The sequence below is a fragment of the Pseudarthrobacter sp. NPDC080039 genome (assembly GCF_040702335.1).
GTDB lineage: Bacteria > Actinomycetota > Actinomycetes > Actinomycetales > Micrococcaceae > Arthrobacter > Arthrobacter enclensis_A.
This window is the reverse complement of sequence record NZ_JBFBKY010000012.1, coordinates 1-108,219: the sequence shown is the minus strand read 5'-3', so window position 1 is coordinate 108,219 and position 108,219 is coordinate 1. Positions and strand designations below refer to the sequence as shown.

Sequence of the window (108,219 nt, the reverse complement as noted above, 5' to 3'; positions counted from 1 at the left end):
GACGGCATGACGCCGAAACGCTACTGGGACAACTGGACCGAGCAAAACCAATTAGCTATCGCATAGACACTGGACTGCTAACGGGGGCCCAACCATATTGTCGGCGGCGCCAGCCTTCCAGTTGCGGACCCCAGCGCCCTCGATGGCTATCTGAACGGTCGCAGTCTGCTCCGCATCTGGAATGGCGCATTGGCAGATCTCCCGCCGGTCCCAAGAGACGGGACCGCTCTTCGGGAGTTGACAAGCAGTCAGCTCTACATCATTGAAAAAGGCGAGCTGAAACCCACAGACAAAACAGATCACGTCGAGGTCGTTTGGCAGGGAGCCCTCGATGCGTTTCCGCACGCTTAAGTCAGCGCCCGTATATAAAGTGAAAATTGGGATCGAGGAACCTCATGCCACCTGTGCAGCACGCCAGTTTGGTGAAGGAGACTAGTAGTCCGGACGTGTTTCTCGTCGTCGGCGACGAAAAGCAAACGAAGTTTCATGTTCGGAGTATGGACGACTTTAGGCAGCTCGGCTTCGACTGGAGCAAACTTCAAATTGTCCCGGACGGATCGCTCGACAGCGCAGTGCGATTCGAGATGGGGCCAGTCTCACCGGCCGGGTCAAGGCCAAGCGATGTCTTCTTCGAACCAGCGGAGCCAGGACAAAACGACGCAAACGAAGGCAACAACTGCAAGGACCCAAACGCCGTTGTGCAGCACAACGTTCTGGTTGCGGGGTGGGTCACGGAAGACATTCGGTGGAACCCCTACAACGGGGCGGGGTTCGAAGATTTGAGTTACGGCAGCGTAATCCTCGACGTGCAGTTCATCGATCGTGTTTATGGACCCGAAGGCTTCAGTTCCTTGCTTGACGGCGCGACGCTTCCTGGTTCTCCGGGTGATGGCCAGGTTCCTCGGGTTACGCTAGCGCAGGATGGCGAGGGAATCACCGCGAACTCGTTCTCGATGTCTAGTCCCTTCAATCAGCAGATATTTGCAGGACCGCTTTCCCTGCACGTTGAGCTCAACGCGTGGCACACGTTGCCGCACACCTCTGTCGCGCTCCGGGACATTTCGAGCGGGTTCTTCCGATTCTCGGGCAGGGGGGCCGCCCCGGCTGGATGGATCAATCTCCCGATGGGAGCCACAGATCCAGGCGGCTATCAAAACGATCCTTTGACGACGTCAAACTTTCAGGACCAATGGTTCCAGGAAGACCCGCGGTTCCCGTCCAACGATCAAGGTGGGCGCGAGCTTGGGGCCGGGGACTACATCGTCATGTGGGGCACGTTGTACAACGACAGCCCCCACGGAACCGATTATTGGGGCCAGTATTACCACGGACTTGGTGGATACCTTGAAATCCATCCCTGGGACTGGATTGGGCGTGCGGTCTCGCCGAGACAGCGGAGGGCGGCCTATGTCACCTCAATCGCCGTAGCGGCGGACGGGACCGGACAACGGACAGTTGACAGCGATGCGCTCCCACCCTTTACCGACGGGGTGCCTATTGTCAGCGCCGCCGACTTCGCGAAACTGCCTGACCTTCGCTTCACCCCGGACCCGACTGTTGTAAACGATAGCTCGGCCGAAACCCCATCGGGCATTCACATTAAGGTTGACATGGCCACGGCCGGGAGGTGCTTCAAGACCACCTACGTCGAGACTTGGGCCGCGGAGGGTTTGGCTCTGAGCCTATCCCTGGACCCTCCGGTTCTTGACTGCGACAAGCAGGTCCAGTTCGTCGTGCAAGCAGTAGATCCGTCAGGAGAAGGCGTACCGGGCGTTCCGGTAATGATGGATGGAAACGAAATAGGGAAAACAGGGGAACAAATTAACGAGACTTTCAAGTCAACAACGACGTGGGTTACTGAAGTTGGTGTCGACGGGAAGCCCCGCGGCCATTTCGAGCAGACGGCCCCGACGGTTACGCTAACCGTCACATCAGTCGGACGTAAGCCATCTTTCATGCCGCTTCCACTTAGGGTGGAAGGAGGGGCATGAGCCGAGCAACGTGCTAACGATCCTGACGAGAGTGTCGGTGCCGCTAAGGTGCTTCGGGGAACAGGGTCGACTGATTCATCCGTGCAGCTGGTAGCGGATGTATGCATCGAAAGCGATTCGGTATGTTGTGGGAACCCCGCTGGGGACAGGCGCCGCCTTACGGGCCGTTCCGCTGCTCCCCACCCCAAAGGGAGCCGGTGGAATAAACCCGCTTCTCGAGCAGGTCGTAGACAACATTTCCGGCGAGCTCCATCAGTTTGTGGATCGTCGCCTCCACAGCTGGAGTTGTCACACCTAACCGCTGCCGTCGTACGGCACGCTGGCCCGTCCTCAGCAAGGCTGTCGGTGCCCCGGAGCACCATGTCAGTCGGTGCGGGTGAGCAGCCGGACGCAGCGGCTTGGCGAGATACGGTTCGATTTGTTGCCGGGACCTTACGCCTTCATGGCGTCGATCCATCAGGCCCGAACCGAAGACATCCTCCGCCGCCGCGCTCAGGAGCTCGACGTAAGCACCGTGACGGCCCGCGCGGTCGGGCTTGACCACGACAGGAGCCGTGTCTCTATAGCGCTCGATACAGGAGAAACACTGAAGGCGCGCTTCGTTATCGGGGCGGACGGAATCCGCAGCTTCGTCCGGGATGCTGTGGGCGTCTCGTTCCCCGACACGGGCGAAAACACCGGGGACAGTGAAAATATGGTCCTTGCCGACATCCGGCATCAGGCCCGGTAGACCGGGACCACCTCACTGTCTTCCCCGGCGAGAACATGCTGGTCCTCGCGCCGCTGCCCGGCGCATGGGTCAGAGTGGTTGCCAACCTGGCTCAAGGAGCGGGAGCATCCGACATCGACACGGTCCAGCATCTCCTCGATACCCGCGGCCCACTCCACGGGAATTCATCCGACCGGATCCTCGCCGAGGAACTCGACTGGGCCTCACGATTCCGTTTCCGCCACCACCTCGCGGACTCCTTCCGGGCCGGACGCGTTCTCCTCGCCGGCGACGCCGGACACATTCACAGCCCGGTGGGCGGGCAGGGAATGAACCTCGGAATCCGTGACGGATGGTATCTGGCCGCATCCCTGGCCAGGGCAATTCGCGCCGAAAACTCCGGCGACGCAGAGGAGGCCGAAAGGGTTCTCGATGCCTACGCCGCCAACCGGCGGGCAACGGCTGTCGACGACATCACCGCTACCAACCAGCTGGGCCAGACACTTTTCTCCCCCGCCCCAACCGGGCCGTCCGCCGGGCCACGGGAAGCCACCGTTGCCGCCCAGCAGGCCCTGGGGCTCTCCGGTCTCCTTGATCACGGCCCCCACATCGAGGACACGCTCTGACAAACGACGCTTCGCCGTCCTTCAAAAATCGCAAACCCCGGGCCGGTTCAGATCCCCAATACTGAAACGCCGCAGCCTTAGGCGTTGGCCCACAGGTCTGCGGTGGGTTCTGACTGATCCGAAGCCATGGAGTTCTCAAATGAAGGCCCCCATTCACGCTCGCCACGCTCGGAGGCATCGGCGAATGGCTGGTGACGGCCACCAACAACCGGATACAGACCCTCATTTACGGCGTTTTCCTGGCGGCGCTGGGCAGAATGCGTTCCGAAAGTAGGGAACGGGCGCTCAGCCGACCCTGCTGCGCCCCCGTCGTGGTCTTCCCTGAGTTCACATCGAAGGACAGATCCCTGATAACTGTGGTGTCCCCGAAAAGTCTTTGATGTGCACAAGTTGCTCTGCCGCGTCCCCCAACGTCATGCTCTCAGCCTATCTCTGGCAGGTGCCTCCGTTGCTGACAGGAGTGCATAGAGGGTCCTCTGATCAATCTTGAGCGATTCTTGTGGTCATCATGGGTAGCCGTTGCGGGTTCCTTCCTACTGTGGGCCAAGAACCAGCCGCTGGGGCGGGAGTTTACCAATGGGGACAAGTACCGGGGCAGACGTCCCGAGACTGCATGCCTACCGTCACGCAGCGTTTACATATTGGGGGGAATATGGAATCAACTAGCGCCAACTACCGTCACCGGGATGTAGTGGTACACAAGCAGCCTCGCATGAGTCCGGCGCGGAGGTGGGGACTACTCACGCCCGTAATGCTCATCGCCTTGGCCGGCTGCGGCGGCTATCCCGGGGCGACAGACAGGACACCAGCACCGTCAGCAGCAACTTCGTCAGCACCTGCCGAATCCCTCATCCAACAAGCGGCCCACTCGTGCGCAGTAACCGGCAGCCGGTATTCGACCATCGGCGACGCGGGCCACACAATCACCCTGGAAGGCGCACCGAAGAACAAGTCCTCCGGGCTCAGCCTGACGGAAATAGTCTGCGTTCTCGATGCGCTGTCAGTGCCCGACAGCGTTGTCAGCCAGATGGATGCGACGCGTGCTTTGGACGGCATGCAGAGAGCATCGTGGGACAAGATCTCGGCAACCTGGACGTACCACCCAGACAATGGGTTCCGCGTAATCCTGACGGAGTCGAAGTAAGTAGCAGAAGGCCACGGTTAGTAATGGATGAAAAGCCCACGTCCTCGGCTCGAACCGTATGGCTTCCATCTGCTGTAACGGATCCCGTAAAGGACGGGGCAGGGCTACCTGGCGCTTAGCGCCTCTGCGCTCCACTAGAGAAGATGCCCGCCCATCCAGGCATTCCCAGTCAGTCACTACGGTGGAGCCCGGACCCCCAATGGGCGTTGTCATGTCCGGGAAGACAGTACCTGATAACCGCGATGTCCCCGAAGTCCATTCGGAAGTCCTGAATGTGTACAAGCGGCTCTGCAGCGTCCCCCAGTAGTTGTGTCAAAGGCTCGCGACCGCCTGTAGGACGCTCCTCAGGATACGGCCAAATCCCGGGTACTCGTCGTGAATCAAGTCTGAGGCTGCCGCTGCGCCCACCAGAGAAACTCTCCCGCGTGCGGGCCGTGCAGGAAGCCGTCGCCGGCGAGCTCTGCGAGCAGGTCATTGCTCCGGACAATCTGGTGACCGATCCTCGCGCGGTCGTAGGCTGGCAGGTCGAGGCCGTAAACGTCCTTGGCGGCGATAGTCTTCTGTTCGTAGGTCAGGAGGGTCAGGAACCGCTCAGGGTACACGACCGACAGCACCTTCGAGAGCAGCAGTTCCTTAAACCCCGGAAACGAGAAGGGGAGCTTTCCGTTAATCAGATCGGTGAGCCGGTCCTCCAGCGGCTTGCCGGTCCCGCGCAGCAGGTAGTCCACCACCTGCCGGACTTGGCCTGCGCTGTACTCCGGATTGTCGTCGAAAGCCCTGCGGAAGGTGGCTTGGATGCCGAGGTTTGAGCCACTGGTGTCCTTCCCGAATGCGCGCAAGTCAGCGGGGTCAGCATGGGGAAGGCCCTCTTCGCTGAAGATGTGCTGGTACTTCTCCCAGAAGGCCGGCACACGTGGATCGAGCCCAGCGTGCTTCTGGCTAAGGAACACTGGCTTGAGGCGTTCGGCACGGTCCATGGCCGCAGAAGAGACCGAGTCCGCTGTCGGCATGTGAAGAGAGGTCTGCTGTGCGGCCCGAGGTGAAAAGGCCGGTTGGGCCTCCCCGTGCACCCATGAGAAGTCACAGTCCGGACATCTGGCCTTCTGGCGACCATCGAGGAGCACTTCGATCACCTCAACGTCCTCGTGGCCGACGTCTAGCGGGCACATCACCGCCGCCATGGGAAACCTCATCTCTCGATACTCACTGCCCGGCAGGCAGTCTACGTTAGGAACTTGGGGAAGCTCCGAATTGTTTCGGAGACCGATTCAGAAAGCCAGAACGTTCATCACTGAAGCGGCGTTGAACAGATCCAGCAAGGACGAAGGTCCGGTCACACTGATGTTGGTCGAACCGGTGGTCGTGGAGATCTCCTTGGATGTCGCCTGGAGCGGAAACGCGTTCCGTTACGGGTCCGCTATTTGCGGCTACGTGCCGAACTGGACCCTCAGAATGTGCAGCTACCGGACCGGTAACCTAAGTGGAATCCGTTGGTACGCAGCCGCTTTTCGCCAATCCGTCTAACCGTGGGCCTTCACTCCGCTTCGTCGAGGTGAAGTTCGACGCGGTACTTCATGAACCGGATGTTCCGTGTCATTGACAGCGCCCTACGGATCCGCAGGTCGTCCTCCTGGGCGATGATGACGCCCTCCACGCTCTGACTCGGTTCGAGCAGCGCGTCCTGCACGTAGCCCATGTAGCGCTGGATCTGGCCAACGACGGCATCGCTGGCCCTGCCCCGCTTGAGCTCCACGACAAGGAGCCGGTTCCGGTCTTTGCTGATCGCCAGAATGTCCATCGGGCCGGTGTCGGAGGGGTACTGCTGGCCGGCCGGCTGCCCGTCCTCGGTGTAGATGTCGAACTCCCGGCCGAGGGACGTGCTGGCCCAGTTGTGGACCAGGAACTCTTCGAGCTGCTTCTCCATCTGAAACGCTAGCTGCTCCTGCACCTCGGTGGAGATGGCTTCAACGAGAGGTTGGGCGGGGTCTGTTAGCTGTGTAAGAGTGGCGAGTTCCGCGGTGTGGGCAGTGAGCTGGAAGACCGTCATCAGCGAGCTGGCCGACGACGCCAGCGTCGGGCTCATGTCGTCCCGGCTGATGGCGCCTCTCCAGTCCACTGGCCGGCGGTGCGGAAGGTCGGTGCCGGGGTGGTACTCGTAGCCGCCGGTGACGACCCCATACGGATAAGTCCTGTCCGGCTTCGGCGCCAGCACTAGATCCCCGTCAGCGATGCCCTCGGACGCGGCCCACAGGTTGCCCATGGCCAGTCCCACGGATACCCGGGTCTTCTCCGGGTACATCTCCTGGTAGACGTCGTTCATCGCCCCGCGGAACACTTCCGCGCCCCCGCCCAGGTGCGGCCGGATGTCGTAGTCGCCAATAAAGTCCACGCCAAGGTACCCGGCCCGGATCATTTCTTCGGCGAACTGGCCGCCGCGGCCCTGCCGGACCACTCCTGCTGTCGTCATCAGACTCCCAAATTCGTTACCCGTCGGTGGGCCGCTGTTGAAGGTATCAGGGTCAGACGCCGGGTCGTGCTAATTTCTGATCTATCGAACTCTGCGTGATCATGACCTCCGGAAAGGGCACTCAGCTCAAGCTGGTGAGGTAGCGCTTCACGACGTCATCCTTGATGCGTCCGCGTGCGTTCACCTCGATGCCGTTCTCTGCTGCCCAGGCCCGGACGGCCTTGGTATCGGTCACCGACGGGAGGCGACGGACAGAAAATGCCTGCTTGCTGGCGCCGGTCTTGCGGCCCGCGTCCACGAAACGCGCCCAAAAGCCGGCGTAGCTCGTCGGCGTTTTGCCCTGCAAGGTCGATTAAGTAGTCCGGCTCGTGCTCAGGCGACGATGACATTCTGGCGGCTTTTTGCGACGCAAGTGCCGTCCTTGACGACCATTGCTTCGACATAGTGGTAACCCACGTAGGAGGTCGTCTCGGTCCAACTACGCGCGCCGCTGTCCTTCTGGATTTCACCTCTCAGAGAATCGGCCCTCTCTGCTTCCTCTCCGTAGTTCCGAATCTTCCAGTACACGTCATAGGGCTCAGGTATGTTCGATTTTTCAATCTTGAACCGCAAGGATCGGTGCTTCCCAACCCTGTCACCTCGCCGCGGCAACGGGCCGTCCCGGAAGCCCCTCCCCGGGACAACATAGCCGACGGTTTTGAAGCGATAGGCCGGGTTGAGGGCTTCAGGGATGTCGAAATCTCGGTCCAGGAAACGCTCAGATGCCGGCACTAGCGACATATTGGAGGCCCCCGCCGTAAGGCTGGCGGACTTAACGATCGCGCCGAAGTTAGACCCGAACAGATCTTGCCAGATTTTCACTGCCTTGCTGTAGTCGCACTCATCGCAGGCTTCACCAATTTTTTCAGCATATGAAGCGAATCGGGTTCGGAAGGTCCGGTAGTTGTGGCTTTGCCAGCGGTCAGCCAGGTTCCGACCAGTGCCGGGGTCGATAATGCAGGGGGCGACGTTGGGATACGCGGCGAGTTGGGTAGCCAAAGCCGCGGAAAGTGTGCGGAGCGTATTAGCGACGTTCCTGTACGCGTCCGGGTCGATGATTGTCGCACTCTCGCTGACGTGGTGAGCCAGCGCGGCTGTCAGCGTGACCGACGGGATCGTGAAGCGGGTTTTGTGGTCGCGTAGGTACTTCAGGAGCCGGACGACCTTGACGAGGTTTCCGTTCGTGATTCGGTTCTTTCCCTCTAGCCACTCGGTGAATTCATCAGGGGCAGCCGGTTCGAACTGGTCGGTGAACCTATTGGTGACATAGGCAGTGTCGTATCGGTTCACAAACGGAACCACGTCGACATGGAAGTCGCCTGCATAGTCAATCGTCACGCAGCGTTTCTTGCGCGAACGCATTGACTTGTATGACGCACTGCGCCCAAATGCCTCGTATAACTTCTGCACGTAGTCGCTGGGATTCCAGCCGTCGACCGAATCCATTGGGACTAACACGTCTGCGTCGAATTCTTTGTTACCGACAGGCTTGATTATGGTTCCGTGCGCGTAGGAGCCTTGCGGGATCACTTCGGTTACGTACTCACCAAAGACCTCGTCGTTCGACAGAAAGTTCTCAATGGCGGTCACGCGTTGCGAGAGCAGGTTCAACCTGCTCTGGTTCAAATTGACCTTCTCCGTGAGAAACGCCTTGAAATCACCGTGCTGACTCATGTTTTGTCCTCCTTGAGAAGTTCACAGGCCCGGTAGCCAGGTACAGCACGTTCACTTCAGATAGCGGCATCTATGGTCCACTCTGCCGTCTGGGCTATCTGGGTTGTCTGGCTGGCTGCGCCGTCTGCTGCTCCCCTTCGTCGGATTTGGTCTTCTTGAGCCCAAAGAATCCGAGTGTCTGAGGTGGTCTTCAGCTGCCGCAGCGCAGCAAGCTGGTCGGGCGTTGGGAGGAGCTCCAAAATATCGGCGATCAGCAATTCCTGGCTCCTTGCCCATGGGCTGTACTTCATCGGGCGATAGACGCGTTCGATTCGGTCGTACCTGATGAGTCGAAATACCTCTTGGGGCAGAATGCCAGTAACAATGAGTTCCTCATGGAACTCGCGCCAGCAGTCGGTCTCACGTCCGCGTTCTCCCTCGAACCACTTTACAAACGAAACCAGATTTCTTCCCGGGACGCGCACCCGCAGGTCGCCCTCACTGACCGCGTCTGGGACCAATAAACTGTCGTTCAGGACGTTCATGTCACGGAGTCTGCCTGACGATGACGGATGGGTCTTGTAGACACCCCCGACGGGTTGATACTGATCGAACCGTTGTCCCTTCACGAGTAAGTACTCGCCATCAACGTGAATGCGATAGAGGTACGACGCAGAGATACGGACACGGTCTTTCCAGGTACGGAGGGCGTACCAAACGACCTTCAGAAATCGAAAGTTAACAAGGACGGTGTCTAACAGCGGTATCGCAAAGCCGATCGCGAAGCCGCTGGAAACTGCGAAGAATCCTTTGTCCGGATCAGAATTAAACATCGCGATTGTCGAAACTACCAATCCGATGAAATAGACGAACAAACGAGCCACGCTAAGACTCCTTAACCGCAGTAGTCGACGAGTTGCTGGGCCGATTCGAGCAGGACGTAACTTCATCCGATCAACGGCTGTTCCAGCGCGAAGGTAATAAATGGGGGTACAGCAGCAACCGGAGCCAAAGAGCGCTCGGCCCTAGTTGCGAGTCCAGCAACTAAGGCCGAGCGCCTGTATCGCCAAATACCGAGGCTTCACCAAGTACTTTGGGCCGTTCCGCCGACTAGTCGGGCAACCGCCAACTAGCCTCCGACAATCTCGTACGTCCACTCACGCACGAACTGAGCAACGCTCAGATACGACGCTTTTTTGCTCAGATCCCGCAAAATTGCTCAGTTACGTCGGAGTCTCACATCAATAGATCCCGAGCCTCGCCGCCGTAAACGATAGGAAAGCGCATCGCCAACTAGGCCAGCTTTTCGCCACTGATCCAGGACGAAATCGCCGCCAACTAGTTCTCAAATCGCCAACTAGCTTCCGATCTCACAAATGATGCTAGAAGTCCCAGTCCTCGTCTTCGGTGTTCACGGCCTTGCCGATCACGTAGGAGGAGCCGGAGCCGGAGAAGAAGTCGTGGTTCTCGTCGGCGTTCGGGGACAGCGCTGAGAGGATGGCGGGGTTCACGTCGGTGACGGACGCAGGGAACATCGCCTCGTAGCCCAGGTTCATCAGGGCCTTGTTGGCGTTGTAGTGCAGGAATTTCTTGACGTCTTCAGCCAGACCCACGCCGTCGTACAGGTCGTGCGTGTACTGGACCTCGTTCTCGTACAGCTCGAACAGCAACTCGAACGTGTAGTCCTTGATTTCCTGCCGGCGCTCCTCGGAGACCTTCTCCAGGCCCTTCTGGAACTTGTAGCCGATGTAGTAGCCGTGTACGGCCTCGTCGCGGATGATGAGGCGGATCAGGTCGGCCGTGTTCGTCAGCTTGGCGCGCGAGGACCAGTACATGGGCAGGTAGAAGCCCGAGTAGAACAGGAAGCTCTCCAGCAGCGTGGAGGCCACCTTCCGCTTCAGCGGGTCGTCGCCCTGGTAGTAGTCCATGACGATCTGGGCCTTCTTCTGAAGGTTCTCGTTCTCCGTGGACCAGCGGAACGCCTCGTCGATCTCCTTTGTGGAGGCCAGCGTAGAGAAGATGGAGGAGTAGCTCTTGGCGTGCACCGACTCCATGAACGCGATGTTCGTGTACACGGCTTCCTCGTGCGGGGTCAGCGCATCCGGGATCAGCGAAACTGCACCGACAGTGCCCTGGATGGTGTCCAGCAGGGTCAGGCCGGTAAACACGCGCATGGTCAGCTGCTGCTCGGCCGGCGTCAGCGTATTCCACGACTGGACATCGTTGGACAGCGGGACCTTCTCGGGCAGCCAAAAGTTGTTCACCAGGCGGTTCCAGACATCCACGTCCTTGTCGTCCTGGATGCGGTTCCAGTTGATGGCCTCGACGTGGCTCAGCAGCTTGACCTTCTCGGTCATGTCATCCCCTATGCGTTGGGTGGGTTTTCTCTAAGTAAAAGCGTACGACGGCGGGCGGGCACCCGCCGTCGTACTCAAGCTTTGGTCTCGACAGGCTCGACCACCGGGGCTACAGCATGCAGGAGACGCAACCCTCTACCTCGGTCCCTTCCAGCGCGAGCTGGCGGAGACGGATGTAGTAGATGGTCTTGATGCCCTTCTTCCAGGCGTAGATCTGGGCCTTGTTGATGTCGCGGGTGGTGGCGGTGTCCTTGAAGAACAGCGTCAGCGACAGGCCCTGGTCCACGTGCTGGGTGGCCGCGGCGTAGGTGTCGATGACCTTCTCGTAGCCGATCTCGTACGCGTCCTGGTAGTACTCCAGGTTGTCGTTGGTCAGGTACGGCGCCGGGTAGTAGACACGCCCCAGCTTGCCTTCCTTGCGGATCTCGATCTTGGACGCCACCGGGTGGATTGAGGAGGTGGAGTTGTTGATGTAGGAGATCGAGCCGGTGGGAGGCACTGCCTGCAGGTTCTGGTTGTAGATGCCGTGCTCCATGACGGAAGCCTTCAGCGCCTGCCAGTCAGCCTGCGTGGGGATGTGCACGTTCTTGAAGAGCTCGCGGACCTTCTCGGTCTGCGGCACCCATTCCTGCTCCGTGTACTTGTCGAAGAACTCGCCCGAGGCGTATTTGGACTTCTCGAAGCCGCCGAATGTCTGGCCGGTTTCGATGGCCAGCAGGTTGGAGGCCCGGACGGCGTGGTACACCACGGAATAGAAGTAGATGTTCGTGAAGTCCAGGCCCTCTTCGGAGCCGTAGTGGACCCGCTCCCGCGCCAGGTAGCCGTGCAGGTTCATCTGGCCCAGGCCGATTGCGTGGCTTTGGTCGTTGCCCTTGGCGATGGACGGCACCGAGGTGATGTTGGACATGTCCGAGACGGCGGACAGCGAGCGGATGGCGGTCTCAATGGTGAGGCCGAAGTCCGGCGAGTCCATGGTCTTGGCGATGTTCAGCGAGCCCAGGTTGCAGGAGATGTCCTTGCCGGTGTCCGCGTAGGACAGGTCATCGTTGTACGTGGTGGGCTGGGAGACCTGGAGGATCTCCGAGCACAGGTTGGACATGATGATCTTGCCGTCGATCGGGTTGGCCCGGTTCACGGTGTCCTCGAACATGATGTACGGGTAGCCGGACTCGAACTGGATCTCGGCGAGGGTCTGGAAGAACTCGCGCGCCTTGATCTTGGTCTTCTTGATCCGGGAATCGTCCACCATCTCGTAGTACTTCTCGGTGACCGAGACGTCGGAGAACGGCATGCCGTAGACGCGTTCGACGTCGTACGGAGAGAACAGGTACATGTCCTCGTCCTTCTTGGCCAGCTCGAACGTGATGTCCGGGATGACGACGCCCAGTGAGAGGGTCTTGATGCGGATCTTCTCGTCCGCGTTCTCGCGCTTGGTGTCCAGGAAGCGGTAGATGTCCGGGTGGTGCGCGTGCAGGTACACAGCACCGGCGCCCTGGCGGGCACCGAGCTGGTTGGCGTAGGAGAAGCTGTCTTCGAGAAGCTTCATCACGGGGATGACACCGGAGGACTGGTTTTCGATCTGCTTGATGGGGGCGCCGACTTCGCGGATGTTGGTCAGCGCGAACGCTACGCCGCCGCCGCGCTTGGACAGCTGCAGGGCGGAGTTGATGGAGCGGCCGATCGACTCCATGTTGTCTTCGATGCGGAGCAGGAAGCAGGAAACCAGTTCGCCGCGCTGCTTCTTGCCCGCGTTCAGGAACGTGGGGGTGGCCGGCTGGAAGCGGCCCTCGATGATCTCGTCCACCATCTGCAGGGCGAGCTGCTCGTTGCCGCGGGCCAGGTGCAGTGCAACCATGCACACGCGGTCCTCGTAGCGCTCCAGGAAACGCTTGCCGTCGAAGGTCTTCAGCGTGTAGGAGGTGTAGAACTTGAAGGCGCCAAGGAAGGTTTCGAAGCGGAACTTCTTCTTGTAGGCGCGGTTGAACAGTTCACGGATGAAGTTCATCGTGTACTGGTCCAGCGTCTCGCGCTCGTAGTACTGGTTCTTCACCAGGTAGTCGAGCTTCTCCTCCAGGTCGTGGAAGAAGACGGTGTTGTTGTTCACGTGCTGCAGGAAGTACTGGTGCGCAGCCTCGCGGTCGGCGCCGAACTGGATTTCGCCATTGGGACCATAGAGGTTCAGCATGGCGTTCAGCTCGTGGTAGCCCAGCCCCTTGTAGGCAGCGGGCATCTCAGGCTTCTGGGCCCTGGTTACTTCTGTGTCTGCGACAGTCGTGTCCAAAACGTGTCCAATCCTTGGTTGACCCGGGTGACGTCTTCCGGCGTCCCCATAAGTTCGAATCGATAGAGGTGGGGTACTTTGCACTTGGCGGCGATGATGTCCCCGGCCATGCAGTAGTTGTCCCCGAAGTTCGTGTTGCCGGCACCAATCACACCGCGCAGCAGTTGCCTGTTTTGCGGGTTGTTGAGGAACCGGATGACCTGCTTGGGAACGGATCCTTCTCCCCCGGTGCCACCGTAAGTGGGCACCACCAGCACGAACGGCCGGGTGGCGAGGAGGGGTGCGTCCTTCGCGTAGAGCGGGATCCGGGCCACCTCACGGCCTAGCTTCCTGACGAAGCGGCTGGTGTTCTCGGATGCAGAGGAAAAGTAGATGAGCTGGCTGCCGGTACTGACCGGCTCCGCATCAGCCTGTGCACTGGCCGGCGCGGACGCCTCCACGCGCTGAGCCGCGTGGTCACGCTGTGCTGTCGGTGCCACCATGGACGTCACCTCAGCTGGTTGCTGTCGGGAAAAGCGGAAACCTTAGGCCACGGAGGAAACGGCGGCCAGTGCCAGTTCCTCGATCTTGTCCGGGCGGAAGCCTGACCAGTGGTCCTGGTCGGTGACCACAACGGGAGCCTGCATGTAGCCCAGTGCCTTCAGGCGCTCAAGCGCCTCTGCGTCCTGGGAGATGTCGACGCTCTGGTAGGTGATGCCCTTTTTATCGAGCGCACGGTAGGTGGCGTTGCACTGAACACAAGCAGGCTTCGTGTAAACCGTTACGGTCATTGTCGCTGTCCCCTTAGTTGAAATCTATTGCTGGTGCGGTGTCCCCGTCCAAGCCGTATGAAGATACTACATGTAGTGCAGGCGCCTCTTTTGGACCCCAAGATGATGTATTACAAGTATGTCATTTAATGCACCGTTAATCCACAGGCACGGGCCGGCAAAATGGCCGGGATCCCGGGTTTTTTGTTAGTCCGGTCCACACCCTGTGGACTACTTAGCCACAATTAACGGCCCGCGTGTCGCGGAAACTACGGCGTGTCGCAGCGTTGTCCACAAGGCCTTCGGACACGGAAAAGGGGTCCCGAAGAGACCTTCGGGACCCCTTGGGGCGACGAATCGCACCTGCCTCCGTGGCACCTGCGGCCGGGGGCCCACTGCTACAGCGGAGCGGGCCTGCTGCAGAGCAGCTGTTCCACGCCCATCCGTCCTTCGGCGAAGCTGCGGAGCGCCCCCACCAGATACAGACGCCATACACGGACTACTTCCGGGCCCATCATTTCCTCGGCCCGGTCCTGGTTTTGCTCAAATGTCGCGTACCAGGCTTCGAGGGTGCGCACGTAGTGCCGGCGCATGCCTTCGACACCCTCCACCTCGAAGCCCGCGCCCTCGAGGAAGTTCAGCGTCTCCCCCACCGGCCGCATGTGCATGTCAGGAGCGATGAATGATTCGATGAACGGACCGCCGCCAGGGTGCCGGCCGCGCCGGGACATCTGCTGGACCAGGACCTTCCCGCCCGGTGCCAGGTTGTCGAACAGCGCTTTGGCGTACACGGGATAGTTTTTCTGCCCCACATGTTCGCCCATCTCCAGGGACGCGACGGCGTCGAACGGCCCGTCCGGGATCTCCCGGTAATCCTGTACCCGGATCTCCACCTGGTCCTCCAGGCCGTACTCCTTGATCCGCGCATCAATAAATGCCTTCTGTTCCACGGACAGGGTTACACCAACCACCTTGGCTCCGTAGTGCCGCGAGGCGTGCAGGCTCAGGGAGCCCCAGCCGCAGCCAACATCCAGCAGCCGCATGCCCGGCTGCAGCCCGATCTTGCGGCACACCAGGTCCAGCTTGTCGCGCTGGGCGTCCTCTACGCCGTAGCCCGGCCCGGGCTCCTGGGTCCAATACCCACTGGAGTAGGCCATCTGCGGATCCAGGATCAGGCCGTAGAAATCGTTGCTGAGATCGTAGTGGTGGCTGATCGCGGCCCGGTCACGGAGCAGGCTGTGCAGCCGTCCCCGGACCCTGGCCTGCGTTGCCGGCGGAGCCGGGGGTATCCCCAGCGCGCCCGCCGAGCGGGCAATCCTTCCTATCCCGGCGATGACGCCAGGCGTGAGGCGGATGCCGGACAGCCGGCGTTGCCGGACTACTTCCCACAATTGCCGCAACGCGGAGTTGAGGTCCCCTTCGACATCCAGCTCGCCCGTGACATAGGCCTGTGCGGCGCCAAGTTCACCGGGACTCCACAGCAGCCGCCGGATGGCGTCCGGGCTGTTGAGCCGGACCACCGGCGCGTCCTCCGGGCCCGCTTCCGAGCCGTCCCAGGCCTTCAGGCGAACCGGCAGTTCCCCGCCCACCACTGGCCGCAGGACCTCTGCAATCGTTTCGGCAAGTACAGCAGTCATCAGCGGCTCCCGTTGGCGGCGGCGTTCTTCTTCTGGTCCAGCACAATCTGCTGGACGTTGAGGTAGCCCGAGGCGAACCCGGCCCGTGAGTAGCACAGGTAGAACAGCCACATCCGCTGGAAGACGGCGTCAAACCCCAGTTCGGCCACTTCATCCTTCCGCGCCATGAAGCGTTCCTCCCAGAGCCGCAGCGTCTCGGCGTAGTGTTCGCCGAAGGCGAGCCGTTCCCGGACCTGCAGTCCGGTCCGCTTTTCGGTGACCTCCTCGATGGCGCGCACCGACGGAATCACCCCGCCCGGGAAGATGTACTTGTGCACCCAGGTATAGCCGGTCCGGGTGGCCAGGAGGCGGTCGTGCGCGATGGTGATGGCCTGGATGGCCACCTTGCCGCCCGGGGCCAGGACACGCTCGATGGTCTGGAAGTACGTGGCCCAGTATTCATAGCCCACTGCCTCGATCATCTCGACCGAGACCACGGCGTCATACTCGCCCTCCACGGCGCGGTAGTCCTTCAGCTCTATGGTCACCTGGCCGGCATAGCCGGCCTCCGCCACCCGTTGCCGGGCCAGTGCCTGCTGCTCGCTGGACAGCGTGACCGAGTAGACGGTGGCGCCGCGGGCGGCTGCACGCAGCGCCAGTTCGCCCCAGCCGGTGCCGATCTCAAGCACCCGGGTTCCGGGTCCGACGGCGGCCTTGTCCAGCAACCGGTCGATCTTCGCCTGCTGGGCGGCGGCGAAGCCCTCCCACTGCATGTCCTTCACGGCACTTCCGGACGCGGGGAAGAGTGCGCTGGAGTAGGACATGGTCTCGTCAAGGAACGTGGCGAAAAGTTCGTTGGAGAGGTCATAGTGGCGGGAGATGTTGGAGCGGGTGTTCTTCAGCGAGTTGCGTTCCGTCCGCGGCTGGCGGGGCAGGAAGACGGACCGCAGTTTCTGCAGCGGGACCGGTATCAGGGTGCCCGCCCGGGCCGCGAAGACCTCCAGCACTGCCGTGAGGTTATCTGCATCCCAGTCACCCGCCAGGTAGGACTCGCCAAGGCCGATCAGGCCCCCGTCACCCAGCCGCAGGGCAAAGTGCCCGGGCCGGTGGATGGTCATGACCGGAACACGCGAGCCTGCCGGGGCTGAGCCCAGGACCTGTCCGTCCGGGTAGCGGACCTCGATCGGAAGGCGCCGCACAGCGGCCTTGAAGATCCCGTCCGCGATCCGCGCGGCAGCGTTCGCCTTGAAACCGGAGGGTACCGTGGCAATTCCGGGCCAGATGGCCGCATCAATGGACGCGGGGGGCTGCGGCACGGTGTACGGCGCGGCGGAGCCGATCTGGTTCGCCGGCCGCTCGGCCGAAGCGGTGCCGTTATCGTCCGTCATTGTCATTGAACTGCCTCCTGTGGGGGGTGATGTGGTCTGGCGACGACGGGCAGGCGTCTTGCCCAGAGCTTAATGCCCTGGAGCCGGATCAGGGCGGATACCAGCAGTGGCGCGGCAGGCACCGTGACGGCCGCGGCCAGGATGTTCCGGATGGTAGCCGGTTTCCGCCTGCCGTCCATGGTGGCAACGAACGGTCGGTGCCCTTCGCGCTCCAGGACGATTGATACCGCAAGCCGCTCCCCCGGCGCCGGGAGCTTCATGCGGTACTGCCCGTCGACGTCGTTAAAAGGTGAAACGTAGAACGCCTTCGGTACCGTTGCCCGGCCGGAGGGATCCGTCCGGAGCAGGTAGCAGTGCCGTTCGCCGTAGGTGTTGTGGACCTCGGCCACTACGCACCGGAGTTCTCCGTTGGTGCCGTAGCACCAGAAGAGCGTCAGCGGGTTGAAGACATAGCCAAAAACCCTTGCACTGGTCAGCATGTGGATGGGACCGCCGTCGGGATCCACCCCCTGCGTCCGCAGGTACCGCTCCACGTTGGCCCTGATACTGGCGTCAGGGTCCCCCAGATGATCCGCGGCGCGGAACACTGCCAGCGGCCGGAGCAGTCCGGGCAGGCGGGGGAGGTCATCGATGTCCACGAACCAGCTGTAGCTGCGGTAGATGAAGGCATTCTTCAACGGGGTGCGCCGCACATGGGAAATGGACGTGCGGTAAATCGAGGCTTCCATGCTCATACTGGTTCCGCGGACAGCAGTTCCCGCTCCCCTTCGCCGGTGGCGTCCGTGGAATCGGCGGCCCGGGCCACCGGCCAGGTCCGGCCAAGCTTCTCCGCAGCACGCACTCCAGAGAGCGCGCCGTCCTCGTGGAAGCCCCAGCCAAGGTAGGCGCCTGCATAAGCGATCCGGCTGTTGCTCAACGCGGCGATGGCCTGCTGCGCCTTCAGGGATTCGGGGGTGTACTGCGGGTGTTCGTAGACCATCCGTTCCAGCACGGCGTCGTCGGCGATCAGTTCCGACTCGCCCAGGCTCACCAGGTAGGGGCGGCCGTCTGCGGGCTCAAGCCGCTGCAGCCGGGTGAGGTCATAGCTCACCAGCACCTTGTCCGGCCGGGCGTCACAGGCCGGGAGCCGGTAGTTCCAGGACGCTTTGGCGTTATCCGCCGCGGGCAGGACCGCGGGGTCCTGGTGGAACACGGTGTGGTTCACCGAATAGGGCATGCCGCCGAGCGCCTCCTTTTCCTCAGGGGTGGCGTCGGCCAGGAACCCGAGTGCCTGTGCCGGATGGGTGGCAATGACGACGGCGTCAAAATCCTCCAGGCCGCCGGCAGTGGCGAGCTCCACCCCATCGGGCGTCCGCCGGACCGCGGTGACAGGCGTGCCCAGCCGGACGTCGGGCAGCGCGGCGGCGAGCTTCTCCACGTACCGGGCGGATCCGCCGGTGACCGTGCGCCACTGCGGCGAGCCCTTGATGCCCAGCATGCCGTGGTGGCCCAGGAACGTGAAAAGGTAGCGCGCCGGATAGGCCAGCGCGGTAGTGGGGTCGCAGGACCAGACGGCGCTGACCACCGGTGTCATGAAATGGGAGATGAAGTAGGGGCTGAATTTTTCCCGCTCCAGGAACGCCCCCAGGGTCAGTTCCGGCACATCCACTTCGCCACTGACGGCCGACGGCGGCGCAGTCCTGAGCAGTTCCCTCGCCTTCCGGTAGAAACGGGTGACCTCCAGCAGCATCAGGAGGTAGCGTCCGCGGAGCAGGCTGGAGGGCCTGGCGATGATTCCCCGGGCACCGTCGCGGGCACCGGCGTACTCCAGTCCGCAACCGTCGCAGCGGATGGACATGCTCATCTCAGAATCCTGGGTTTCCACGCCCAGCTCGGCGAACAACCGCAGCAAGGTGGGGTAGGTCTTTTCGTTGTGCACGATGAACCCGGTGTCCACCCCCAGAACGCTTCCGTCAAGCTGCGGCATGTCGTGGGTGTGGGCATGTCCGCCCAGGCGCTGGTCGGCCTCGAACAGGGTGACGTCGTCCTGCCTGTTAAGCACATAGGCGGCCGTCAGTCCTGCCACCCCGCTGCCGATGACGGCGATCCTGCGCCGTCCGCCTGCATTTCCTGCTGGGTCAAGTGACAATTCATGCTCCTCTGCTGAACATTTGCCGCTGTGCTGGGTGTACAGATGGCTATTCGGCGCCGGAGCAGCCGCGGATGGGTGCAGTACTGTGGGCTCGTGGTAAATCCCGTGCACCTGAAGACCCTCCTGGAGGTTACGAGGCTGGGCTCGTTCGCCGCGGCGGCGGCAACGCTAGGCTACACGGCGTCCGCCGTCTCACAGCAGATGTCCGCCCTGGAGCGGGAAACGGGCGTCACCCTCTTCCAACGGTCGGCGCGCGCCGTGATTCCTACGGAAGCCGCCGTCGTCATGACCCGGCACGCCGCCAAGGTGCTCACGGATATTGAAGCGCTGATGGCAGCCGCCTCCAGGACGCGGGACACGGAAAGCCAGGAACTGCGGCTGGGCATCTTTCCCAGCCTGGCCACGTACGTCCTGCCCCGGATCCTGAAGAACCCCGCGTGGAAGAAGCTCGGCATCGACCTGCGCGTGTCCGTTGCGGAACCCGGCCAAACCATCCAGGGGTTGCGGACCGGCGGCGACCTGGACCTCGCCGTGGTGTTCCAGGTGGGGCAAACCGGATTCGCCTGGCCCAACACCATCAACCGCCAATGGATCGGTGACGACGACTTCCGGGTGGTGCTGCCGGCCGGGTGGGGATTCCGTGCCGACGCCAAGGTGGCGGCGGATCATCTTTCGGAAATGCCGTGGATCATGCACCACCCCGGCACCAGCGACGCCATGGTGATCGAGCGCCTGTTCGCCGGCTGCAACCTGCACCCCCGGGTGGTGGCGCACAGTGACGACTTCCATGCCAGCCTGGAAATGGCAGCCGCGGGGCTTGGCGCCGCGCTGGTTCCGGAGCTCGCGCTGCGGAACAAACCGGCGGGCGTGGTGGTGCTGGATGTCCCGGAAATTCGACTGGCCCGGAACGTGTTTGCGTTGCTGATCAACGACCGGAAGACCGCGCGCGTGCAGCTTTTCCTGGACCTGCTGGCCGAAACCCTTGCCGGGATGCGCACCGCGGTGAATTAGCCCCGAACGCTGGAATGGTCCGGCCCTTCGGGTCTATGTTGAGACTATGAACAAGGTAGCGAGCCAGCACTTTGGAGAGATTGAGCTCAACCACGGCGCGGACCACCTCTTCGCCGCCAAGCACGAGCTGCACGGCCATCCGCTGGAACTCGACCTGAACATCAACGCCCACGATCACTTCGACGAGGCGGCACTCCGCAAAGTTGAGTACCGGCTCCGCTTCCTCCCCGAGCTCGTTGACGAAGTCCGGGAAATGATTGCAGAGGAGCTTGAGCAGGAGGGCACCAGCCCGCAGGAGTATCTGCACTTCCACTGCAACGCGCTCAAGGACGAGCACCTGCACAAAGTCTTTGGCGTCCAGGACCGCAGCCAGCTCACCAACGAGGTTTTCCTCAAGGCCCTGAAGCTGGGCCACGTGGGGATCTACCCGGGCCAGCCCGAACGCTACTTCGTCATGGACTTCACGCTCGGCGAGCACTTCACCGATGAGGTCCTGGTGGCCTCCGCGGACCAGGACGGCGTGGTGGACGACGAGATCGTCTGGGAGTCCTGAATTAACGACGGCGGGTTTCGACGGGCTCAACCACCGGTGGTTGAGCCCGTCGAAACCCGTTATTTTTTCTTGGTTGCTACTTGGCTGCTTCCAGCAGTTGCGCACGGACCTGCTGGGTGGCCTTGACCAGGTTGCGCAGGGACTCCTCGGTCTCGGCGTAGCCGCGGGTCTTCAGGCCGCAGTCCGGGTTGACCCAAAGCTGGCGGGAGGGAACGTGCTTGACGGCGGTGGACAGCAGCTCGCTGACCTCGGCCTCACCCGGGACGCGGGGCGAGTGGATGTCGTACACGCCGGGGCCAACACCGCGGCCGAAGCCGTGGGATTCGAGGTCGTGGACAACCTCCATGCGGGAGCGGGCCGCTTCGATGGACGTCACGTCGGCGTCCAGGCCGTCGATCGCGTCGATGATCACGCCAAACTCGGAGTAGCAGAGGTGGGTGTGGATCTGGGTTGAATCGGCGGCTCCGGCCGTAGCCAGGCGGAACGAGTCAACCGACCACTTCAGGTAGTGGGCCTGGTCGGCCTTGCGCAGCGGGAGCAGTTCGCGCAGGGCAGGCTCGTCCACCTGGATGACCTTGATGCCGGCCCCTTCAAGGTCCGCGATTTCGTCACGCAGCGCCAGGCCGACCTGGTTGGCGGTCTCGCCCAGCGGCTGGTCATCGCGGACGAAGGACCACGCCAGGATGGTGACCGGACCGGTGAGCATGCCCTTCATGGGCTTGCTGGTCAGGGACTGGGCATATTCTGCCCACTTCACCGTGATGGGGGCGCTGCGCGTAACGTCGCCCCAGAGGATGGAGGGACGGGTGCAGCGGGAGCCGTAGGACTGGACCCAGCCGTGGACCGTGACGTCGAATCCCTCAAGGTTTTCCGCGAAGTACTGGACCATGTCGTTGCGCTCGGGCTCGCCGTGGACCAGGACGTCGTAGCCCAGCTGTTCCTGCAGGTCCACCACGCGCCTGATCTCGTCCTTCATAAGCTGTTCGTACTGCTCATCGCTCAGCTCGCCCTTGGTGTTGCGTGCCCGGGCGGAACGGATTTCAGCCGTCTGCGGGAAGGACCCGATGGTGGTGGTGGGCAGCGGCGGCAGGTGGAGTGCTTCTTCCTGGGCTGCTTCACGGACGGAGTAGTCGGAGCGGGCGAAGTCGGCCGCGGTCAGGGCTTCGGTGCGCGCACGGACGTCGGCGCGGCGGACACCTGCTGCGGTGGCACGGGAGGCGATCACGGCGGTTGCTTCGTCGATGGCGGCCCGGGCGGAGGCTGGGTCCGCCAGGTAGGACGCCAGGGTCCTGACCTCGACGGCTTTTTGGTCGGAGAATGCCAGCCAGCTGCGGAGCTGCTGGGACAGCTGGGTTTCCTCGTCGACGTCGTGCGGGACGTGCTGGGTGGAGGTGGAGGTTGAAACGGCGAGCCTGCCGGCGGCTGCCTTCAGCCCGTCCAGCTTGGCAGCTGACGCGGCGAGGTCGTTGCGCCAGATGTTGTGGCCGTCCACGACGCCGGCCACCAGGGTCTTGTTGCCCAGCCCGGCCAGCGCAGCTGCGGAGGGCACGGCACCCTTGAAGACATCGATGTGCAGCGCGTCGATGTTGGTTGCGGCGAGGGTGCCCAGCTGGCCCTCGAGCGAACCGTACGGGGTGGAAACAAGGATCTGGGGGCGGTTGGCTGCCGCCGTCAGGACACCGTAGGCCCGGGCAACAGCGGCTTCGATCTCGGCGGCGGGGGTGTCCTGGTCTACCACCAGGGCGGGTTCGTCGAGCTGGACCCAGCCGGCGCCCGCGGCGGACAGCTTCTGCAGCAGCTCTACGTATACCGGAAGGATGTCCTCAAGGCGGGACAGCGGTGCGAAGCCGGCCGGAGCCTCGTCCGAGGCCTTGGACAGGAGCAGGTAGGTGACCGGACCCACGATGTAGGGGCGGGTTTCGACGCCGTTTTCCAGGGCGAAGGCGAACTCGTCGACCTTGGCGGTGGAGGCAAGGGCGAAACTGGTCTCCGGACCGATTTCCGGCACCAGGTAGTGGTAGTTGGTGTCGAACCACTTGGTCATTTCCAGGGGCTGCTGGTCCTTGGTGCCGCGGGCCAGCGTGAAGTAGCCGTCGATGTCCAGCTGACCTTCAGCGTTGAGGAGCTTGCCGAAGCGTGCCGGAACAGCGCCCAGGTGCGCGGTGGTGTCCAGGACCTGGTCGTAGTAGGAAAAGGTGCCCGGCACTGCGGCGGCTTCGGTGAGGCCGAGTTCCTGCAGGCGCCTGGCGATGGACAGCTGGATGTCCCTGGCGGCCGCCTCCAGGGCAGCGGCGTCGATCTTTCCTGCCCAGTAGGCCTCAACGGCCTTTTTGAGCTCGCGGCGCCGGCCGATGCGGGGGTAGCCGAGGAGGGAGGCGGAGGGGAAGGGTGTGGCGTTGGTGGGCAGGGTGTTTTTGGGCATGGCGAAGTTCCTTGGGTCGAAGACGTGTGTGCAGTCCGGGGTTTGGCGCCCGCGGGCGAAGGTTGCGAAAGTGCTGGTCAGCCGGCGAGCTGGGCGGCGCCGGAGGCACGCCGGCTGCCGGGGCGGCTGCGCCGCGGAAGGGCCAGCTTGTCCAGCACCTCCAGTGCGCTCTGGTGCTCGTTGAAGGTGTAGATGTGGATGCCGGGAGCGCCCGCATCAAGGGCGGCATTGGCGAGGTCGACGGTGGCGTCGACGCCGATGTGGAGCCGTTCGAGGTCACTGCCGGCCGCGGCGAGGCGCGCCATCAGCTGTGGTGCCGGCTCCACCCCGGTAAGCTCTCCCAGCCGTTTGAGCCGGCGGAGGCTGGTCAGCGGCATGACTCCCGGGATGATCGGGATGGTCACGCCGGCACGGCGTGCCCGGGTCAGCAGGTCCGCGTACTGCCTGGTCTCGAAGAACACCTGGGTGATGGCAAAGTCAGCCCCGGAGCGCTGCTTGGCCAGCAGCACCTCCACGTCGTGTTCCTCGCTGGGCGATTCAGGGTGCCGCGAGGGATAAGCGGCCACACCCACGGCGATCTTGCCGGCGCAGAGCAGGGCTGAACGGCGCTGCTCCACCCGGCGGATGAGTTCGATCAGGTCCTGGGCGTAGCGCAGGGATCCGGCGGCCGGTGCGCTGGCGTCTTTGGGAAGGTCGCCGCGCAGGGCAAGGATTCCGCGTACCCCGGTGTCCAGCAACTCACCGACGATGCCGGCGAGTTCCTGTGGGCTGTTGCCCACGCAGGTGAGGTGGGCAAGCGGCCGCAGCGTGGTTTCGAGCAGGAGCCGGTTGATGAGTTCGACGGCGGTGTCCCGGTTGGATCCGCTGGCGCCGTATGTCACCGAGACATAGTCCGGCTCCGTTGTTTCCAGCTCGCGGATGGTGGTCCAGAGCGTCTCCGCCGCCGCAGGCGAACGCGGCGGGAACAGCTCGTAGGACAGCGCCACCGGGGCGGTGTCGGAGAGGTTTGGATGTGCGTCAATCAGGCTTGGTGGTGACATTTGCGTCCTTGGCTTTGGGCCATTGGGGTCCCCGGCGAAAACGGAAGGGAGACCGGCAATGAATTGAGTTTGGGAACACGGAGGGACTCCACAAGGGACGCAGCCGCGACTGTTACGCCTTGCATGAAGTAGTCCGTGAGCAAATGTCAGGCCCACATGGGGGCACCCACACCCTCCGGAGCGGAGGATCGCTGACACGTTACCGCGGTAACTTGTATAAAACTTTAGGCGGCCACCCGGGGCGGGTTCAAGTCGGCGCCGAATTAAGACGCACTTTTACAGCCCGATTCTTCCGGCCGCAGAATTTCCTTCGCCAGTACCGAATCTATCAGGGCCGTTCGGGCGCGGTGCCGTCGTTGCTGTCCAGGTACTCTTCCCGTTCGCGTCCGCTGTTGTGCTCCCGCCCCGCCTGCCGTGACCTGTCCTGCAGCTGATCCAGCCGGTCCTGCAGCGCCCCTGCCGGCGTGTCCCCGGGAGACTTCCCCCGGGCGCGCGCTTGGGGGATTGCCCCGCGGCGCCGAGTTTGGCGTCCAGCCGTTCCCTGGCCTCCGCCAGCCGGCTGCCCGTTCCTGCTGCCGCGTCCGCAGCTTGACAGCTTTCCGGTGCTTGGCCGGCCGCTGCCAGCGCCTCCTTGTAAGGGGGAAGGGCCGACGCCGGGTCCCCGGTAGCGTACGCCCCTTTTATGCGGTTCGACGACGTTGGCCACGGAAAGTCCGCCGTCTGGATTCTTTCGGGCACGCTGGTCGAAAGCACTGGATTTCCCCTGGTGACGGTGTTGGGCGGGCTGCCGGGCCGGCCGTGTCCCGCCCGTCATCCTATCCAAGCCCGGCACCACGAACCCCGGCAATGGGCACCCCTCCCCATGGGGACGGGTGCAGGTCTATCCTTTTGCCATGATTGAGCTTCCAGCCAGCTACAAGGAATATCTCGCCGGCAAGAGCCAGCACTTCGTCGATACGGTCCGGCCCGTGCTGATGCAGTCTGCGGCGGAAAAGCTGCATGGGGTCCGGGTGGTGAACAATCCCACCGGGCACCAGGCGCATCTCGATGACACCCTGCCTTTCGGCGTGGTCCTCGAGGACATCGACTAACCCCTGACGGCCCCCGAAAGGGCCAGGGCGTTGCCGGACCCGCGCGCCACGACGACGTAAAGTGCCAGGACCGGCACCGAATAGAGAATCGAGAATGCGGCCAGCTGGCCGTACGCCACTGCGCCGTGCTGGCCGAAGAAGCTGAAGATCGATACTGCCGCGGGCTGGCTGGACTCGGACAGCAGGAGGACGAACGGGACGAAGAAGTTCCCCCAGGCCTGGATGAACACGAAAATGAATACAACGCCCAGGCCCGGACGCATGAGCGGCAGCACAATGGCCCGCAGCGCTGCCAACCTGGAAGCACCGTCCACCCACGCCGCCTCCTCCAGGGCCAGCGGTACGCCATCCATGAAGTTCCTGGTCATCCAGATGGCCATGGGCAGGCTGGTTGCGGCCAGGAACAGCACCGTGGCGGGCATGGAGTCCAGCAGCCGCAGCTGCACGAACAATCCGTACACCGGGACCATGATGGCAGTCACCGGCAGGCAGGTCCCGAAGAGGATGCCGTACATAAAGGGCGTGTTGAAGCGGGACCGGTAGCGGGACAACGGGTATGCAGCCAGCACGGCAGCCACGAGGGTCACCAGTCCGGTCCCGGTGGAGAGAAGGAAGCTGTTCCACAGTGGCAGGAACAGCAGCCCGGGCGTGAAGACCGCGGAGAAGTTCCCAAGGCCGGGCTGTTGGGGAACCCGGGTAGCGTGGCCGGCGGCCGGGTCAAGGGAACCGAAGACCAGCCACAGCAGCGGCAACACGAAACAGGCGCCCACCAGCAGCAACACCACATCAGCCCAGGTACTGCCACGCGGTTTCACGGCCTCTGCTCCCTGAGCAGGCGGAGGTAGGCCGCGCCAAACACGCCGCCAATGACAATCAGGACAGTGGCCACAGCCGTGCCGTAGCCAATGTCTCCGAACTTGAAGGCCTCCTGGTAGGCCAGCACGGGCAGCGTGGTACTTCCGTTGGCAGGACCGCCGGCGGTCATCACCCAGATCAGGGTGAAGACAGCCAGGGTCTGCAGCGTCACCAGCATCAGGTTGGTGGCAATGCTTCCCCGGATCACCGGCAGGGTAATGTAGGCCAGCCGCTGCCAGGCGCCGGCGCCGTCCATCTGCGCCGCCTCGGTCAGCTCGGCCGGGACGCCGTTCAGTGCGGCGCGGTACACCAGCATGGAAAAGGCTGTCCCCCGCCAGACATTGGCCAGTACCACCGCCGCCATGGGCACCGTGTAGAGCCAGTCGGTCTCCGGCTGTCCCAGGCCGCCAAGGAGTTGGTTGAGCGTGCCGTCGCGGCTGAAAAAAGCATAAGCGGCGAACGCGGCCACGATTTCCGGCAGGACCCAGGCGGCAACGACGGCGGTGCCCACCGTTGCCGAGACAGCCGGACGTGCGCGCCGCATGAGTACGGCGAGGGCCAGCCCCAGCACGTTCTGGCCCAGGACGGCCGATCCAGCGACGAACAGGACCGTCAGCCCCAGCGACAGCGGAAAGACCGGGTCCTGCACCAGCCGCTGGTAGTTTTCCAGCCCCACCCATTCCGGGTTCCTGGCGTGCCGTCCTGTGAGGCCAACATTGGTCATCGAGGCGTGGAAGGCCCACAGCACGGGGCCCGCGAGGAACACGAGCAGCAGCACGGCCGCGGGCAGGACCGGCAGGTAGCGGACCACCTGCCGCCCCCGGTGGGTGGCGGCCAATGCTACTTCCGGATTGTCTTGTCCGCGCCGACTATCCCGGCCACGGCCGCGTCATAGTCGGCGGCCGCCTGTTCCGGGGTCCTCTTCCCGGTGATGACGGCCTCGGTGGCTTCCTGGACGGCAGCGGAGATCCGGGGGTAGTCAGACGTGGCCGGGCGGAACCTGGTGACGGACACCAGGCCGGAGACGTCCTTCACGAACGGATTCGCTGACTGGTAACCAGCGTCAGCGGCAACGTCCGAGCGGACGGCGATCTGTGAACTGGCCACGGTGAACTTCAGGGAGTTCTTGGCGTTGAGGGCCGTGGTGAGGAAGTTGAAGGCAAGGTCCGGCTGCTTGGTGTCCGCACCAACGGCCAGGGTCCAACCGCCGGACATGCTGACCGCCCCCGGGGCCCCGCCACTTTCCGTGGGGAATGGAGCCACGCCCATGTCCTGCGCGTAGCCCGGCCAAGCGTAGCTTCCGCCGGCCTGCCAGAACGACGGCGCGTAGGAGCCTTCCACGGTTGCCCCGAGCTTTGCTTTGGGGAACCACTCTCCAAACACCTTCTTCCAGATGTTCGGGTCCAGCGCGTCGGCCGGGGCGACCGCCAGGTGTTCCTTGTAGAGCGTGTCGAGGAATGTCAGCGAGTCCTTGAAGCCGGTTGAGCCGACGACCCACTTTTTCGAATCCTGGTCGTAGAGGGCCGCGCCGGTGCCGTACAGGAGCTCATAGAAGCCCTGCATGACCGTACCCTCGCCGGTGCCTTTGCCGGCGTACATGTTGAAAGGGATCACATCCGGCTCGGCGGCTTTGATCTTCCTGGCGGTGTCCAGGATGTCCTGCCAGCTGGACGGATGCCACGGCACGCTGATGCCTGCCGTCTCCAAAACCTTCTTGTTGTACCAGATGGCCCTCGTGTCGGTGCCCAGCGGCACCGCGTACGTGCCGCCGTCGTCCGCTTTGCCTGCTTCCTTGGCGCCGGCGTCGAACTTGCCCCAGTCGCCCCACCCTGCCAGGCGGCTGTCCAGCTTCAGGAGGTATCCGGCGTCGACGTCGGAGCGGACCTTGAAGGTGTCTTCGTAGAAGACGTCCGGAGCCGTCGAGGGTGACCGGAGGGCGAGTGCCAGCTTGGTTCCGTAGTCGTCGTCGTTGGCCTGGATGGGCTGCAGGTCGACCGTGACGCCTTGGTTTGCGGCTTCGAACTCCTTTTTTGCATCCTGGAGCATGCTGTCCAGGGCAGTGAAGGAGTCTGTCTTCTGATAGGCCACTTTGATGGTCTTGTTCCCGCCGCCCGGATCGGCGGGCGTGCAGGCTGCCAGGACCAGGGTGGCGGCAGCGAGGAGGGACAGCGTCCTGGGTGCGCGGCGAAGCATGCCCGTCAGCTTTCCAGCAGGAGACGCTGGGCCCGGGGCGCCAGGGTATGTTCAAGGACCAGTGAGGCGGCGCCGATGGCGCCCACGTCCTCCCCCACCCCCGTACCGACGACCTCGATGGGGTGGATCAGGCGGGCATCGCTGTTGGCGTCCAGGAGCGGCGGGACCAGTTCCAGGTAACGCTGCGCCAGGCAGGTCCAGAACGGGCCGCCGAAGACCACGCGTTCCACGTCCAGGGTGTTGGTGACCACCGAGGCGGCCCTCGCAACCAGGGTGGCGGACCTGTCCAGGATGGCGGAGGCCCCTTCATCTCCGGCGTACGCACGCGCACAGAGCTCGGAAAAGCTCTGCTGGATTTCGGCAGCGCTGCCGGCCGCAGGGCCTTCCAGGATTCCGGCCGCTTCCGCCTGCGCCACCAGGACCTGCGGGATGGCGGAGGATTTGACGCAGCCGCGCTGGCCGCAGTCGCAGGGTGGCCCATCCGGGTCCACGATGATATGGCCGATTTCACCGGCATTGCCGGACGTTCCCCGGACCACCTCATCGTTCAGGACGATGCCGCAGCCGATGCCGGTGCCCATGTACATGAAGATGAAGCTGCCGGCGCCGCTGGGGCCGCCCGCCCACGTTTCGGCGACGGCGGCGCTCGTAACGTCCTTGTCTACCAGGACCGAGTACCCGGTGGCCCTGGCCAGCGCGTCGCGCAGTTCCACCCGGTCCCAGCCGGGGAGTAGAGGGGGGTCCACCACGGTGCCGTTGTCCAGGTCGATGGGGCCCGGGGCAGCGACGCCGAGCCCTGCAATGCGGCTGCGGTCAACGCCGGAGTCTTCCACGAGCTGCGCGAGTTCCGCTGCGATGGTGGCGATGACGGCGGAGGGATCGTTTCCGCCGGGTGTCTTGATCCGCGAATGCCGGACAACGGCACCCACGAGGTCCAGCACCACGAAAGTTGTTACTGCCGGGTCCAGGTGGACCCCGAGGGCGTACATGCCGCCGGGATTCAGGCGGAGGATGGTGCGCGGCTTGCCTGGGCCAGTCCCCTCCTTGCCCGCCTCCACGATCAGGTTCTGGTCCAGCAGGCGCCGGGAAATATTCGAGATGGTCTGCGGCGACAGGCCAACGATCTGGGCCAGCTCCACGCGGCTGAGGCCACCGGAAGTCCTGCGGATTGCGTCAAGGATGACGGTGAGGTTGAAGTCCCCCATCCTGGGCAAGTTGGTTCCGCGTCTCGGAGAGGATTGGCGGATCTCAGACACTGTGTCCCCTAAACGTCTTCGGCTACCTGTGATGGTGATGCTTTGAATCGTACGTTAAGGGTGCGCCGCCGCCCATATGTATGGACGGCGGCGCGGCGCGGCATGCGTCTTCCCACGTCAGTGGGTGGGGCGTCTGCTCCGCGTGACGGTGAACTTCGCGTTCCGGCCCTCCACGTCTGTAGGCCCCACGAGCCGTTCCAGTGCCGGTACGTAGGCCAGGTGGCGGTTGAAGACCGTCCACAGTTCGCCCCCGGGAGCCAGTACCCGGCCGGCCGCCCCGATCATCTTCAGGCCGGCGCCGGCGTGGACGCCGGCGCCCACGTGGAAGGGCGGGTTGAGCAGCACCGTTTCCACAGTGCCGTCAGGGAAGGTGCTGAGCGCGTCGTCCTGCAGCACGGTAATCCGGTCTGCGAGTCCGTTGGCCCGCGCGGTGGCCAGGGCGGACTGCACGGCCGCCGCGGACTGGTCGGTTGCCGTCACTGAAGCGGCCGGGAACTGCCGGGCGTACATCGCGGCCAGGATGCCGGTACCGCATCCCAGGTCCACCGCATGGCGTGCGGGTTTCATCGCAGGCAGGAACGTCAGCAGGAAACGGGTGCCGATGTCCAGGCGGGGGCCGGCGAAAACAGCCCCGTGGGCCGCCACGTCCAGGTCCAGTTCCGCGAGATGCTCCACCACGGGAAAGCGGGGGGACGTTGTAACCTGCCTGGGGCCGCAGGCCAGGAGGATCCGGGATTTTTGCCGTGCGAGCTGCGGCTGGACGGAAACGAAGTACCGTTCGAGGACCGCGTTCATGCCCAGTGACATGTGCTTCACCCTGCCCCCTGCGAGCAGGCGGACACCCGGTGCGGCGTGCCGGGCCACCAGGGCGGCGATTTCCTCCAGTTCCGCAAGGGTTTTGGGGAGCTGCAGCAGCACAGTGTCTGCTTCCGCCAACAGTTCGGGACCCAGGGGCAGCTGGACGAAGCCATTCCCGGTATGGGCAGCATCAGTCGCGGCAGGGCCGGGTGGGTGGCCGTCTTCGCCAGCCAGGGCAGCAGCATTCAGCCGCAGGGCCCTTTCGCCGGTGATCAGGTCCTGGTGCACCCGCAGCGACGCGGGGGCAAGCACCGCCGAAGCGCCGAGCGTCAGGGCGCCGTAGCGGTCCCCGATAACAGTGATTTTGCTGCCGGCGCGGCCCAGCTGCACGGCCGTCTCCAGCAGCAGCCGGTCCGTGGCATCCCAGGCCTGCAGGTTGGGGGCTTCGACGTCCGGGCGCCGGCGCAGGACCCGGAAAATGTCCTCCAGCGTGTTTGCTGCCACCGGTGTCATGCCGCCTTCTGTTGCCTTTGCCCGCCCCGGCTCCCGGGGCATCACCCCCACGTTACCGGTTCCACCCCTGCCGGCATTCCAGGCAGCCTCATGATCGCCGCCACTGCTGCCCGTCCGGCCCGGTTGGCGCCAATGGTGGACGACGACGGTCCGTAACCCACCAGGTGGATGCGCGGCTCGGCTGCCACCTGCGTCGCGTCCATGGCAATACCGCCGCCGGGGCCACGCAAGTGCAGCGGGGCGAGGTGTTCCAGTTCCGCCCTGAAGCCGGTAGCCCAGAGGATGACGTCGGCCTTCAGGAGGCCGCCGTCGGCGCGGCGGACGCCGTCAGGTTCAATCGATGTGAACATCGGCTGGCGGTCCAGGGCGCCCCGGTCCCTGGCGTCCCGCAGCGCAGGTGTCCAGATCAGCCCGGTTACCGAAACAACGCTTTGCGGCGGAAGCCCCTGGCGGACGCGTTCCTCCACCAGCGCCACGGCGTCATGGCCGGCCCTGGTGTCGAACGGCCCGTCACGCCACACCGGTTCCCGGCGCGTGAACCAGCTGGTGGAGGTGACCAGCGAGATCTCCGCCAGCAGGCCGACGGCGGAGATGCCGCCACCCACCACGATGACGTGTTTGCCGCGGAACTCTTCCGCGGAGACGTAGTCGGCCACGTGCAGCTGCCTGCCCCGGAAAAGGTCCCGGCCCGGATAGATGGGCCAGAACGGACGGGTCCACGTACCCGTGGCGTTGATGACGGCCCGGGCGCTCCATTCGCCGTCGGACGTTTCGATCCGCAGCCGGCCGGCCGGATCATCGTCTTCCCGCCTGATGGCGCGGACTTTGACGGGCCGCCGAACGGAGAGGCCCAGCTGCGCCTCATAGGTTCCAAAGTAGCGGGTCAGGAAACGGGAGCTGGGCTCCGCCGGATCAACCTCAGGTTTGGGAATGCCCGGCAGGTCGCTGATTCCGTTCACCGTGGCCATGCGCAGGCTCTTCCAGCGGTGCCGCCAGGCACCGCCGGGACCTTCCTCCCCGTCGAGCACGGCGTAGTCAAGTCCCCGGCGCTGGAGGTGGTACGCGGCCGACAGGCCGGCCTGCCCCGCTCCGATGACCACCACATCGGTCCGGTCAGGAATCACTCCCCAATGATAGTCGCGGAGGCCCGCGCGGCCTTAGGGTGGGCGCATGGACAGTGGAACAGCGCCGCGGACGGGAACCGGAACCACAGGGCATGCGGCCCGGCTGGAAAGGGCTCTGGGGGTGGTCCTTGGCACCGGGCAGATACCCCTGCGGCTGCGCGCCTGGGATGGATCCGAGGCAGGCCCGGCAGATGCACCCATCCTGGAGTTCAGGTCCCGGAAGGCACTGCGCCGCATTCTGTGGTCGCCCGGGCAGCTGGGCTTGAGCCGGGCGTACGTTGCCGGTGACATCGATGCACCGGGTGACATCTTCGCGGCCTTCTCGGCGTTGAGCTCGGCCGGTAAGTTTTCCGAGCCCGGCCCCTTCCGTCCGCCGTCGGCCGCCGAGCTTTGGCTCCTGGTGCGTACAGCCGTCCGGCTGGGTGCGCTCGGTCCCAATCCCGCTCCCCCGCCCGAGGAGGCACGCGTCGCCAGGAAAGGCAGGATGCACTCCAAGGGCAGGGATGCGGCCGCCATCTCGCACCATTACGACGTCGGCAACGATTTCTACGCCCTGGTATTGGGGCCTTCCATGGTCTATTCCTGCGCGGTGTGGCCCGCGGACGGCGCCGGACAGTCTGCCAATGCAAAACCGGAGGACGGCCTGGACGCCGCGCAGGAAGCCAAGCTGGACCTGGTCTGCCGCAAGCTGGGCCTGCAGCCGGGAATGCGGGTCCTTGACGTTGGATGTGGGTGGGGCAGTTTCGCCATGCACGCTGCGGCCCGGTACGGCGTCAGTGTGGTGGGCGTGACGCTGTCCACTGAACAGGCGGTACTGGCGCGTAAGCGTGTTGCGGACGCGGGGCTGACTGACCGTGTGGAGATCCGGGTGCAGGACTACCGGGATGTTGCGGACGGGCCCTTCGATGCGATCAGTTCCATCGGCATGTCGGAGCATGTGGGGCGGGCGCAGACCCCTGCCTACGCCGCCGCGCTGTTTGGGCTGCTGCGGCCCGGCGGCCGGTTGCTGAACCACGCAATCTCCTGGAACGCCGGACCCACCAGCCCGGACCCGGATTCGTTCATCCCCCGGTACGTCTTCCCGGACGGCGAGATGATCAGCCTGGGCGAGATGGTGTCCGCCCTGGAGACTGCCCGGTTCGAGGTTCTGGACGTGGAGGCGCTGCGCCGGCACTACGCCCTGACCCTCCGTGCATGGGTCAGCCGGCTGGAGCAGAACTGGGAGCAGGCGGTACGGCTGGCCGGCGAGGGCCGCGCGCGTGTCTGGCGGCTCTACATGGCCGCGAGTGCCATCGGTTTTGAAAACGGACTGACGGGGGTCAACCAGGTCCTGGTGCGCCGGCCGGGCGGAGAGGAACCGCCGCTGCGGCGCACGGACTGGCTGTAACGGCAGCGCCCTCCTGCCGGGACGTAACCCGGCAGGAGGGCGGTTTATCCCCCGGGGGGCCTACGCCACCGGGGACGGGCCGCCGGGCTGGGTGTAGTGCTGGATCTTTTCGATCTGGACTACCTTCGGGTCGGTTTCGTCGGCCGCGTAGTCCGTTGGGCGCGTCATGTCCTCGCCCGTCCGGACCTTGAGGGCCCTCAGCACCAAAGTCAGGACGGCGGCGACCACCAGGTTCAGCGCAAAGGCTGATACGGCGATGTAGACGCTGATGTCCGTCCCGGGGATGGGAGCCACCGAACCGCCGAAGTGGGCCTTGGTGACCGGGTTGACCACGTTGTAGGCGGAAACGGTGCCGAAGATGATGCCGACCGCCCAGCCGACCAGCAGCGCCCAGCGGTCGAACCACCGGGTGTAGAGCCCCGCCACCACAGCCGGGAAGGTCTGCAGGATCCAGATGCCGCCCAGCAGCTGCATGTTGATGGCCGCCGACTGGTCCATGGCTATCACGAAGACCAGGGCACCCACCTTGACCACCAGCGAGACGATCTTGGACACTTTCGCCTCGGTCCTGGCGTCCACGTCCGGGCGGATGAAGTCCCGATAGATGTTGCGGGTGAACATGTTGGCCGCGGCGATGGACATAATGGCCGCGGGCACCAGGGCGCCGATAGCGATTGCAGCCAGGGCGATCCCGGCGAACCAGGCCGGGAACTGGTCAAGGAACAGCTGCGGAACCACCAGCTGCGGGTTGACTGAGCCGTCCAGGTCAATCGGCTTGGTGCCGGCCTGGATGGCCACGAAACCGAGCAGCGCAAGGAAGCCCAGCATCAGTGAATACAGCGGCAGGATGGCCGCGTTGCGGCGGATGGTGTTGCGCGCTTTAGAGGCCAGCACCGCCGTCACGGAGTGCGGGTACATGAACAATGCCATCGCCGAGCCCAGGGCCAGCGACCAGTACGCCGAGTAATTGGCGGCGCCGGGAATGAAGACGCCGGCCGGTTTGCCCGTGGCCTGGTTCACCGTGGCCAGTTTGCTTTGGGCCGACCCGAAGATGGTGTCCCAGCCGCCGAACTTGATGGGCAGGTAGATGACGGCCACGATCACGGCAAGGTAGATCAGCAGGTCCTTGACGACGGCGATCATCGCCGGCGCCCTCAGGCCCGACGTGTAGGTGTACGCGGCGAGGACGACGAAGGCCAGGATCAGCGGCAGGTCGGTCAGCAGCACGTTGCCGGAACTGCCCAGGCCCAGAACGGTCAGAACTGCCTTGATGCCAACCAGCTGCAGCGCGATGTACGGCATGGTGGCGACGATTCCCGTAACGGCAACAGCCAGCGAGAGCCACCGGCTCCCGTAACGGCCACCGACGAAGTCCGCCGACGTTACGTAGCCGTGCCGGTGGGACACTGACCACAGGCGGCTCATGATGATGAAAATAATCGGATACAGCACGATGGTGTACGGAACGGCAAAGAAGCCGCTCACCGCGCCCGTCGCCCACATCGCTGCCGGTACCGCCACGAAAGTGTAGGCGGTGTAGAGGTCACCGCCCAGCAGGAACCAGGTGATCCAGGTGCCGAAGCCGCGGCCGCCGAGACCCCACTCGTCCAGGCTGTGCAGCCCCTCCACGTCCGTGCCCCGGCGCCACTTTGCCGCCAGGAAGCCCATCACGGCAACGACGACGAAGAGCAGCACAACAATGACCAGGGCAGTCCAGTTGATTTCGCGCCCGTTCATGGCCGGTCCCCTCCCAGTCCCGTTCGGGCAGAGGCACTCCCTGCCTGGGGCGGCCCACCGGCGCGGGCCTCGGCACGGCGTCGCCGGTCTTCCTTGGTGACGAGCCAGTAGGAAGAGCCGGTCAATATCGCCGAAACCGGCACCCAGGCCAGCTGGTACCAATAGAAGAACGGCATCCCGCCCAGCCGCGGCGCGTCAAAGGCATAGAGCTGGGGCAACAGCGGGAACAGTATGGCGGCGGCCAGCAGGATGCCGGCGCCGATATAGGGAGCGGGCCTGGCCGGTCCGCGGATGGCGGTATCGCGCGTCAGGCGCGAATCTTCGGGAAAAGCTTCGCCGTTCTGGCTGTAGCCGGAACCGTCTGAGTGGGACATCTGCGACCTCCTCGTCAGCCCATCCCGCGGCCGCCGCTTTGGATGAAAGCCGTCCGGAGGCGGGACGATGGTGCCCTCATTCACAGTTGTACCGCGCTTTGACCTGCGCCGGAAGGGTTTTGGCCCACTGGCGGTTGCCGATGGCAACAAAAAAGGGAACCATCACGTGGTGATGGTTCCCTTTTTTGTGTACCGGTGGAGCTGAGGGGACTCGAACCCCTGACCCCCTGCATGCCATGCAGGTGCGCTACCAGCTGCGCCACAGCCCCGTACTTTTGTCGTTTCCGGCCGAATTCCCCGGAGCAACCTGACCAGAGTAATGCACTTTTCCGCTGGACGCCAATCGGCCTTCAGCCGGCGCGCCGTGGCCCTGAAGCACCCGCCACTGGACACTTCACCGGGGAACGCGGGGGTGCAAAATCCGGGCGAGGGTGCAAAGTGCAGGCCAGGGTGCAACCGGACCGGACAGGTAGTGGAAACAAAAAGTCCGCCGGAACCAGTGGTTCCGACGGACTTACCCGGTGGAGCTGAGGGGACTCGAACCCCTGACCCCCTGCATGCCATGCAGGTGCGCTACCAGCTGCGCCACAGCCCCGGATTGTTGCTGCCCTTGCGAGCCTCGTTCAGGGTCTCCCCCGAAGCAACTCAAATATCTTAGAACAGCAATTCCGAAAATTCCAAATCGGGAATATTCGCCGCTGGGCGCGCCCAGCTAGTCCGAAACTGCGGCAGCTTTGGCGGATGCGTCGTCGCCGAGCTGCAGGTCCACGACGGGGCAGTCCTTCCACAGGCGCTCAAGGGCATAGAAAACACGGTCTTCCTCATGCTGGACGTGGATCACGACGTCGGCGTAATCCAGCAGGACCCACCTGCCGCCCGAACGGCCCTCACGCCGAACGGGACGGAGGTCCTGCTTGGCGAGTTCTTCCTCGATCCCGTCCACGATGGCGTTGACCTGGCGTTCGCTGGGCGCGGACGCGATGAGGAAGACGTCGGCAAGTGCCAGGCGCTCACTCACGTCCATGGCCACAATATCCTGGGCAATCTTGTCGGCGGCAGCTTTCGCGGCCGTACGGGCTATGGCAATGGACGATTCTGTTGCAGTCATGGGACTCCTTGTTTGGGTTAAGTGTTGAAGCCGGCAGCGCGCTGTGATGCGGGATCAGCGGGACATGCCGCTGACGATCAGGATGATGCCGGCAATGAGGGCCAGGATCCCGAACGCGAGGACGCAGAACTGAAGGACACGGTTCCGCCGGGCCCGGGTGAGTCCTGCGGTGGCGGCATCCAGTGGGTCAAGGCCGTACGCGGACCGGGCAGGCACCCTGGGAAGATCCTCGAAGAGGTCCTCGGACGGGGCTTCCGTGAGGCTCGCCGGACGGGCGGCCGGCTTGGGCCGCGTGGCAGCCTTGGCGGCAGCCTCCGCGCGGGCGATGACCTGCGAACGGCCCGTGGCGGAGTCGGCCGCAGACGGCTTGGTACGTGCCGGGGTTTTGCGTTTTCCAGCCCCCGGCAGCTTGGTCCCGGGCCGCGTTGTGACGGGTACATGGGAAGTGGCCGGGGGCTTCATCACGGGACGATCGACGCCGGGCACCTGGACGAACTCAAGAGGCGTCACCATGGCCAGGTTGTTGGCGGTGGAGGGGCCCGGTTTGTCAGCGGGAACGACGGGCCTGGCGGGGGCGGCAGGCGTACCGGCCTGTTCAGCCAGCTTTTGCCGTGCCATGGCCCGTCGGTTCAAGACTGCTGCCCGCTCGGCAAGGGCAATCTGCTCGGCCAGGTCCTCGGGGTCCACGGCTTCGGGATCGGGGGAAGCGCTCTGCTCCACCTTGGAGGTCTGGTTCCCCGCCTGGGCCGCGATGAGCGCCCGCGCCTCCAGGGCCTGCTCCACCGTCATGCCATCCGGGGCGCCAAGGGGAGCCTCAGCCGGGGGCTCAGGTGCTTTCGTCGCGGCCGCGCTGCTTCCGGCCTCAGGCGCAGGGGCTGGAGGAGCGGCGGAGGGAACAACAGGGTTCGCAGCCGTGAGCGCCTGCTCTTTGAGTTGCTGCAGGCGCAACTGGCGGCGGGTGGGCGGCCCACCGGCAGAAAGCTGCCCTTCCTTTTCCTCGAGCTCCTTGAGGGTCCGCAGCGCGGCACGGTCGCGGGCCCGTATCTGGGAGGAACGCTGGGTGGAAGGCTGCTCCGGGGCTGGCTGTGCACGGGGCGGGGATGCGGCGCCGGCCGAACCGGCAGCCTCCGGCCCTGCCGTCGCAGGAGCACGGCCAGCCGTGTGGTCGGCGGCAGGCTGGATCTGCTCCGATTCGGGCGTGGCAGGCTGCTGGGCTTCCCTGGCCTTCCGGAGTTCCCGGCGGCTGCGGATTTGTGGCTGTTCCTGACTCATTGAGGACTCATTCAGTACTGGCTGGTTCGCGTGCTTCGGAAGTTGGTTCCTCCGCGCCTTCGGGCGGGTCGGAATACAGGCCGTATTTGGCGATGTACTGCACTACCCCGTCCGGGACCAGGTACCAGACCGGGTTGTTCGCTGCCACGCGGGCGCGGCAATCCGTGGAAGAGATGGCCATCGCCGGGACTTCCAGGAGGCTCACGTCGTCGCGGCCCATGCCGTCAAGGACGTGCCCTGGCCTGGTGACTCCCACGAAGTGGGCCAGCGACCACAACTCGTCGATGTCCTTCCAGGAGAGGATCTGGGCCAACGCGTCCGCCCCCGTGATGAAGAAGAGATCTGCGTCAGGCCGCTGCGCCCTAAGGTCACGGAGGGTATCGATGGTGTAAGTGGGACCAGGACGGTCGACGTCGACACGGCTGACGGTGAAGCGCGGATTGGAAGCCGTGGCAATGACAGTCATCAGGTAGCGGTGCTCAGGCTCGCTGACCTGCTTATGGGACTTCTGCCATGGTTGCCCGGTGGGTACGAAGACCACCTCGTCAAGGTCGAATTCGGCCGCGACCTCGCTGGCCGCGACCAGGTGGCCGTGGTGGATGGGATCGAAGGTCCCGCCCATCACGCCCAGCCGCAGCCTCCCCCGGGCACCATTGCGGTGCAGGTTGTGGGAAATCTTAGTGGCCCTGCCCGCGATCGTGCTTGTTGGGGTGCTGCCGGTGCGGATCCGCGTGCTCGTCGGTGGGGGCGTGGCGGTTGCCCAGGTTGTTGTAGGACCAGGCGATGAACATGAGCACCACCAGGATCGCGAACATCGACACGCCGAAGACCCACGGCTCAGCCCACAGCGGCGCAGGCGCCTCGTGGCCGGATTCACCTGCGGCGGCGACGGACATGGCAATCTGCTGGAGCAGCATTTTCTCCCCTATGTTCAGGAATTTACGGGCAGCGGAACATTCCGCTGCTTTCCGGGTTCTGGTCTATGTTACCGCGTTGCTATGCGCGGACTTGGCCTTCACCCTGGACGATCCACTTCGTGGTGGTGAGCTCGGTCAGGCCCATGGGACCGCGGGCGTGGAGCTTCTGCGTGGAGATGCCTACTTCGGCACCAAGACCCAGCTCCCCGCCGTCGGTGAACCGGGTGGAAGCATTGACGATCACGGCGGCCGAATCGACTTCCGCAATAAACCGCTCGGCGTTGGCCAGGTCATTGGTGAGAATTGCTTCCGTGTGCCCGGTGGACCAGGTCCGGATGTGCTGCATGGCTTCGTCCATGCTGTCGACCATGGCCACGGCAAGATCCAGGTCCATGTATTCGGTGCCCCAGTCCACGTCTGTGGCCTCGAGGGTTTCGACCCCCGGCAACGCGGCCTTGATCCGGTGGTCCACGTGCAGGCGGACGCCGGCGCTGCGCAGGGCACCGGCAACTGCAGGCAGCACCGTTGAGCCGGAGTGCACCAGCAGGGTCTCCACGGTGTTGCAAACACTGGGCCGCTGCGTCTTGGCATTGAGCACGATCTCGACAGCCATGTTTTCGTCAGCCGATTCGTCGATGAAGATGTGGACGTTCCCCTCCCCTGTCTCGATCACGGGGACGGCCGAGTTGGTCACAACGGTCTGGATCAGGTCCCGGCCGCCGCGGGGAATCAGCACGTCCACCCTGCCGCGGGCCTTCATCAGGACGTTGGCACCGGGCCGGCCAAACTGGTCAACGGTCTGCACGGCGTCGGCAGGAAGGCCCACGGATTCCAGGGCCTCCCGAAGCACCCGCACCAGCACTTGGTTGGTGGCTTCGGCAGCGCTGCCGCCACGCAGGATCACGGCGTTTCCGCTCTTGAGGGCCAGGCCCGCAATGTCCACGGTGACGTTGGGACGTGCCTCGTAGATGGCTGCCACCACACCCATGGGCACATTGACCTGGCGGAGGCGCAGTCCGTTGGGAAGGGTCTGGCCCCGGACCACATTGCCCACGGGGTCCGGAAGGTTGGCCAGGTTCTCAAGGGCTGCCACCAGGCCGGCTACCCGGCTTTCGGTGAGCGTGAGCCGGTCAAGCAACGCCTTGGAGGTGCCGTTGTCTTCGCCCCGCTGGACGTCCATGGCGTTGGCGGCGAGGATCGCCTGCACATTTTCCTGCAGGGCAGCCCCCACGGCACGCAGGCCGCGGTCTTTCCAGGCCCGATTGGCGGTGGCCATCCGGCGGGACGCATGGCGGGACCGATCGGCGATGGCGTGCACGGCAGCTTCCACCTCTGCTGCGGAAAGCGCCACTTCAGCTGAGGCCGGTTCCGCTGAGGCACCCGGCTGCGCGTGGGCAGCAGTGGTTCCGGTATTTTCAGCAGCGTGCATCAGGGCTTCAGTCATGCTCCAAGTTTAGGCGAGCGGGCAGCTCAGACCAGCACCAGGTCATCAACATGAACAACTTCGCGGTCATAGCCGCTGCCCAGCTCCTCGCCGAGTTCCCGGGTGGACCGTCCCAGCATGTGCGGCAACTCCTGGGAGGAGTAATTGACCAGTCCCCTGGCAACAACGGTGCCGTCGGCACCGGCCAGTTCAACGGCGTCCCCAGGCTCAAAGTCGCCGTGCACTGCGGAAATGCCTGCAGGCAGCAGCGACGTGTGGTGGTGGCGTACGGCGCGGACGGCCCCTTCGTCCAGGACCAGGCGCCCCTGGACCGAGGCTACGTGGGCAAGCCACAGCAGGCGGACCGGCTTGCGGGAGCCGTTGACGGCGAACCAGGTGCCAACGTCCTCGCCGTTCAGGGCCGCGGCCGCGTTCGGCGTCGAGGTCACCAGGGCATGGATGCCGGAGCCTGCGGCCATGCTGGCTGCTTCCACTTTGGTCATCATTCCGCCGGTGCCCACACCGGCCTTGCCCGCCTTGCCGATGGACACGCCCTCGAGGTCGTGCGGACCGGTGACCAGGGGGATGCGTTTGGCACCCTGGGCAGGCGGCCCGTCATACAGGGAGTCGACGTCGGACAGCAGCACGAGGGCATCCGCGCGCACCAGATGCGCCACGAGGGCGGCCAGCCGGTCGTTGTCGCCGAACCGGATTTCGTGGGTGGCCACGGTGTCGTTCTCGTTGACGACGGGGACCACTCCAAGGTTCAGCAACCGGTCCATGGCGCGCAGTGCGTTGGTGTGCTGGCTGCGGCGCATCAGGTCCTCGGCTGTAAGCAGGACCTGGCTGACCGTGACGCCGTGCGCCCCGAAGGCCTGCGTGTACCGCGCCATGAGCAACCCTTGGCCGACGCTGGCGGCGGCCTGCTGGGTTGCCAGATCGCGGGGCCGCTTGGCCAGGCCCAGCGGCGCCAGGCCGGCGGCGATGGCGCCGGAGGAAACCAGGATGATCTCGGCGCCGGCGTTGCGTTTGGCCGCCAGGGCGTCAGCGAGGGCCGTGAGGGACTCTTCCGAGATGCCGCCCTTGATGCTGGTGAGCGAGGATGACCCCACCTTCACCACGATGCGGCGGGCACCGGCCAGCGCGCTTCGGTCCCCGGCACGGACGGCCGGGTCCGCGGTCATGCCCCTAGAGGTCATCGTCCGCTTCCAGTCCGCTTTCCTTCAGCGGCTGGGCAGCCCGACGTGCGCTGACGGACTCAGTCCAAATTCCTGCCCGCCGCTCAGCTTCAAGCTCGGCACGGGCGGCAGCCTTGGCATCCCGGCGCTCCTGCTGCTCTTCGCGCTTCTGGCTTCGGGTGGGCCGGTCACCTATGTCCGCGAAGCGTGGATCCGTACCGCGCGGGGAAGCCAGCAGTTCGGCGCCTGCCATCATGGTGGGCTCCCAGTCGAAGACGACGCCGTCGTCTTCGCCGATGACCACGGTGTCGCCGGGCTTTGCCCCCTGCTTGAACAGCTCGGTTTCGACCCCCAGCTTGGCGAGGCGGTCCGCGAGGTAGCCAATGGCTTCCTCATTGGTGAAGTCGGTCTGCTTGACCCAGCGCTCCGGCTTTTCGCCGAGGACGCGGAACAGCGGCTCCAGGTTCTTCTCCTCGCGGCGGATCTTGAACCCGGTTTCGTTGACGGCGCGCGGCCGCAGTACGACGGGCTGGACCTTGGGCGGCGCGGCAGCAACGGAGTCGCGGGCGGCCTTGACGATTTCCGCCATGGCAAAGCCCAGCTGGCGCAGGCCCTCATGGCTGGTGGCGGATACCTCGAAGACGCGGTAGCCACGCGATTCGAGTTCCGGGCGCACGAAGTCCGCCATGTCCTTGCCGTCCGGCAGGTCCACCTTGTTCAGCGCAACCAGGCGGGGGCGGTGGTTCAGGGGAACCACTTCGCCGTCCTGGCCAGCGTAGCTCATGTCCACGGCGTACTTTTCCAGCTCCGCCTCGATGATGGCGAGGTCCGAGAGGGGGTCGCGGTCCGATTCAAGGGTGCCGCAGTCCAGCACGTGGACCAGGGCGGCGCAGCGTTCAACGTGGCGCAGGAAGTGGTGGCCCAGGCCGCGTCCCTCGCTGGCGCCTTCGATGAGCCCGGGAACGTCGGCGATGGTAAAACGCACGTCTCCCGCCTGGACTACCCCGAGGTTGGGAACCAGCGTGGTGAAGGGGTAGTCGGCGATCTTGGGGCGGGCAGCGGACATGGCTGCGATGAGGCTGGATTTCCCGGCGGACGGGAAGCCCACCAGCGCGATGTCCGCAATTGACTTCAGTTCCAGGACGATGTCGCGGGAGTCGCCCTCGATGCCGAGCAGCGCGAAGCCGGGGGCGCGGCGTTTTTGCGAGGAAAGGGCAGCGTTGCCCAGGCCGCCCAGGCCGCCTGCGGCCGCCACGAACTCGGCACCTTCGCCGACGAGGTCAGCCAGTACCTCACCGTCCTTGGTCTTGACCACGGTGCCGTCCGGGACGGGCAGCACCAGGGTTTCGCCGTTTTTCCCGCCGCGCCAGTCACCCATGCCGGGGCCGCCGTTGCTGGCGTGCCGGTGGGGTGCGTGGTGGTAGTCCAGGAGGGTGGTGGTCTGGTGGTCGACGCGAAGGATCACGTCGCCGCCGTTGCCGCCATTTCCGCCGTCGGGGCCGCCCAGTGGCTTGAACTTCTCACGGTGGACGGAGACGCATCCGTGGCCGCCGGATCCGCCGGATACGTGCAGGACTACCCGGTCTACAAAGCTGGCCACGTGGATCTCCTCGAGTGGTGTCTGTGTGGGCGTCCGCGGACGCCACATCGATTGTAATGCGCTTAAAAGAACAGTGGAGCGGACCCTCAGGCCCGCTCCACCGCTTCAGAACTGGTTGTTACTCTGCAGCTGCAGCAGCAACGATGTTGACTACGCGACGACCGCGGCGGGTGCCGAATTCAACGGCGCCCGGGGTCAGGGCGAACAGGGTGTCGTCGCCGCCACGGCCAACGCCGGCGCCCGGGTGGAAGTGGGTGCCACGCTGGCGGACGATGATTTCGCCTGCGGAAACTACCTGGCCGCCGAAGCGCTTGACGCCGAGGTACTGAGCGTTGGAATCGCGGCCGTTGCGAGTGGAGCTCGCGCCCTTTTTATGTGCCATCTGAAATGCCTGCCTTTAAATTCTGGGGAATCTGTTGAAATACCTGAACAGTAACCGGTGGTTACTTGATGCCGGTGATCTTGACCTTGGTCAGTTCCTGGCGGTGACCCTGGCGCTTCTTGTAACCGGTCTTGTTCTTGTACTTCTGGATGACAATCTTAGGACCACGCAGGTCCTGGAGGATTTCAGCCGTAACAGTTACCTTGGCCAGGTCAGCGGCGGCGGAGGTGACCTTGTCACCATCAACCAGGAGCAGTGCGGGCAGCTCGATGGTGCTGCCGGCTCCACCGGCGACGCGGTTCAGGGTAACGAAGTCTCCAACGGAAACCTTCTCTTGGCGGCCGCCTGCGCGGACAATCGCGTACACCACTTGGGAACTCACTTCTCTCGACGTTTATTACAAAATTTGCGTGCGGAACCGACATGCTAAAAGCCTGGGTTCCCGCTGTGCCTCAACGCCGTGGGGTCATAACCCAAGTGTTGGCGTAAGCACCGAAGATCCAGAATACGCTAAATCCGTCTTCGGCCGCAAATGAGGCTGGTTCCGGCGGGCCGGCTGTGGTAGGAACCACAGGGCCGGCAGACTGCACCGCAACCGCGCCCCTCCATAATAGCGGCGGCCCGGCCTGCAAACGTCAGGAATGCAGCCTCGGCGCGTCGAAGAAAGCCACCTCCAGGCGGCAGGACTGTTTGAACGCGGTCAGCATCGCTGCCCTCTCCTGCGCAGAGGCGTTCCGTCCGGCGGCGTCAACGATCGATATGGCCCGGCGGGTGGCCGCGGCAAACGCCTCATCCGCATAGGTGCGGAGCCACGCGGCGTAGGCGTGCCCGTCAGGCTCACCGGCGGCAACGAACCGCGCGTGGAGCTTCTCCCCCACTTCGGCGTAGAGCCAGAAACAGGGCAGGACGGCGGCAGCCAGGACTGCATAGCTGCCCGACGCCGACGCCGCGGTGAGGTGGTCCACGTATGCCTTTGTGACGGGGCCCAGTCCGCTCTGCGCCGGGCGGCTACTCAGCCAGGAGCGGTGGAGTTCCGATTCCACCTCGAGGCACTGCTGTGCGGAGCCGGCCCAGAACAGCTGCTCGGCTTCCGATGGTGCGAGGGCGCTGGCCCGGGCCAGGACCCTGGAGTAGCCGTTGAGGTAAAGGGCATCCTGGGCCAGGTAGTAGGCGAAGTCCTTCTCCTCAAGCTCGCCCGAGCCCAGGCTCCGGATAAAGTCCAGCGCGTAGATGTCGTCGAGGTCCTGTTGGGCTTCGTCCCACAGCCGGGCAGCGAAGCCCCCTTCATGAAGGGCGGGCCGCAGGTGGTGGAAGTGGTGCACGGGCCCGTTCCCGTGGCCCACCTCCAGCTCTCCGGAGTTCTCAAGCGCACCGGCGAGCCAGGGCTTCACGGTCCGCAGCGACGCTTCCCAGTCGCCCACCCGGGCCTGCACGGTGGCCATCGCAGAAGACAGGGAGCAGCCGGTGCCGTGGCTGTTGCGGGTGGCAATCCGGTTGCCCCGGACTTCCACCACGTCCTGTGCCAGCAGGCCTGAGGCGTTGACCAGCGCGTCAGGGCAGTCCGTCCCCGCCAAGTGGCCGCCCTTCACCAGTACCGTGGCTCCGGTGGTCTTCGCCAACTGCTTCCCCTGGTCCAGGGCCGCGTCCCAGCTCTCCGCCGGCTCCGCCCCCACCAGCATGGCAAGCTCGGGCAGGTTGGGGGTAATGAGATGGGCAAGAGGCAGCAGTTCCCGGAGGGCAGCTTCGGCGGATTCCTTGAGCAGCCGGTCACCGCTGGTTGCCACCATCACCGGGTCCAGGACCACGACGGCGGGACGTACTTTCTCCAGCCAGCCGCGGACAGTGCGGATTACCGCTTCATCTCCCAGCATGCCGATCTTGACGGCGTCGATGCTGATGTCGTCGCTGACGGCGTCCAGCTGCTGCGCCAGGAACGCAACCGGGGGAACGTGCACGGCCTGCACCCCCCGTGTGTTCTGTGCGGTGAGGGCCGTAATCACGGCCATGCCGTATCCACCGTGGGCGGCGATGCTTTTCAGGTCTGCCTGGATCCCTGCTCCACCCGAGGGATCGGAGCCCGCGATGGAAAGTACCCGTGGAACGTCGCGGCCCACGGGCGCCCCCGCAGGAGCACCCGGTACGGCCGGAAGGGTCATGGAAAGGGTCGTAGACAAGAGACATCCCTTCGCCGGTGCTAGCCGGACAGGTTCAACGGGTCTGGATCTCAGCCGGCCTTCTGCTCGGCACCCCGTGTCGAGGTCCAGCCTAGCCGCTGGCGCGCATCCGGAAAAAGGTGACAGCCCCTTCCCTGCACCCAGCAGAAATCCCCGCCGTGCGGAGAATTCCCCCTGTACTTACAGGGGGAACTGTCCACAAAACGGGGACTCCTGGCTGTTTCTGTGCTGCTGTCCGTTCCGGACGTGTGGCTTACAGCTCCGAAGCGGGCACACCGACACCGAGGATGATCGGTTCCTCGGCGGCCTTGCCCACCTCAGCCGACGGAACAGCGGTCTCCGGGGCCTTGGCCTCGTGGGAGTGGCCCGACGCGGTCGCCTGGACACTCTCGTGGTGCTGCACCGCGGTCTCGTTGGCGGCGCCCTGGGCACGGCTGGCAGCGCGGTGGCGGCGCGGCCGCCGCTGCCGGGACTGCTCCAGAGTGTGGTCCGAATAGTCCTTTTCAGCCGGAGCATCAACGGTGGCGCGCGCTTCCCCTCCCCCGGCAGTCCGCCCTTCCGGTGCCGGCTGGTCAGCTGCAGGTTCGGCGCCCGTCGGGGCAGCGGCGGCCTTGCCGGGTGCATCCTCGACAGAGGATGCGGGCTGGCCCAGGTGGGCGAACGCTTCTGCGAGCCGGTCCAGGGTCAGGGCCGGCTTGGGGTGGTGCTCCTCCGCGTGCTCCACGAAGGGAAGCGGGACTTCCTCTCCCCCGAAGGTCAGGACAGCCGCCGGTCGGGCCGGGGCGTCGGCGTCGTGCTTCTCCTCCATGGGTGCAGGCGCAGGCGGAGCCGGTGGCACCTGCCGGGCAGCCGCCACCTCATCGTCGTGCAGATGGGCGGCATGGGCAGCAGCCGCGATGTTTGCCAGGGCAAGCCGGGTGGCTTCTGCTTTGGCGTGCCGCTCCGCGTCTGCCGCCTCCGGCAGGACCGTGTGGACCTGCACCGCGGGCACCGGCGCAGCCTCGGGTTGCTGGCCGCCGCGTCCGCGCCGGCGCTTGCGCTCGGAACGGGGTCCCTGCTGGGCGTTGTCGGTCCGCTGCGCCTCGGGACGGTGCACCTCGGCCCGCGGTTCGGGGCGGCTGTCGGTGCGCTGGACGTGGTGCTCGGCGGCCACGATGTTTGCGCGGCGGTGTTCCACCGGATCGTCGTGGGTGACCACGCCGCGGCCGGCGCAGGCCTCACACTGCTCGCCAAAGACTTCCAGCAACCCGGTGCCCATGCGCTTGCGGGTCATCTGGACAAGGCCCAGCGACGTCACTTCGGCCACCTGGTGCTTGGTCCGGTCCCGGCCCAGGCACTCCACCAGCCGGCGCAGGACAAGGTCGCGGTTGGATTCGAGGACCATGTCGATGAAGTCGATGACGATAATGCCGCCGATGTCGCGCAGGCGCAGCTGGCGCACCACTTCTTCGGCTGCTTCGAGGTTGTTCTTGGTGACGGTTTCCTCGAGGTTGCCGCCGCTGCCGGTGAACTTGCCGGTGTTGACGTCCACCACTGTCATGGCCTCGGTGCGGTCGATCACCAGGGACCCGCCGGAGGGCAGGAAGACCTTGCGCTCAAGGGCCTTGTGGATCTGTTCGTCGATGCGCCAGGCGGAGAAGATGTCCTGGTCCTTGGTCCACTTCTCGAGCCGCCCCACCAGGTCAGGTGCCACGTAGGTGACGTAGGCCTCGATGGTGTCCCAGGCTTCCTCGCCGGAAACGATGAGCTTGGAGAAGTCTTCGTTGAAGACGTCTCGGACGACCTTGATGGTCAGGTCCGGTTCGCCGTACAGCAGTTCCGGAGCCAGGATCTTGGTGGACGCGGCCTGGCTTTCGATGCCTTCCCACTGGGCGCGCAGCCGGTTGATGTCGTGCGTCAGCTCTTCCTCGGAAGCGCCCTCGGCGGCAGTACGGACAATGACGCCGGCGTGCTCGGGCAGGCGGTCCTTGAGGATGCGCTTGAGCCGGTTGCGTTCGACGTCGGGCAGCTTGCGGGAGATGCCCGTCATTGAGCCGCCGGGCACGTAGACCAGGTAGCGTCCGGGAAGCGAGATCTGGCTGGTCAGGCGGGCACCCTTGTGGCCCACGGGGTCCTTGGTGACCTGGACCAGCACGGTGTCGCCGGACTTGAGCGCGTTTTCGATGCGGCGCTGCTTGCCCTCGAGGTTCACGGCTTCCCAGTTGACCTCGCCGGCGTAGAGGACGGCGTTGCGGCCCCGGCCGATGTCGACGAATGCAGCTTCCATTGACGGCAGCACGTTCTGCACCTTGCCCAGGTACACGTTGCCGATCAGTGAGTCCTGCTGGGTCTTGGACACGAAGTGTTCTGCCAGGACGCCGTCTTCGAGGACGGCGATCTGGATCCTGTCGTCGCGCTGGCGAACGATCATCTGGCGGTCGACGGACTCCCGGCGCGCCAGGAACTCTGCCTCGGTGATGACGGTGCGGCGGCGGCCGGTGTCGCGGGATTCACGGCGGCGCTGCTTCTTGGCCTCAAGCCGGGTGGAACCCTTTACGCTGGTCACCCGGTTGCTCACCGGGACGTCGCTGACAGGTCGCGGTGCACGGACCCTGGTCACCGTGTTGGGGGGATCGTCATCTCCGCCGCCGGTCAGTTCAAGGTCCTGGTCACCGCGGCGGCGGCGACGGCGGCGGCGGGAGGTCACCCCGTCCTCCACCTGCCCGGCGGTATCCTCGTCGGCCTCGTCTTCGGCGTCAGCCTCCGCGCCGTTTTCAAGGTCCTCGTCCGTCCTCTCGCCGGTCCGGCTGCGGCCACGGCGGCCACGGCTGCGGCGCCGGCGGCGGCTGGAGGAGTCGTCGGTGTCTTCGGCCTCCTCCTCTTCAGGCTCCTCTGCGGCGGCCGCGGCGGGGCGGACAACCGTGCTGAGGTCCGGGGCCTGGAAGAGCACTGAGGTGGGCGACGCGGGTTCCAGGAAGAGCGAGCCAAAGGGGCTGGCGGGCGCGGCGGTTTCTCCGGCCGGAGCGGCCGCTGGTTCCCTGTCCTGCTTCGCAGCCTCTGCGGCGGTGGGCTCCTGGGTGGCCTGCTGCTCACCGGCATCCGGGGCGGCGGGCTCCTGGGCGGCGGTGGCTGCCTGGGCGGAGGCGGACTCCTGCTCCCCGGCGTTCGACGCTGTGGATTCAGCAACGACAGCTTCCGCCTCGTTGGCTTCCACCACGGGGGCCGCAGCGGGGGATGCAACCTTGCGGGTGGCGACCCGGCGGCGGCGAACGAGTTTGGTTTCAACGTCGGCCGCAGGTGCCGGAGCAGATGCAGCACCGGGCTCCTCAGCGGCGGGACTGTCAACAACGGCAGCGGCGACGGCGGGGTCTGCTTCATCGGCGAAGGCGGGCAGGGGTTCGGCAGCGTCGACTTTTTTCCTGGCGCGGGTCCGACGGGCCGGCGCCTTGGGCGCCTCTTCCGCCACGGCACCGTCAGCACCGGTGGGGTCAGGGGCCTCTGAGCCGCCCCCGGCGGCCGTCACGTCTTCGCTGGTCTTTGGAGCCGCCTTGCGGCGCGTACGCGGGGCCTTCCTGGGTGCAGCAGCATCGGCGTCCGCTGCTGTGTCATTAACGGCCAGTTCCTGATCATTGTCCATATGTGGCAACACTCCTGCCCCTGACGTACCGCCACATCCGGCACCCATTGGGGCACATATTGTCAAAACCCGCAGGCGTTGACAGAAGTCAAGTGGATACTCCCAGGTTCGCACCGTCGTTGGGGTGCGGCAGCCCGTGGGAGCCGGTGGATGTTCTGAAAACCCGTTGTTCCACGTGCCACAACCAGGTGCCGCCCAATGGAGTCGCGGGTGTGCCGGAAGAATCCGAAGCCTGCCCTGCTCATCATTGGCGGTCTTGGGAACAAGCCACCGGACCGGAGTCCGAATGTGGATCGGCTTCCAGCCACGTTCATTCTCTCATACCGCGGCAGGATCGCCGCGGAGGCAGGTGCTGCTGTTCCCGTTGCTGTGTGATGGCTCCAGCCGCCGGCGTTACAATCAGGCACAGGAGCACCGGACGAAAAGGACGCCACACCCATGCCCAGCATCTCCCCCGTCAGCGCCCAGGAACATGGACGGGCAGCCGATCCACAGGCCAGTGCTGCCGGAAGCCTTCCCCCCATGGCCCGGAACCGGCCTTTCGGCTGGCTGCTGGTGATCACCGGCATCACAGGCTGGCTTGCGTCGGGAACCCTGGTCCTGGAAAAACTCGAAGTACTTAAGGATCCCAACCACGCCACGGTGTGCGACGTGAATCCCTGGATTTCGTGCGGCCAGGTAATGCAGACGTGGCAGAGTTCCGTATTCGGCTTTCCCAACATGTTCATTGGGATTGTGGCCTTCGCCGTCATCATCACCGTGGGCATGGCCCTGCTCTCCGGGGCAACCTTTGCCCGCTGGTACTGGCTGGGGCTGCAGACCGGAGTCACGCTGGGCTTCGCCTTCGTTGTCTGGCTGTGGTCGCAGGCCCTGTACTCCATCCACATCCTCTGCCCGCTGTGCATGATCGTCTGGGCAGCCATGATCCCGCTCTTCGTGTGGACCACCATCAGGAACATCGCAGCCGGCGTCATTCCCGTCCCGGCAGGTGCGGCCCGGCTCCTGGGTGATTCCGGCTGGATCCTTACCGCGCTGCTCTACGTGGCCGTCGTCGCCACCATCTTCTTCGCGTTCATCCAGGTGTTTGTGGGGACCTCGGGCTTCTAGCCGGGCGGCTCCCCCGGCGGATAAAGGATAAGGCCAATGTTCACGAAGAACATTGGCCTTATCTGTCAGATGGCAACGCTTTGGTCCACGCCACTGCGCGGGGCGCGACCGCCGGTTACTGGAACCAGATCTTGATCTCGCGCTCGGCGGAATCGGTCGAGTCGGAGCCGTGCACCAGGTTCTGCTGGACCTTCAGGCCCCAGTCGCGGCCGAAGTCGCCACGGATGGTGCCGGGGGCCGCCGTCGTGGGATCGGTGGTGCCTGCGAGTGAGCGGAAACCTTCGATGACGCGGTGGCCTTCGAAGATGGCCGCCACCACGGGGCCGCTGAGCATGAACTCCACCAGCGGCTCGTAAAAGGGCTTGCCCACGTGTTCCTCGTAGTGCTGCTCCAGCAGTTCACGGGTGGCGTCAACCTTCTTCAGCTCAACAAGGCTGTAGCCCTTGGCTTCAATACGGGCCAGGATGGCGCCGGTCAGGTTACGGGCGACGCCGTCGGGCTTGATCAGGACGAGGGTGCGCTCTGTAGTCACAACTGCTCCAATGGGTTGGTGGGGTTTCGGGACAAGTCTACGGGGACTGGGGCTGGGCCGGACCGGCAGCCTGGTCGGGGTGGGCGGCTTCCCATTCCGCCTGCTCGCGTGCTCGCTGGGCGGCCTCGCGGTCCAGCCGGATGCCGGTGCGTATGCCGTACCACCAGGCGAGGGCGAAGAGCGCGCCCACCAGGTACATGGTCGGTTCGATAATGCCCATGAGGATCAGGACCAGTTGCAGGACCCAGCCCACACCGATTCCCCAGGGTCTGTTGAGGACCGCGCAGGCGGCGACCATGAGCACGCTGAGGCCGATGCCGACCCCGAGGATCAGCACCGGCGGAAACTCACCGCGGCGGAGGCCGAACACCGCCAGGGTGGCGAAGAACATGACGAACGCTTCGAGGAGCAGGACCGTTGAGGCGAACATGACCTTGGTGGAACGCCGCTTCTTCGGCATCCCGGGACGCCACTCGCGCTGTGCTTTGGTGAGTCTGGCCACGGTCACGCCTCCGTTTTTCCGAGCAGGATCCGCGCTTCGGCCACCAGCGTGATGGAGCCGGTGACCAGCACACCGCCGGACAGGTCCTCGTTGGCTTCGGCCCGTTCCACCGCCCATTCCAGCGCGTCGTCCAGTTTCTCGGCAATGTGGACATTGTCCTCGCCGAAGCCCAGCTCGATCGCCAGCTCAGCCAGTTCGGCAGCAGGAACGGCCCGGGGCGAGTTGGACTGCGTGAAGCAGTATTCGTCCGCTACCCCTTCCAAGGACTCCTTGAGTTCCCGGAGGATTTCCTCAGCATCCTTTTCCTTGAGCACGCCCACGACGGGAACCAGCTTGGTGAAGGTAAATGCTTCCTGCAGCGCGGCAGCGGAGGCCTTGATGCCATCCGGGTTGTGCGCGGCGTCCACGATGATCGTGGGGGCAGTCCGCACCACCTCGAGGCGCCCCGGGGATGTCACAGCCGCGAAGCCTTCCTGCAGAACATCGAAGTCGAGCTCCTTCTCGCCGCCGAAGAATGCCTCCAGCGCGGCCACCGCAACGGCGGCGTTCTGCGCCTGGTGCGCACCATGCAGCGGCACCAGCAGGTCCGGGTAGCGGCCTGCGATGCCCTGGATGGTGACCAGCTGCCCACCAACAGCGACAGTGCGCGACTCGACGCCGAACTCCACGCCTTCGAAGCGGAACGGCACACCCACTTCCTTGGCCTTTTCCAGCAGCACCTGGGCCGCGTCAAGGGGCTGGGCCGCGCTGATGAGGTAGCCGCCGGGCTTGATGATGCCGGCCTTTTCGTAGGCGATGTCCTCGGTGGTGTCGCCCAGCAGGTCCGTGTGGTCCAGCGAAATCGGCGTCACTACCGACACCTGGCCGTCACCGACGTTGGTGGCGTCGGTGATGCCGCCAAGGCCCACCTCGATGATGGCCACGTTGACGGGCTGGTCGGCGAAGATGGCGAAGCCCAGGATGGTGAGGCACTCGAAGTAGGTCAGCCGCGGCTGGCCCTCGGCTTCCAGTTCGGAGTCGACAATCTGCAGGTAGGGCCTGATTTCGTCCCAGATCCTGACGAACGCATCGTCGGAGACGGGGTGGCCGTCGATGCTGATCCGCTCGGTGACCTTGGACAGGTGCGGACTGGTGTACCGGCCCGTGCTCAGGCCGTGCGCGCGGAGCACGGACTCGATCATCCGGGAGGTGGAGGTCTTGCCGTTCGTGCCGGTCACGTGGATGATCGGGTACGCCTTGTTGGGCTCGCCCAGCACGTCCATGGCACGGAACAGCGGCGCCAGGCGGGGCTCCATCTTGTTTTCCGGAGCCCGGCCCAGCAGTTCGGCATAAACGCTTTCAACCGAGAATTCGTCGGTCATGTCCTAGGCCTCCACTTTTTCCACCGCGACGGCGGGCTCGGACACATCGGCAGGTTCAGCGGCCAGATCCACCGTCAGCGTCTCACCCTTGACAAGTTCAGCGTTGGCGAGCAGGGCATCCACCACGTTCTGCGCGGCGGTGACCGTGGTCCGGATCCGGTCGCTCACGTTGAGTCCGGCGTCCTTGCGTGCCTGCTGGATGGCGCGGACCATGTCGCGGGCCAGACCTTCGGCTTCCAGCTCCGGCGTGACCTCGGTATTGAGCACAACGAAGCCGCCGCCGGGAAGTACGGCAACAGCTGCCGAACCGCCGTCGGATTCTGCCACCACCGTCTCCAGCGTGTACTCCTGCGGCTCCAGCTGGAGGCCGCCGGCGGTGACCACGCCCGCATCGTCCACGGACCAGTCCCCGGACTTGGAGCCCTTGATGGCCACCTGGACATTCTTGCCCAGGCGCGGACCGGCGGCACGGGCGTTGACCACCAGCTTCTGCTGGATGCCGAACTCTTCGGGGGAAGCGGTTGCGGCGTCCAGCAGGCGGACGGACCGGAGGTTGAGTTCATCGGCGACGACGGCGGCAAAGCCTTCGAGTGCGCCCGCGCCGGGTGCCACCACGGTGAGTTCCTGCAGCGGCAGGCGGACGCGCAGGTTCGCTGCCTTCCGCAGCGAGGAGCCGGTGGAGCAGATCTGCTGGACCCGGTCCATGGCTTCCACCAGGGACGGGTTGGCCGGGAACAGGTCAGCGTCAGGCCAGTCGGCGAGGTGCACGGACCGGCCGCCGGTCAGGCCGCGCCAGATCTCCTCGGAGACCAGCGGCAGCAGCGACGCAGCAGCACGGGTGACGGTCTCCAGCGCGGTGAACAGTGCGTCGAAGGCGTCCTGGTCCTCGTCGAAGAACCGCTGCCGGCTGCGGCGGACGTACCAGTTGGTGAGCATGTCCAGGTAGCTGCGCAGCGAATCGCACGCGCCGGAGATGTCATAGGTGTCCAGTTGGCCGGTCATGGTGCGCACCAGGTCTCCGGTGTTGGCCAGGAGGTACTGGTCCAGCGTGTCCCGGTAGCCCTCATAGCGCAGCTTGGCGTCGTAGCCTGCACCGCCGTTGGCGGCGTTCGTGTACAGGGTGAAGAAGCTGTACACGTTCCACAGCGGCAGGATGACCTGGCGGACGCCGTCGCGGATGCCCTGCTCGGTGACGATCAGGTTGCCGCCGCGCAGGATGGGGCTGGACATCAGGAACCAGCGCATGGCGTCGGAGCCGTCACGGTCCAGGACCTCGGAGACGTCCGGGTAGTTGCGCAGGCTCTTGGACATCTTCTGGCCGTCGGAGCCGAGCACGATGCCGTGGCTGATGACGTTCCTGAAGGCGGGCCGGTCGAACAGTGCCGTGGACAGGATGTGCAGCATGTAAAACCAGCCGCGGGTCTGCCCGATGTACTCCACGATGAAGTCCGCCGGGTTGTGGGTGTTGAACCACGCCTCGTTCTCGAACGGGTAGTGCACCTGGCCGTAGGGCATGGAGCCGGAGTCGAACCAGACGTCCAGGACGTCCTCAACGCGGCGCATCACCGACTGGCCCTCTTCGGGGGTGCGGGGATCGTCCGGGTTGGGCCTGGTGAGCTCGTCGATGAACGGCCGGTGCAGGTCCACCTCGCCGTCCTTGTTCAGCGGCAGCCGGCCGAAGTCGGCTTCGATCTCCGCCAGGGAGCCGTAGACGTCGGTGCGCGGGTACTCCGGATCGCTGGACTGCCAGACGGGGATGGGGCTGCCCCAGAAACGGTTCCGGCTGATGGACCAGTCCCGGGCGTTTTCCAGCCACTTGCCAAACTGGCCGTCCTTGACGTTGCCGGGGATCCAGTTGATCTCCTGGTTCAGTTCGGACATCCGGTCCTTGAACTTGGTGACCTCCACGTACCAGGAAGACACCGCGCGATAGATCAGCGGGTTGCGGCAGCGCCAGCAGTGCGGGTAGCTGTGCTCGTAGCTGGCCTGGCGGACCAGCCGCCCCTGGGCGCGGAGCACCTGGGTGATGGGCTTGTTGGCGTCGAAGACCTGGAGGCCCACGATGTCGTGGAGGGCGCCGTGCTTGAACAGCGGCAGGAACTTTGCGCCCTCGTCCACGGAGAGCACCACGGGGATGCCGGCTTCCTCGCACACCTTCTGGTCGTCTTCACCGTAGGCGGGCGCCTGGTGCACGATGCCCGTACCGTCCGTGGTGGTCACGTAGTCGGCCACCACGAAGCGCCAGGCGTTTTCCATGCCGTACTTTTCGTTGTCGGCAAAGTCGTCCCAGAGCCGCTGGTACTCCAGGCCTTCAAGCTCCGCGCCGGTGTGGGTGGACATGACGGCGGCTTCCGCGTCCTCGAAGCTGTCGTAGCCCAGGTCCTTGGCGTAGCTGCCCAGCAAATCCGCTGCGAGCAGGAAGCTGCCCGTGACCGGGGCGTCAGCGGAGGCTGCCTTGATGCCGTTGGGTCCGGCGGGCAGCACAACGTAAGTGATGGAAGGCCCGACGGCGAGCGCGGCGTTGGTGGGCAGGGTCCAGGGGGTGGTGGTCCAGGCCAGGGCCTGCACTCCGGCGAGTTCCTTTGACAGCTCCGACGCGCCCGCGCGGATGGGGAACGTGACGGTGACGGTCTGGTCCTGGCGGTTCTTGTACACATCGTCGTCCATGCGCAGCTCATGGTTGGACAGCGGCGTTTCGTCCTTCCAGCAGTAGGGCAGGACGCGATAGCCGTTGTACGTCAGGCCTTTGTCGTGCAGCTGCTTGAAGGCCCAGAGGACCGACTCCATGTACTCGACATTGAGCGTCTTGTAGTCGTTGTCGAAGTCCACCCAGCGCGCCTGGCGGGTGACATAGCTACGCCATTCATCGGCGTACTTCATGACCGATGCCCGGCAGGCGTCGTTGAACTTGTCGATGCCCATGGCTTCGATCTGGGTCTTGTCCGTCATGCCCAGCTGCTTCATGGCTTCAAGCTCGGCAGGCAGGCCGTGGGTGTCCCAGCCAAAGCGGCGTTCCACGCGCTTGCCGCGCTGAGTCTGGTAGCGGCCCACCAGGTCCTTGGCGTAGCCCGTAAGGAGGTGGCCGTAGTGCGGCAGGCCGTTGGCGAAGGGCGGGCCGTCGTAGAACACGAATTCGTTGCTGCCCGGCTCGCCGCCGGGAACGTCGGCACTGCGCTGGTCGATGCTGGCCTGGAAGGTGCCGTCCTGGTCCCAGTACTTCAGGATGCGCTCTTCGATCTCCGGAAACTTCACGGAGGCGGAAACGCCGCGCGTGCCACTGGCGGAGGCTGAGGCCTTGGGGTAAAAAGTCATTCTCGACATCCCGGGTTGAGCTTGGCGAACTGCGGGCTTGCGCCTTTCGTTCCGATCAGGATGCGAGGACGGCTGCCGTGCTGTCCCAAAACTGCACGCCCACCGCGGTACCACCTCACTTACCGGCGCTGCCGGTTCCCTTGGGGAACCGCCCTGCACCGGCCGCTCATTGACTGCTGTAACGGGCTTACCCGTCCGGTTCTACTGGCGCGGCGCGCCCTTGTACGGGGCGCCCGTGCGTTCTTCCGGAAGCTCACCGGTGATTGCCGGGTCATAGCCACACCAGAGTCTACTATCGCCGCAGCGCCAGTGCCATTCAGGGGACGGTTGCTGGGGGCTGACGCTTCCCGCGCTCAATGCCTAGACTCGGCTCATGACAGCTCCCGGGCGTTCGGCAGCAGCCAGGCGCCTGGCTGCCGCGGGCAGATGGCTGTTCTTCCCCGTTGTACTGCCGGTGGCAGTGGTCTCAGCCCTGCGCGGGCTGCCCGCCGACCTGCCCGTGCTGGGGGTCCAGCTCGTGGCGTTCACCCCCTGGCTCGCAGTGCCCGCCGCCGCGGCACTGCTGCTTTCCTTCCTGGGACGGCGCCGCTGGCAGCAGGTGCTGGCCGCCGCCCTGGCCGCGTGCCAAGCGTTCTGGCTCTTCCCATTGGACGTTCGGGAGCCCGCGGCCGAAGCTGCCGGCAAACAGATCACGCTTGTCGCCATGAGCATCAATGCGGAGTTGGGGGGCGCAGACGCCGAGGGCATCGTGCGACTGGTCCGCGACCGGCATGTGGACCTGCTGGCGGTCGAGGAGTACACGCCGGAACTGTCCCGACGGCTCGCGGCCGCCGGGCTTGACGGCCTCCTACCCCACCGTGACGCCCATCCCAGGACCGGCGCAGGCGGGACGGCCATCTACACGTCGTTCAGCATGAAGGAGACCGGAGTGCTCCCCGGTACGCAGTTCACCATGCCGGTGGTCCGCCTGGACCTCGGTGACGGAAGCGGCACCGGCCTTCGCGTTGTGGCCGTCCACACCCTGGCCCCCGTGGGGGACGGCCTCGGCCAATGGCGGCGTGACCTGGCCACGGTGGCCAGAGCGGACAACGGTTCAGGCCCCCTGCTGCTGGCGGGAGACTTCAACGCGACGTACGACCACCGGGAGTTCCGGGCGCTGCTGGCCGGAACCGGCGGCAACCGCGCCCTGGTGGACGTGGCCGCCTCGCTGGGCGACCGGCTGGTGCCCACGTGGCCCATGCGCGATTACCGACTGCCGGGGATTGCGCTTGACCACCTGGTGGCCAGTCCCGACATCAAGGGCTCCGAATACACCGTCCAAAGGGTGGATGGGACGGATCACGCCGCAGTTATAGCAACGCTCCATGCCCAGGTGCCCTAGCTTTTCCTGATCAGCTTGTGGGTGCCGGCCTGCGCCACCGGCCGGATGACGATCTGGTCCAGGTTGACGTGGTGCGGGAGTGTGACGGCGTAACGGACCACGTCGGCCACATCCTCCGCAGTCAGTGGCTTCTCAACGCCCTGGTACACCTTGCCGGCCGCCTGTGCGTCCCCCAGGCGGTTGAGCGCGAACTCCTCCGTCTGCACCAGTCCCGGCGCCACCTCGATGACGCGGACGTTGTGATCGGCTTCCTCAAGCCGGAGGGCGTTGGTCAGGGCGTGCTGGCCGAACTTGGCTGCGTTATAGCCTCCGCCGCCTTCGTACGCTTCCAGGCCCGCCGTTGAGGTCAGGTTCAGCACGGTGCCCTCGCCGGTGGCGCGCAGCATGGGCAGGAAGGCGCGGGTGAGCTTCATGGTGCCCAGGACGTTGACGCGGTACATCCATTCCCAGTCCTCCGTGGTGGCGTCCCCCACTTTGTCAGCTCCCCGGGCGCCGCCGGCGATGTTGATCAGGGTATCGATGCCGCCAGCACCGGTGACCTGCGCGAGAAGCCGGGACACGTCGTCGTCCTCCGCAATGTCTGCAGGAATGGCGACGGCGCCCGTGTCCCTTTCCAGGGCCGCGAGCCGTTCGGCCCGTCGCGCCACGGCGAAGACCGTCCACCCGTCGGCGCGGAGCGCACGCACTGCAGCCTCGCCGATTCCGCTGCTCGCGCCGGTTACCAATGCTGCCTTTTTCTGCAATTCCTCAGTCATGGCACCACCCTAGCCGGATCAGTCGGCGGCCAGTCCCACGAGGTAATCAAGAAGGACGCGTGCATTGTTGGCATCGGTATCGCGGGCGGCGTAGAGGAGGGTGACCCGGGGATGGCCGGCCGACAGCTCCAGGAGCGTCTCTACGGCAGGATTGGTGCCCAGTTCCGCCCGGTAGCGGTCGCTGAAGTCGGCAAACCGCTCCGGGCGGTGGTTGAACTCCTTGCGCAGCTCCGTGGACGGTGCCACGTCCTTGAGCCAGAGGTCGACGGCGGCGCCCTCCTTGGGCATCCCCCGCGGCCAGAGCCGGTCCACCAGCACCCGGAAGCCGTCGTCGTCCGCCGGCGGGTCATAAATGCGCTTTATGCGAATGGTTCCGTGAATGCCGCTCATAAGGCGCATGCTACCCGTGCCCGCGTCCCGCCGGACCCCGCGGGTTGGGTGGGATGGAAGCGGGCATGAAAGAATTGCCCAATGGCTGAAGACACGCAGGGTACAGACACGCCCACCACCGCCCCCATCAACGTTCCGGACAAGCCGGCCCTCGAGGGCCTCGAAGCCGCGCTCACCCAGCGCTGGCTGTCCGAAGGAACCTACAAGTTCAACCCCGACACCACCCGGGAGCAGGTCTATTCGATCGACACTCCCCCGCCCACCGCGTCGGGATCCCTGCATGTGGGGCACATGTTCTCCTTCACCCAGACGGACGTCCAGGCCCGCTACATGCGCATGACCGGCAGGAACGTCTTCTACCCCATGGGCTGGGACGACAACGGCCTGCCCACCGAGCGCCGGGTCCAGAATTACTACGGTGTCCGCTGCGATCCCGCCATCCCGTACAACGCCGACTACCGGCCACCGGCGCAGCCGGCCAAGAACCAGCGCGATTTCGATGTGGTGTCGCGCCAGAACTTCATCGAACTGTGCGAGGAACTGGCCGTCGAAGACGAAAAGGTCTTCGAGAACCTGTTCCAGACCCTGGGCCTGTCCGTGGACTGGGACCTCACCTACCGCACCATCGACGACACCTCCCGTGCCGTGTCCCAGCGCGCCTTCCTGGCCAACCTGGCTGCCGGGGATGCCTACATGGCCGAGGCACCCACGCTGTGGGATGTTACTTTCCGCACCGCAGTGGCCCAGGCAGAGCTCGAGGACCGGGAAGTTCCCGGCGCTTACTACCGCTATCCCTTCTTCACGGAAGACGGGGAGAAGGTCTTCATCGAGACCACCCGTCCGGAGTTGCTGGCGGCGTGCGCGGCGCTGGTGGCAAACCCCGACGACGAGCGGTACCAGCCGCTGTTCGGCAAGACCGTGAAGTCCCCGCTGTTCGACGTCGAGCTGGAGGTCAAGGCCCACCCGCTGGCAAAGGCGGACAAGGGTTCCGGCATCGCCATGGTCTGCACCTTCGGCGACCTCACCGACGTCACCTGGTGGCGCGAACTGCAGCTTCCCACGCGCGCCATCATGGGCCGCGACGGGCGCATTATTGCTGAGACCCCCGAGTGGATCACCAGCGACGCCGGCAAGGCAGCCTACGCCGCAATCGCCGGCAAGACTGCCTTCTCCGCCAAGGAAGCCGTGGTGGAGCTGCTCAAGGAAGCCGGCCTGCTGGACGGTGAACCGAAAAAGATCAGCCACCCGGTGAACTTCTTCGAAAAGGGCGACAAGCCCCTGGAAGTGGTCACCTCCCGCCAGTGGTACATCCGCAACGGCGGCCGCGACGAGGACCGCCGCGAACGCCTGATCGGCCGGGGCAAGGAAATCGACTTCCACCCGTCCTTCATGCGCTCCCGCTACGAGAACTGGATCGCGGGCCTCAACGGCGACTGGCTGGTCTCACGCCAGCGCTTCTTTGGTGTGCCCATCCCCGTCTGGTACCCGCTCGATGCCCAGGGCAACCCGGACTATGACAACCCCATCCTGCCCTCCGACGACCTGCTCCCGGTGGACCCGGCGGCCGACGCCGCACCGGGATTCGACGAGGCCCAGCGTGATCAGCCCAACGGCTTCACGGGAGACGCGGACGTGCTGGACACGTGGGCAACGTCGTCCCTGACCCCGCAGATCGTGGGCGGCTGGAGCAGGGATGAGGAACTGTTCGGCAAAGTCTTCCCGTTCGACCTCCGCCCGCAGGGCCACGACATCATCCGGACCTGGCTGTTCTCCTCGGTGGTCCGTGCCGATGCGCTGCAGAAGTGCGCTCCCTGGAAGCACGCGGCCATCTCCGGCTGGATCCTGGACCCGGACCGCAAGAAGATGTCCAAGTCCAAGGGCAACGTGGTGGTCCCCACGGATGTGCTGAACGAATACGGTTCGGACGCCGTCCGCTACTGGGCGGCTTCCGCGCGGCTGGGCGCGGACACCGCTTACGAGATCGCCCAGATGAAGATCGGGCGGCGACTGGCCATCAAGCTGCTGAACGCCTCCAAGTTCGTGCTGAACCTGGGTGCCACCGAGAACTCTGTGCTCTCCGGTGACCTGTCCGTCCTGACGAACCCCTTGGACCGTGCGCTGCTGGCACAGTTGGCCGACGTCGTCGCGCAGTCCACCAGGGCGTTCGACAACTACGACTATGCCCGCGCCCTTCAGCTCACGGAGTCGTTCTTCTGGCAGTTCACGGACGACTATGTTGAGCTGATCAAGGACCGCGCATACGGTGCAGCGGGAGAAGCGGAGCAGGCGTCCGTGCTTGCTGCGCTGGCTACTGCCCTGGACACCCTGCTGCGGCTCTTCGCCCCGTTCCTGCCCTTCGCCACGGAGGAAGTATGGAGCTGGTGGCGCAACGGCTCCGTGCACCGGGCGGCGTGGCCCGCCGCGCTGGAGATTCCCGGTGGGGACACCACCATGCTGGCGACCGTTGGCGTGGCGCTCAGCGGTGTCCGCAAGGCCAAGTCGGAGGCGAAGGTCAAGCAGCGCACCGAGGTGTTGTCCGCGACCATCACGGCCCCGGAAGCGCTGACCGCGCAACTGCAGGCGGGACTGGCCGACCTCAAGGCCGCGTCCAACGCCCGGGACATCACTTTGGTGGTGGGTGAAGGCGACCTCACGGTGAGCGACGTTGCCCTGGCGGCCAGTGACGAGCCCGCCAAGGCCTGACAGGCGCCCATAGCCGGCCCGGCCCTGTTTCCGGGCAAAGGGGAAGCCCCATCAGCGTTTTGCCGTTGGTGGGGCTTCGACTGTTTCGGCCATCCGGTGACGTGCTCTGATGGTCTGGCAGGATCCGCTGATCTTCAGGTCTTACTGCCCCGTCACTGACAGCTTGCATTCAACTTTGCCGATGGCTGCGTCAAAATACATATCACTGAATCTTTGGTTCCTGCGTCCCGCTTCTTTCGAAGTGGGTAAGGTCAATTGTTCTCCTGCTCCATGCCATGCACAAGGGCCCCGGGATAACTACACGCTGGTAGTTATCCCGGGGCCCCTGGAGCATCGCGTCCCCGCCGGCGGCCGGGGCTCAGTCGAATTCCGGGCTCTCGGTGCGGCTGCGCTTCAACTCGAAGAAGTGCGGGAAGGCGGCGATGGTTGTGGTGGCATCCCAGATCCTGCCGGCTTCCTCTCCACGGGGAATCCTGGTGAGGACCGGACCAAAGAAGGCGGTTCCGTTGAACGCGACCACAGGTGTGCCCACGTCCTGGCCCACGAGGCAGATGCCTTCGTCATGGCTGGCCCGGAGCTGCCGGTCATAAGCGTCGCTGGTGGCGGCGTCAGCCAGGGAAGCAGGGAGCCCGCACTCGGCCAGGGCCTTGGTGATCACCTGGGTGCGGTCCTTCTCGCCCTGGTTGTGGATCAGCGTTCCCATGGCGTCGTACAGGGGCTTGATGAACTGCGGCCCGTGCTCCTCCCGGGCGGCGATGATGACGCGCACCATCCCCCAGGCGTTGTCCATGGATTCGCGGTAGCCGGGGTCCAGGTCGCGTCCCTCGTTCAGCACCGCGAGGCTCATGACGTGCCACTCCGTCTCGATGTCGCGGACGGCTTCCACCTCACCGATCCAGCGGGAGGTGACCCACGCGAACGGGCACAGGGGGTCGAACCAGAAATCGGCTTTGTTCTTGGCAGGTGCAGACACGAAGGTCCTCTCGGTCAGGCAGACTTACGGCGCTTGGCGACGTGCGGAATCATGGTGGGTTCGGCTCCGCGCAGGACCACGTCCTCGGTGATCACCACGCTGGCAACATCCTCGCGGCTTGGAAGATCGAACATGACGGGAAGCAGGACTTCCTCCAGGATGGCGCGGAGCCCGCGGGCACCTGTGCCCCGTTCCAGGGCCTGCTCGGCAATGGCCTCAAGGGCGGTGTCGTCAAACACCAGCTCCACGCCGTCGATCTGGAACATCTTCTGGTACTGCTTCACCAGTGCGTTCTTGGGAGTGGAGAGAATCTGGATCAGGGCGTCCCGGTCAAGGTTGGACACGGTGGTGATGACGGGGAGCCGGCCGATGAATTCGGGGATGAGGCCGAACTTCAGCAGGTCCTCCGGCATGACCTCGCCGTAGGAGTCAACCTTCTTGCTGGCCTCGTTGAGCGGCGCGCCGAAGCCGATACCCTTGCGGCCGGAACGGGACCCAATGATCTCCTCCAGGCCCGCGAAGGCGCCTGCCACGATGAACAGGACGTTCGTGGTGTCGATCTGGATGAATTCCTGGTGCGGGTGCTTGCGTCCGCCCTGCGGCGGGACGGAGGCAACAGTGCCCTCCAGGATCTTCAGGAGTGCCTGCTGCACGCCCTCGCCGGACACGTCCCGGGTGATGGAGGGGTTTTCGCTCTTGCGGGAGATCTTGTCGATCTCGTCGATGTAGATGATGCCCTGTTCGGCCTTCTTGACGTCATAGTCCGCGGCCTGGATGAGCTTGAGGAGGATGTTCTCCACGTCCTCGCCAACGTAGCCGGCCTCGGTCAAAGCGGTGGCGTCCGCCACGGCGAAGGGGACGTTCAGGCGGCGCGCAAGGGTCTGGGCCAGGTAGGTCTTGCCGCATCCTGTGGGTCCAATGAGGAGGATGTTCGACTTGGCGATTTCGACGTCGTCATGATGCCCGCCGTCCCCGAGGCTTCCGGACTTGGGCGCGTGGCCGGCCTGGATGCGCTTGTAGTGGTTGTAGACCGCGACGGCGAGAGAGCGTTTCGCAGGCTCCTGGCCGATGACGTATTCCTGCAGGAAGTCGAAGATCTCACGCGGCTTGGGCAGTTCGAAGCTGCCGAGGTCGGCAACCTCCGCCAGTTCCTCTTCGATGATTTCGTTGCACAACTCGATGCATTCATCGCAGATGTAGACACCGGGCCCGGCAATGAGCTTGCGCACCTGCTTCTGGCTCTTTCCGCAGAAAGAGCACTTCAGCAGATCCGTGCTCTCGCCAATCCGAGCCATATGTGAACCCCTTAGTATCCTGCTGCCAGGCAGCCCTGCACCATTGCTGAAATCTACCCGGCCAGCGCAGACCGGTTTATGACAACATCCACTCTAGGTCACATTCGCTCCCCAAGGTGGAAAGAAAAGGCCGGTGCGGCCAAATGAATTGGCCGCACCGGCTCTACGCACTGCTACCTCGTGATTGCCTGGGGCTTGATCTTGCGTGAATCCAGTACCTGGTCGATGAGGCCATAAGCCTGGGCCTCGTCGGCGGTGAGGATCTTGTCACGCTCGATGTCGTTGTTGACCTGCTCGGACGTGCGTCCGGAGTGCTGGGCCAACGTGTCCTCAAGCCAGGACCGCATGCGCATGACCTCTGCCGCCTGGATTTCCAGGTCTGAGGCCTGTCCACCCTGGCCGCCGGACAGCGCCGGCTGGTGGATCAGGACGCGGGCGTTGGGCAGGGCCAGCCGCTTGCCCGGGGTGCCGGCGGCCAGCAGGACGGCGGCGGCACTGGCGGCCTGGCCCAGGCACACGGTCTGGATCTCCGGGCGGATGTACTGCATAGTGTCGTAGATCGCCGTCATGGCCGTGAACGAGCCGCCGGGAGAATTGATGTAAAGGGTGATGTCGCGGTCCGGGTCCGTGGATTCCAGAACCAGCAGCTGGGCCATGATGTCATCGGCGGAAGCGTCATCAACCTGCACCCCGAGGAAGATGATGCGGTCCTCGAAGAGCTTGGTGTAGGGGTCCTGGCGCTTGAAGCCGTACGGGGTGCGTTCCTCGAACTGTGGCAGGACGTAGCGGCTGGACGGAAGATTGCCGGCTGACCACCCGAAGTTGTAGTTCATTGTGTTTGCTCCTGATCGAAGGGGTTCTTGATGCCGGTTAGTTCTGGGAGGCTGATTCGCCGGAGGAACCATTGGACGTTCCGCCGCCGCCTGACACGGAGCCGGCGTGAGCGGCGATCTTGTCGAAGAAGCCGTATTCGAGGGCCTCAGCGGCAGTGAACCACTTGTCGCGGTCGTTGTCCTTGAGGATGGTTTCCACGGTCTGGCCGGTCTGCTCCGCAGTCAGCTCAGCCATGACCTTCTTCATGTGCAGGATAAGTTCGGCCTGGATCTTGATGTCGGACGCGGTACCGCCGATGCCGCCGGAGGGCTGGTGCATCAGCACGCGTGCATTGGGGGTGGCGTACCGCTTGCCCTTGGTGCCCGAGGAGAGCAGGAACTGGCCCATGGAAGCTGCCAGGCCGGTGGCGACGGTCACGACGTCGTTGGGGATGAACTGCATGGTGTCGTAGATGGCCATGCCTGCCGTGACGGAACCGCCCGGCGAGTTGATGTAGAGGTAGATGTCCTTCTCCGGGTTCTCGGCCGAGAGCAGGAGCAGCTGTGAGCAGATCGCGTTGGCGTTGTCGTCACGCACCTCCGAGCCCAGCCAGATGATCCGCTCCTTGAGAAGGCGGTTGTAAATGTAGTTGTCCTGGGCTGCAGGATCGACGGTCGCCATCCGGGGGGCCTCTGAGTGCTGTGACATGTTTACTTACCTCTCACTGGTGACGGTGACATCACTGAAAATCACTACTTGGACACTAACCGGTTTCCCGGGCGTTTTGTTCGCGCACCGAGGGCTGTTCGCTGACGGCGCACGATCGTCGAATCGGCGGTGCATCCTTCGTGTCCAATGCGAACGGCCCCCGGATCGAAGCGATCCAGGGGCCGTTTCAGGCGGGCCGGTAAGGGCTATGCCTTGGCGTCTGCCGCGGTGTCCTCGGCTTCGACAACCTCAGCCTCGGAAACCTCGGTCTCAGCCGCCCCGGTGGCGTCCGTGTCAGCAGCCTCGGCGGCAGGGGCTTCCTCACCGGCGGGGCGCACGAAGTCGCTCAGGTCAACAGCCTTGCCCTCGGTGTCGGTGACCGTAGCCTGGCCCAGGACCACTGCCAGGGCCTTGCGGCGGCGGACCTCGGAAACCATCATGGGAACCTGGCCGCTCTGATCGATGATCTGCGCGAACTGGTTCGGGTCCATGCCGTACTGGCTTGCGGTGGTGACGATGTAGTCGATCAGCTCGTTCTGGCTGACGTTGACTTCTTCCTTCTCAGCGATGGCGTCGAGGATGATCTCGTTCTGGAAGGCACGGGCGGTGTTTGCGCGCACTTCTTCACGGTGCTCTTCAGTGTCGTGCTCGCCGTCGCCGTGGCCGTTGCCTTCCTGGAAGTGGGCTTCCAGCTGCTCTTCGACCACTGAGTCCGGAACGGGAACCTCAACCAGTTCAACCAGCTTGTCCAGGACCTTGTCGCGGGCTTCCACGCCCTGCTCGACGATCTTGGAGTCTGCAGCCTGCTTGGCCAGGTCTTCGCGGAGTTCGGCGAGGGTGTCGAACTCGGACGCGAGCTGGGCGAAGTCATCGTTCGCTTCGGGCAGTTCGCGTTCCTTGACGGCCTTTACGACGACCTTGACCTGGGCGGCCTCGCCGGCGTGGTCCCCGCCAACGAGGGTGGTGTCGAAGATGGCGTCTTCGTCTGCGCTGAGGCCGGTCACGGCCTCGTCCATGCCCTCAAGCATGGTGCCGGCGCCAACCTGGTAGGACAGGCCGGCAGCGGAGTCGACCTCTTCGCCGTCGATCGTTGCCGTGATGTCGATGGTGAGGAAGTCACCGTCGGCAGCGGGACGGTCGACGGACTTGAGCGTGCCAAAGCGGCCGCGCAGTTCGTCCAGGGCCTTGTCCACATCGGCTTCGGAGGATTCCGCAGCAGCGACCTGGACCTCAATGCCGGAGTAGTCCGGGAGTTCGATTTCGGGACGGACGTCAACCTCGGCGGCGAACTTCAGTCCGCCGTCGGTTGCGGAGGGATCGGGCACCTCGGTGATTTCCACCTCGGGACGGCTCAGGGGGCGGATGCCGGATTCCTGCACGGCAGCCTGGTACCAGCCGTTGAGGCCATCGTTGATGGCGGTCTCCAGGACGTAGCCGCGGCCGACGCGCTGGTCGATGATCCTCGCGGGAACCTTGCCCTTGCGGAACCCGGGAACCTGGATCTGCGAAGCAACAGTCTTGTAGGCCGAGTCGATGCTGGGCTTCAGTTCCTCAAAGGGGACCTCAACATTGAGCTTGACCCGCGTGGGGGTGAGGTTCTCGACAGCGCTCTTCACGGTCTAAGTACTCCTGGGTTGTGGGATGGGTTTCTGCAACGCGTGTGTGTCCAGGCCGACTGGTCCTGGCCGCAGAGTCGGGGTGACAGGATTTGAACCTGCGACTTCCTGCTCCCAAAGCAGGCGCTCTAGCCAAGCTGAGCTACACCCCGTAAGTGCACAGGCAAGTCTACGGTGATACGCGCCGCGAATGCACATTTGACACGTAGGCCATGGATTAGGTTTAGTTGTATCCGGCTTGGACAGCCAGCCCGGAGTTTCCGCGAAAAACGGATCTTCCTTCGGGGACGTAGCTTAATGGTAAAGCCTCAGTCTTCCAAACTGATTACGCGGGTTCGATTCCCGTCGTCCCCTCCATGGAAAAGGACCCCTCAGGAGAGGGGTTCTTTTGGTTTAAGCCGGGCCGGCAGGCGGTCATGGGGCACTTTGCGGGCGTCGGCGCCCATTCGGACGCGGCCGACGGCGTGTCCCCGCCAAAGTGCCCGTTTCCGCACCGGAGCAAAGAAGCGGCTAGTCCTGCGTCTGCTGGCAGTACGGGCACCAGTAGAGGTTGCGTCCGGCGAGCTCGGCGGTCAGCACGAGCGTGCGGCACACCCGGCAGGGCAGCCCTTGCCGCTTGTAGACGAAGTGGACATCCTCGCGGTGGGGAAAGTGCGCGCTCTTCGCCGGGACCGGCTGTCCCGCCGCGGCAGCCTTGGCAGCGCTGGTGCCGTCGAGGCGCCAGTATTTCGGCGGGGTGGTGATGATCCGGCCATCCGCGACGCCGTCGCCCATGACGGCCACGATGTCGCGCCAGAGCTTGCGGGCATCGTTGTCCGGGAGGGCACTTCCGGGAAGCCACGGGTCCAGCCGGCGCCGGAAGAGGACTTCCGCACGGTAGACATTCCCGACGCCGGCAATCACCTTTTGGTCCATGAGCAGCGCCGCCAAGGGCGTCTTCCGGGACCGGAGGGTGGCCGCGAACCGGCCGGCGTCACCGCGGAGATTGCGCAGCGGGTCAGGGCCGAGACGCGCCAGGACAGACTCTACCTCCGCGGCAGTGATGGTCTCGCAGGTGGTGGCGCCGCGCAGGTCCGCCCAGCCGTGGCTCCCGGCCAGCCGGACGCGCACTGCCCCGACGGGAGCCGGCGGTCCCGCGTACGGCGCGGACCCGTCGTCGTCCCCGGCACCGAAGGCTTCCCGCTCCCCTACCCGCCGCGGGGCACCAATGCTGGACGCACCGGCGAACGTGCTGTCGCCGCCGAAGCTCCAGGCACCGTACAGGCCAAGGTGGACGTGCAGCACCAGGGAGTTGTCGAAGTGGAGGAACAGATGCTTGCCGTGCGCCTCCGCCGCCTCCAGCGTGTGGCCGTCCAGCAGCGCCGCTCCCCCGCTGAACCTTCCCTGCGGGCTGGACACGGCGAGCTTCCCACCGGCGAAGACGTCCCCGAACTGCCGGGCAAGCCGGCGGACGGAGTGGCCTTCAGGCACTACTCGACAACCTCGCCGGTGGCCTCGAAGACAGCAATTTTTTCTATCCTGCGGACGTGGCGCTCATCGTTGCTGAACGGCTCGGCAAGGAAGGCTTCAACCAGTGCGGTGGCTTCTTCAACCGTGTGCTGGCGCCCGCCCAGGGCAACCACGTTGGCGTCATTGTGCTCGCGGGCCAGGGTGGCGGTGGAAAGGTTCCAGGCGAGGGCCGCGCGGATGCCCTTGACCTTGTTGGCGGCGATCTGCTCTCCGTTGCCCGAACCACCCAGCACGATGCCCAGGGCGTGGACGCCGGCGTCCTGGTCTGCCACGACGGCAAGGGCAGCGTTGATGCAGAAGGACGGGTAATCGTCCTGGGGGTCGTAGACCTTGGGGCCATGGTCCACCACCTCGTACCCCTTGCCGGTCAGGTGGGTGACCAGGTGGGCGCTGAGCTCCATGCCTGCGTGGTCGGTGGCGATATGGACCCGCGGGAAGGCAGGGGAAGTTGTCACGTGCAATTTCCATTCGGTTGTGGGGAGCCGGGCCATCCGGGTGGAGGCCGAACGACACCGATAAGGATACTAGGACTCTCCGCCATGGACGGGCGGGGTTCCGCCCCGCCGGGCCCGGGCGGCCACACGCGTGAGTACTTCGGCCAGCTGCGCGGCGGAGGCCTGGCTGCCGCCGCTGACGGCCAGCCGCTGTCCATCAGTCTTGCTCACGACGACGGCGGGTCCGCTGCTGACGAGCATGGCGGCGGTTCCGCGGTGGTGCCGGTAGCCCCACCCGCCATAGTCGGCGGCTTTCACCTCCGCTGCGCTGGCGTCCGAGATGGCGCCGGCGGGTACATCCATGACCGGCACCACCCCGGCCAGCAGGACTTTCAGCCCCCGCCGGTCCGCCCTGATGCGCGCGAAAAGGAACGCGGCGCCGATGAAGGCCAGGACCACGAGCAGGATACCCAGCCACGGCACCAGGAGGGCGATGAGGGCAGCCGGGAACAGTGAGGCGATGGCGATCATGACGAACACCGAGCTCCTTGCGTGCACCCACAGCCTGATGCTGTCGCGGGCCAGGTCAGGGTCCAGCTCCTTTGCGATGGCAGTCTGCAGCGCCCGGTCGTCATCCGGGGACCATTGCCGGTCAGCTTTGTACACCATGCCCATGGCAACGCCAAGGGATACTGCCGCGCCGCTTCCGAGGGCAAGGACGGTCATGTCCACGTGCGACTGCCGGGCGTCCGCCAGGCCGGTCTGGCCGACGAGGCCCGCGGCAAGGGCAGAGGTGACGAAGAGGCTCACGAAGAGGCCGGCGCCCATCATGATCCGCCGCATCATCACCGGCCGGCCCAGGGGCACTGCCTGGATCAGGACCAGCCACCCCGAAACCACGATCCCCGCGGCGCCGACCCCCACGTAGGCGCCGAAAGGCGCAAAGGAGGCGCCGCCGTCGTCCGTCCACTGGACGGCGAGTGGCTCCGGCAGGTCGGAGCGAAGCAGCAACGCGCAGAAGACAAAGCCGGCGGCAAGGACAACCGGGAACCCTGCAGCGAAACGCAAGGCCTTTGTGTCCACCGAATCCAGCAGCTTTCCCATGCAGTTAACGCTACCCCTGCAGGCGTTCAGCCAATCGCCAGGGCCTGCTGTGAGCTCCGCAACTTGCCAAGGAGTCAGGGGATGGAAGAATGCATCACAGTGCCGGAACCGGGACCACCGGCCGGCAGCCGAATCTTCTCTGGAGGGTCTCCTTTGCCAGGCATGAACCTGACGCGCGCCGAAGCCCGTGAGCGCGCCGAACTGATCACCGTCGAGTCCTACGAAGTCAGCCTGGACCTGACGCGCGGCGGAGAGGTCTTCGGCAGCACCACCACCGTGAAATTCACTGCATCTGCGGGCGCATCCACCTTTATTGATGCCATCACCCGGACTGTTCACAGCGTGACCCTGAACGGCCGCAGCCTCGACCCCGCAGCCGTCTCGGACGGGATACGTATCCAGCTGCCCGACCTGGCCGGGCACAACGAACTGACGGTCGTGGCAGAGATGCCCTACACGAACACCGGTGAAGGCCTGCACCGGTTCGTTGACCCGGTGGACAACGAGGTCTACCTGTACACGCAGTTCGAGGTTCCCGACTCCCGCCGGATGTTCGCGGTCTTCGAGCAGCCGGACCTGAAGGCAACCTTCGCTTTCACGGTCACGGCGCCGTCACACTGGGACGTGGTTTCCAACTCCCCCACCCCCGAGCCGGTGGACGCCGGGGACGGCACGGCCCGGTCCACGTGGACGTTCGCGCCGACACCCCGGCTGTCCTCCTACGTCACAGCCCTGATCGCCGGCCCGTACCAGTCCGTCCGCAGTGAGGTCACGAGTTCGGACGGCCGGGTCATTCCGCTTGGGGTTTTCGCCAGGAAGTCGCTGATGCAGTACCTGGACGCGGAGAACATCTTCGAACTCACCCGGCAGGGTTTCGGATTCTTCGAGGCACAGTTCGGCTGCCCCTACCCGTTTGAAAAGTACGACCAGCTCTTCGTGCCGGAGTTCAACGCCGGAGCCATGGAAAACGCCGGTGCGGTCACCATCCTGGAAGGCTACGTCTTCCGCAGCAAGGTCACCGGCGCCCAGATCGAGCGCCGCGCCATTACCGTGCTGCACGAACTGGCCCACATGTGGTTCGGAGACCTGGTGACCATGCGCTGGTGGAACGACCTCTGGCTCAACGAGTCCTTCGCCGAGTACATGTCGCACCTGGCGGCGGTGGAAGCCACGTCCTTCACCAGCGCCTGGACCACGTTCGCCTCCGTGGAGAAGTCCTGGGCCTACCGCCAGGACCAGCTGCCCACCACGCACCCCATCTTCGCCGAGATCAACAACCTGCAGGATGTGGAGGTCAACTTCGACGGCATCACGTACGCCAAGGGCGCCTCGGTGCTCCGGCAGCTGGTGGCATGGGTTGGGCCGGAGCAGTTCATGGCCGGTGTCCGGGAGTACTTCGCCAAGCACGCCTGGCGCAACACCGAACTCCGCGACCTCCTGGTGGAACTGGAAAAGGCCAGCGGCCGGGACCTGGACGACTGGGGCCGGCAGTGGCTGGAGACCGCCGGCGTCAACACCCTCGCTCCCGAACTGGAAGTGGACGGGGACGGGAAGCTGCGCTCCTTTGCAATCGTGCAGTCAGCTGTCCCGGAGTGGCCCACCATCCGGCCGCACCGCCTGGCCGTGGGTTTCTACAACCTGAACGGTGCCGGGAAGCTTGAGCGGGTGCACCGCGAGGAGTTGGATGTCGACGGCGAACGCACCGAGGTGCCGGAGCTCGCGGGCATGGCACAGCCGGACCTGGTCCTCGTCAACGACGACGACCTTGCGTACGCGAAGGTGCGCCTGGACCCGAAGTCCCTGGCCACCGCCACTGCCCACCTGAAGGATTTCGCCCAGAGCCTGCCCAGGACCCTCGTGTGGAACTCCGCCTGGGACGCCGCCCGGGACGGCGAGGCTCCGGCCCGCAAGTATGTGGAGCTGATCCTGTCCAACGTCGCCGCCGAGACGGATTCGTCCGTGATCCTGGTGCAGCTCCGCCAACTGGCCACCACCCTGAACTTCTATGTGGCCGAGGACCACAGGGAAGCAACCGCGGTCACCGCCGTGGACCGGCTGTGGGACCTGGCCTCCGGCGTTCCGGGCGGTTCCGACGCGCAGCTGCAGTTCATCAAGTCCTTCGCGCTCCTGGCCCGCAGCGCATCCCAGCTTGACCGGGTGGCCGGACTGCTGGAGGGCTCCGCTGCCCTGGAGGGGCTGAGCGTTGACCAGGACCTCCGCTGGGAACTGGTGGCCTCCCTGGTTGCCGGCGGCCGGATGGGGCAGGAGGGCATCGACGCGGAACTGGAACGGGATAACACGTCCAGCGGCCAGAACGCGGCGGCCCTGGCCAAAGCCGCCATCCCCACGCCCGAAGCGAAAGCTGCCGCTTGGGACTCGATCGTGGTGAAGGGCGAACTGTCCAACGCGCTGCAGGGTTCGGCAGTCACCGGCTTCATGCGGGTGCTGGACCGCAGCCTGCTGGAACCGTACGCGGAAAAGTACTTCGCCGCCGTACCGGGGATCGTGGCAACCCGCACCCACGCCCTGGCCCAGCAGATCGTCGTCGGCCTCTACCCGGCGCTGCTGACCACACAGGAAACCATCGACCGGACGGACAGCTTCCTCGCCTCGCTGCCGGCCGAAAGTGCAGCGCTGCGGCGGATGATGCTGGAAAACCGCGACGGGGTTGCACGGGCCCTGCGCGCCCGTGCCGCCGACGTCGTTGAGGAAGGCAGTCCGCAGTGAGCCTTGGTGAACACCACTACGCGCTGACCGTGCAGTGGACCGGGAACCGGGGTGACGGCACCTCGTCCTACCGGAGCTACTCCCGCGACCACGACGTGATCGTTCCCGGCCTGCCGGTGCTGAAGGGTTCTGCCGACCCCACGTTCCACGGGGACCGGGAACGCTACAACCCGGAGCAGCTCCTCCTGGCCGCGCTGGCACAGTGCCACATGCTGTCCTACCTGCACGTGGCGGTGAAGCACGGGGTGGTGGTGACGGGCTACCGGGATGAGGCGTCCGGGCTTATGCGGCTCAACCGCGACGGCAGCGGCCAGTTCGAGCGGGTGGTCCTGCACCCGCTCGTAACGGTGGCCGATGCCGGCCACGCCGAACTGGCGGACTCGCTGCATCACGAGGCCAACCAGGTCTGCTTCATCGCCCGGAGCGTGAACTTCCCGGTGGAGCATGAGCCTGTCACGGTGGTGGGTTAGCCCGGTCTTCCCTGGGGGCAGCTCTACACGCCGGGCATTGCCCCAGGTTGCGGCGCTAGGGTTGAAGGACCACCATGCAATATCCCGAGGAGTTCCTTCCACCCATGATCACCACGTTGTCCCTACTCCCTCCTGCCCCCAGCCAGCCAAGTGGCGTGAGCATTCCTGGCATCGTGATCAGCCTGGGCATCGGCGTCGCCGTCTGGCTCGTGGCCACGTTCGTCATTTCCCGCATCACCAAGCGGGTGGCGTCTGGCAGCAACTTCTTCAAGAAGCCCACGTTCAAGTGGGTGGCGCCGGCACTTCGCGCCCTTGACCACGAACGCCGAGTCCAGCGCGCCGAGACCATCGGTTCGCTCCTCAACAGTGTGGTGGGCGTCCTGGTGGTGATCATCACCGGCATGTACGTGCTGCAGAACCTTGACATCAATATCGCACCGCTGCTGACCAGCGTGGGCATCCTGGGTGTGGCCATTGGTTTTGGCGCCCAGCAGCTCATCCGGGACTTCCTGGCGGGTATTTTCATTACCATTGAAGACCAGTACGGAATCGGCGACGTGATCGAAACCAGCGAGGTGGTGGGAGTGGTGGAGTCCATGGGGCTGCGGATCACCCGCGTCCGCTCCGACGACGGCGCCATCTGGTACCTGCGCAATGGCGAAATCCTGAGGGTGGGCAACCGGTCCCAGGGGCGGTACGTTCCACTGCACGAATCCGACGACGGAACGACCGACCAGGGCTCGGCGCACGTTGAGACCAAGAAGACTGACCAGAAATCCGGGGACTAGCATGTCGCTTCCCATCGAGCCGCGCCCCGGGCAGCGGCCACAGTTGATGCAGAACGACCCTTTCAGCAAGCCGGACTACACGGACAGCTTCTACGACGCCGTTGGCGGGCACGAAACCTTCGTGAAGCTCATCGACGTCTTCTACGATGGCGTGGCCACCGACCCGGTGCTGCGCCCGATGTACCCCGAAGAGGACCTGGCGCCGGCAAAGCGCAGGTTCCTGATGTTCCTGGAGCAGTACTGGGGCGGGCCCACCACCTACGGCGAGGAGCGCGGCCACCCCCGCCTGCGCATGCGGCACATGCCCTTCAAGGTCACTCCCGAGGCAAAGGACCGGTGGCTGTTCCACATGCGCACCGCGGTGGACGCCCTGGAATTGCCGCCGCTGTACGAGGGAACACTCTGGGATTACATGGAGCGGGCCGCCCTGTCCATGGTGAACAGTCCCTCCGGTTCCTGATCCCGGTTCCGGCCTTCTCTGGCGCAGCGGCCTGCGGCTACAACAGGCCGCTGCCGGTCCGTGCCAGGACGTGGCCACGGGAACCGGACAGGCGGAACCAGCGGCCCGCGCGGTAAAGCTTTTGGTCGCCGTCGGCGAGGAACCCCAGCGCGAAGGCGGCGAACGCTGCACCGGCGGGCAGGCCGGCGTCTTCAAGCTCCCGCCCCCAGACGGCTGCCCGGGCGTTGTTCACGATGAGGGCTCCGGGCTTGTCCGGCACGATTCCTGCCACCTCGGCAATGCCTGCCTCAGCCGCCGCCCGCAAGTGGGCGTCGCTTACGGCCCCCAGCAGCTCCCATCCGCTCCGCGGGGCCCCAACCCCTGTCCATGACTCGGTGACGGTGGTGGGCGGAACGGGCAATTCGACGTCGTTCTCCCCTATGCGGGCCAGCCGGTCCAGGACGGATAACAAGGCAACGGTGACGTCCGTGGCGGACGGTTGCGCCAGTGCCATGGTGCGCAGGCCCAGGATGGTGGGGGTTGATTCGCCCAGGAGCCTGGGCCGCAGGACGCAGACGTAGGCGGCCAGGACGGGGCCGGCCGCCTGCAGCCTCATGGCACCGCTGTCGTCGATGGCCTTGGCCCGGGTGGCGAACGTTTTCAGGTCCGCCAGATCCCGAGGATCGGCGAAACGGAAGGACGAGGCGAGAAGTTCAGACACACCTATGACACTACCGGCTCCGTTCCGGTTGAGTGGTTCCCGGGGCGCCGTCTAGAGTCGGACCATGACTGAAGCCGAAGCCGGACTGCTGGCGCCGCCAAGCGGGGACCCAACCTCATCACTGATCGAATTGCTGGACCTTGGTGAGCTTGAGGGCGCCCGCACGGATGAGGATATTTTCCTGGGTCCGTCGCAGCGGCAGCCGCACCACAGGGTGTTCGGCGGGCAGGTGCTGGCGCAGTCGCTGGTAGCCGCCACCCGGACCGTGGACCCGGAGCGCTTTGTCCACTCAATGCACGGATATTTCCTGCGCCCCGGTGACGCCAACAAGCCCATCACCTTCGGAGTTCAGCGGCTGCGCGACGGCCGTTCGTTCTCCGCGCGGCGGGTGCACGCGTACCAGGAGGGCGTGCCCATCCTGTCAATGATCGCTTCTTTCCAGGGCGAGGACGAAGGAGTGGACCACTCCTCCGTCATGCCTGCCGGGATTCCGGACCCTGAGTCGCTGCCCAGCACGGCGGACCTGCTGGGTAAATTCGACCACCCGGTAGCCCGCCACTGGGCCTATGAACGGCCCTTCGACATCCGGCACGTCGACCCCCCGCTGTACGTATCCGCAGCGGGACCCCGGGAGGCGCGCAATGCCGTCTGGATGAAGACCTTCGGACCAATGCCGGACGACTCCAACCTGCACCGCGCTGCCCTTGCCTACGCCAGTGACTACACGCTGCTCGAGTCCATTCTCCGAAGGCACGGCCTCAGCTGGACCACCCCCGGGATGAACGTCGCCAGCCTGGACCACGCCATGTGGTGGCACCGGCCGGCGCGGGTGGATGAGTGGCTCCTCTACGTCCAGGAGTCCCCCAGTGCCCATGGCGCCCGCGGCCTGGCAACCGGCAGGATCTTCAACCGTGAGGGCCAGCACGTGGCGTCCGTGGCCCAGGAGGGCATGGTGCGCATTCCCCCCACCCCGGACGGGCCGTAGCGTCGGAGGCACGCAGAAGGCCGGCAGCCCGATCTTGTCAGGGGTGCCGGCCTTCTGCGTTCTGTCAGGCTGCGGGGTCCGCGCTTTTAGTCGCGGGTCAGGCGCCGGTGCGTGACACGGTGCGGCTTGGCAGCGTCGGGGCCCAGCCGCTGGACCTTGTTCTCCTCGTAGGATTCGAAGTTACCCTCGAACCAGTACCACTTGGAGGGGTTCTCGTCGTCGCCTTCGTAGGCCAGGATGTGGGTGGCCACCCGGTCAAGGAACCAGCGGTCGTGCGAAACCACCACGGCGCAGCCGGGGAACTCAAGCAGCGCGTTTTCCAGGCTGCTGAGGGTTTCGACGTCGAGGTCGTTGGTGGGCTCGTCGAGGAGCAGCAGGTTTCCGCCCTGCTTGAGGGTCAGGGCAAGGTTCAGGCGGTTGCGCTCACCGCCGGAGAGGACACCGGCCTTCTTCTGCTGGTCCGGGCCCTTGAAGCCGAAAGCGGCAACATAGGCGCGGGACGGCATCTCAACGTTGCCCACCTGGATGAAGTCGAGCCCGTCTGAGACGACTTCCCACAGGGTCTTGTTGGGGTCGATGCCGCCACGGCTCTGGTCCGCGTAGGAGATCTTGACGGAATCGCCGATCTTCAGGTCGCCGCCGTCGAGCGGCTCGAGGCCGACGATCGTCTTGAACAGGGTGGTCTTGCCCACGCCGTTGGGCCCGATGACGCCCACGATGCCGTTGCGGGGCAAAGTGAAGGACAGTCCGTCGATCAGGACCCGGTCCTCGAAACCCTTCTGGAGGTTCTTGGCCTCCAGCACCAGGCCGCCCAGGCGGGGTCCCGGCGGGATCTGGATCTCTTCGAAGTCCAGCTTCCTGGTGCGGTCTGCCTCTGCGGCCATTTCCTCGTAGCGGGCCAGGCGGGCCTTCGACTTGGTCTGGCGGCCCTTGGCGTTGGAGCGGACCCACTCGAGTTCCTCGGCGAGGCGCTTGGCCTGCTTGGCGTCCTTCTTGCCCTGGATCTCGAGACGGGCGCGCTTCTTTTCCAGGTAGGTGGAGTAGTTGCCCTCATAGGGGTAGAGGTGGCCGCGGTCCACTTCGGCGATCCATTCCGCCACGTGGTCCAGGAAGTAGCGGTCGTGGGTCACGGCCAGTACGGCGCCGGGGTAGCTGGAGAGGTGCTGTTCCAGCCAGAGCACGCTTTCGGCGTCCAGGTGGTTGGTGGGCTCGTCCAGGAGCAGCAGGTCCGGCTTCTGCAGCAGGAGCTTGCACAGGGCCACGCGGCGGCGCTCACCACCGGAGAGGTTGGTGACGTCAGCATCCGCCGGGGGGCAACGGAGGGCGTCCATGGCCTGCTCGAGCTGGGAGTCGAGGTCCCAGGCATCGGCGGCGTCGATCGCCTCCTGCAGCTTGCCCATCTCTTCGAGAAGGGTGTCGTAGTCAGCGTCAGGGCTGGCCATTTCCTCGGAGATCTCGTTGAAGCGCTGGATCTTGCCGTAGATCTCGCCAACGCCTTCCTGGACGTTGCCCAGGACGGTCTTTTCCTCGTTCAGCGGGGGTTCCTGCATCAGGATGCCCACGCTGTAGCCGGGGCTGAGCCTGGCCTCGCCATTGGAGGGAGTGTCCAGCCCCGCCATGATCTTGAGGATGGTGGACTTACCGGCACCGTTTGGGCCCACAACACCAATCTTGGCGCCCGGGAAGAAGGACATGCTTACGTCATCAAGAATGAGTTTTTCGCCAACGGCCTTGCGGGCCTTGGTCATTGTGTAGATAAATTCCGCCATGGTCTCAAATCTAGTGGGTTGGCGGGCAGAACTCACATTTTCGGCCGGCGGGACAGAGGGGTCAGGACCCCACGAAGCATTTGCCGCTGGCCAGCACGGGAAGGACTGTGACGGTCACTGCCCCTTCGCGCACCTGGCCGATGACGCAGTCCCGGCCCTGAAGCACCGCTGCTTCGATGGCGTCCGCCTCCAGCCCGGTTGGTGTTCGGCTCTGCGATACCTGAAGCTGCGACGCTGCAATACCGGCACCTGTGAGGGCGTCGCTGACCTGGGCCGTGGCCGGTTTTGGCGCTCCGGCAGCCAGCCTGGTCAGGGCGTCAGTGACGGTGACTTTTGCCTTTTCGGTGGCGGCGGCTGCGGCGGCAGACGCACCTCCGGAGGTGTCTGCCAGGGGTTGCGCGGAGGCACCGGCGCTTGGCGGTGCGGGATCCGCAGCGTGGCCAGGCCGTGCCGGTGCCGTGGTGCCGGCGGCCGGGGAGGCTGATGACTGCTGGCTGCCGGTTGTTTCTTTCCCGGCCGGGCCGGCGACACAACCTGACAGGACAGCGGCCAGGACCGCCCCTGTCAATGCTGCACCGACACAGGCTGTGTACCGGCGGGAAGGGGTCAGACGCATGCTGTCATTCTGCCACGGGTGCCGGGAGGCTCCTGACCTGCAGGGCCCGGAGTCACGCGGTCCGCATTGGCGGACGGACGGAAGGCGGTTCGGGGGTGCCGCCATTCCGTCCGCCCGGGATTGGGTGGAACCGCTGGTACCTGATGGGTGCTTCCTTAGACTTCGGCCAGCTCCCCCGTCTCCAGGTCCAGCGAGGCAAGTCCACCGTCATTGTCCTCAATGACGACGGCCGGGTGGCCGTCATCCTCCGGATGTTCGTCCTGGCGGTCCTCCGGTTCGTCCTGGACCTCGTCCATCCCGGGCACATCGGAAGCCGGCGGCTGTTCCACGAGGGACAGGGCCGGCCTGGAAGCCGTCCGGATGAAGTTGGCGGATCCAAAGGTGAGGTCGTGGCCCACGGTGTCCGCGTCAATGACGGTGGAGTGGTACACCCGGCCGTCCTTTTCCCAGGTGCGGATCTTCAGCTTGCCCACGACGATGACCGGCTGCCCCTTCCTGATGCTGCAGCCCAGGGTTCCCGCGAGGGCACGGTAGCCCTGGACGGTGAACCAGTTGGTGTGCCCGTCACCCCAGGTTTTGGTCTCCCGGTCAAAGCGCCGGCTGGTGGAACCGAGGCGGAAGGAAGCTGTTGCCACTCCTCCCGGCGTGGTGGAACTCGTAATTCCGGTGGCCACGAAGCCCCGGATAGTGATCGTTTCGCTCATGTCTATGTCCTGTCTGGATGGTGGCGCCCTTAGCAGGCACGACCAGCATGGCGCGGGATGGCCGCCTGACAGGAGGGGCCGATCCCCGTATGTGGACAACGGCCCGTCTGCATGCAGGTGTGGAGGAGGAGTGGTTGGATGACACCGCCGGCATCCCGGGCAAGGTAAACTTTTCGAGGCACCGGCTGCAGGCCGGAAACCGATGCCTCAGTAGCTCAGGGGATAGAGCAGCGGCCTTCTAATCCGCCGGTCGGGGGTTCGATTCCCTCCTGGGGCACCTTTATGCAGGACGCCCCGGTCTTCGGACCGGGGCGTCCTGCATTTCGGCTATGCGTGCAGCCTGTGTGGCGCCTCCATGAGGGAGCGGATGACGCTGCCGGCCGAACCCAGCAGGGCTCCCGCTTCACCTACCGCGGACACTGTGACTTGCTCCGGCGCATACTTGCCCGGCGCATACTTGCCCAGGCTTTCCAGCAACGGGGCGCGCAGCCATGGTTCAAGGAGCGCAAAGTGGCCACCGAGGACCACCGATTGGATATCCACCACGCGCGCCGCGGACGCCAGCGCTATGCCGAGACTGCGGCCGGCGCGTTCGACGGCAGTCACCGGCCCGGGCTCGGCGGCCTTCAGCGCCTGCAGGAGCGCGGACATGCTCGCAGAGCGCGAACCGGTGTCCGGGACCAGCCCGGCGGCCGTGAAGATGGCATCCTGGCCGGCGACAGTTTCCAGGCAGCCCGTTCCCCCGCACGAACAATGTCCGCCATCCGGGTCCACCACGATGTGCCCAACCTCGCCGGCGTGGCCCTCAGGGCCGGTAAACAGCTCCGAGCCTATGACGATGCCTCCACCCACACCCACTTCGCCCGAGACAAACAGGAAGTCGGAAGCACCGTCCGGCCGGTCCCGAAGTTCCGCCAGCGCCGCTGCGTTCGCCTCGTTGAACAGCGCAACCCCCAGGGGTGCTTCGGGAAGCAGGGCATCCAGATCAAGGTCCACGTCCACCCAGCCCAAGTTGGGAGCGGTCAGCACACGGGCCCTGGCAGGATCCACGAGTCCAGGCACCGCCAGCCCTCCGCCCAGGACCTCCACCCCCCGCTCCCCTGCGGAACTCCGTACCCGCACGGCCAGGGCTGCGAGCGCTGCCAGCACCGGGGCGTGGGCACTGTTACGGTTATCGCGCTCCCTGACCTCCCGGATGAGGACCTTGCCGGTCAGGTCAACCACTGCCGCCGAGATGTAGTCGACGTTAATCTCCATGCCCATGACGGCGCGGCTGGGGTTAAGTTCCAGTCCAACCCCGGGGCGGCCGCGCCCCTGCGGGTTCAAGCCAACTTCGCGGATGAGCCCTGCGTCCAGGAGGTCCAGCACCAGGCTGGACACGGAAGCTTTGGTCAGTCCGGTAGCGGCGGCTACCTGGGCGCGGCTTGGGCAGGTACCTGGCGGAAACTCTGCGATGGAACCCAGGACCAAAGCAAGGTTGCTGCGCCGCACATCACCCACGGTTCCGGGGGCTGCCCCTCCGGTCCCTGCCACTGCAGGCGCCGGCATCACCATCACAAACCTCCCTGGTTGGGTGCCCACCGGATTTTCCGGCTCTTTCCCAGCTGAACTCTTGACCCCACCCTACGTCCGCTCATATAGTTCAGGCAATGAACTAAAGCTCCGCACTTCCGCGGAACACCCGATCGCAAGGACGCATCATGACTCTTTCCCCCACCCCCGCCGACAAGTTCACCTTTGGCCTGTGGACCGTCGGATGGACCGGCGCCGACCCGTTCGGTGTGGCCACCCGCAAAGCCCTTGACCCCATTGAGGCGGTCCACAAGCTCAGCGAAATCGGCGCGTACGGCATCACCTTCCACGACAATGACCTCGTTCCGTTTGATGCCTCCGCCTCGGAGCGGGAGCTCATCCTGAAGAACTTCCGCTCAGCCCTGGCCGAGACCGGGCTGAAGGTTCCCATGGTGACCACCAACCTGTTCAGCCACCCCGTGTTCAAGGACGGCGGCTTCACGTCCAACGACCGCTCAATCCGCCGCTTTGCCCTGTCCAAGGTCCTGCGGAACATCGACCTCGCCGCAGAGCTTGGTGCCGAAACGTTCGTCATGTGGGGCGGCCGGGAGGGCAGCGAATACGACGGTTCCAAGGACCTGGCGGCCGCCCTTGACCGGATGAAGGAAGGCGTTGACACCGCCGCCGGCTACATCAAGGAGAAGGGCTACAACCTCCGCATCGCATTGGAGCCCAAGCCCAATGAGCCCCGCGGGGATATCTTCCTGCCCACCGTCGGCCATGGACTGGCCTTCATTGCCCAGCTGGAACACGGCGACATCGTGGGCCTGAACCCGGAAACGGGCCACGAGCAGATGGCCGGACTAAACTTCACCCACGGCATCGCCCAGGCACTGTGGGCCGGCAAGCTCTTCCACATCGACCTCAACGGCCAGCGCGGCATCAAGTACGACCAGGACCTGGTCTTCGGCCACGGCGACCTCACCAGTGCGTTCTTCACCGTGGACCTGCTCGAGAACGGTTTCCCTGGCGGCGGCCCGAAGTACGACGGCCCCCGCCACTTCGATTACAAGCCGTCCCGCACCGACGGTTATGACGGCGTCTGGGAATCCGCCAAGTCGAACATGGCCATGTACCTGCTGCTGAAGGAACGCGCCCTCGCCTTCCGCGCGGATCCGCAGGTGCAGGAAGCCCTCAAGGCCTCCGGCGTCTTCGAACTCGGCGAACCCACGCTCAAGGCCGGTGAAAGCACGGCAGACCTGCTCGCCGACGCCGCCGCGTTCGAGAACTTCGACGCCGACAAAGCCGCCGAGCGCTCCTTCGCGTTCGTCCGGCTCAACCAGCTCGCCATCGAACACCTCCTGGGCGCCCGCTAAGCCATGGTGCTCGTCGCAGGAATCGACAGCTCCACCCAGTCCTGCAAAGTGGTCATCCGTGACGCGGACACCGGGACCCTGGTCCGCCAGGGTCGCGCACTTCACCCGGAGGGCACCGAGGTACACCCGGACCACTGGTGGACGGCGCTGCAAAAAGCTGTGGCCGACGCAGGCGGGCTGGATGACGTCGGCGCCGTCTCCGTCGGTGGCCAGCAGCACGGCATGGTGTGCCTGGACAGCGAGGGCGCGGTGATCCGCCCGGCGCTGCTGTGGAACGATACCCGGAGCGCCGGCGCAGCCGCGGAACTCATCACAAGTGCCGGCGGCGGAGATCCCTCCGCCGGCGCGGAGTACTGGGCCCGCACCACCGGCACCGTCCCCGTGGCCTCGCTGACGGTGACAAAACTGCGCTGGCTGGCGGAAAACGAACCGGAGAACGCGGCCAAAGTAGCCGCCGTATGCCTCCCGCACGACTGGCTGACCTGGCGGCTCGCAGGCTACGGGCCCGGCAGCGGCGCTGAGGGCCTGGCCGCGCTGCGGACAGACCGCTCGGACGCGTCAGGCACCGGGTACTACTCGACGGCGGAGGGCACCTACCTGCCCGATGTCCTGGTTGCGGCACTCGGCCACGTGCCGGCCCTGCCCAAGGTCCTCGCACCGTTGGAGTCTGCGGGGATGACGCAGTCAGGTGCCATCCTGGCTGCAGGTGCCGGTGACAATGCGGCCGCCGCCCTCGGTGCGGGCGCGGGCCTGGGCGACGTAGTGATGTCGCTGGGCACCTCCGGCACGGTGTTCGCCATCTCGGACACAGCTGCGGCAGACGCTTCCGGACTCGTAGCGGGGTTTGCCGACGCGGCGGGACATTACCTGCCGCTGGTGTGCACCCTGAATGCCACCCGCATCTTCGATGCCACGGCCGCTTTGCTGGGCGTGGACCTGCCAGAGTTCAACCGGCTTGCCTTGTCCGCCGGGCCCGGCGCCGGAGGCCTGACCCTGGTCCCCTACTTCGATGGGGAGCGGACGCCCAACCTTCCGGATGCCACCGGTTCGCTGCATGGCATCACGAGGGCCAACTACACGCCCGCCAACCTGGCGCGCGCCGCCGTCGAAGGGGTGGTCTGCTCCCTGGCGGACGGCCTGGCGGCACTGCAGGACCAGGGAGTGTCAGCCCGGCGGATCCTCCTGGTGGGCGGGGGCGCCCAGTCTGCGGCCGTGCAGGAAGTGGCGGCAAGGCTGCTGGGAACAGCCATTTCTGTCCCCCGGCCGGGCGAATACGTCGCCGACGGCGCGGCCCGGCAGGCTGTGGCGGCACTCACCGGACGATTCCCTGCCTGGGCGGCAGACGCCGTCGACCTTCCCCCGGGGAAGGACGACGCCGGTGTGCTGGCGAGGTACCGCCGGTTCGCGTCGTTGTACGTGTAAGGCAGGATAAGCAGCGGACAGGAGAAGGACCCGGACCCTTGGGGGCATCCCCCCGATGGTCCGGGCCCTGTCATGTGGGGCGCAGGCTCCTGCCGTGACGTAGCAGGAGCCCGCGGTCTGCATCAGGTCAGGCATACGGCAGGACGAGGTCCGCGTACCTCTCCTTGACCGTGGCCAGGACGGCGGCGCCGTCCGTGTCCCAGATCTCCTGATTGAAGATTTCCACTTCGATGTCGCCCGTGTACCCGGCGTCGCGCACCCAGGTGCCGATCGTGGCGAAGTCCACCACGCCGTCTCCCATGTATCCACGGGAGAGCAGCGGATCGGCGGCAATGGGCATGTTGAAGTCGCACACCTGGTATGAGGCGATGCGGTTCTCCCGGCCGGCCCGTTCGATCTGCGCCTTAAGTTCCGGATCCCACCAGACGTGAAAGGTGTCGACGGCGACCCCCACCGCTGCCGCGTCGAAAGGCGCCGCGAGGTCCAGGGCCTGCCCCAGGGTGGAGATCAGTGCGCGGTCCGCGGCGTACATCGGGTGCAGCGGTTCCAGCACCAGGCGGACGCCGTTTTCCTGTGCGAACGGGACCAGGTCCGCGAGCCGGTCAGCCACACGCTGCCGGGCGCCCACGATGTCCTTTTCCCCCGGGGCGAGGCCGCCAACCACCAGGAACAGTTCCGTGGTGTCCAGGGCCACGGCTTCAAGGATCGCTGCCCGGTTGTCGGCCAGGGCGGCAGCCTGGCCGGCGGCGTCGGCGGCCGTGAGGAAGCCGCCGCGGCACAGGGAGGAGACGCGCAGTCCGGCATCCTTGATCAGGCGCGCCGCCTTGTCCAGGCCCGCTTCCGCCACCCGGTCCCGCCAGGGGCCGATGGCCGGAATGCCGGCGTTCACGCAGCCCTCCACCACCTGGGCGAGGGTCCACTTCTTGGTGGTGGCGCTGTTGATGGAGAGGCGGGAGAAATCGCTCATGCTCCCACCCCGTTGATGCGCAGGTAGTCGGACATCCGGAAGGCGGCCAGCGCCGGATCCCTGAGGAGCCCGGCCTGGTCCGCCAGTTCGAAGGTCCTGGCGAGGTGGCACACGGAGCGGCCCGAGTGCAGGCCGCCCACCATCTGGAAGCCGGGCTGCTTGCCGTTGAGCCAGGACATGAAGGCGATGCCGGTCTTGTAGTAGAACGTGGGGGCGCTGAAGATGTGCTTGCCCAGTTCGCGGGTGGAGTCCAGGATCTCGCGTGCCCTGGCGGCGTTGCCGGCGTCGTAGTTCTGCAGTGCCACCGACGCAGCGGGGTAGATGGCCGCGAAGATGCCCAGCAGGGCGTCGGAGTGGTGGGTGCCGTCGCCGTCGATGAGCTCCGGGTAGTTGAAGTCGTCCCCGGTGTAGAGACGGACGCCGTCAGGCAGGGCTGCCCGCAGGGCGACCTCGTGGCCGGCGTCGAGCAGCGAAACCTTGACGCCGTCCACCTTGTCAGCGTTGTCCCTGATCAGGCCCAGGAAGGTTTCGGTGGCGGCCGCAACGTCCTCGGACCCCCAGTAGCCGGCGAGGGCGGGATCGAACATGGTGCCGAGCCAGTGCAGGATGACGGGCTGGTCCACTTCCTGCAGGAGGGTGGAGTAGACCGTGAGGTAGTCCTCGGGCCCGCGCGCTGCCTTGGCGAGGGCGCGGGAGGCCATGAGGATGACCTTGGGTCCGGCCTCGCTGACGACGGCGATTTGCTCGCGGTAGGCCTCCAGGACGGCCTTGATGCCGGCGTCGCCGGACGGCAGGGCGTCGATGTCGAGCTGGTCGGTGCCGGCACCGCAGGAGACGAGGTCACGGACGGTCTTGCCCGCGGTTGCCGCATTGCCGGCGGCGACCACCGAGGCCGCTTCGACGCCTGTGCGCTTGATGAGCTGCTGGGTGGCGGCCCAGTCGAGTCCCATGCCGCGCTGGGCGGTATCCATGGCATCGGCAACGCCCAGGCCGTAGGACCACAGTTCGTGGCGGTAGGCCATGGTGGCGTCCCAGTCCAGCCGGGCCGGGGCACCCGGGGTATTGTCTGCCAGGACCTCGGGGATGACGTGGGCTGCCGCGTAGGCCCGTCGTGCGGTCAGGGGTGCTGCGGGGCGGGCCCATGTGGCACCGCCCCGCAGCCGGTACTCCCTGGTGCCGCCGTCTTCGGAGGGAAGGATGAGGGACGTCATTAGAGGGTGATCTCCGGGATGTCGAGGGTGCGGCGTTCCTCGCTGGAGCGAAGGCCGAGTTCGGCGAGCTGGACGCCGCGGGCGGCGGACAGCAGGCCGAAGCGGTGTTCGCGGCCGGCGACCACGTCGCGGAGGAACTCCTCCCACTGCAGCTTGAAGCCGTTGTCCAGGTCCGCGTTGGCGGGTACTTCCTGCCACTGGTCGCGGAAGGACTCGGTGACTGGCAGGTCAGGGTTCCACACGGGCTTGGGTGTATGGGCGCGCTGCTGGGCGACGCACTTGTTCAGGCCGGCAACAGCCGAGCCATGGGTGCCGTCCACCTGGAATTCCACCAGTTCGTCCCGGTAGACGCGGACGGCCCAGGAGGAGTTGATCTGGCCGATGACGTCGTCCCCGCCCGGGGTCTCCAGCTCGAAGATGCCGTAGGAGGCGTCGTCCGCGGTTGCCTTGTATTCCTTGCCCGCTTCGTCCCAGCGGGTGGGGATGTGGGTGGCGGTTGTGGCATTGACGCTCTTGACCTTGCCGATGATGCCCTCAAGGACATAGTTCCAGTGGCAGAACATATCGGTGGTCATGCCGCCACCGTCTTCCTTGCGGTAATTCCAGGACGGCCGCTGGGCGGCCTGGATGTCGCCTTCAAAGACCCAGTATCCGAACTCCCCGCGGATGGACAGGATGCGGCCGAAGAAGCCTTCATCCACCAGGCGGCGGAGTTTGACCAGGCCCGGGAGGTACAGCTTGTCGTGAACAACCCCCGCGGTGACGCCGGCCTCCTTGCCGATGCGCGCCAGTTCGATGGCCTCTTCCAGCGTTTCGGCCGTGGGCTTCTCCGTGAAGATGTGCTTCCCGGCCAGCATGGCCTTCTTCAGCGTCGCGGCGCGCAGGCTGGTCATGGACGCATCGAAGACGACGTCGACAGTGGGGTCGTTGATCACGGCGTCCAGGTCGGTGGTCCACTCCGAGACCTTGTGCTTCTCCGCCAGCTCGCGGATTTTGGCCTCGTTGCGGCCCACCAGGATGGGTTCCACCTGGACCCGGGTGCCGTCTTCCAGCGTGAAGCCGCCGGCATCGCGGATGGGCAGGATGGACCGCAGCAGGTGCTGCCGGTAGCCCATCCGGCCGGTGATGCCGTTCATGGCAATACGGATCGTTTTGGTTTCGAAGCCCATGTGTCCTCCACGGTGAGTAGGCGATGTTCTGACGCTCGTTGGGAAAGCGCGTTCCCATTGGTTCAATGATGCACCCCGCGCTAATGGTTGGCAAGCGCTTTCCGGAAGAGGGGTGACCTGCCATAATGTGCTTAGCGTTTGAGCCCCCGACAGACAATCAGGAGATGCAGTGGCTGCAAGTACCCTTACCGAGGTGGCGCGCCTTGCCGGCGTCTCGCCCGCCACGGCCTCCCGCGTGCTCAACGGTTCTGCCCGCAAGCCGGGCAAGGACATCGCCGAGCGGGTCCGGCAGGCGGCTGAATCGCTCGGCTACATCCCCAATGCGCAGGCCCAGGGGCTGGCGAAGTCCAGTTCCGGCCTGATCGGCCTGATCGTTCATGACATCGCCGACCCCTACTTCGCCGCCATTGCCAGGGGTGTCCAGGAAGCGGCAAGGGAACAGCACAAGATGGTGCTGCTGGCCACCACCGGCGGCGGACCGACGGAAGAAAGGGAAGCGGTGGCCGCGTTCGCCGCCCGCCGCGCTGATTCGATCGTCATCGCAGGGTCCCGTTCCTGCCGGACGGAGGACCAGGACGGCAACGCCGAACTCGCGGCAGAACTTGACCGGTACTGCCGGAACGGCGGGCAGGTGGCCGTTGTGGGACATCCCGTGGTGGGCGCCACTGTCCAGGAGGGCTACCACGTGGTGAGAGTCCCCAACCAGGAGCTCGCCCGCCGGCTGGCCGCGGAACTTGCGGCAGGCTGGGACGGCGACTTTGTCATCGTGGGCGGACCAGAGGGCCTGCTCACATCGGATGACCGCGTGCGCGGCTTCCAGGAAGGACTGGAGCGGGCCGGGCGGCCTCAGGCGGAAGTCCTCAGGACCGCGTTCAACCGGTCCGGCGGATATGACGCCGGGCTTCAACTGGCTGGACGGATCAAAGCGCCCGGGTCGGGAGAGGCTGCGCCGAAGCTCTGCATTTTCGCCGTCAACGACGTGATGGCCATCGGAACGGCAGCGGCGCTCCGGGCAGAGGGGCTCCGTATCCCCCGCGACGCCGCGATCGCCGGCTTCGACGACATCGAAACCCTGCGGGACTTCCGGCCTGCCCTCTCAACCGTCCGCCTGCCCCTGGAAGATATCGGGCGGCTTGCCACCCGGGCCACACGCGGCCGGCCGGACGGCGAAGAGGGCGAAGAGGCCGCTCCGGGCGCCGTCACCGGCGAGGTCACGCTGCGGCGCAGCACCGAAGCGGCGTGACAACTCCCCGTGGGCTCTCCGCCATCCCCGCATGTCCGGAAGCCGGCGGACCCCGGCCCGCGATCCTGGTACTGCCCGGAGGCGGCTATGCCCGCCAGGCGGACCATGAGGCGGAGCCCGTGGCGGACTGGCTGGCCGGCCTGGGCATCCATGCGTTCGTATTGCGGTACCGGGTGGCCCCGGACCGGCATCCGGCCCCGCTGGAGGATGCCAAGGAAGCCATGCTTTACATCCGCAGCGGGCAGCACGGGCTGGCTGTTGACAGTGGGCGCGCAGGCGTCCTTGGTTTCTCGGCCGGCGGGCACCTGGCCGCCACCCTCTCCACGGCAGCCGCCACGGGGAATCCGAGCCTGGACGTGCCTGCCGCCGTTCCGGATCTTTCGGTACTTTGCTACCCCGTGGCTTCCATGACCTCCCAAGCGCATCAGGGATCTGTGCAGAACCTCCTGGGCGACGCGCCGCCGTCGGATCTTCTGACGGCCCTGTCAGCGGAACTGAACGTCACGCCCCTCACGCCCCCGGCGTTCCTCTGGCACACTGCCGACGACGCGGCCGTGCCTGTGAGCAACAGCCTGAACTACGCCAGGGCTCTCTTTGCCGCAGGCGTTCCCGCGGAACTCCACGTCTTTCCGCACGGACGGCACGGCCTGGGACTTGCCACAGGCGAGCCCGGGCCGCAGCAGTGGACGTCGCTATGCGCCGCATGGCTGCAGCGCGCCGGGTGGACGCATACCGCTGCAGCAAGGGCAGCTAGCCCAGTGCGCGGATAATCCAGCTGGCAGAATGGGATCCGCCGGGCTGCAGGTGCACCAGGTCCGTCCCGGAATGCAGGGCGTCAGGCGGGCACGTCATGGGTTCCACCGCCAGGCCAAGACGGTCGGGCCCCGCGGGTTTGTCCCCGGTGTGCACCTGGACCCAGGGCCACTCCGGCCCCCACTCCAGTTCAACACCTGTCCCCGACGGATCCGTCACCCGGACCCGGGCCAAACCGGCAGCGTCCCGGCCAAGGGTCGTAAAAGCGTGGTCGATCTTTACCTGCGCCAGGCGCCGCGGGGAGCGGAAGTCGAAGCGGCCCTGGTCAACCTGCCGCATTCCCACGGGGAGCAGCCGGTCCGGCGTGACCTCCAGGTAGGTATCGGCGGGAAGTTCCAGCGACCAGTCATCCAAGGGCGAAGGACCGGCCACGAGATAGGGATGCGGGCACACTCCGTACGGTACTGAAACAGAACCGGCGTTGACCGCCTGCACCGTTCCCTGGAGGCCGTCGTCCGAAAGGGAGTACGTGACCGTTAGTTCCAGGTCGGCGGGGTAATCGGGGCCTGACGGAATGCGGCAGCGCAAGACTGCCTGGGCCGCTGTGGCCTCAACAAGTTCCCATGCCCGGTGGATCGCAAGGCCATGGAGGGCGGAGCCCCGTTCAGGTTCGTTGACAGCGGCGGCGTAAGACCTGCCGGCATAGGTGTACGTGCCGTCCGCGAGCCGGTTGGGCCAGGGGGCACAGATGACTCCGCGGTAGTCGGGCACGGCGCCCTCCGGGCCAAAGCCCACCACCAGGTTCCTGCCGTTGTGGCGCAGTTCGCGCAGCGCCCCGCCCCGGAGGGTTACGACGGCGGAGTAGGGTCCGTGGGCGAGGTGGACTTCGGTTTCGGGCATGGATCCCCTTTGGGTCGCTGGGTGTTAGCGCTCATCAGCGTACCTCACCCGGTCCCCCGCAATGGCTAAGGTTGCTGCATGGAATCCGCCGCTGACCAGGATCTCGTCGCAGCCGTCAAGGCGGCGCTTCGCGCGATGGCCGACCCGGAGCGGGCTGCCGGCGCGCAGGCCTACATGAAGTCCCGGATACCTTCGCTGGGCGTCCGGGTACCCGAGGTTCGGCGGGTCACTGCCCAGGCCGTCCGGGACTTTCCGCCCGCATCCGCGGCGCAGCTGCGCGCCACCGTCCTGGAACTGTGGCGGAGCTCAACCTTCCGGGAGGAGCGGTACGCCGCCATCGACCTGACGGCACACCACCTGCTGGGCGGCTGGATGGACATGCTTCCCGTGTACGAGGAGATCATCAGGACGGGCGCGTGGTGGGATTTTGCCGATGGCGTGTCCGGCCGGATCTGCGGCCTGCTGCTGGCGCACGGCGAAACCATGTCCGCCGTCCTCAGGCAGTGGAGCCGCGATCCGGACGTGTGGATCCGCAGGGCTTCCATTACCTCCCAGCTTCGCGCCGGAAAGGCCACCGACCCCCAACTGCTCGCGGACGTCATCGAACAGAACATCGGAGACCCCGAGTTCTTCATCCGGAAGGCGATCGGCTGGGCGCTGCGGCAATATGCCAGGACTGCACCTGAATGGGTGGAGGCGTTCGTCAGCCGTCACTCGGGCGCTTTGAGCCCACTGTCGCAGAGGGAGGCCCTGCGGCGCCTGGGGGGCGCGGCAGCAACCGGGAAGTGATGGCCCGGCGTTAAATCACGGGCCGTTCGACGACGGGTTCGTGCGTTTTGCGGAACAGCCGGCGGGTCCCGGGATCCCAAAAGATCAGGTACAGGGCAAACAGGAGCGCCGTCAGCGCTGCGGCCACCCTGGCCAGGGCCAGGGCAAAGCCCAGGTCCTGGGTCTGAAGATACGGGAACACGTCCAGCTGGTCCGAGATGGCATAGATCATGAAGAAGGACACCACGAAATACAGCGCCTTCACCTGCCAGTCGTTGCGGATGCCGGTCACGGCGAACAGCGGTATCAGCCAGACGACGTACCAGGCCTGGATGATGGGGGCCAGCAGCACCACCGCTGCCAGGGCGAGCGTAAGGCGGCGCATGAGGCGGTCGTAGTCCCCCTTGAAAACCTGCCAGGCGATGATGCCCACCGCAAGCAGCTTCCCGGCGTCGAACACCCAGCCGGCGGGAACTGATCCGTCAAAACCCAAAGCCGTGGCCAGGGATGCAACCACCATTCCGATCAGGCCCACGGGGGCATACCAGATGGAAATGCTGCCGGGAGCTGAGAGGCCGTTGATCCAGCCAAAGCCAAATCCGTTAACCATGCTCATCGCGGTCAGGAGCCCCAGGCTCAGTCCGGCCGTCAACGTCCAGAAGGCCATCTTTCGGAGCCATCCTGCCTTCCTGCCGGCCCACAACAGGCCGATGAACGGCAGGAAGACAATGGTGATGGGTTTCACCGCGATGGACAGCGTGACCAGAATGATGGCGCGGATCTGCCGGTGGGTTGCGGAATAGTACAACCCGGCCAGGGCCAGCCCGATCATCAGTGAGTCGTTATGCACACTGGCGATGAAGTTGGTCAGGAAGAGCGGATTGGCCACGGTGAGCCAGAGTGCCCTGTGGGGGTTGACGCCGTGCAGTTCGGCGAGGCGGGGCACGTAAATGACGCACAGCGCTACCCCGGCCAGGGAGGCCAGGCGGAACAGCATGATGCAGGTCTCGGGCTGGACGCCGGTGACCCATACGATGAACTGTTCAAGCCATAGGAACAGCTGTCCGTAGGGAACCGGCGCCTCGGTCCACATCTTGTCGGCGCCGAGCTGGAAGTAGTTGGACAGGGCGGAGATGCCGTGTTCGTAGGGGTTGAATCCCTCCACCATCAGGCGCCCCTGGCCGATGTACGCGTATACATCGCGGCTGAACAGAGGCACGCTGAACGCCATGGGAAGTCCCCAGGCCACCACGGCGGTCAGGGTTGCCCTCCGCGCCTGGTCACCCCACACGCGGACTTTCTGCCCAAGCCGGAGCCACGCGCGCACCAGCAGCATGCCCCCTCCGGCCACCAGGACAATGGACAGGGCCACGCCCGGGGCCTCGGTGCGCATCCAAATGAAGAGGGGCATGCGGCGCAGCTCGGAAACGGGGGCCAGCCAGCCAACACCGATCGATCCGATCAGCATGAACATGGAACCCAGGAAACCGGCAAGCAGGGGCGAGCGGGGATTGTCCACCTCGGCACTGCCTTCCCCGGCAATGCCGGCCGCCGCCATCTCCCCCATCGCGGGCACGGGCGCCGTCATTTCAGGATCGTCCAATCTTCGTGCGTCTCCGCTGTTCACCCGGCGGCCCACGCGGGCTGGCCGGGACAAGGTTTAAAGGGCGGAAGGGCGACCCGCCGTGTACCCGAAATCCTAGCATCGGCCGGGCGTCAGGGAGTGTAACGGTAGGCTGGTCCGGTGCCTATATCTAACGAACGAATCGTCTGGATCGACTGCGAAATGACCGGTCTGGACATCAAGAACGACGCCCTGATCGAGGTGGCAGCCCTGGTCACTGATTCGGAACTGAACATTCTCGGGGACGGCGTTGACGTCGTCATCAAGCCCGACGACGCCGCCGTAGCGCAGATGTCCGATTTCGTCCGCGACATGCACACCAAGTCAGGGCTGTTGGCGGAACTGCCGAACGGCAAGACGATGGAAGAGGCGGAAGCCGCCGTCATGGAGTACATCTCAAAGTGGGTCCCGGACCCGCGGAAGGCGCCGCTCGGCGGCAACTCGGTGGGGACCGACCGCGTCTTCCTCTCCCGGGACATGCCCGCCGTGGTGGAGCACCTCCACTACCGTGTCATTGATGTCAGCACCATCAAGGAGCTCTCCCGCCGCTGGTACGCCAGGGCCTATTTCCAGTCACCGGCCAAGAAGGGCGGCCACCGCGCGCTGGGAGACATCAAGGACTCGATTGATGAACTCCGCTACTACCGGGAGGCAGTCTTCGTTCCCGCCCCCGGACCCGACAGCGCCACGGCGCAGAAGATTGCCCGGGCCATCACCAATGGCGGTGCCGGGGTGGAGGCGGAAGAGTAATCTGCGCCACGTTCGGATGAAATTTTGCTGAAAACGGCAAAAGTGGACAAAGCACCCCTTCCGAGCAGGTAAGCTATTTGAGTTGCGTTTCCAGGGAGCCGCTGAGGCGAGAATCCCTTGAGGCACATGGTGGGCGTAGCTCAGTTGGCAGAGCGCCTGGTTGTGGTCCAGGAGGTCGCGGGTTCAACCCCCGTCGCTCACCCTCACGGGGCGGCATATGCAGCCGTCAATAAGGGAGGCCGCACCGGATATCCGGTGCGGCCTCTTTTGTTGTGCCCCGCCGGGGTACGTGCATTGCAGCCCGGGGACACCGCGAAGCCAAAGGACTACTGACATGACCGTTCTGCCGATCACCATCTGGGGCGAGCCCGTCCTGCACCGCCGCGCTGCCGAGGTGGAGGTATTCGACGACGAACTGCGGACCTTGATCGCCGACATGTTCGAAACCAACGATGCCGCAAACGGCGTTGGCCTTGCCGCCCCGCAGATCGGCGTCGGCAAGCGCATCTTCGTCTACAAGTACGCCAATGACGACGGCGCTCCCCCAACCGGCGTCGTGGTCAATCCTGTCCTCACTCTCTCCAAGGTTTCCGGGGCGGCACCGGACCCGGACGAGGAGGAAGAGGGCTGCCTGTCCTTCCCGGGTGAGCAGTACCCGCTTAAACGCGCCGAATGGGCCCGTGTTGAGGGCTTCGACGGGGATGGAAATCCCGTCAGGTTTGAGGCCACGGGCTGGTTCGCCAGGGTGATCCAGCACGAGTACGACCACCTGGACGGCAAGCTGTACGTCAACCGCCTGATTGACCGCTACTCCCGGAAGGCCATGAAGCAGGCCAAGAAGAACGGCTGGGGCGTTCCGGGGCTGACCTGGATGCCCGGGGTCGATCCGGATCCGTTCGGCCACTGAAGCCTTTGGACGCGCTCAGCGGACGGTGATGGTCTGCTGCTTCGGGCATGAACCGAGGACCTGCTTCATGGCGTCCTTTTCCGCCGGAGTCACCCACAGTCCGTACGCCGCTTTCACTGAGATCTGGCGGGCCACATAGTGGCAGCGGATGGCCGTGTTTTTGGGCAGCCAGGTGGCGGCGTCCCCGGCGCTCTTCTGCTGGTTGGCTGCACCATCCGCGGCGATGAGGTTCAGTGGATCGTTGGCCAGGTTCTGGCGTTCCTTGGCTCCCAGGCCCTGCGCGCCCTTTTGCCAGGCATCGCCAAGTGCCACCACGTGATCAATCTGGATGGCGCGGCTGCTCTCGGAGCCGCGGCGGAAGTCAACGTCCCTGCCCGTATAGGGTTCGAGGAGGTGCCCGGCAGTGACGCTGCACGTGGAGCCCTCGGAAAACACCACGCCGGACAGGTCCCTGCGAAGGATGTCGTTGCGGGTATCACACCCGTTCCGGTCGACGTCCAGCCATGCCTGGCCGAAGGCCTCCCGGCTGTAGTTGGTGCCCGGCGCCCGGCCCTTCACGGGCAGGCCGTCCAGCGCCGACAGCGCGGTACCGGGCGGTACCGGATTGGGCTCCTGCACCGGCTTCATCCAGCCGGCGTCGAACACGGGCGCCTCGGACGGTCCCCGCTGTGTTGGCCCAGCGCCGAATTGGCCGGCTGCGAAAAACCAGGCCAGTGCGACGACGATACCCACCGCGGCTGCGGCCAAAATGGCCCAGGCCTGCCGGGACCGGCGGCGTGCGCGGCGGTATGCTGACCAGCTGGCGGTCACGGCGTCAACGGCGAAAAGGGAAAGTCAGGCACCCCAAGAGCCTAGGTCAAAGCACCAGGCCGGCCAGGGATATCCACACTGTTGAGGACGAGTGACGGGTCACACGTTCCCCAGCCCCCAGCCCCTACTGCTCCTTCGTGACCCTGCGAAGATCCTCCTCGGCGATTGACAGCAGGCCCTCGAGCTGGCGTACCCGCTCATCGCTGACATCGCCCGTCTTCTGCCCTGCACGCGCGCGCTCAAGCAGGCGCACAGCTTCCTTATGGTTGGCTTTTGCCACGTCCAGGGCGTGTTCGAGGGTGGTTTCGTGCTGAAGCGTCGATTCGTTGTCCATGCCACCAGTCTGGTCCGGTTTCCCGGCTGATTCCAGTGAACCAGCCGGGAACTGGCAGGACGTGTCGCTTTTGGTCAGACGGCGATCGCGGCCAGGGCGGCCGCGCTTTCCTTGGCGGGGAACGACGGCGGGTTTACGCCGGCCATTTCCTCCATGACCCGGACCACCTGGCAGCTGTAGCCGAATTCGTTGTCGTACCAGACGTACAGGACCAGGTTCTTGTCCGTGGAAACCGTGGCCAGGCCGTCAACGATGCCTGCACGGCGGGAGCCCACGAAGTCGGTGGAGACAACCTCGGGCGAGTCGATGTAGTCGATCTGCTTGCGCAGGTCCGAGTGCAGGGACATCTCGCGCAGGTAGTTGTTCACCTCATCCTTGGTGGTGCCGTTTTCAAGGGTGAGGTTCAGGATAGCCAGGGAGACGTCCGGGGTGGGCACGCGGATGGAGCTTCCGGTGAGCTTGCCCAGGAGTTCGGGCAGCGCCTTGGCTACAGCCTTGGCGGCACCGGTTTCGGTGATGACCATGTTCAGCGCGGCGGAACGTCCGCGGCGGTCGCCCTTGTGGAAGTTGTCGATCAGGTTCTGGTCGTTGGTGAAGGAGTGCACGGTTTCCACGTGACCGTGGATCACGCCGAACTTGTCGTTGATGGCCTTCAGCACCGGAGTGATGGCGTTGGTGGTGCAGGACGCCGCCGAGACGATCCTGTCCGAATCTGTGATGTCGCGGTGGTTGATGCCGTGGACGATGTTCTTCAGCTCGCCCTTGCCCGGAGCCGTCAGCAGGACGCGGGCCACGCCCTCGCTCTGCAGGTGCTGGGACAGCCCTTCGGCGTCCCGCCAGCGGCCGGTGTTGTCCACCACCAGGGCATCCTTGATTCCGTACGCGGTGTAATCGATAGTGGCGGGGTCGTTCGAGTAGATCACCTGGATGCGGACGCCGTTGGCCGTGATGGTGTTGGCTTCTTCATCGATCCGGATGGTGCCCTCGAAGGAACCATGCACGGAGTCCCGGCGGAGCAGGCTGGCCCGCTTGGAAAGGTCGTTGTCGGACCCGCGGCGGACCACGATGGCGCGCAGCCGCAGTCCGTGGCCGCCACCGGCCTTTTCGATCAGCAGGCGTGCCAGGAGCCGCCCGATGCGGCCGAAGCCGTAGAGCACCACGTCGGTGCTGGTGCGCTCGTCGGCACCACGCTTGCCAACGATCTCGGCGAGTTCGGCCCGAAGGAACTCTTCAAGGGTGGCTCCGTCGCCTTCTTCCTTGAATTTCTGGTTCAGGCGGGCGATATCGATCGCGGCAGCGCCCAGATCCAGGCCGGCCAACGTGTTGAGCAGGGGTGCGGTGTCCTCCAGGAGCAGTTCGTCCTTGCTCATCCGGCGCGCAAAACGGTGTGCCTTGAGGATGTTCATGGTGGACTTGTTGATCAGGCTCCGGCCGTGGATGCTGGTCACCACGTTGTTTTCGCGGTACAGCCTGCCGATGACCGGGATCATGGCCTCAGCCAGGGCCTCCCGGCCCATCCACGTATCAAGACAAGAATCAGACGTCTGGCTCACAGAAATACCTTCCTCGGTTCAGCCGTGTACGTCCTCGTACACGGATGTAGGCCACCTGATGATGTCCAGGGGCACCGGCACCTGCAGGGATGGCCCCCAGGCACCTGGATCGCGTGCAAAGAAAAACCGCCGGCTGCGAACGCAACTTTCGGCGGTAGAACTCCTGCGTCCGGTATCCATTCTAATTTGGCGCCCCACACGGAACACGCTTGCGCTGCGTGAAATCACTCACACGGTATGCGGCGGTGGCCTCTCAGTTATGCATGGCGGCATACAGGTTCAGGCTGGCGGAGAAGACAAGCCAGGAGAAATACGGCAGCACCAGGACCCCGGCGGCGGCGTCGACAGGTCCGAACCGCAGGATGAGGAACGCAAGGGTGCCTGTAAGTGCGCAGATAATCAGGAATGCCGCCCAGAGGGCCGGCGCTCCAAGCATTGGATACAGCCCGAAGAATGCCGCCGGCCAGGCAGTGTTGAGCAGCAGTTGGAGTACATAGCCGGTACGGGTTCCGCCGGTCAGGCCGCCCCTGCGCCACACCAGCCATGCCGCTGCGGCCACCCCGGCGTACAGCCCCATCCACGTGGTCCGGAACATCCACGACGGCGGCATCCAGGGAGCCTTCACCGAACCGGCGTACCAGCCATTGGCATTCAGGATGATGGGGGCCGAGGCGAGCACCCAGGCCAGGGCGGAGAGGGCAAGGAATCCGGCCAGTGCAGCGACCTGTGACCGGGCACCGGCAACAGGCACCCGGGCGTCGGGGCGGGGGTCAGGAATTACGGGCACGGTCCAGCATCCCCGACACATTGCCCGTGGTCAAACGCGATATGTGGATGGGACAGCCGGTACGCCGGGTTCTGTTCTCCCCCGCCGTTACCGGCAAGGGAGCGACGGCCATCCATCTACGAGTACCGTTGCCGGCACCCTCCAGCGGCCTACCCGGACACTCGGGCGGGCAGCCCTCGAACGTGTCCTGTCTGGCCTTGCTCCGGGTGGGGTTTACCTAGCCTTCCCGGTCACCCGGGAAGCTGGTGGTCTCTTACACCACCGTTTCACCCTTACCTGCTGTTCCCGGCATGGCCGGGAACGCGGGCGGTCTGTTTTCTGTGGCACTGGCCTGCGGGTTACCCCGAGTGGGTGTTACCCACCACCCTGCCCTGCGGAGCCCGGACGTTCCTCGAGCCACTTGCGTAGCGCGCGGCCGTCTGGCTGTCCCATCCGCGTCCATCCTACCGGCGCCCGGCGGCTGCTGCTGCCGCCGGTAGGATCGGACGGTGCTGATTCTGCTTCCCCCTTCCGAAGGCAAGACACCCGCGCCCAGTGGTCCCGCCGTCGACTGGTCCTCCCTGGGCTTTCCGGATCTGAACCCCTGCCGCGCCAAGGTCCTCGATGCGCTGGGTACGGTCAGCGCGCATGAGGACGCCCTTGCGCTGCTGGGCGTTGGAGCATCGCTGCGGGACGACGTCGAACGCAACACACGCCTGCACGGCGAGCCCGCGGCACCGGCACACAGTATCTACTCCGGCGTACTGTATGACGCCCTGGGCTACCGTACGCTGACACCTGCCCAGCGCCGGAAGGCGGATGAGGCGGTCGTGGTAATTTCGGCGCTCTGGGGTGCGCTCCGCTTCAGCGACAGCGTCCCGGCCTACCGCTTGTCCATGGGCGCCGCACTGCCCGATGTCGGCCGGCTGGCTCCGTTCTGGAAGGCGCATCTTGCCGGCGCGCTTGGCGCCGCAGCACAGGGACACCTGCTGGTGGATTGCCGCTCCAGCACCTACGCTGCCGCGTGGGCTCCGCCGCCGGAACAGACCGTTGCCGTGAACGTCTTCACGGAGACCGGCGGCGTCCGCAAGGTGGTGAGCCACTTCGCCAAGCACACCCGGGGCGAACTGGCGCGGCACCTGCTGGTGAGGCGGGGCAAAGCCCCGGTGTCGCCGTCGGACCTCCTGAAGGCAGCGCGCGAAAAGTGGGACACCGAACTGGTGGCCGGTACCGCCCGCAAGCCGCACGCCCTGAACATCATCCTGCCCGGCTGATTTACCCCGCGGGCCATTGCCGGCTGTTCAGGACCAATCGTCGGAGCGGACCAGGATGGCCCCCGAGTCCGGGCAGAAAACAATGTCGTCGGCGGCAGCGGCCCTGATCTCGGCAAGGTCGCCGGGGCTGAGCTTCATGCCCGAGGCCTCGGAGGTGCCGTGGAAGAGGCGAGCTGCGCCGACTCCCCGCTTTGCCAGGGTCTTTTCGTAAACCGCCAGCATTCCGGCATCCAGGCCGGCGGCGAATGCGGCGCGCTGGGCACCAATCCCCGCCGCCTCCGTTTCCACCTCCGCCAGGGCGGCATCAAGCTCGGCCCTGATGGTTCCGAAAGATCCCTGGATGTCATCGACGATCTGCTGCTGGGCTGCCTGCCGTTCCCGCAGCGATTCCAGCCGCTCCATGACTTCCAGTTCCGCGTCTTCAAGATCCGACCGCCGCTTGTTCAGCGAAGCGATGTCCTTCTGCAGGGCCACCAGATCCTTGGACAGCCCGGTGCCGCTGTTGAGCCGGGCCTCGTCGCGTTCGATCCGCGAAGCCACCTGCTCGACGTCGGCCTCGGCCCTTTTCAGCTCGGCCTCGGCGTCATGGACGGCCACCTTCGCTGCGCCGAGTTCACCGTTCGCCACGGACAGTGCGGCCTCAAGGTCCTTGATACGGGGATCATTTTCCAAGGTGCGGCGGCGGTTGGCGAGTCCCTTGAGCCTGGCGTCTAGCCCCTGCAGTTCGAGCAACTTCAACTGTTCCGCCGGTGCTGCCTTGGCCACTGTTACCTCCGCTGGATCCCTTCCGGCCGCAGCCGGGCACCGTACCGGCGCTTCCTAGACTCTAGCGCGTGGCCCGCTCCCCTGCCTGACCCGGCGCCGAATGCTAGCCAGGGGTCAGGATGAAATCCCACGGATCACTGTTGGTGGTGCTGACCCGGATCTCCACCTCATGGCCCTGGTCCGCCAGGACGTTGCCCAGGGCTGCCGCCGCCGCAGGCAGCCAAAGCCACTCGCTGGCAAAGTGGGACACATCCACCAGGTAGGGCCGCCCGTTGAGGGCAGCCTCACGCGCCTCCGACGCTGGATGGTGGCGCAGGTCTGCCGTTACGTAGACATCGGCGTTGCTGGCCCGCACCTCATTGAACAGGGAGTCGCCGGCGCCGCCGCATACCGCGATCCGCCGCACCAGCCCGTCCTTGTCACCGGAAACCCGCACTCCCCCTGCCACGGACGGAAGGATGCCGAAAACCCGGGCTGCAAAGTCGCCCAGGCTCATGGCGTCCGCCAGGTCGCCCACCCGCCCGATGCCTTCCTCCGGAAGTCCGTTGGCGGCAACGGTGAGTGGCGCGACGTCCTGGAGCCCCAGCGCGTCGGCAAGGACATCGGAGACACCTCCGACGGCGGAGTCCCCGTTGGTGTGTACCGTCAGCAGCGCCGTTCCCGACTCAATCAGGCGGTGGACAGCCCGGCCCTTTGCCGACGTGGCAGCCACTGACGTGACGCCCTTCAGCAGCAACGGGTGGTGGGTAATAAGCAGTTCGGCTCCCCACTCCACAGCCTCGTCGATGACTTCCAGAGTGGGATCGACCGCGAACATCACCTTGGACACGGACGCCGAAGGGTGCCCTGCCACCAGGCCCACCTCGTCCCAATTCTCCGCAAGGGATTCCGGCCACAGTTCCTCGACGGCCAAGAGCAACTCAGCCAGCGTGGGGTTGTCCGCGGAACCGGTCGGGGCCGGCGTGTCGGAGGAGGTTTCGCCGTCGTGATCTGCCTGGCCGGTAACGTCGGTGTCCACAGGTTCCATAGTCTTAGTTTTACCCCATTGGGTACCGGCCGCCGCAGTTTGCACCGGCCGCGCCGGGCCGCCGGGGAATGATCCTGCGCCGTCAACCATTGAAGAGGTCATGAAAACTTTTGTTCTTGGCGGGGGCTGCTTCTGGTGCCTTGATGCCGTCTACCAGAAGACCAGGGGCGTCACTTCGGTGGTGTCCGGCTACACCGGCGGCCACGATCCGGACCCTGACTACTACTCTGTCTGCAGCGGAACCACGGGCCACGCCGAAGTTGTGGCGGTGACCTTCGATGAGGAAATCATCCCCGCGGAGGTCATCCTGGACATGTTCTTCGCCCTGCATGATCCCACCACGCTGAACCGCCAGGGCTACGACGTGGGCACCCAGTACCGTTCCTCGATGTTCTACGAGACCACCGAGGAGAAGATCCTTTTTGAAGAGGCGATCGAACGCAACCAGGCCCTGTGGCCGCATCCGATCGTCACCGAGGTCAGCCGCCTCCCACGGTTCCATGTGGCGGAGGAATTCCACCAGGATTACTACGCCAAACACCCCGAGCAGGGGTACTGCCAGGTGATCATCAACCCTAAGCTGGCCAAGGCCCGGAAATATTACTCTGCGTGGCTTAACGCTTAGCTACCGTTACCCGGCCTCGTTAGGCTGACCTCAGTATTCACCCCTTAGAGATAGGCGTATGTACATGGCACGGATCTATGACGATGTGACGCAACTGGTCGGCGGGACCCCGCTGGTCCGGTTGAACCGGCTCAGCGAGGGGCTGGATGCCACCGTTGCCGTGAAGCTGGAGTTCTACAACCCGGCCAACAGCGTCAAGGACCGCATCGGTGTTGCCATCATCGACGCCGCGGAGAAGTCCGGCGCCCTGAAGCCCGGCGGCACCATTGTCGAAGGTACCTCGGGCAACACGGGCATCGCCCTTGCCATGGTGGGGGCCGCCCGCGGTTACAAGGTCATCCTCACCATGCCCGAGACCATGTCCACGGAGCGACGCGTCATGCTCCGCGCCTTTGGTGCCGAGATCGTGCTTACCCCAGGCTCCGAGGGCATGAGGGGTGCCGTGGAAAAGGCCCAGGAGATCGTGGCCAACACGGAAAACTCCATCTGGGCCCAGCAGTTCGCCAACGAAGCCAACCCGGAAATCCACCGCAAGACCACCGCTGAGGAGGTTTGGGCAGACACGGACGGAGCCGTTGACATTTTCGTGGCAGGAATCGGCACCGGCGGCACCATCACCGGTGTGGGCCAGGTCCTGAAGGAACGCAAGCCGGGCGTCCAGATCGTGGCCGTGGAACCCAAGGACTCCGCCATCCTGAACGGGGGTGCCCCGGGCCCGCACAAGATCCAGGGCCTGGGCGCCAACTTCATCCCGGAACTGCTGGACACCAGCGTCTACGACGAAGTGATTGACGCCACCCTTGAGGATTCCGTCCGGGTGGCCCGCGAACTGGGCGTCAAGGAAGGCATCCTGGGCGGCATCTCCTCGGGCGCCATCGTTTGGGCGGCCCTGGAGCTGGCCAAGCGGCCGGAAAATGCCGGCAAGCTGATTGTGGCGGTCGTGTGCGACTTCGGTGAGCGTTACATCTCCACCGTGCTCTATGACGACATCCGCGGCTGATCAGTCCGCTGTCCGCCCGTTTCCTGTAGAAAGAACTTTGTGGGCTTTTTCGCAAGACTGAAGGAAGACCTCGACGCCGCCCGGTCCCACGACCCGGCGGCTCGAGGTTCTTTTGAGAACTTTTTCGCCTATTCCGGTCTCCACGCCATATGGATCCACCGGCTGACCCACCGCATGTGGCAGAACCCGTCACTGCGGTTTCCGGCGCGGCTCCTGTCGCAGCTGGGCCGGTCCTGGACCGGTATCGAAATCCATCCGGGCGCGACCATAGGCCGCCGTTTCTTCATCGACCACGGCATGGGCGTGGTCATTGGCGAGACCGCCGAGATCGGCGAGGACGTAATGATCTACCACGGTGTGACGCTGGGCGGACGGTCCCTGGCCAGGATCAAGCGCCACCCCACCATCGGTGACCGCGTCACCATTGGTGCCGGCGCGAAGATCCTGGGACCGATCACCATCGGCCGGGACAGCGCGGTTGGCGCCAATGCCGTAGTGGTCAAGGACGCGCCACCGGAATCCATCGTTACCGGCGTTCCCGCCAAATGGCGGCACCGCGACGCGCAACGGGAAACCAAGCCGGCCGTGGACCCGGCAGAATACGACATCGAATACCGGATCTGATTCATTAGCAGCCATAGACAAAGGCGGGCAGTTCCACCGGGTGACCGGGGAACTGCCCGCCTTTGTTATGCGGCAGCGGGGATACTAGTGGGTGTCCACCGCTTCAATTTCGGACTTGTCCTCGCCCCACAGGGTGTGGAAGGTTCCTTCGGTGTCAACGCGGCCGTAAGTGTGTGCACCGAACAGGTCGCGCTGGCCCTGGATCAGGGCGGCGGCCACGCGCTTGCGGCGCAGGCCGTCGTAGTACGCGAGCGATGAGGAGAACACCGGTACCGGGATGCCCAGCTGGACGGCCGTTGCAACCACGCGGCGCCACGCCGGCAGGGCATCTGCAATCGCCTTGGTGAAGGCCGGGGCGAACAGCAGGTTGGCCGGCTTCTCATCGGCGGCGTAGGCCTTGGTGATGTCCTTCAGCAGTTCGGCGCGGATGATGCAGCCCGCCCGCCACAGGGAAGCGATCTCGTCCAGCTTCAGGTCCCAGCCGTATTCCTTGGCAGCGGAGGTCAGCATGTCCAGGCCCTGGGCGTAGGAGACCAGCTTGGAGGCGTAGAGGGCCTGGCGGACGTCCTCGACGAACGTCTCCGGAATTTCCACCTTAACCTCGTTGCCGGCCAGGAGTTCCTGGCCCAGCTTGCGCTGGGCAGCCTGGGAGGAGAGGGCGCGGGCAAAGACGGACTCGGCGATCCCGGACACCGGGGAGCCGAGTTCCAGGGCTGAGATAACGGTCCAGCGGCCCGTGCCCTTCTGTCCGGCGGCGTCAACCACGACGTCGACGAACGGCTTTCCGGTCCTGGCATCCACATGGCCCAGGACTTCCGCGGAGATTTCGATCAGGAAGGAGGACAGCTCGCCCTTGTTCCATTCGGTGAAAATCTTTGCCTGTTCGGCAGGCTCGATACCGGCGCCGGAGCGCAGGAGGTCGAAGGCCTCGCCGATGACCTGCATGTCGGCGTACTCGATGCCGTTGTGGACCATCTTGACGAAGTGTCCCGCACCGTCGGTGCCGATCCACGCGCAGCAGGGCTCGCCGTCGACCTTTGCGGAGATCTTCTCCAGCAGGGGGCCGAGGGCCTTGTAGGACTCCTTGGAGCCGCCGGGCATGATGGAGGGACCGTTCAGTGCGCCTTCCTCACCGCCGGACACGCCGACGCCCACGAAGTGAAGGTCCTTCTTGGCCAGCGCGGCTTCCCGGCGGCGGGTGTCCTCATAGTGGGAGTTGCCGGCATCGATGATGATGTCGCCCGGCTCCAGCAGCGGCTCGAGCTGCTCGATGACCGAGTCCACCGGCTTGCCGGCCTTGACCATGATCAGCACTCGGCGCGGCTTTTCCAGGGAATCAACCAGTTCCTGCAGGGTTTCGGTCCGGATGAAGTCCCCTTCCGAGCCGTGCTTCTCCAGCAGGGCGTCAGTCTTCTCCACTGACCTGTTGTGGAGGGCAACCGTGAACCCGTTCCGGGCCAGGTTGCGGGCCAGGTTGGCGCCCATGACGGCGAGGCCGGTGACACCGATGTGTGCAGACATCAATAACTCCAATTCATTGTTCGCCTCGGCTGCCGGCTTCCGCAGGAGGGAAGGCGCCGGGGCAGATCAGGGGGTCGGAATAAAGCATATATATTCTGGCGGTGACGCGAAAGTAACGTCCGCGTCATGGAACCGATTGTGTCGGTGCCAGTCTAGGGCTGCCGCGCCGCGGTGTCCCGGGCGAGCGGGGGCCGGCCTGAAGTCCGGACGCCTGCCAACAACTAGGCTTAGCTTCATGACCAGCAGCCTCCACCACCGTGCCATCGACAACCTGGGCACGCGGATCATCTCGGGGGATCTTCCTGCCGGCCATGTCATGCTGGCCGAGCAGCTCGAGGTTGAATTGAAGGTTTCCCGGTCAGTCATCCGCGAAGCGGTGCGGGTGCTGCAGTCTCTGGGCCTGGTGGAAACCACCAAGCGCGTGGGCATCCGGGTCTTGCCGTCAAGCCGTTGGAATCCCTTTGATCCGCAGGTCATAAGGTGGCGCCTGGCCAGCGACGCACGCGGCGCCCAGCTGCGCTCCCTCGCCGAGCTGCGCGCAGCAGTGGAACCGGCCGCTGCCGAGCTGGCGGCACAGAACGCCCCGGCACCCCTGCGGATGGAACTCGTCGACGTTGCCCGCGCCATGCGCGAGGCCGGCAACAACGGCGAAGTTGCGCGCTTCCTGGAGCTGGATATCCGGTTCCACTCACTGCTGCTCTCGGGGTCCGGCAACGAGATGTTCGCGAACCTCATGGGGCAGGTTGCCGAAACCCTGACCGGCCGCACCGTCCACGGCCTGATGCCCGACCACCCGCACCAGGCCGCCCTGCAGTGGCATGAGGATGTGGCGGAGGCAATCGCCAGGGGCGACGCCACCTCGGCCCGCGAAGCCTCAGACCGGATCATGCGGCGGACCATGTCCCAAATGGCCGATACGTGGACGGAGCAGCCCCGCGTGTTCATCCCCGTTCGGCAGTAGCAGCCTGCTGCCGTCGGCCGAAACGCCGGCGTGTGCGACACAGAACGGAACATGACTTTTTGTTTCCGGCAGTTCACGGTATATTCATTGCAAGCCCTCCCCCGCGGCATCCCCCAATAGTCGCGGTGGAGGGTTTTCCAATGCCCGGAAACAGCCGGAAGGCACCCGGTACCTAAGCCGCTCCCGCCACAGTTTCCCGGAGGTGCCAGCCGCCGCCGAGCCCATCCCGCTGGAGGTACAGCGTGGTCAAGGCGGACCTGCTGTTGTTTCCCAGCCTGACCTGCAGCTGCAGGACCTCAACGTCAACGCCACTGTTGCCCTTTGGCATGCGCCGGCTGGTCTCCCACCAGTTGATGCGCTCAAACCACCTGAGAGGCTCGGCACCCACAGCCCATTCCCTGCCCCGGCTCAGCACCGCCGTCGGAATTCCGTTGCCGTTTGTTTGCACGATGACCTTTTCCATTCCAGCAACGTAAGGCAGGGGTCTGACAATGGCAGTCCGCATCCAGGTATGAAAAAACCCCGCTGCCTGCCACGAATGGCAGGGCAACGGGGTTTTCCTGGTGGGTCCTACCGGGATCGAACCGATGACATCCACGGTGTAAACGTGGCGCTCTACCAGCTGAGCTAAAGACCCAAAACGCGCTGGTCCCGGCCATTCCGCCGTAACCAACGAACATAGACTCTACCGGACTGTGGGCCCGAAACGCGAATCCGGGCGCGGCCTTCTCCTCTACAGGGAAGGAAGTTCAACCGCGAGGTAGCCCAGTGCCTGGCTTACCCCCGCTTCGAGCTTGATCGTCGCCTTCTCATCACCGCGGGTGGCACCCCTGTTGATGATGACCACCGGCTTGTTCTCCTTGGCGGCGTGCCGCACAAACCGTAGGCCGCTCATGACCGTCAGGGAGGATCCCGCCACCACCAGCGCCGCCGCCTCATCCACCATGGCATACGAGCGTTCCACCCGGTCCTTGGGCACGTTCTCGCCAAAGTAGACGAAATCAGGCTTCAGCGTACCGCCGCAGGCAGGACAAACCGCCACCACGAAGCTGCGGATCAGTGCCTGGTCCTCAACCGTTGCGTCCGCATCGGGAGCCATCTCCACAAGGCCGGTGGCTGCTGCCCGCTCCAGGAATCCGGGGTTGAGTTCCTCGAAGACGCCCGCCAGGAGGCGCCGGGAGTAAGTACGTCCGCAGTCAAGGCAGATGGCCTGGTCATACCGGCCATGGAGATCGACGACGTTTGAACTGCCCGCGTCCTGGTGGAGGCGGTCCACGTTCTGTGTAACAAGGCCGGTGAGGTACCCACGGCGTTCCAGCTCGGCGGCCGAAAAGTGGCCCCGGTTGGGGTCCGCGTGCCTCATGTGCGACCAGCCGATATGATTCCGGGCCCAATAGCGCTGGCGGTTGGCCGGGTCCCGGACGAACTCCTGGTATGTCATGGGCGACCGCGGCGGCGAATCCGGGCCACGGTAGTCCGGTATTCCCGAGTCGGTGCTGAGGCCGGCACCCGTCAGCAGCGCGAAGCGAGCGCCGGCGAGCAGGTCCCGGATCCGGGCCAGTACTTCCAAATCAGCATCGGAAAGTGGTGCAGGATCCACGGGCGGCATACTGGCGAAACCGGTAAGCCCGGTGCCCCGCCGCTGCCCATCCATGCCGCTCAGGCCAGCTTCAGGTCCGCTAGGGCTTTGCGGTACTCGGCGAAGTCGCGGGCCTGGTCGCGGGGGTTCACCACGCTGTAACGGACCCGCCCCTCGGCGTCGATGATGAAGGTTGCCCGCTTGGCCATGCCGCTGCCGGCATCAAACACGCCATAGGCCCCGGCGACACCGCCGTGCGGCCAGAAATCGGCCAGGAGGTCAAAGGTGTAGCCCTCCTGCGCGGCATAGGCGCGGAGGCTGAACTTACTGTCCACGGACACTGCTAGCACCACGGCGTTCGAATGATCGAACAGGCCCAGGTTGTCCCGAATCTCGCACAGCTCGCCGGTGCAGATGCCGGAGAAAGCGAAAGGATAGAAGACCAGTGCCACATTCTGCCCACGGAACGACGATAGCCTGACCGGCTCACCGTACTGGTTGGCCAACTCGAAATCCGGAGCCAGTGACCCCAGGGCAGGGGCATCGGCGGAAGCGGCCTCAACCGCTGCTGTCATTTGTTCTTCCTGCTGACCAGGCGGGTGGCGCTCCAGTCCTTCGATACCCCGGCAGAAGTAGTGACATGCAGGCCGGCAGTAGGTGCGGCTTCCTGGATGTCAGCGGGCGAAACATAGCCGTCCCTGCCGGACTTGGGGGTGAGGACCCAGACAACGCCGTTTTCGCTCAGCGTGGTGAGCGAATCCACCAGGCTGTCCACCAGGTCACCGTCGCCGTCACGCCACCAGAGGATGACAGCGTCCGCTACCTCGTGATCGTCCTCATCAAGCAATTCGGAACCGGTGAGGTCCTCAATATCGTCACGCAAGTCGAAATCGACATCGTCGTCGTAACCGAACTCCTGAATCAGATCCCCGTTTTTGAAACCCAATTTTTCCGCCACATTTACCGAAGTGGCGGCGTCGGCCTCGCTCACGTGTTCCTCCAATACGTCATATATGCGGTGCGCATAGTGATTTCCATTACTCCCAAGCCAACACCCTTTGTGCCTGCGCTTCAAGCTGCAGCCCCCGGGATTGCGCATATTCTGCGTCACATGCGGTTGCGGCAGCCCCGGTGCAGGGGCTTTTCGTCACACAACCAGTATGACGAACGAAATACAACCGCAGCACCGCGGGCAGCTACGCATCGTCTTCCCGTCAGGGCTAGAGTGGCTGGTGACAACTATGCCTGCGGTACGAGAACCTTGTGACTCCGTGCAGACATAGGAGCGCTAGGAAGCTGCCCGGCACACATGACCGGGCTGTTGGAACCGATACGTCGCACACGGCGTATGTACGCCGGGCAGTCACCCTGCCTGGCCTGAGTGCGCCGATTCACGCGCGCAAAGAGAGGTTGGACGTGGCTGCAGGAGAAGATACCTCCCATATCCTCAGCGGGTTGACTAACCAGCTGCCTGATCGTGATCCGGAAGAGACTGCCGAGTGGGTTGAGTCCCTGGATGCGTTGATCAGGGAACAGGGCACCGAGCGTGCCCAATACATCATGCGGAGCCTGCTGCAGCGCGCGGGCGCGCAGAGCGTGGGTGTGCCGATGGTGACCACGACGGATTACGTGAACACGATCCCGGTGGACCAGGAAGCAGAGTTCCCGGGCAACGAGGAGTACGAGCGCCGTTACCGGGCGTACATGCGGTGGAACGCCGCGGTCATGGTGCACCGGGCGCAGCGGCCCGATATCGGGGTCGGCGGGCACATCTCCACCTACGCCGGGGCGGCGACCCTGTACGAGGTCGGGTTCAACCACTTCTTCCGCGGCAAGGACCACCCCGGCGGCGGGGACCAGGTCTTCTTCCAGGGCCACGCCTCCCCCGG

98 protein-coding genes, 7 tRNA genes, 1 other RNA gene, 1 pseudogene and 1 riboswitch are annotated in these 108,219 nt (G+C 65.2%); of the genes and pseudogenes, 32 read left to right on the top strand and 75 right to left on the bottom strand.

Going from position 1 to position 108,219, the window contains the following annotated elements:
* Positions 1-446: 446 nt before the first annotated feature.
* Positions 447-1,991 (top strand): hypothetical protein, encoded by a 1,545-nt coding sequence (locus AB0313_RS14185; protein ID WP_366306219.1) that lies wholly within the window; start codon positions 447-449, stop codon positions 1,989-1,991.
* Positions 1,992-2,148: 157 nt separating this feature from the next.
* Here AB0313_RS14185 and AB0313_RS14180 read toward each other — a convergent pair whose 3' ends face one another.
* Positions 2,149-2,283: a hypothetical protein gene (locus tag AB0313_RS14180; protein WP_366306217.1), complete on the bottom strand. Its 135-nt coding sequence runs from the start codon at positions 2,281-2,283 to the stop codon at positions 2,149-2,151.
* Between the two features lie 84 nt (positions 2,284-2,367).
* Between AB0313_RS14180 and AB0313_RS14175 the strand changes: the two genes are divergently transcribed.
* From AB0313_RS14175 to AB0313_RS14165, 3 genes are all read left to right on the top strand, one after another.
* Positions 2,368-2,721, top strand: coding sequence for an FAD-dependent monooxygenase (locus AB0313_RS14175; protein ID WP_366306215.1), 354 nt, complete (start codon positions 2,368-2,370; stop codon positions 2,719-2,721).
* Positions 2,722-2,756: 35 nt separating this feature from the next.
* On the top strand, positions 2,757-3,326 hold the full coding sequence (locus AB0313_RS14170) for an FAD-dependent monooxygenase (protein ID WP_366306213.1): 570 nt from the start codon (positions 2,757-2,759) through the stop codon (positions 3,324-3,326).
* A 712-nt stretch (positions 3,327-4,038) separates the two neighbouring features.
* Positions 4,039-4,470: a hypothetical protein gene (locus tag AB0313_RS14165; RefSeq protein ID WP_366306211.1), complete on the top strand. Its 432-nt coding sequence runs from the start codon at positions 4,039-4,041 to the stop codon at positions 4,468-4,470.
* Positions 4,471-4,850: 380 nt separating this feature from the next.
* Here the strand turns inward: AB0313_RS14165 and AB0313_RS14160 are convergent, their stop codons facing one another.
* From AB0313_RS14160 to AB0313_RS14100, 13 genes are all read right to left on the bottom strand, one after another.
* On the bottom strand, positions 4,851-5,663 hold the full coding sequence (locus AB0313_RS14160; protein ID WP_366306209.1) for a hypothetical protein: 813 nt from the start codon (positions 5,661-5,663) through the stop codon (positions 4,851-4,853).
* A gap of 341 nt (positions 5,664-6,004) precedes the next feature.
* Entirely contained in the window at positions 6,005-6,937 is a 933-nt protein-coding gene (locus AB0313_RS14155; RefSeq protein ID WP_366306207.1) for an endonuclease NucS domain-containing protein, read from the bottom strand.
* Between the two features lie 121 nt (positions 6,938-7,058).
* On the bottom strand, positions 7,059-7,283 hold the full coding sequence (locus tag AB0313_RS14150) for a histone-like nucleoid-structuring protein Lsr2 (RefSeq protein ID WP_366306205.1): 225 nt from the start codon (positions 7,281-7,283) through the stop codon (positions 7,059-7,061).
* A gap of 26 nt (positions 7,284-7,309) precedes the next feature.
* Positions 7,310-8,650, bottom strand: coding sequence for a cyclic GMP-AMP synthase DncV-like nucleotidyltransferase (locus tag AB0313_RS14145; protein ID WP_366306203.1), 1,341 nt, complete (start codon positions 8,648-8,650; stop codon positions 7,310-7,312).
* Positions 8,651-8,706: 56 nt separating this feature from the next.
* Positions 8,707-9,513 (bottom strand): hypothetical protein, encoded by an 807-nt coding sequence (locus tag AB0313_RS14140; protein ID WP_366306201.1) that lies wholly within the window; start codon positions 9,511-9,513, stop codon positions 8,707-8,709.
* A gap of 498 nt (positions 9,514-10,011) precedes the next feature.
* Positions 10,012-10,986 carry a class 1b ribonucleoside-diphosphate reductase subunit beta gene (gene nrdF, locus AB0313_RS14135; protein WP_018769429.1) on the bottom strand — a complete coding sequence of 325 codons (975 nt, stop codon included), beginning with the start codon at positions 10,984-10,986 and terminating at the stop codon, positions 10,012-10,014.
* 109 nt (positions 10,987-11,095) lie between these two features.
* On the bottom strand, positions 11,096-13,216 hold the full coding sequence (nrdE, locus tag AB0313_RS14130; RefSeq protein WP_141941727.1) for a class 1b ribonucleoside-diphosphate reductase subunit alpha: 2,121 nt from the start codon (positions 13,214-13,216) through the stop codon (positions 11,096-11,098).
* A 20-nt stretch (positions 13,217-13,236) separates the two neighbouring features.
* A complete protein-coding gene (gene nrdI / locus AB0313_RS14125) occupies positions 13,237-13,707 on the bottom strand; it encodes a class Ib ribonucleoside-diphosphate reductase assembly flavoprotein NrdI (protein WP_141946362.1) in 471 nt (156 codons plus the stop codon).
* A gap of 84 nt (positions 13,708-13,791) precedes the next feature.
* A complete protein-coding gene (gene nrdH / locus AB0313_RS14120) occupies positions 13,792-14,037 on the bottom strand; it encodes a glutaredoxin-like protein NrdH (RefSeq protein WP_108600540.1) in 246 nt (81 codons plus the stop codon).
* A gap of 377 nt (positions 14,038-14,414) precedes the next feature.
* Positions 14,415-15,653 (bottom strand): cyclopropane-fatty-acyl-phospholipid synthase family protein, encoded by a 1,239-nt coding sequence (locus tag AB0313_RS14115; RefSeq protein WP_366306198.1) that lies wholly within the window; start codon positions 15,651-15,653, stop codon positions 14,415-14,417.
* Entirely contained in the window at positions 15,653-17,026 is a 1,374-nt protein-coding gene (locus AB0313_RS14110) for a cyclopropane-fatty-acyl-phospholipid synthase family protein (RefSeq protein WP_366306196.1), read from the bottom strand. Before AB0313_RS14110 ends, AB0313_RS14115 begins: the two co-directional genes overlap by 1 nt.
* Complete coding sequence (locus tag AB0313_RS14105; RefSeq protein ID WP_366306194.1) at positions 17,023-17,754, bottom strand: DUF1365 domain-containing protein; 732 nt, start codon at positions 17,752-17,754, stop codon at positions 17,023-17,025. Before AB0313_RS14105 ends, AB0313_RS14110 begins: the two co-directional genes overlap by 4 nt.
* Positions 17,751-19,148, bottom strand: coding sequence for an FAD-dependent oxidoreductase (locus AB0313_RS14100; RefSeq protein ID WP_366306192.1), 1,398 nt, complete (start codon positions 19,146-19,148; stop codon positions 17,751-17,753). The genes AB0313_RS14105 and AB0313_RS14100 overlap by 4 nt, the downstream gene beginning before the upstream one ends.
* Positions 19,149-19,244: 96 nt before the next feature.
* Here AB0313_RS14100 and AB0313_RS14095 point away from each other — a divergent pair, with 96 nt between their 5' ends.
* Positions 19,245-20,162 (top strand): LysR family transcriptional regulator, encoded by a 918-nt coding sequence (locus tag AB0313_RS14095; RefSeq protein WP_366306229.1) that lies wholly within the window; start codon positions 19,245-19,247, stop codon positions 20,160-20,162.
* 46 nt (positions 20,163-20,208) lie between these two features.
* On the top strand, positions 20,209-20,715 hold the full coding sequence (locus tag AB0313_RS14090) for a DUF2004 domain-containing protein (RefSeq protein ID WP_141941735.1): 507 nt from the start codon (positions 20,209-20,211) through the stop codon (positions 20,713-20,715).
* 76 nt (positions 20,716-20,791) lie between these two features.
* Here AB0313_RS14090 and metE read toward each other — a convergent pair whose 3' ends face one another.
* On the bottom strand, positions 20,792-23,137 hold the full coding sequence (metE, locus tag AB0313_RS14085) for a 5-methyltetrahydropteroyltriglutamate--homocysteine S-methyltransferase (RefSeq protein ID WP_366306190.1): 2,346 nt from the start codon (positions 23,135-23,137) through the stop codon (positions 20,792-20,794).
* A 77-nt stretch (positions 23,138-23,214) separates the two neighbouring features.
* The gene (locus AB0313_RS14080) at positions 23,215-24,177 is read right to left on the bottom strand and encodes a methylenetetrahydrofolate reductase (RefSeq protein ID WP_141941739.1); all 963 of its coding nucleotides are present in this window, start codon (positions 24,175-24,177) and stop codon (positions 23,215-23,217) included.
* 893 nt (positions 24,178-25,070) lie between these two features.
* Here AB0313_RS14080 and AB0313_RS14075 point away from each other — a divergent pair.
* A complete protein-coding gene (locus tag AB0313_RS14075; protein WP_141941743.1) occupies positions 25,071-25,268 on the top strand; it encodes a hypothetical protein in 198 nt (65 codons plus the stop codon).
* Here AB0313_RS14075 and AB0313_RS14070 read toward each other — a convergent pair.
* The 6 genes from AB0313_RS14070 to AB0313_RS14045 form a co-directional block, all read right to left on the bottom strand.
* Positions 25,265-26,083 (bottom strand): carbohydrate ABC transporter permease, encoded by an 819-nt coding sequence (locus AB0313_RS14070; RefSeq protein ID WP_366306187.1) that lies wholly within the window; start codon positions 26,081-26,083, stop codon positions 25,265-25,267. The two genes, AB0313_RS14075 and AB0313_RS14070, sit on opposite strands and share 4 nt — an antisense overlap.
* A complete protein-coding gene (locus AB0313_RS14065; RefSeq protein ID WP_141941747.1) occupies positions 26,080-26,961 on the bottom strand; it encodes a sugar ABC transporter permease in 882 nt (293 codons plus the stop codon). The genes AB0313_RS14070 and AB0313_RS14065 overlap by 4 nt, the downstream gene beginning before the upstream one ends.
* Positions 26,962-26,963: 2 nt before the next feature.
* Positions 26,964-28,316: an extracellular solute-binding protein gene (locus tag AB0313_RS14060; RefSeq protein ID WP_307306296.1), complete on the bottom strand. Its 1,353-nt coding sequence runs from the start codon at positions 28,314-28,316 to the stop codon at positions 26,964-26,966.
* Between the two features lie 5 nt (positions 28,317-28,321).
* Positions 28,322-29,521 carry an ROK family transcriptional regulator gene (locus tag AB0313_RS14055; protein WP_141941751.1) on the bottom strand — a complete coding sequence of 400 codons (1,200 nt, stop codon included), beginning with the start codon at positions 29,519-29,521 and terminating at the stop codon, positions 28,322-28,324.
* 168 nt (positions 29,522-29,689) lie between these two features.
* Positions 29,690-30,883, bottom strand: coding sequence for a methyltransferase (locus tag AB0313_RS14050; protein ID WP_366306184.1), 1,194 nt, complete (start codon positions 30,881-30,883; stop codon positions 29,690-29,692).
* A 41-nt stretch (positions 30,884-30,924) separates the two neighbouring features.
* Positions 30,925-32,007 (bottom strand): FAD-dependent oxidoreductase, encoded by a 1,083-nt coding sequence (locus AB0313_RS14045; RefSeq protein WP_366306182.1) that lies wholly within the window; start codon positions 32,005-32,007, stop codon positions 30,925-30,927.
* Between the two features lie 46 nt (positions 32,008-32,053).
* On the opposite strand from AB0313_RS14045, the gene AB0313_RS14040 reads away from it, so the two are divergent.
* Positions 32,054-33,394, top strand: coding sequence for a class I SAM-dependent methyltransferase (locus tag AB0313_RS14040; protein WP_366306180.1), 1,341 nt, complete (start codon positions 32,054-32,056; stop codon positions 33,392-33,394).
* A 60-nt stretch (positions 33,395-33,454) separates the two neighbouring features.
* Here AB0313_RS14040 and mctP read toward each other — a convergent pair whose 3' ends face one another.
* From mctP to AB0313_RS13965, 15 genes are all read right to left on the bottom strand, one after another.
* The gene (gene mctP / locus AB0313_RS14035; protein ID WP_141941760.1) at positions 33,455-35,131 is read right to left on the bottom strand and encodes a monocarboxylate uptake permease MctP; all 1,677 of its coding nucleotides are present in this window, start codon (positions 35,129-35,131) and stop codon (positions 33,455-33,457) included.
* Positions 35,128-35,505 (bottom strand): DUF3311 domain-containing protein, encoded by a 378-nt coding sequence (locus AB0313_RS14030; protein WP_141941762.1) that lies wholly within the window; start codon positions 35,503-35,505, stop codon positions 35,128-35,130. The genes mctP and AB0313_RS14030 overlap by 4 nt, the downstream gene beginning before the upstream one ends.
* A gap of 196 nt (positions 35,506-35,701) precedes the next feature.
* Positions 35,702-35,774 (bottom strand) — tRNA-Ala (locus AB0313_RS14025).
* 253 nt (positions 35,775-36,027) lie between these two features.
* A tRNA-Ala gene (locus AB0313_RS14020) sits at positions 36,028-36,100 on the bottom strand.
* Between the two features lie 117 nt (positions 36,101-36,217).
* Positions 36,218-36,613 carry a ribosome silencing factor gene (gene rsfS, locus AB0313_RS14015; RefSeq protein WP_141941765.1) on the bottom strand — a complete coding sequence of 132 codons (396 nt, stop codon included), beginning with the start codon at positions 36,611-36,613 and terminating at the stop codon, positions 36,218-36,220.
* A gap of 54 nt (positions 36,614-36,667) precedes the next feature.
* Entirely contained in the window at positions 36,668-37,885 is a 1,218-nt protein-coding gene (locus AB0313_RS14010; protein WP_366306177.1) for a hypothetical protein, read from the bottom strand.
* Between the two features lie 7 nt (positions 37,886-37,892).
* Positions 37,893-38,507: a nicotinate-nucleotide adenylyltransferase gene (nadD, locus tag AB0313_RS14005; protein ID WP_222116101.1), complete on the bottom strand. Its 615-nt coding sequence runs from the start codon at positions 38,505-38,507 to the stop codon at positions 37,893-37,895.
* A 55-nt stretch (positions 38,508-38,562) separates the two neighbouring features.
* Positions 38,563-38,802 carry a hypothetical protein gene (locus AB0313_RS14000; RefSeq protein ID WP_141941769.1) on the bottom strand — a complete coding sequence of 80 codons (240 nt, stop codon included), beginning with the start codon at positions 38,800-38,802 and terminating at the stop codon, positions 38,563-38,565.
* A 79-nt stretch (positions 38,803-38,881) separates the two neighbouring features.
* On the bottom strand, positions 38,882-40,246 hold the full coding sequence (locus tag AB0313_RS13995) for a glutamate-5-semialdehyde dehydrogenase (RefSeq protein WP_366306174.1): 1,365 nt from the start codon (positions 40,244-40,246) through the stop codon (positions 38,882-38,884).
* Positions 40,247-40,272: 26 nt separating this feature from the next.
* Entirely contained in the window at positions 40,273-41,409 is a 1,137-nt protein-coding gene (gene proB, locus AB0313_RS13990; protein WP_366306172.1) for a glutamate 5-kinase, read from the bottom strand.
* Positions 41,410-41,413: 4 nt separating this feature from the next.
* Positions 41,414-43,003 carry a GTPase ObgE gene (gene obgE / locus AB0313_RS13985; RefSeq protein ID WP_366306170.1) on the bottom strand — a complete coding sequence of 530 codons (1,590 nt, stop codon included), beginning with the start codon at positions 43,001-43,003 and terminating at the stop codon, positions 41,414-41,416.
* 118 nt (positions 43,004-43,121) lie between these two features.
* The gene (gene rpmA, locus AB0313_RS13980; protein ID WP_009372867.1) at positions 43,122-43,385 is read right to left on the bottom strand and encodes a 50S ribosomal protein L27; all 264 of its coding nucleotides are present in this window, start codon (positions 43,383-43,385) and stop codon (positions 43,122-43,124) included.
* A gap of 61 nt (positions 43,386-43,446) precedes the next feature.
* Entirely contained in the window at positions 43,447-43,755 is a 309-nt protein-coding gene (rplU, locus tag AB0313_RS13975; protein WP_141946370.1) for a 50S ribosomal protein L21, read from the bottom strand.
* Positions 43,756-44,020: 265 nt separating this feature from the next.
* A complete protein-coding gene (gene thiD / locus AB0313_RS13970; protein WP_366306226.1) occupies positions 44,021-45,541 on the bottom strand; it encodes a bifunctional hydroxymethylpyrimidine kinase/phosphomethylpyrimidine kinase in 1,521 nt (506 codons plus the stop codon).
* 7 nt (positions 45,542-45,548) lie between these two features.
* Positions 45,549-45,646: riboswitch (TPP riboswitch) on the bottom strand.
* Between the two features lie 166 nt (positions 45,647-45,812).
* On the bottom strand, positions 45,813-49,175 hold the full coding sequence (locus tag AB0313_RS13965) for an Rne/Rng family ribonuclease (protein WP_366306168.1): 3,363 nt from the start codon (positions 49,173-49,175) through the stop codon (positions 45,813-45,815).
* Between the two features lie 438 nt (positions 49,176-49,613).
* Here AB0313_RS13965 and AB0313_RS13960 point away from each other — a divergent pair, with 438 nt between their 5' ends.
* The gene (locus AB0313_RS13960) at positions 49,614-50,282 is read left to right on the top strand and encodes a vitamin K epoxide reductase family protein (protein ID WP_141941777.1); all 669 of its coding nucleotides are present in this window, start codon (positions 49,614-49,616) and stop codon (positions 50,280-50,282) included.
* Between the two features lie 115 nt (positions 50,283-50,397).
* On the opposite strand, the gene ndk is transcribed toward AB0313_RS13960, so the two are convergent.
* Genes ndk through ileS form a run of 4 tightly spaced genes read right to left on the bottom strand, consistent with a single transcriptional unit; the run spans position 50,398 to position 55,989 of the window.
* Positions 50,398-50,814: a nucleoside-diphosphate kinase gene (gene ndk / locus AB0313_RS13955; protein WP_141941779.1), complete on the bottom strand. Its 417-nt coding sequence runs from the start codon at positions 50,812-50,814 to the stop codon at positions 50,398-50,400.
* A 37-nt stretch (positions 50,815-50,851) separates the two neighbouring features.
* Positions 50,852-51,316 (bottom strand): DUF4233 domain-containing protein, encoded by a 465-nt coding sequence (locus tag AB0313_RS13950; RefSeq protein ID WP_141946374.1) that lies wholly within the window; start codon positions 51,314-51,316, stop codon positions 50,852-50,854.
* Between the two features lie 2 nt (positions 51,317-51,318).
* On the bottom strand, positions 51,319-52,677 hold the full coding sequence (locus tag AB0313_RS13945; RefSeq protein WP_366306165.1) for a folylpolyglutamate synthase/dihydrofolate synthase family protein: 1,359 nt from the start codon (positions 52,675-52,677) through the stop codon (positions 51,319-51,321).
* Positions 52,678-52,680: 3 nt separating this feature from the next.
* Complete coding sequence (gene ileS, locus AB0313_RS13940; RefSeq protein WP_366306163.1) at positions 52,681-55,989, bottom strand: isoleucine--tRNA ligase; 3,309 nt, start codon at positions 55,987-55,989, stop codon at positions 52,681-52,683.
* A gap of 373 nt (positions 55,990-56,362) precedes the next feature.
* Between ileS and AB0313_RS13935 the strand changes: the two genes are divergently transcribed.
* Positions 56,363-57,370 carry an endonuclease/exonuclease/phosphatase family protein gene (locus AB0313_RS13935; protein WP_366306161.1) on the top strand — a complete coding sequence of 336 codons (1,008 nt, stop codon included), beginning with the start codon at positions 56,363-56,365 and terminating at the stop codon, positions 57,368-57,370.
* Here AB0313_RS13935 and AB0313_RS13930 read toward each other — a convergent pair.
* Both AB0313_RS13930 and AB0313_RS13925 read right to left on the bottom strand, forming a co-directional pair.
* Positions 57,367-58,125: an SDR family oxidoreductase gene (locus AB0313_RS13930; RefSeq protein WP_307306341.1), complete on the bottom strand. Its 759-nt coding sequence runs from the start codon at positions 58,123-58,125 to the stop codon at positions 57,367-57,369. The genes AB0313_RS13935 and AB0313_RS13930 overlap by 4 nt on opposite strands.
* A gap of 18 nt (positions 58,126-58,143) precedes the next feature.
* Positions 58,144-58,515 (bottom strand): DUF488 domain-containing protein, encoded by a 372-nt coding sequence (locus AB0313_RS13925; protein ID WP_141941789.1) that lies wholly within the window; start codon positions 58,513-58,515, stop codon positions 58,144-58,146.
* 81 nt (positions 58,516-58,596) lie between these two features.
* Here AB0313_RS13925 and valS point away from each other — a divergent pair, with 81 nt between their 5' ends.
* Positions 58,597-61,218, top strand: coding sequence for a valine--tRNA ligase (gene valS, locus AB0313_RS13920; protein ID WP_366306159.1), 2,622 nt, complete (start codon positions 58,597-58,599; stop codon positions 61,216-61,218).
* Between the two features lie 358 nt (positions 61,219-61,576).
* Here valS and AB0313_RS13915 read toward each other — a convergent pair whose 3' ends face one another.
* The 6 genes from AB0313_RS13915 to AB0313_RS13890 form a co-directional block, all read right to left on the bottom strand.
* Positions 61,577-62,191: a DsbA family protein gene (locus tag AB0313_RS13915; RefSeq protein ID WP_366306157.1), complete on the bottom strand. Its 615-nt coding sequence runs from the start codon at positions 62,189-62,191 to the stop codon at positions 61,577-61,579.
* A gap of 14 nt (positions 62,192-62,205) precedes the next feature.
* Complete coding sequence (gene clpX / locus AB0313_RS13910; RefSeq protein ID WP_141941794.1) at positions 62,206-63,486, bottom strand: ATP-dependent Clp protease ATP-binding subunit ClpX; 1,281 nt, start codon at positions 63,484-63,486, stop codon at positions 62,206-62,208.
* Positions 63,487-63,659: 173 nt separating this feature from the next.
* Positions 63,660-64,319 (bottom strand): ATP-dependent Clp protease proteolytic subunit, encoded by a 660-nt coding sequence (locus AB0313_RS13905; RefSeq protein ID WP_138606612.1) that lies wholly within the window; start codon positions 64,317-64,319, stop codon positions 63,660-63,662.
* A 37-nt stretch (positions 64,320-64,356) separates the two neighbouring features.
* The gene (locus tag AB0313_RS13900; protein WP_141946376.1) at positions 64,357-64,980 is read right to left on the bottom strand and encodes an ATP-dependent Clp protease proteolytic subunit; all 624 of its coding nucleotides are present in this window, start codon (positions 64,978-64,980) and stop codon (positions 64,357-64,359) included.
* A 233-nt stretch (positions 64,981-65,213) separates the two neighbouring features.
* Complete coding sequence (gene tig, locus AB0313_RS13895) at positions 65,214-66,623, bottom strand: trigger factor (protein WP_366306154.1); 1,410 nt, start codon at positions 66,621-66,623, stop codon at positions 65,214-65,216.
* Between the two features lie 77 nt (positions 66,624-66,700).
* A tRNA-Pro gene (locus AB0313_RS13890) sits at positions 66,701-66,775 on the bottom strand.
* Between the two features lie 131 nt (positions 66,776-66,906).
* Between AB0313_RS13890 and AB0313_RS13885 the strand changes: the two genes are divergently transcribed.
* Positions 66,907-66,980, top strand: a tRNA-Gly gene (locus tag AB0313_RS13885).
* A gap of 153 nt (positions 66,981-67,133) precedes the next feature.
* Here AB0313_RS13885 and AB0313_RS13880 read toward each other — a convergent pair.
* From AB0313_RS13880 to AB0313_RS13870, 3 genes are all read right to left on the bottom strand, one after another.
* Entirely contained in the window at positions 67,134-68,093 is a 960-nt protein-coding gene (locus tag AB0313_RS13880; RefSeq protein WP_307306354.1) for a DNA-formamidopyrimidine glycosylase family protein, read from the bottom strand.
* Positions 68,093-68,587, bottom strand: a complete 495-nt coding sequence (locus AB0313_RS13875; RefSeq protein ID WP_307306358.1) for a ribose-5-phosphate isomerase — start codon at positions 68,585-68,587, stop codon at positions 68,093-68,095. The genes AB0313_RS13880 and AB0313_RS13875 overlap by 1 nt, the downstream gene beginning before the upstream one ends.
* Before the next feature lie 69 nt (positions 68,588-68,656).
* A complete protein-coding gene (locus tag AB0313_RS13870; protein WP_366306151.1) occupies positions 68,657-69,670 on the bottom strand; it encodes a hypothetical protein in 1,014 nt (337 codons plus the stop codon).
* A gap of 162 nt (positions 69,671-69,832) precedes the next feature.
* Here AB0313_RS13870 and pepN point away from each other — a divergent pair, with 162 nt between their 5' ends.
* The 4 genes from pepN to AB0313_RS13850 all read left to right on the top strand — a co-directional run bounded on the left by pepN (position 69,833) and on the right by AB0313_RS13850 (position 74,115).
* A complete protein-coding gene (gene pepN, locus AB0313_RS13865; protein WP_366306223.1) occupies positions 69,833-72,397 on the top strand; it encodes an aminopeptidase N in 2,565 nt (854 codons plus the stop codon).
* On the top strand, positions 72,394-72,867 hold the full coding sequence (locus AB0313_RS13860) for an OsmC family protein (protein ID WP_141941806.1): 474 nt from the start codon (positions 72,394-72,396) through the stop codon (positions 72,865-72,867). The genes pepN and AB0313_RS13860 overlap by 4 nt, the downstream gene beginning before the upstream one ends.
* A gap of 104 nt (positions 72,868-72,971) precedes the next feature.
* Positions 72,972-73,655, top strand: a complete 684-nt coding sequence (locus tag AB0313_RS13855) for a mechanosensitive ion channel domain-containing protein (RefSeq protein ID WP_366306221.1) — start codon at positions 72,972-72,974, stop codon at positions 73,653-73,655.
* A gap of 1 nt (position 73,656) precedes the next feature.
* Positions 73,657-74,115, top strand: coding sequence for a globin (locus AB0313_RS13850; protein WP_307306373.1), 459 nt, complete (start codon positions 73,657-73,659; stop codon positions 74,113-74,115).
* A gap of 37 nt (positions 74,116-74,152) precedes the next feature.
* On the opposite strand, the gene AB0313_RS13845 is transcribed toward AB0313_RS13850, so the two are convergent.
* Entirely contained in the window at positions 74,153-74,815 is a 663-nt protein-coding gene (locus AB0313_RS13845; protein WP_366306149.1) for a hypothetical protein, read from the bottom strand.
* Between the two features lie 64 nt (positions 74,816-74,879).
* Here AB0313_RS13845 and AB0313_RS13840 point away from each other — a divergent pair, with 64 nt between their 5' ends.
* A complete protein-coding gene (locus AB0313_RS13840; RefSeq protein ID WP_141941811.1) occupies positions 74,880-75,800 on the top strand; it encodes an acyl-CoA thioesterase II in 921 nt (306 codons plus the stop codon).
* 86 nt (positions 75,801-75,886) lie between these two features.
* Here AB0313_RS13840 and ettA read toward each other — a convergent pair whose 3' ends face one another.
* From ettA to AB0313_RS13825, 3 genes are all read right to left on the bottom strand, one after another.
* Positions 75,887-77,569, bottom strand: a complete 1,683-nt coding sequence (gene ettA / locus AB0313_RS13835; RefSeq protein ID WP_141941813.1) for an energy-dependent translational throttle protein EttA — start codon at positions 77,567-77,569, stop codon at positions 75,887-75,889.
* Positions 77,570-77,630: 61 nt separating this feature from the next.
* A complete protein-coding gene (locus tag AB0313_RS13830; protein WP_366306146.1) occupies positions 77,631-78,185 on the bottom strand; it encodes a hypothetical protein in 555 nt (184 codons plus the stop codon).
* A gap of 155 nt (positions 78,186-78,340) precedes the next feature.
* Entirely contained in the window at positions 78,341-78,889 is a 549-nt protein-coding gene (locus tag AB0313_RS13825) for a single-stranded DNA-binding protein (RefSeq protein ID WP_141941817.1), read from the bottom strand.
* 204 nt (positions 78,890-79,093) lie between these two features.
* On the opposite strand from AB0313_RS13825, the gene AB0313_RS13820 reads away from it, so the two are divergent.
* A tRNA-Arg gene (locus AB0313_RS13820) sits at positions 79,094-79,166 on the top strand.
* Positions 79,167-79,216: 50 nt separating this feature from the next.
* On the opposite strand, the gene AB0313_RS13815 is transcribed toward AB0313_RS13820, so the two are convergent.
* Positions 79,217-80,443: an ROK family transcriptional regulator gene (locus tag AB0313_RS13815; protein ID WP_366306144.1), complete on the bottom strand. Its 1,227-nt coding sequence runs from the start codon at positions 80,441-80,443 to the stop codon at positions 79,217-79,219.
* Between the two features lie 146 nt (positions 80,444-80,589).
* On the opposite strand from AB0313_RS13815, the gene xylA reads away from it, so the two are divergent.
* On the top strand, positions 80,590-81,777 hold the full coding sequence (xylA, locus tag AB0313_RS13810) for a xylose isomerase (protein WP_366306142.1): 1,188 nt from the start codon (positions 80,590-80,592) through the stop codon (positions 81,775-81,777).
* 3 nt (positions 81,778-81,780) lie between these two features.
* Positions 81,781-83,199, top strand: coding sequence for a xylulokinase (gene xylB, locus AB0313_RS13805; protein ID WP_366306140.1), 1,419 nt, complete (start codon positions 81,781-81,783; stop codon positions 83,197-83,199).
* 127 nt (positions 83,200-83,326) lie between these two features.
* Here xylB and AB0313_RS13800 read toward each other — a convergent pair whose 3' ends face one another.
* Genes AB0313_RS13800 through AB0313_RS13790 form a run of 3 tightly spaced genes read right to left on the bottom strand, consistent with a single transcriptional unit; the run spans position 83,327 to position 86,546 of the window.
* A complete protein-coding gene (locus AB0313_RS13800) occupies positions 83,327-84,166 on the bottom strand; it encodes a sugar phosphate isomerase/epimerase family protein (RefSeq protein WP_307306393.1) in 840 nt (279 codons plus the stop codon).
* Entirely contained in the window at positions 84,163-85,377 is a 1,215-nt protein-coding gene (locus tag AB0313_RS13795) for a dihydrodipicolinate synthase family protein (protein ID WP_366306137.1), read from the bottom strand. Before AB0313_RS13795 ends, AB0313_RS13800 begins: the two co-directional genes overlap by 4 nt.
* Positions 85,377-86,546, bottom strand: coding sequence for a Gfo/Idh/MocA family oxidoreductase (locus AB0313_RS13790; RefSeq protein WP_307306399.1), 1,170 nt, complete (start codon positions 86,544-86,546; stop codon positions 85,377-85,379). The genes AB0313_RS13795 and AB0313_RS13790 overlap by 1 nt, the downstream gene beginning before the upstream one ends.
* A 169-nt stretch (positions 86,547-86,715) precedes the next feature.
* Between AB0313_RS13790 and AB0313_RS13785 the strand changes: the two genes are divergently transcribed.
* Together AB0313_RS13785 and AB0313_RS13780 are read left to right on the top strand one after the other, a co-directional pair.
* Positions 86,716-87,789, top strand: a complete 1,074-nt coding sequence (locus AB0313_RS13785) for a LacI family DNA-binding transcriptional regulator (RefSeq protein ID WP_366306135.1) — start codon at positions 86,716-86,718, stop codon at positions 87,787-87,789.
* Positions 87,786-88,559 (top strand): alpha/beta hydrolase, encoded by a 774-nt coding sequence (locus tag AB0313_RS13780; RefSeq protein ID WP_366306133.1) that lies wholly within the window; start codon positions 87,786-87,788, stop codon positions 88,557-88,559. The genes AB0313_RS13785 and AB0313_RS13780 overlap by 4 nt, the downstream gene beginning before the upstream one ends.
* Here the strand turns inward: AB0313_RS13780 and AB0313_RS13775 are convergent.
* Positions 88,540-89,442, bottom strand: a complete 903-nt coding sequence (locus tag AB0313_RS13775; protein ID WP_366306131.1) for an aldose 1-epimerase family protein — start codon at positions 89,440-89,442, stop codon at positions 88,540-88,542. The genes AB0313_RS13780 and AB0313_RS13775 overlap by 20 nt on opposite strands.
* 78 nt (positions 89,443-89,520) lie before the next feature.
* Between AB0313_RS13775 and AB0313_RS13770 the strand changes: the two genes are divergently transcribed.
* Positions 89,521-90,231: a DNA alkylation repair protein gene (locus AB0313_RS13770; protein ID WP_366306129.1), complete on the top strand. Its 711-nt coding sequence runs from the start codon at positions 89,521-89,523 to the stop codon at positions 90,229-90,231.
* 10 nt (positions 90,232-90,241) lie between these two features.
* On the opposite strand, the gene mptB is transcribed toward AB0313_RS13770, so the two are convergent.
* Positions 90,242-91,798, bottom strand: a complete 1,557-nt coding sequence (mptB, locus tag AB0313_RS13765) for a polyprenol phosphomannose-dependent alpha 1,6 mannosyltransferase MptB (protein ID WP_366306127.1) — start codon at positions 91,796-91,798, stop codon at positions 90,242-90,244.
* A 156-nt stretch (positions 91,799-91,954) separates the two neighbouring features.
* Here mptB and orn point away from each other — a divergent pair, with 156 nt between their 5' ends.
* The 3 genes from orn to def all read left to right on the top strand — a co-directional run bounded on the left by orn (position 91,955) and on the right by def (position 93,491).
* Positions 91,955-92,584, top strand: coding sequence for an oligoribonuclease (gene orn, locus AB0313_RS13760; RefSeq protein WP_366306125.1), 630 nt, complete (start codon positions 91,955-91,957; stop codon positions 92,582-92,584).
* Positions 92,585-92,713: 129 nt separating this feature from the next.
* Positions 92,714-92,786: transfer RNA gene (locus AB0313_RS13755), tRNA-His, on the top strand.
* Positions 92,787-92,918: 132 nt separating this feature from the next.
* Positions 92,919-93,491, top strand: a complete 573-nt coding sequence (gene def, locus AB0313_RS13750; protein WP_307306422.1) for a peptide deformylase — start codon at positions 92,919-92,921, stop codon at positions 93,489-93,491.
* A gap of 15 nt (positions 93,492-93,506) precedes the next feature.
* Here the strand turns inward: def and AB0313_RS13745 are convergent, their stop codons facing one another.
* The 5 genes from AB0313_RS13745 to rnpB form a co-directional block, all read right to left on the bottom strand.
* Positions 93,507-94,301 carry an HNH endonuclease family protein gene (locus tag AB0313_RS13745; RefSeq protein ID WP_366306123.1) on the bottom strand — a complete coding sequence of 265 codons (795 nt, stop codon included), beginning with the start codon at positions 94,299-94,301 and terminating at the stop codon, positions 93,507-93,509.
* 124 nt (positions 94,302-94,425) lie between these two features.
* Complete coding sequence (locus AB0313_RS13740) at positions 94,426-94,635, bottom strand: hypothetical protein (protein WP_141941843.1); 210 nt, start codon at positions 94,633-94,635, stop codon at positions 94,426-94,428.
* A gap of 74 nt (positions 94,636-94,709) precedes the next feature.
* Complete coding sequence (locus tag AB0313_RS13735) at positions 94,710-96,188, bottom strand: glyceraldehyde-3-phosphate dehydrogenase (protein WP_307306429.1); 1,479 nt, start codon at positions 96,186-96,188, stop codon at positions 94,710-94,712.
* 253 nt (positions 96,189-96,441) lie between these two features.
* Positions 96,442-96,975, bottom strand: coding sequence for a TspO/MBR family protein (locus tag AB0313_RS13730; RefSeq protein ID WP_366306120.1), 534 nt, complete (start codon positions 96,973-96,975; stop codon positions 96,442-96,444).
* A gap of 44 nt (positions 96,976-97,019) precedes the next feature.
* Positions 97,020-97,406: RNase P RNA component class A (gene rnpB, locus AB0313_RS13725), an RNA gene on the bottom strand.
* 57 nt (positions 97,407-97,463) lie between these two features.
* On the opposite strand from rnpB, the gene AB0313_RS13720 reads away from it, so the two are divergent.
* Positions 97,464-98,228, top strand: a complete 765-nt coding sequence (locus tag AB0313_RS13720) for a peroxide stress protein YaaA (protein WP_307306434.1) — start codon at positions 97,464-97,466, stop codon at positions 98,226-98,228.
* Positions 98,229-98,255: 27 nt separating this feature from the next.
* On the opposite strand, the gene AB0313_RS13715 is transcribed toward AB0313_RS13720, so the two are convergent.
* Both AB0313_RS13715 and AB0313_RS13710 read right to left on the bottom strand, forming a co-directional pair.
* A complete protein-coding gene (locus AB0313_RS13715) occupies positions 98,256-98,993 on the bottom strand; it encodes a C4-type zinc ribbon domain-containing protein (protein ID WP_141941852.1) in 738 nt (245 codons plus the stop codon).
* Positions 98,994-99,096: 103 nt separating this feature from the next.
* Entirely contained in the window at positions 99,097-100,020 is a 924-nt protein-coding gene (locus AB0313_RS13710; protein WP_174237515.1) for a Nif3-like dinuclear metal center hexameric protein, read from the bottom strand.
* Positions 100,021-100,120: 100 nt separating this feature from the next.
* Here AB0313_RS13710 and msrA point away from each other — a divergent pair, with 100 nt between their 5' ends.
* The 3 genes from msrA to epsC all read left to right on the top strand — a co-directional run bounded on the left by msrA (position 100,121) and on the right by epsC (position 102,269).
* Complete coding sequence (gene msrA / locus AB0313_RS13705) at positions 100,121-100,645, top strand: peptide-methionine (S)-S-oxide reductase MsrA (RefSeq protein WP_141941854.1); 525 nt, start codon at positions 100,121-100,123, stop codon at positions 100,643-100,645.
* A 64-nt stretch (positions 100,646-100,709) separates the two neighbouring features.
* Positions 100,710-101,645 carry a cysteine synthase A gene (cysK, locus tag AB0313_RS13700; RefSeq protein WP_141941856.1) on the top strand — a complete coding sequence of 312 codons (936 nt, stop codon included), beginning with the start codon at positions 100,710-100,712 and terminating at the stop codon, positions 101,643-101,645.
* A 39-nt stretch (positions 101,646-101,684) separates the two neighbouring features.
* Entirely contained in the window at positions 101,685-102,269 is a 585-nt protein-coding gene (gene epsC, locus AB0313_RS13695; RefSeq protein ID WP_018769514.1) for a serine O-acetyltransferase EpsC, read from the top strand.
* An 84-nt stretch (positions 102,270-102,353) separates the two neighbouring features.
* Here the strand turns inward: epsC and gndA are convergent, their stop codons facing one another.
* Positions 102,354-103,790 (bottom strand): NADP-dependent phosphogluconate dehydrogenase, encoded by a 1,437-nt coding sequence (gene gndA, locus AB0313_RS13690; protein ID WP_307306448.1) that lies wholly within the window; start codon positions 103,788-103,790, stop codon positions 102,354-102,356.
* Positions 103,791-104,025: 235 nt separating this feature from the next.
* Here gndA and AB0313_RS13685 point away from each other — a divergent pair, with 235 nt between their 5' ends.
* Positions 104,026-104,751 carry an FCD domain-containing protein gene (locus AB0313_RS13685; protein WP_141941859.1) on the top strand — a complete coding sequence of 242 codons (726 nt, stop codon included), beginning with the start codon at positions 104,026-104,028 and terminating at the stop codon, positions 104,749-104,751.
* Positions 104,752-104,923: 172 nt separating this feature from the next.
* Here the strand turns inward: AB0313_RS13685 and AB0313_RS13680 are convergent, their stop codons facing one another.
* The 5 genes from AB0313_RS13680 to AB0313_RS13660 all read right to left on the bottom strand — a co-directional run bounded on the left by AB0313_RS13680 (position 104,924) and on the right by AB0313_RS13660 (position 107,321).
* Complete coding sequence (locus AB0313_RS13680) at positions 104,924-105,214, bottom strand: hypothetical protein (RefSeq protein WP_366306116.1); 291 nt, start codon at positions 105,212-105,214, stop codon at positions 104,924-104,926.
* 98 nt (positions 105,215-105,312) lie between these two features.
* Positions 105,313-105,388: transfer RNA gene (locus tag AB0313_RS13675), tRNA-Val, on the bottom strand.
* Positions 105,389-105,484: 96 nt separating this feature from the next.
* A complete protein-coding gene (locus tag AB0313_RS13670; protein WP_366306114.1) occupies positions 105,485-106,405 on the bottom strand; it encodes an NAD-dependent protein deacetylase in 921 nt (306 codons plus the stop codon).
* Between the two features lie 5 nt (positions 106,406-106,410).
* On the bottom strand, positions 106,411-106,905 hold the full coding sequence (locus AB0313_RS13665; RefSeq protein ID WP_366306112.1) for a peroxiredoxin: 495 nt from the start codon (positions 106,903-106,905) through the stop codon (positions 106,411-106,413).
* Positions 106,902-107,321 (bottom strand): DUF3052 domain-containing protein, encoded by a 420-nt coding sequence (locus tag AB0313_RS13660; RefSeq protein ID WP_141941867.1) that lies wholly within the window; start codon positions 107,319-107,321, stop codon positions 106,902-106,904. Before AB0313_RS13660 ends, AB0313_RS13665 begins: the two co-directional genes overlap by 4 nt.
* A gap of 425 nt (positions 107,322-107,746) precedes the next feature.
* Here AB0313_RS13660 and AB0313_RS13655 point away from each other — a divergent pair.
* A pseudogene (locus AB0313_RS13655) lies at positions 107,747-108,219 on the top strand (pyruvate dehydrogenase (acetyl-transferring), homodimeric type); the annotation flags it as partial.

Bases quoted from the DNA above. Each gene is read 5' to 3' on its own strand.
- AB0313_RS13870 (WP_366306151.1), bottom strand. From the start codon at position 69,670: ATGGGAAAGCTGCTGGATTCGGTGGACACAAAGGCCTTGCGTTTCGCT.
- AB0313_RS14115 (WP_366306198.1), bottom strand. From the start codon at position 15,653: ATGACTGCTGTACTTGCCGAAACGATTGCAGAGGTCCTGCGGCCAGTG.
- rsfS (WP_141941765.1), bottom strand. From the start codon at position 36,613: ATGACTGCAACAGAATCGTCCATTGCCATAGCCCGTACGGCCGCGAAA.
- nrdE (WP_141941727.1), bottom strand. From the start codon at position 13,216: ATGCCCGCTGCCTACAAGGGGCTGGGCTACCACGAGCTGAACGCCATG.
- AB0313_RS14010 (WP_366306177.1), bottom strand. From the start codon at position 37,885: ATGAGTCAGGAACAGCCACAAATCCGCAGCCGCCGGGAACTCCGGAAG.
- AB0313_RS14040 (WP_366306180.1), top strand. From the start codon at position 32,054: ATGGACAGTGGAACAGCGCCGCGGACGGGAACCGGAACCACAGGGCAT.
- AB0313_RS14075 (WP_141941743.1), top strand. From the start codon at position 25,071: ATGATTGAGCTTCCAGCCAGCTACAAGGAATATCTCGCCGGCAAGAGC.
- AB0313_RS13840 (WP_141941811.1), top strand. From the start codon at position 74,880: ATGACTGAAGCCGAAGCCGGACTGCTGGCGCCGCCAAGCGGGGACCCA.
- AB0313_RS14155 (WP_366306207.1), bottom strand. From the start codon at position 6,937: ATGACGACAGCAGGAGTGGTCCGGCAGGGCCGCGGCGGCCAGTTCGCC.
- AB0313_RS14050 (WP_366306184.1), bottom strand. From the start codon at position 30,883: ATGACACCGGTGGCAGCAAACACGCTGGAGGACATTTTCCGGGTCCTG.
- AB0313_RS13710 (WP_174237515.1), bottom strand. From the start codon at position 100,020: ATGGAACCTGTGGACACCGACGTTACCGGCCAGGCAGATCACGACGGC.
- nrdF (WP_018769429.1), bottom strand. From the start codon at position 10,986: ATGACCGAGAAGGTCAAGCTGCTGAGCCACGTCGAGGCCATCAACTGG.
- AB0313_RS13775 (WP_366306131.1), bottom strand. From the start codon at position 89,442: ATGCCCGAAACCGAAGTCCACCTCGCCCACGGACCCTACTCCGCCGTC.
- AB0313_RS13795 (WP_366306137.1), bottom strand. From the start codon at position 85,377: ATGACGTCCCTCATCCTTCCCTCCGAAGACGGCGGCACCAGGGAGTAC.
- AB0313_RS14055 (WP_141941751.1), bottom strand. From the start codon at position 29,521: ATGGGGGACTTCAACCTCACCGTCATCCTTGACGCAATCCGCAGGACT.
- AB0313_RS13685 (WP_141941859.1), top strand. From the start codon at position 104,026: ATGACCAGCAGCCTCCACCACCGTGCCATCGACAACCTGGGCACGCGG.
- pepN (WP_366306223.1), top strand. From the start codon at position 69,833: ATGAACCTGACGCGCGCCGAAGCCCGTGAGCGCGCCGAACTGATCACC.
- AB0313_RS14165 (WP_366306211.1), top strand. From the start codon at position 4,039: ATGAGTCCGGCGCGGAGGTGGGGACTACTCACGCCCGTAATGCTCATC.
- AB0313_RS13935 (WP_366306161.1), top strand. From the start codon at position 56,363: ATGACAGCTCCCGGGCGTTCGGCAGCAGCCAGGCGCCTGGCTGCCGCG.
- AB0313_RS13930 (WP_307306341.1), bottom strand. From the start codon at position 58,125: ATGACTGAGGAATTGCAGAAAAAGGCAGCATTGGTAACCGGCGCGAGC.
- AB0313_RS14110 (WP_366306196.1), bottom strand. From the start codon at position 17,026: ATGACAATGACGGACGATAACGGCACCGCTTCGGCCGAGCGGCCGGCG.
- AB0313_RS14060 (WP_307306296.1), bottom strand. From the start codon at position 28,316: ATGCTTCGCCGCGCACCCAGGACGCTGTCCCTCCTCGCTGCCGCCACC.
- AB0313_RS14160 (WP_366306209.1), bottom strand. From the start codon at position 5,663: ATGAGGTTTCCCATGGCGGCGGTGATGTGCCCGCTAGACGTCGGCCAC.
- AB0313_RS13790 (WP_307306399.1), bottom strand. From the start codon at position 86,546: ATGGGCTTCGAAACCAAAACGATCCGTATTGCCATGAACGGCATCACC.
- xylA (WP_366306142.1), top strand. From the start codon at position 80,590: ATGACTCTTTCCCCCACCCCCGCCGACAAGTTCACCTTTGGCCTGTGG.
- AB0313_RS13680 (WP_366306116.1), bottom strand. From the start codon at position 105,214: ATGGAAAAGGTCATCGTGCAAACAAACGGCAACGGAATTCCGACGGCG.
- nrdH (WP_108600540.1), bottom strand. From the start codon at position 14,037: ATGACCGTAACGGTTTACACGAAGCCTGCTTGTGTTCAGTGCAACGCC.
- AB0313_RS14105 (WP_366306194.1), bottom strand. From the start codon at position 17,754: ATGAGCATGGAAGCCTCGATTTACCGCACGTCCATTTCCCATGTGCGG.
- AB0313_RS13740 (WP_141941843.1), bottom strand. From the start codon at position 94,635: ATGGACAACGAATCGACGCTTCAGCACGAAACCACCCTCGAACACGCC.
- AB0313_RS13770 (WP_366306129.1), top strand. From the start codon at position 89,521: ATGGAATCCGCCGCTGACCAGGATCTCGTCGCAGCCGTCAAGGCGGCG.
- ettA (WP_141941813.1), bottom strand. From the start codon at position 77,569: ATGGCGGAATTTATCTACACAATGACCAAGGCCCGCAAGGCCGTTGGC.
- AB0313_RS14145 (WP_366306203.1), bottom strand. From the start codon at position 8,650: ATGAGTCAGCACGGTGATTTCAAGGCGTTTCTCACGGAGAAGGTCAAT.
- AB0313_RS13670 (WP_366306114.1), bottom strand. From the start codon at position 106,405: ATGGATGGGCAGCGGCGGGGCACCGGGCTTACCGGTTTCGCCAGTATG.
- AB0313_RS13815 (WP_366306144.1), bottom strand. From the start codon at position 80,443: ATGGTGATGCCGGCGCCTGCAGTGGCAGGGACCGGAGGGGCAGCCCCC.
- AB0313_RS14030 (WP_141941762.1), bottom strand. From the start codon at position 35,505: ATGTCCCACTCAGACGGTTCCGGCTACAGCCAGAACGGCGAAGCTTTT.
- AB0313_RS13825 (WP_141941817.1), bottom strand. From the start codon at position 78,889: ATGAGCGAAACGATCACTATCCGGGGCTTCGTGGCCACCGGAATTACG.
- proB (WP_366306172.1), bottom strand. From the start codon at position 41,409: ATGACCGCGGACCCGGCCGTCCGTGCCGGGGACCGAAGCGCGCTGGCC.
- AB0313_RS13830 (WP_366306146.1), bottom strand. From the start codon at position 78,185: ATGCGTCTGACCCCTTCCCGCCGGTACACAGCCTGTGTCGGTGCAGCA.
- rpmA (WP_009372867.1), bottom strand. From the start codon at position 43,385: ATGGCACATAAAAAGGGCGCGAGCTCCACTCGCAACGGCCGCGATTCC.
- AB0313_RS14000 (WP_141941769.1), bottom strand. From the start codon at position 38,802: ATGCTGCTCCAGCAGATTGCCATGTCCGTCGCCGCCGCAGGTGAATCC.
- AB0313_RS13905 (WP_138606612.1), bottom strand. From the start codon at position 64,319: ATGAACTACAACTTCGGGTGGTCAGCCGGCAATCTTCCGTCCAGCCGC.
- msrA (WP_141941854.1), top strand. From the start codon at position 100,121: ATGAAAACTTTTGTTCTTGGCGGGGGCTGCTTCTGGTGCCTTGATGCC.
- AB0313_RS13900 (WP_141946376.1), bottom strand. From the start codon at position 64,980: ATGGCGACCGTCGATCCTGCAGCCCAGGACAACTACATTTACAACCGC.
- mptB (WP_366306127.1), bottom strand. From the start codon at position 91,798: ATGACGGCGCCCGTGCCCGCGATGGGGGAGATGGCGGCGGCCGGCATT.
- valS (WP_366306159.1), top strand. From the start codon at position 58,597: ATGGCTGAAGACACGCAGGGTACAGACACGCCCACCACCGCCCCCATC.
- AB0313_RS14170 (WP_366306213.1), top strand. From the start codon at position 2,757: ATGCTGGTCCTCGCGCCGCTGCCCGGCGCATGGGTCAGAGTGGTTGCC.
- cysK (WP_141941856.1), top strand. From the start codon at position 100,710: ATGGCACGGATCTATGACGATGTGACGCAACTGGTCGGCGGGACCCCG.
- AB0313_RS13850 (WP_307306373.1), top strand. From the start codon at position 73,657: ATGTCGCTTCCCATCGAGCCGCGCCCCGGGCAGCGGCCACAGTTGATG.
- mctP (WP_141941760.1), bottom strand. From the start codon at position 35,131: ATGAACGGGCGCGAAATCAACTGGACTGCCCTGGTCATTGTTGTGCTG.
- AB0313_RS13665 (WP_366306112.1), bottom strand. From the start codon at position 106,905: ATGACAGCAGCGGTTGAGGCCGCTTCCGCCGATGCCCCTGCCCTGGGG.
- nadD (WP_222116101.1), bottom strand. From the start codon at position 38,507: ATGGGCGGGACCTTCGATCCCATCCACCACGGCCACCTGGTCGCGGCC.
- AB0313_RS13925 (WP_141941789.1), bottom strand. From the start codon at position 58,515: ATGAGCGGCATTCACGGAACCATTCGCATAAAGCGCATTTATGACCCG.
- AB0313_RS13960 (WP_141941777.1), top strand. From the start codon at position 49,614: ATGCCCAGCATCTCCCCCGTCAGCGCCCAGGAACATGGACGGGCAGCC.
- ileS (WP_366306163.1), bottom strand. From the start codon at position 55,989: ATGACTTTTTACCCCAAGGCCTCAGCCTCCGCCAGTGGCACGCGCGGC.
- def (WP_307306422.1), top strand. From the start codon at position 92,919: ATGACCGTTCTGCCGATCACCATCTGGGGCGAGCCCGTCCTGCACCGC.
- AB0313_RS14080 (WP_141941739.1), bottom strand. From the start codon at position 24,177: ATGTCACCACCAAGCCTGATTGACGCACATCCAAACCTCTCCGACACC.
- clpX (WP_141941794.1), bottom strand. From the start codon at position 63,486: ATGGCTCGGATTGGCGAGAGCACGGATCTGCTGAAGTGCTCTTTCTGC.
- gndA (WP_307306448.1), bottom strand. From the start codon at position 103,790: ATGTCTGCACACATCGGTGTCACCGGCCTCGCCGTCATGGGCGCCAAC.
- xylB (WP_366306140.1), top strand. From the start codon at position 81,781: ATGGTGCTCGTCGCAGGAATCGACAGCTCCACCCAGTCCTGCAAAGTG.
- AB0313_RS13995 (WP_366306174.1), bottom strand. From the start codon at position 40,246: ATGACTGAAGCCCTGATGCACGCTGCTGAAAATACCGGAACCACTGCT.
- AB0313_RS13855 (WP_366306221.1), top strand. From the start codon at position 72,972: ATGATCACCACGTTGTCCCTACTCCCTCCTGCCCCCAGCCAGCCAAGT.
- metE (WP_366306190.1), bottom strand. From the start codon at position 23,137: ATGCCCAAAAACACCCTGCCCACCAACGCCACACCCTTCCCCTCCGCC.
- AB0313_RS13945 (WP_366306165.1), bottom strand. From the start codon at position 52,677: ATGACCGACGAATTCTCGGTTGAAAGCGTTTATGCCGAACTGCTGGGC.
- AB0313_RS14090 (WP_141941735.1), top strand. From the start codon at position 20,209: ATGAACAAGGTAGCGAGCCAGCACTTTGGAGAGATTGAGCTCAACCAC.
- AB0313_RS13965 (WP_366306168.1), bottom strand. From the start codon at position 49,175: ATGGACAATGATCAGGAACTGGCCGTTAATGACACAGCAGCGGACGCC.
- AB0313_RS13800 (WP_307306393.1), bottom strand. From the start codon at position 84,166: ATGAGCGATTTCTCCCGCCTCTCCATCAACAGCGCCACCACCAAGAAG.
- thiD (WP_366306226.1), bottom strand. From the start codon at position 45,541: ATGACCCTTCCGGCCGTACCGGGTGCTCCTGCGGGGGCGCCCGTGGGC.